Source organism: Enterococcus sp. AMC1086 (assembly GCF_058216575.1).
The window spans coordinates 2248086-2363428 of the sequence record NZ_CM177100.1 but is presented as its reverse complement, the minus strand read 5'-3'; the positions used below and the strand labels follow the sequence as shown (position 1 = coordinate 2363428).

The 115343-nt window shown below is 35.6% G+C and carries 104 protein-coding genes, 2 pseudogenes and 1 other annotated feature (2 of these 107 cut by a window edge); of the genes and pseudogenes, 95 read left to right on the top strand and 11 right to left on the bottom strand.

The window, feature by feature from the left end; translation table 11 throughout:
• From AC4BC4_RS11120 to AC4BC4_RS11055, 14 genes are all read left to right on the top strand, one after another.
• A protein-coding gene (locus AC4BC4_RS11120) for an RICIN domain-containing protein (RefSeq protein WP_490475735.1) crosses the window boundary here: on the top strand, positions 1 to 1249 show its 3' end. It extends 4499 nt beyond the left edge of the window; only the last 1249 of its 5748 coding nucleotides appear in the window; its start codon lies off the left edge, out of view; its stop codon occupies positions 1247 to 1249.
• 300 nt (positions 1250 to 1549) lie between these two features.
• On the top strand, positions 1550 to 3790 hold the full coding sequence (locus tag AC4BC4_RS11115) for an RICIN domain-containing protein (protein ID WP_490475734.1): 2241 nt from the start codon (positions 1550 to 1552) through the stop codon (positions 3788 to 3790).
• 115 nt (positions 3791 to 3905) lie between these two features.
• A complete protein-coding gene (locus AC4BC4_RS11110) occupies positions 3906 to 4961 on the top strand; it encodes a WxLIP family cell surface protein (RefSeq protein ID WP_490475733.1) in 1056 nt (351 codons plus the stop codon).
• 159 nt (positions 4962 to 5120) lie between these two features.
• Complete coding sequence (locus AC4BC4_RS11105) at positions 5121 to 6581, top strand: amidase (RefSeq protein ID WP_490475732.1); 1461 nt, start codon at positions 5121 to 5123, stop codon at positions 6579 to 6581.
• A 9-nt stretch (positions 6582 to 6590) separates the two neighbouring features.
• On the top strand, positions 6591 to 7436 hold the full coding sequence (locus AC4BC4_RS11100; RefSeq protein WP_490475731.1) for a transporter substrate-binding domain-containing protein: 846 nt from the start codon (positions 6591 to 6593) through the stop codon (positions 7434 to 7436).
• Positions 7437 to 8117: an amino acid ABC transporter permease gene (locus AC4BC4_RS11095; RefSeq protein ID WP_490475730.1), complete on the top strand. Its 681-nt coding sequence runs from the start codon at positions 7437 to 7439 to the stop codon at positions 8115 to 8117.
• Between the two features lie 157 nt (positions 8118 to 8274).
• The gene (locus AC4BC4_RS11090; RefSeq protein ID WP_069646801.1) at positions 8275 to 8463 is read left to right on the top strand and encodes a hypothetical protein; all 189 of its coding nucleotides are present in this window, start codon (positions 8275 to 8277) and stop codon (positions 8461 to 8463) included.
• Between the two features lie 217 nt (positions 8464 to 8680).
• Positions 8681 to 9139, top strand: coding sequence for a DUF3592 domain-containing protein (locus tag AC4BC4_RS11085; protein WP_069646800.1), 459 nt, complete (start codon positions 8681 to 8683; stop codon positions 9137 to 9139).
• Positions 9123 to 9605 carry a GNAT family N-acetyltransferase gene (locus AC4BC4_RS11080; RefSeq protein ID WP_490475729.1) on the top strand — a complete coding sequence of 161 codons (483 nt, stop codon included), beginning with the start codon at positions 9123 to 9125 and terminating at the stop codon, positions 9603 to 9605. Before AC4BC4_RS11085 ends, AC4BC4_RS11080 begins: the two co-directional genes overlap by 17 nt.
• Positions 9606 to 9734: 129 nt before the next feature.
• A complete protein-coding gene (locus AC4BC4_RS11075; RefSeq protein WP_069646798.1) occupies positions 9735 to 10157 on the top strand; it encodes a helix-turn-helix domain-containing protein in 423 nt (140 codons plus the stop codon).
• Positions 10158 to 10258: 101 nt separating this feature from the next.
• Entirely contained in the window at positions 10259 to 11257 is a 999-nt protein-coding gene (locus AC4BC4_RS11070; RefSeq protein WP_490475728.1) for a LacI family DNA-binding transcriptional regulator, read from the top strand.
• Between the two features lie 62 nt (positions 11258 to 11319).
• Positions 11320 to 12990, top strand: a complete 1671-nt coding sequence (locus AC4BC4_RS11065; RefSeq protein WP_490475727.1) for a glycoside hydrolase family 13 protein — start codon at positions 11320 to 11322, stop codon at positions 12988 to 12990.
• Positions 12991 to 13001: 11 nt separating this feature from the next.
• Positions 13002 to 14432 carry a PTS transporter subunit EIIC gene (locus AC4BC4_RS11060; protein ID WP_490475726.1) on the top strand — a complete coding sequence of 477 codons (1431 nt, stop codon included), beginning with the start codon at positions 13002 to 13004 and terminating at the stop codon, positions 14430 to 14432.
• A 260-nt stretch (positions 14433 to 14692) separates the two neighbouring features.
• A complete protein-coding gene (locus AC4BC4_RS11055; RefSeq protein WP_490475725.1) occupies positions 14693 to 15952 on the top strand; it encodes a hypothetical protein in 1260 nt (419 codons plus the stop codon).
• Between the two features lie 267 nt (positions 15953 to 16219).
• On the opposite strand, the gene AC4BC4_RS11050 is transcribed toward AC4BC4_RS11055, so the two are convergent.
• The gene (locus tag AC4BC4_RS11050) at positions 16220 to 16963 is read right to left on the bottom strand and encodes a MurR/RpiR family transcriptional regulator (RefSeq protein WP_490475724.1); all 744 of its coding nucleotides are present in this window, start codon (positions 16961 to 16963) and stop codon (positions 16220 to 16222) included.
• A gap of 162 nt (positions 16964 to 17125) precedes the next feature.
• Here AC4BC4_RS11050 and pfkB point away from each other — a divergent pair, with 162 nt between their 5' ends.
• From pfkB to AC4BC4_RS11025, 5 genes are all read left to right on the top strand, one after another.
• Positions 17126 to 18064, top strand: coding sequence for a 1-phosphofructokinase (pfkB, locus tag AC4BC4_RS11045; protein ID WP_490475723.1), 939 nt, complete (start codon positions 17126 to 17128; stop codon positions 18062 to 18064).
• Position 18065: 1 nt separating this feature from the next.
• Positions 18066 to 19475 (top strand): PTS fructose transporter subunit IIC, encoded by a 1410-nt coding sequence (locus AC4BC4_RS11040; protein ID WP_490475722.1) that lies wholly within the window; start codon positions 18066 to 18068, stop codon positions 19473 to 19475.
• A 24-nt stretch (positions 19476 to 19499) separates the two neighbouring features.
• Positions 19500 to 19955: a fructose PTS transporter subunit IIA gene (locus AC4BC4_RS11035; RefSeq protein ID WP_490475721.1), complete on the top strand. Its 456-nt coding sequence runs from the start codon at positions 19500 to 19502 to the stop codon at positions 19953 to 19955.
• Between the two features lie 9 nt (positions 19956 to 19964).
• Positions 19965 to 20942, top strand: coding sequence for a tagatose-bisphosphate aldolase (gene lacD, locus AC4BC4_RS11030; RefSeq protein ID WP_490475720.1), 978 nt, complete (start codon positions 19965 to 19967; stop codon positions 20940 to 20942).
• 122 nt (positions 20943 to 21064) lie between these two features.
• Positions 21065 to 21934: an AraC family transcriptional regulator gene (locus AC4BC4_RS11025; protein WP_490475719.1), complete on the top strand. Its 870-nt coding sequence runs from the start codon at positions 21065 to 21067 to the stop codon at positions 21932 to 21934.
• Between the two features lie 578 nt (positions 21935 to 22512).
• Here AC4BC4_RS11025 and AC4BC4_RS11020 read toward each other — a convergent pair.
• Entirely contained in the window at positions 22513 to 23832 is a 1320-nt protein-coding gene (locus tag AC4BC4_RS11020) for a sensor histidine kinase (protein ID WP_490475718.1), read from the bottom strand.
• Positions 23825 to 24595 (bottom strand): LytR/AlgR family response regulator transcription factor, encoded by a 771-nt coding sequence (locus AC4BC4_RS11015; RefSeq protein ID WP_490475717.1) that lies wholly within the window; start codon positions 24593 to 24595, stop codon positions 23825 to 23827. Before AC4BC4_RS11015 ends, AC4BC4_RS11020 begins: the two co-directional genes overlap by 8 nt.
• A gap of 315 nt (positions 24596 to 24910) precedes the next feature.
• On the opposite strand from AC4BC4_RS11015, the gene AC4BC4_RS11010 reads away from it, so the two are divergent.
• The 21 genes and pseudogenes from AC4BC4_RS11010 (at position 24911) to AC4BC4_RS10910 (ending at position 43678) form a co-directional block, all read left to right on the top strand.
• Positions 24911 to 25198: a hypothetical protein gene (locus AC4BC4_RS11010; protein WP_490475716.1), complete on the top strand. Its 288-nt coding sequence runs from the start codon at positions 24911 to 24913 to the stop codon at positions 25196 to 25198.
• A 518-nt stretch (positions 25199 to 25716) separates the two neighbouring features.
• A complete protein-coding gene (locus AC4BC4_RS11005) occupies positions 25717 to 26412 on the top strand; it encodes a DNA-binding response regulator (protein WP_490475715.1) in 696 nt (231 codons plus the stop codon).
• Between the two features lie 89 nt (positions 26413 to 26501).
• Complete coding sequence (gene rpsN / locus AC4BC4_RS11000; protein ID WP_490475714.1) at positions 26502 to 26771, top strand: 30S ribosomal protein S14; 270 nt, start codon at positions 26502 to 26504, stop codon at positions 26769 to 26771.
• Between the two features lie 46 nt (positions 26772 to 26817).
• The gene (locus AC4BC4_RS10995; RefSeq protein ID WP_490475713.1) at positions 26818 to 26958 is read left to right on the top strand and encodes a putative metal homeostasis protein; all 141 of its coding nucleotides are present in this window, start codon (positions 26818 to 26820) and stop codon (positions 26956 to 26958) included.
• 256 nt (positions 26959 to 27214) lie between these two features.
• A complete protein-coding gene (locus AC4BC4_RS10990; protein WP_490475712.1) occupies positions 27215 to 28291 on the top strand; it encodes a Gfo/Idh/MocA family protein in 1077 nt (358 codons plus the stop codon).
• Positions 28292 to 28552: 261 nt separating this feature from the next.
• The gene (locus AC4BC4_RS10985) at positions 28553 to 29290 is read left to right on the top strand and encodes a ThuA domain-containing protein (RefSeq protein ID WP_490475711.1); all 738 of its coding nucleotides are present in this window, start codon (positions 28553 to 28555) and stop codon (positions 29288 to 29290) included.
• The gene (locus AC4BC4_RS10980; protein WP_490475710.1) at positions 29287 to 30255 is read left to right on the top strand and encodes a sugar phosphate isomerase/epimerase family protein; all 969 of its coding nucleotides are present in this window, start codon (positions 29287 to 29289) and stop codon (positions 30253 to 30255) included. Before AC4BC4_RS10985 ends, AC4BC4_RS10980 begins: the two co-directional genes overlap by 4 nt.
• A gap of 214 nt (positions 30256 to 30469) precedes the next feature.
• Positions 30470 to 31504: a Gfo/Idh/MocA family protein gene (locus tag AC4BC4_RS10975; protein ID WP_490475709.1), complete on the top strand. Its 1035-nt coding sequence runs from the start codon at positions 30470 to 30472 to the stop codon at positions 31502 to 31504.
• 125 nt (positions 31505 to 31629) lie between these two features.
• The gene (locus AC4BC4_RS10970) at positions 31630 to 33468 is read left to right on the top strand and encodes an LTA synthase family protein (protein ID WP_490475708.1); all 1839 of its coding nucleotides are present in this window, start codon (positions 31630 to 31632) and stop codon (positions 33466 to 33468) included.
• A gap of 26 nt (positions 33469 to 33494) precedes the next feature.
• A pseudogene (locus AC4BC4_RS10965) lies at positions 33495 to 34250 on the top strand (tRNA 2-thiocytidine biosynthesis TtcA family protein).
• 185 nt (positions 34251 to 34435) lie between these two features.
• Positions 34436 to 35080: a Vat family streptogramin A O-acetyltransferase gene (locus tag AC4BC4_RS10960; protein ID WP_490475707.1), complete on the top strand. Its 645-nt coding sequence runs from the start codon at positions 34436 to 34438 to the stop codon at positions 35078 to 35080.
• A 104-nt stretch (positions 35081 to 35184) separates the two neighbouring features.
• On the top strand, positions 35185 to 36177 hold the full coding sequence (locus AC4BC4_RS10955; protein ID WP_490475706.1) for a LacI family DNA-binding transcriptional regulator: 993 nt from the start codon (positions 35185 to 35187) through the stop codon (positions 36175 to 36177).
• A 115-nt stretch (positions 36178 to 36292) separates the two neighbouring features.
• Positions 36293 to 37729 (top strand): PTS transporter subunit EIIC, encoded by a 1437-nt coding sequence (locus AC4BC4_RS10950; protein WP_490475705.1) that lies wholly within the window; start codon positions 36293 to 36295, stop codon positions 37727 to 37729.
• A gap of 26 nt (positions 37730 to 37755) precedes the next feature.
• Positions 37756 to 39204, top strand: coding sequence for a glycoside hydrolase family 32 protein (locus tag AC4BC4_RS10945; protein ID WP_490475704.1), 1449 nt, complete (start codon positions 37756 to 37758; stop codon positions 39202 to 39204).
• Positions 39205 to 39437: 233 nt separating this feature from the next.
• Positions 39438 to 39761: a GNAT family N-acetyltransferase gene (locus AC4BC4_RS10940; protein ID WP_490475703.1), complete on the top strand. Its 324-nt coding sequence runs from the start codon at positions 39438 to 39440 to the stop codon at positions 39759 to 39761.
• A gap of 193 nt (positions 39762 to 39954) precedes the next feature.
• A pseudogene (locus AC4BC4_RS10935) lies at positions 39955 to 40074 on the top strand (IS6 family transposase); the annotation flags it as partial.
• A 179-nt stretch (positions 40075 to 40253) separates the two neighbouring features.
• A complete protein-coding gene (locus AC4BC4_RS10930; protein ID WP_490475702.1) occupies positions 40254 to 40901 on the top strand; it encodes a hypothetical protein in 648 nt (215 codons plus the stop codon).
• 181 nt (positions 40902 to 41082) lie between these two features.
• Positions 41083 to 41601, top strand: a complete 519-nt coding sequence (locus AC4BC4_RS10925; protein ID WP_438756817.1) for an RNA polymerase sigma factor — start codon at positions 41083 to 41085, stop codon at positions 41599 to 41601.
• A complete protein-coding gene (locus tag AC4BC4_RS10920; protein WP_490475701.1) occupies positions 41594 to 42667 on the top strand; it encodes a hypothetical protein in 1074 nt (357 codons plus the stop codon). The genes AC4BC4_RS10925 and AC4BC4_RS10920 overlap by 8 nt, the downstream gene beginning before the upstream one ends.
• 74 nt (positions 42668 to 42741) lie before the next feature.
• Positions 42742 to 43032 carry a hypothetical protein gene (locus tag AC4BC4_RS10915; RefSeq protein ID WP_490475700.1) on the top strand — a complete coding sequence of 97 codons (291 nt, stop codon included), beginning with the start codon at positions 42742 to 42744 and terminating at the stop codon, positions 43030 to 43032.
• A gap of 370 nt (positions 43033 to 43402) precedes the next feature.
• Positions 43403 to 43678 (top strand): MmcQ/YjbR family DNA-binding protein, encoded by a 276-nt coding sequence (locus tag AC4BC4_RS10910; RefSeq protein ID WP_490475699.1) that lies wholly within the window; start codon positions 43403 to 43405, stop codon positions 43676 to 43678.
• A gap of 386 nt (positions 43679 to 44064) precedes the next feature.
• Here the strand turns inward: AC4BC4_RS10910 and AC4BC4_RS10905 are convergent, their stop codons facing one another.
• Positions 44065 to 46026, bottom strand: a complete 1962-nt coding sequence (locus AC4BC4_RS10905) for a MucBP domain-containing protein (RefSeq protein WP_490475698.1) — start codon at positions 46024 to 46026, stop codon at positions 44065 to 44067.
• Between the two features lie 998 nt (positions 46027 to 47024).
• Between AC4BC4_RS10905 and AC4BC4_RS10900 the strand changes: the two genes are divergently transcribed.
• The 10 genes from AC4BC4_RS10900 (at position 47025) to AC4BC4_RS10855 (ending at position 59933) form a co-directional block, all read left to right on the top strand.
• A complete protein-coding gene (locus tag AC4BC4_RS10900) occupies positions 47025 to 48140 on the top strand; it encodes a tyrosine-type recombinase/integrase (protein WP_438756812.1) in 1116 nt (371 codons plus the stop codon).
• Between the two features lie 306 nt (positions 48141 to 48446).
• Positions 48447 to 49124: a winged helix-turn-helix domain-containing protein gene (locus AC4BC4_RS10895; RefSeq protein ID WP_490475697.1), complete on the top strand. Its 678-nt coding sequence runs from the start codon at positions 48447 to 48449 to the stop codon at positions 49122 to 49124.
• Between the two features lie 167 nt (positions 49125 to 49291).
• Positions 49292 to 51742 (top strand): WxL domain-containing protein, encoded by a 2451-nt coding sequence (locus tag AC4BC4_RS10890; RefSeq protein ID WP_490475696.1) that lies wholly within the window; start codon positions 49292 to 49294, stop codon positions 51740 to 51742.
• A gap of 14 nt (positions 51743 to 51756) precedes the next feature.
• Positions 51757 to 52080, top strand: a complete 324-nt coding sequence (locus AC4BC4_RS10885; RefSeq protein ID WP_206836526.1) for an EF2685/EF0750 family sortase-dependent surface protein — start codon at positions 51757 to 51759, stop codon at positions 52078 to 52080.
• Complete coding sequence (locus AC4BC4_RS10880) at positions 52077 to 52886, top strand: WxL domain-containing protein (RefSeq protein ID WP_490475695.1); 810 nt, start codon at positions 52077 to 52079, stop codon at positions 52884 to 52886. Before AC4BC4_RS10885 ends, AC4BC4_RS10880 begins: the two co-directional genes overlap by 4 nt.
• A gap of 33 nt (positions 52887 to 52919) precedes the next feature.
• Positions 52920 to 53717 carry a WxL domain-containing protein gene (locus AC4BC4_RS10875; protein WP_438756807.1) on the top strand — a complete coding sequence of 266 codons (798 nt, stop codon included), beginning with the start codon at positions 52920 to 52922 and terminating at the stop codon, positions 53715 to 53717.
• A gap of 83 nt (positions 53718 to 53800) precedes the next feature.
• A complete protein-coding gene (locus AC4BC4_RS10870; RefSeq protein ID WP_490475694.1) occupies positions 53801 to 54949 on the top strand; it encodes a WxLIP family cell surface protein in 1149 nt (382 codons plus the stop codon).
• Between the two features lie 22 nt (positions 54950 to 54971).
• Positions 54972 to 55640, top strand: a complete 669-nt coding sequence (locus AC4BC4_RS10865; RefSeq protein WP_490475693.1) for a hypothetical protein — start codon at positions 54972 to 54974, stop codon at positions 55638 to 55640.
• A 15-nt stretch (positions 55641 to 55655) separates the two neighbouring features.
• Entirely contained in the window at positions 55656 to 56357 is a 702-nt protein-coding gene (gene lepB, locus AC4BC4_RS10860) for a signal peptidase I (RefSeq protein ID WP_490475692.1), read from the top strand.
• 864 nt (positions 56358 to 57221) lie between these two features.
• Complete coding sequence (locus AC4BC4_RS10855; protein WP_490475691.1) at positions 57222 to 59933, top strand: cation-translocating P-type ATPase; 2712 nt, start codon at positions 57222 to 57224, stop codon at positions 59931 to 59933.
• Between the two features lie 78 nt (positions 59934 to 60011).
• Here AC4BC4_RS10855 and AC4BC4_RS10850 read toward each other — a convergent pair whose 3' ends face one another.
• Positions 60012 to 60524 carry a type 1 glutamine amidotransferase domain-containing protein gene (locus AC4BC4_RS10850; RefSeq protein WP_490475690.1) on the bottom strand — a complete coding sequence of 171 codons (513 nt, stop codon included), beginning with the start codon at positions 60522 to 60524 and terminating at the stop codon, positions 60012 to 60014.
• A gap of 191 nt (positions 60525 to 60715) precedes the next feature.
• Here AC4BC4_RS10850 and AC4BC4_RS10845 point away from each other — a divergent pair, with 191 nt between their 5' ends.
• Both AC4BC4_RS10845 and AC4BC4_RS10840 read left to right on the top strand, forming a co-directional pair.
• Entirely contained in the window at positions 60716 to 61303 is a 588-nt protein-coding gene (locus AC4BC4_RS10845) for an ATP-dependent Clp protease proteolytic subunit (protein WP_438756801.1), read from the top strand.
• A 291-nt stretch (positions 61304 to 61594) separates the two neighbouring features.
• On the top strand, positions 61595 to 62029 hold the full coding sequence (locus tag AC4BC4_RS10840) for a hypothetical protein (RefSeq protein WP_438756800.1): 435 nt from the start codon (positions 61595 to 61597) through the stop codon (positions 62027 to 62029).
• Positions 62030 to 62395: 366 nt separating this feature from the next.
• Here AC4BC4_RS10840 and AC4BC4_RS10835 read toward each other — a convergent pair whose 3' ends face one another.
• Positions 62396 to 62557, bottom strand: a complete 162-nt coding sequence (locus AC4BC4_RS10835; protein ID WP_438756799.1) for a hypothetical protein — start codon at positions 62555 to 62557, stop codon at positions 62396 to 62398.
• A 32-nt stretch (positions 62558 to 62589) separates the two neighbouring features.
• On the bottom strand, positions 62590 to 62946 hold the full coding sequence (locus tag AC4BC4_RS10830; RefSeq protein ID WP_490475689.1) for a hypothetical protein: 357 nt from the start codon (positions 62944 to 62946) through the stop codon (positions 62590 to 62592).
• Between the two features lie 152 nt (positions 62947 to 63098).
• Positions 63099 to 63360, top strand: a binding site (T-box leader).
• 147 nt (positions 63361 to 63507) lie between these two features.
• On the opposite strand from AC4BC4_RS10830, the gene AC4BC4_RS10825 reads away from it, so the two are divergent.
• From AC4BC4_RS10825 to AC4BC4_RS10670, 32 genes are all read left to right on the top strand, one after another.
• Complete coding sequence (locus AC4BC4_RS10825; RefSeq protein WP_490475688.1) at positions 63508 to 64788, top strand: O-acetylhomoserine aminocarboxypropyltransferase/cysteine synthase family protein; 1281 nt, start codon at positions 63508 to 63510, stop codon at positions 64786 to 64788.
• 506 nt (positions 64789 to 65294) lie between these two features.
• On the top strand, positions 65295 to 66818 hold the full coding sequence (locus AC4BC4_RS10820; RefSeq protein WP_490475687.1) for a 2-isopropylmalate synthase: 1524 nt from the start codon (positions 65295 to 65297) through the stop codon (positions 66816 to 66818).
• Positions 66818 to 67864: a 3-isopropylmalate dehydrogenase gene (gene leuB, locus AC4BC4_RS10815; protein ID WP_490475686.1), complete on the top strand. Its 1047-nt coding sequence runs from the start codon at positions 66818 to 66820 to the stop codon at positions 67862 to 67864. The genes AC4BC4_RS10820 and leuB overlap by 1 nt, the downstream gene beginning before the upstream one ends.
• 1 nt (position 67865) lies before the next feature.
• Positions 67866 to 69242: a 3-isopropylmalate dehydratase large subunit gene (gene leuC, locus AC4BC4_RS10810; protein WP_438756794.1), complete on the top strand. Its 1377-nt coding sequence runs from the start codon at positions 67866 to 67868 to the stop codon at positions 69240 to 69242.
• Positions 69242 to 69829: a 3-isopropylmalate dehydratase small subunit gene (gene leuD, locus AC4BC4_RS10805; RefSeq protein ID WP_490475685.1), complete on the top strand. Its 588-nt coding sequence runs from the start codon at positions 69242 to 69244 to the stop codon at positions 69827 to 69829. Before leuC ends, leuD begins: the two co-directional genes overlap by 1 nt.
• A 77-nt stretch (positions 69830 to 69906) precedes the next feature.
• Positions 69907 to 70653, top strand: a complete 747-nt coding sequence (locus AC4BC4_RS10800) for a class I SAM-dependent methyltransferase (protein ID WP_438756792.1) — start codon at positions 69907 to 69909, stop codon at positions 70651 to 70653.
• A 583-nt stretch (positions 70654 to 71236) separates the two neighbouring features.
• Positions 71237 to 72364: a tyrosine-type recombinase/integrase gene (locus tag AC4BC4_RS10795; protein WP_490475684.1), complete on the top strand. Its 1128-nt coding sequence runs from the start codon at positions 71237 to 71239 to the stop codon at positions 72362 to 72364.
• Between the two features lie 271 nt (positions 72365 to 72635).
• Positions 72636 to 73364: a winged helix-turn-helix domain-containing protein gene (locus AC4BC4_RS10790; protein ID WP_438756790.1), complete on the top strand. Its 729-nt coding sequence runs from the start codon at positions 72636 to 72638 to the stop codon at positions 73362 to 73364.
• Between the two features lie 53 nt (positions 73365 to 73417).
• Positions 73418 to 77554, top strand: coding sequence for a pectate lyase-like adhesive domain-containing protein (locus tag AC4BC4_RS10785; protein WP_490475683.1), 4137 nt, complete (start codon positions 73418 to 73420; stop codon positions 77552 to 77554).
• Between the two features lie 13 nt (positions 77555 to 77567).
• Positions 77568 to 77915: an EF2685/EF0750 family sortase-dependent surface protein gene (locus tag AC4BC4_RS10780; protein ID WP_438756788.1), complete on the top strand. Its 348-nt coding sequence runs from the start codon at positions 77568 to 77570 to the stop codon at positions 77913 to 77915.
• Entirely contained in the window at positions 77912 to 78718 is an 807-nt protein-coding gene (locus AC4BC4_RS10775; RefSeq protein WP_490475682.1) for a WxL domain-containing protein, read from the top strand. Before AC4BC4_RS10780 ends, AC4BC4_RS10775 begins: the two co-directional genes overlap by 4 nt.
• 35 nt (positions 78719 to 78753) lie before the next feature.
• Complete coding sequence (locus AC4BC4_RS10770; protein ID WP_438756786.1) at positions 78754 to 79557, top strand: WxL domain-containing protein; 804 nt, start codon at positions 78754 to 78756, stop codon at positions 79555 to 79557.
• Positions 79558 to 79645: 88 nt separating this feature from the next.
• Positions 79646 to 80788, top strand: coding sequence for a WxLIP family cell surface protein (locus tag AC4BC4_RS10765; protein ID WP_490475681.1), 1143 nt, complete (start codon positions 79646 to 79648; stop codon positions 80786 to 80788).
• Positions 80789 to 80810: 22 nt separating this feature from the next.
• The gene (locus AC4BC4_RS10760; RefSeq protein WP_490475680.1) at positions 80811 to 81479 is read left to right on the top strand and encodes a hypothetical protein; all 669 of its coding nucleotides are present in this window, start codon (positions 80811 to 80813) and stop codon (positions 81477 to 81479) included.
• A gap of 19 nt (positions 81480 to 81498) precedes the next feature.
• Positions 81499 to 82182: a signal peptidase I gene (gene lepB / locus AC4BC4_RS10755; RefSeq protein ID WP_490475679.1), complete on the top strand. Its 684-nt coding sequence runs from the start codon at positions 81499 to 81501 to the stop codon at positions 82180 to 82182.
• Between the two features lie 70 nt (positions 82183 to 82252).
• A complete protein-coding gene (locus tag AC4BC4_RS10750; protein WP_490475678.1) occupies positions 82253 to 82381 on the top strand; it encodes a hypothetical protein in 129 nt (42 codons plus the stop codon).
• Positions 82382 to 82457: 76 nt separating this feature from the next.
• On the top strand, positions 82458 to 82901 hold the full coding sequence (locus AC4BC4_RS10745; protein ID WP_490475677.1) for a DUF1310 family protein: 444 nt from the start codon (positions 82458 to 82460) through the stop codon (positions 82899 to 82901).
• A complete protein-coding gene (locus tag AC4BC4_RS10740; protein WP_490475676.1) occupies positions 82894 to 83274 on the top strand; it encodes a hypothetical protein in 381 nt (126 codons plus the stop codon). The genes AC4BC4_RS10745 and AC4BC4_RS10740 overlap by 8 nt, the downstream gene beginning before the upstream one ends.
• A gap of 28 nt (positions 83275 to 83302) precedes the next feature.
• Positions 83303 to 83701 carry a DUF1310 family protein gene (locus AC4BC4_RS10735; RefSeq protein ID WP_438756780.1) on the top strand — a complete coding sequence of 133 codons (399 nt, stop codon included), beginning with the start codon at positions 83303 to 83305 and terminating at the stop codon, positions 83699 to 83701.
• The gene (locus tag AC4BC4_RS10730) at positions 83694 to 84074 is read left to right on the top strand and encodes a hypothetical protein (protein WP_438756779.1); all 381 of its coding nucleotides are present in this window, start codon (positions 83694 to 83696) and stop codon (positions 84072 to 84074) included. Before AC4BC4_RS10735 ends, AC4BC4_RS10730 begins: the two co-directional genes overlap by 8 nt.
• A 34-nt stretch (positions 84075 to 84108) precedes the next feature.
• Complete coding sequence (locus tag AC4BC4_RS10725; protein ID WP_438756776.1) at positions 84109 to 84570, top strand: DUF1310 family protein; 462 nt, start codon at positions 84109 to 84111, stop codon at positions 84568 to 84570.
• Positions 84554 to 84937, top strand: a complete 384-nt coding sequence (locus AC4BC4_RS10720; protein WP_490475675.1) for a hypothetical protein — start codon at positions 84554 to 84556, stop codon at positions 84935 to 84937. The genes AC4BC4_RS10725 and AC4BC4_RS10720 overlap by 17 nt, the downstream gene beginning before the upstream one ends.
• 28 nt (positions 84938 to 84965) lie before the next feature.
• Positions 84966 to 85364, top strand: a complete 399-nt coding sequence (locus AC4BC4_RS10715; protein ID WP_490475674.1) for a DUF1310 family protein — start codon at positions 84966 to 84968, stop codon at positions 85362 to 85364.
• 1 nt (position 85365) lies between these two features.
• Entirely contained in the window at positions 85366 to 86649 is a 1284-nt protein-coding gene (locus tag AC4BC4_RS10710; protein WP_490475673.1) for a hypothetical protein, read from the top strand.
• Positions 86650 to 86665: 16 nt separating this feature from the next.
• Positions 86666 to 86971, top strand: a complete 306-nt coding sequence (locus AC4BC4_RS10705; protein WP_490475672.1) for a hypothetical protein — start codon at positions 86666 to 86668, stop codon at positions 86969 to 86971.
• Between the two features lie 13 nt (positions 86972 to 86984).
• Positions 86985 to 87260: a hypothetical protein gene (locus tag AC4BC4_RS10700; protein WP_490475671.1), complete on the top strand. Its 276-nt coding sequence runs from the start codon at positions 86985 to 86987 to the stop codon at positions 87258 to 87260.
• 1391 nt (positions 87261 to 88651) lie between these two features.
• On the top strand, positions 88652 to 88801 hold the full coding sequence (locus AC4BC4_RS10695; RefSeq protein ID WP_490475670.1) for a putative holin-like toxin: 150 nt from the start codon (positions 88652 to 88654) through the stop codon (positions 88799 to 88801).
• A gap of 219 nt (positions 88802 to 89020) precedes the next feature.
• Positions 89021 to 90232 carry an IS110 family RNA-guided transposase gene (locus AC4BC4_RS10690; RefSeq protein WP_438757999.1) on the top strand — a complete coding sequence of 404 codons (1212 nt, stop codon included), beginning with the start codon at positions 89021 to 89023 and terminating at the stop codon, positions 90230 to 90232.
• A 190-nt stretch (positions 90233 to 90422) separates the two neighbouring features.
• On the top strand, positions 90423 to 90815 hold the full coding sequence (locus tag AC4BC4_RS10685) for a helix-turn-helix domain-containing protein (protein WP_438757323.1): 393 nt from the start codon (positions 90423 to 90425) through the stop codon (positions 90813 to 90815).
• Between the two features lie 30 nt (positions 90816 to 90845).
• On the top strand, positions 90846 to 91337 hold the full coding sequence (locus tag AC4BC4_RS10680) for an AraC family transcriptional regulator (protein ID WP_490475669.1): 492 nt from the start codon (positions 90846 to 90848) through the stop codon (positions 91335 to 91337).
• 436 nt (positions 91338 to 91773) lie between these two features.
• Positions 91774 to 92244, top strand: a complete 471-nt coding sequence (locus AC4BC4_RS10675) for a helix-turn-helix transcriptional regulator (RefSeq protein WP_490475668.1) — start codon at positions 91774 to 91776, stop codon at positions 92242 to 92244.
• On the top strand, positions 92234 to 93478 hold the full coding sequence (locus tag AC4BC4_RS10670) for an MvaI/BcnI family restriction endonuclease (protein ID WP_490475667.1): 1245 nt from the start codon (positions 92234 to 92236) through the stop codon (positions 93476 to 93478). Before AC4BC4_RS10675 ends, AC4BC4_RS10670 begins: the two co-directional genes overlap by 11 nt.
• An 80-nt stretch (positions 93479 to 93558) precedes the next feature.
• Here the strand turns inward: AC4BC4_RS10670 and AC4BC4_RS10665 are convergent, their stop codons facing one another.
• On the bottom strand, positions 93559 to 95106 hold the full coding sequence (locus AC4BC4_RS10665; protein ID WP_490475666.1) for a DNA cytosine methyltransferase: 1548 nt from the start codon (positions 95104 to 95106) through the stop codon (positions 93559 to 93561).
• A 262-nt stretch (positions 95107 to 95368) separates the two neighbouring features.
• Positions 95369 to 95677: a hypothetical protein gene (locus AC4BC4_RS10660; protein ID WP_490475665.1), complete on the bottom strand. Its 309-nt coding sequence runs from the start codon at positions 95675 to 95677 to the stop codon at positions 95369 to 95371.
• Positions 95678 to 96739: 1062 nt separating this feature from the next.
• Between AC4BC4_RS10660 and AC4BC4_RS10655 the strand changes: the two genes are divergently transcribed.
• The 6 genes from AC4BC4_RS10655 to AC4BC4_RS10630 all read left to right on the top strand — a co-directional run bounded on the left by AC4BC4_RS10655 (position 96740) and on the right by AC4BC4_RS10630 (position 105684).
• The gene (locus AC4BC4_RS10655; protein WP_490475664.1) at positions 96740 to 103042 is read left to right on the top strand and encodes an isopeptide-forming domain-containing fimbrial protein; all 6303 of its coding nucleotides are present in this window, start codon (positions 96740 to 96742) and stop codon (positions 103040 to 103042) included.
• Positions 103043 to 103228: 186 nt separating this feature from the next.
• Entirely contained in the window at positions 103229 to 103657 is a 429-nt protein-coding gene (locus tag AC4BC4_RS10650; RefSeq protein WP_490475663.1) for a hypothetical protein, read from the top strand.
• 307 nt (positions 103658 to 103964) lie between these two features.
• Positions 103965 to 104273: a TIGR04197 family type VII secretion effector gene (locus tag AC4BC4_RS10645; RefSeq protein ID WP_490475662.1), complete on the top strand. Its 309-nt coding sequence runs from the start codon at positions 103965 to 103967 to the stop codon at positions 104271 to 104273.
• Positions 104270 to 104641: a DUF3958 family protein gene (locus tag AC4BC4_RS10640; protein ID WP_438756762.1), complete on the top strand. Its 372-nt coding sequence runs from the start codon at positions 104270 to 104272 to the stop codon at positions 104639 to 104641. Before AC4BC4_RS10645 ends, AC4BC4_RS10640 begins: the two co-directional genes overlap by 4 nt.
• The gene (locus AC4BC4_RS10635) at positions 104631 to 105398 is read left to right on the top strand and encodes a hypothetical protein (protein WP_490475661.1); all 768 of its coding nucleotides are present in this window, start codon (positions 104631 to 104633) and stop codon (positions 105396 to 105398) included. Before AC4BC4_RS10640 ends, AC4BC4_RS10635 begins: the two co-directional genes overlap by 11 nt.
• A gap of 91 nt (positions 105399 to 105489) precedes the next feature.
• Positions 105490 to 105684: a hypothetical protein gene (locus AC4BC4_RS10630; RefSeq protein ID WP_490475660.1), complete on the top strand. Its 195-nt coding sequence runs from the start codon at positions 105490 to 105492 to the stop codon at positions 105682 to 105684.
• Positions 105685 to 105745: 61 nt separating this feature from the next.
• On the opposite strand, the gene AC4BC4_RS10625 is transcribed toward AC4BC4_RS10630, so the two are convergent.
• A complete protein-coding gene (locus tag AC4BC4_RS10625) occupies positions 105746 to 108022 on the bottom strand; it encodes a family 10 glycosylhydrolase (RefSeq protein ID WP_490475659.1) in 2277 nt (758 codons plus the stop codon).
• Positions 108023 to 108452: 430 nt separating this feature from the next.
• On the opposite strand from AC4BC4_RS10625, the gene AC4BC4_RS10620 reads away from it, so the two are divergent.
• The 5 genes from AC4BC4_RS10620 to AC4BC4_RS10600 all read left to right on the top strand — a co-directional run bounded on the left by AC4BC4_RS10620 (position 108453) and on the right by AC4BC4_RS10600 (position 114435).
• Positions 108453 to 109697 carry a PTS sugar transporter subunit IIC gene (locus AC4BC4_RS10620; RefSeq protein ID WP_490477371.1) on the top strand — a complete coding sequence of 415 codons (1245 nt, stop codon included), beginning with the start codon at positions 108453 to 108455 and terminating at the stop codon, positions 109695 to 109697.
• Between the two features lie 534 nt (positions 109698 to 110231).
• Positions 110232 to 111134 carry an N-acetylglucosamine kinase gene (locus tag AC4BC4_RS10615; RefSeq protein WP_490475658.1) on the top strand — a complete coding sequence of 301 codons (903 nt, stop codon included), beginning with the start codon at positions 110232 to 110234 and terminating at the stop codon, positions 111132 to 111134.
• The gene (locus tag AC4BC4_RS10610) at positions 111131 to 112219 is read left to right on the top strand and encodes a DUF871 domain-containing protein (protein WP_438756757.1); all 1089 of its coding nucleotides are present in this window, start codon (positions 111131 to 111133) and stop codon (positions 112217 to 112219) included. Before AC4BC4_RS10615 ends, AC4BC4_RS10610 begins: the two co-directional genes overlap by 4 nt.
• A 37-nt stretch (positions 112220 to 112256) precedes the next feature.
• Positions 112257 to 113387, top strand: a complete 1131-nt coding sequence (gene anmK / locus AC4BC4_RS10605) for an anhydro-N-acetylmuramic acid kinase AnmK (RefSeq protein ID WP_490475657.1) — start codon at positions 112257 to 112259, stop codon at positions 113385 to 113387.
• A 196-nt stretch (positions 113388 to 113583) separates the two neighbouring features.
• Positions 113584 to 114435: a MurR/RpiR family transcriptional regulator gene (locus tag AC4BC4_RS10600; protein ID WP_438756755.1), complete on the top strand. Its 852-nt coding sequence runs from the start codon at positions 113584 to 113586 to the stop codon at positions 114433 to 114435.
• A gap of 131 nt (positions 114436 to 114566) precedes the next feature.
• Here AC4BC4_RS10600 and AC4BC4_RS10595 read toward each other — a convergent pair whose 3' ends face one another.
• Positions 114567 to 115343 carry the 3' portion of a lactonase family protein gene (locus AC4BC4_RS10595; protein WP_438756754.1) on the bottom strand. 249 nt of this gene lie beyond the right edge of the window, so 777 of the gene's 1026 nt are visible here — the last part of the coding sequence; its start codon lies beyond the right edge, outside the window — the gene reads right to left on this strand; its stop codon occupies positions 114567 to 114569.

Sequence of the window (115343 nt, the reverse complement as noted above, 5' to 3'; positions counted from 1 at the left end):
TACAACGGGTACTGGTGTAGTCAATTATTACTTTGAAGAGGCGAAAATTATCACGACGATTAAATTCCTTGATGCAAGTGGAGGAAGCGAACTTATGAAAAGTATTACCAGCAACAATAATGCTGGAGATATCATCAACTTAAATACTATTGCTAAGAATTCTATCAGTGCAATAAAAAATCTAGGGTATGAGATACAAAAAATCGAAGCGTTTGATTGGGCTAGTATATCCTATAAACCAGTCACAGATCCAACAGCCTATAAAGTACTTGCAAATCCAAATGATACGGGTGCTGTCAATTATTACTTTAAAAAAACGCAAATAAAGACAACAGTCCAGTTCGTGGAAAAAGGCAAAGAAGACAAGCCTTTAGCAACCACAACCTTTCTAGAACAAAGTGCTTCAAAAATAACTGACTTGGCCAAAGTAACAGAGATCAAGAAAGAACTAGCAAAATTAAGTCAGTATAAGGTTATTGGGGCAACAGATAAGAACAATAAAGCCATAACAACTTATCCAGGCTATACCATCGGTAGTGCACAGGATAATCTTATCCGAATGGTTCTGAATAAGAAAACACAAAAACTGACAGTCCAATTTAAAACAACTGACAAGGAAGAGCTTGATCCTGTGGTTAAATCAATTATTATTGAAGAGACTATTGGGACGGAAATAGAACTCTCTAAGCATGAACAGATAATCAAAACACTTAAGGCTATCAGTGATGAACATTACCAACTCGTAACGCAACCAAATGACAAACAAATCATTAGTGAAAGTCCACAAACCGTTACGTATACATTTGATGGAAAACTGTTCATCGAATCCGCACCATCGACGATGTCTTTTGGTAAGGAAAAGATTCAAAAAGGGATTCATTTTATTAAAGTAAACAACGCTGAGTTTGATAAACCACTCGTTATTTGGGATAGTCGAAAGAAAAGTAAAAACTGGAAGGTTACAGCAACGCTTCAAAAACCATTCACAAATGTTGGAGATTCAGCGCAAACACTTCCTGACGACGTACTAAGCTATAAAAAAGACGCTGACAATATAGTCAAATTTAGACAAGGAGATGCAGAAATACTAGCAGAGCGAACAAGTGAAGGAACTAAAAATGAATATACAGTAAGTGAAGAGTGGAAATCAGGAAAAACAGGATTTAAAGTAGAAATTCCAACAAATGAAATCGTAGCAGTAGGTGGTTATCAAGCAAAGATTTTATGGCAAGTAGGAAATACACCGTAAGATAGTTTATCTAGGAATGGATTAAAATACAGAGGAGACAAAAAGGATTATGCTTGACTATAAAATAACAGCTATCCTTTTTGTACCTTACTTTTTTGTTCAGAATGAGTATAGAAAATTATAACTACTTTAGGTTACAAAATAACAGTTAGTTCGATAAAAATTTTCACTAAAGTTTTTATCTCAGCTCATCAGCATAACAATAAAATGGTAAAAAAGAAAACTTTCTTTTTTTTTCAGAGTAGTAAAATTTAATACTAAATATCAATTAAGACATTAAAGATAGGAAGGAGCGTAACCATGTCTATAAAAAAAAGACTATTTATTTTTGAATTTCTTAGCATTATCTTTCTCTGTCTGTATTTCGCTATACCGGCATCAGCAGAAAAAGTGATTTCGGATGATTTGTACGTAGCTTATCCGAAAGTTAATGAAACTTTGGCTATTGATATTAGTCAAAATGATCTTTCTCCAAACTATAAGTCACTCATTACTTATGCAGCTCACGGAAAAGGAAACCAATTGTTAGGTTATGAATATAGACCAGAGAAAGATGGCTACATAATCTATTTAGGAAATAATACTCAGAAAATCATTGGTAGTACCAACAAAAATACTGCAAAAGAAACAACATTTACAGTTCCCATTAATAGTTATACTGAATTTACCGATGATTATATTTGGGATATTATTCAATCCGACGGGATATATTATAAAATTAGAAATAGGTTGACGGGAACCTATCTTACTGTGAGTAACCCCATTAATGATGCATTAATTACATTGACATCGGATAACGGAGGAGATGCTCAGAAATTTAATTTGAAAACGATGAATGGTGTGTATAAAATACGTTCCGTAGCGACGAATAGCTATGGATGGGATGTATCTGGTGGGGTTGGCGTCGATAGAGAGATTATTACGTATCCTTTAGGTCCAGATCAGAGCAATCAACAATGGATGATTTTATTTAAGCCTAGTGATAATGCTTATACAATTTCGAATTACAAGCAAAAGAATTTAATAGTGTCGCAAGAAATCCAAAGTAACCCACCAAAAGTAATAAAAAATGAAGCCTCTTTCGAAACACCATTAGGGAATAAAAACACATTTGACTTTCAACTAATAGGAAATACTCCAACCGGGCAAAGTATAGTCCGGATTAAAAACAGCAATTTCAATTACTATTATTCAAAAAACAATATTACTTCTGGTATAAGTCCACTCTCATTAGTGTATCTAAATAAAAAAGATACAAAACAACAATGGATTTTAGATAAAGTTAGAGACATTCCAAAACCAGAAATCAAAAATTTAAATATATCAAGTGTTTATCCACATTCTGAATCATTTTTTTATGTTGGAGAAGAACTAACTGTAACAGGAGATTTTAAAGGACCTGGTTATAATACGTATAACCTATATTCAGTATTTAACACAGATGAACCTGTACTGAACCAAAAAGGAATTGCAATAGATAAATTAGGCGATTCAACTTTTTCTAGTAAGATTGATACAAGTCAATTTAAAGAGGGGACATTTTATATTGAAATTTATGCAAGAGCAGATTCAATGTTTCAATCGAATAAAGTCAATGAAAAATATAAATTAGTTTACCCGACACCAACTGGTGAGGCAGTGCCACAAACGATCAAAAAAGGAACACCTATCAATACTTTAAAGCCCTCTGATTTTGTCAAAAATTTACATGATGAGATGGGGAATGTTGTTACGGCAACAAAAATCGAAGGAATCAATACAAATGAGTTTGGACCCCAAGAGGCTAAAGTTACTATAGTGAACAAATATAAAACAGAAATAATTACAGTACCTGTTACGGTTATTGGGGCAGAGCGCAATGTTACAGTGAAATTTCAAAAAGGGGAAGATCCATCTATTCAGCTATATGCAGATGCTAGTGTTAAAAGAAGAATTGGTGAAAAAATCGATTTATTAGATGATCCAGAAATTGCATCGATCATAAATCAAGTTGAAAATGTTGAAGGAGAAAAACGGGACTATTCTTTGAGCAATCGAACAGAAGTAGAGAACTATGTAGTGAAAGATCAAGTTTCCCAAGAAATCATTGTGAGATTTGTAGGAAATCTGACGATTGACTCTATTCCAAATACCTTTCAATTTAAAGGGAGATATCTTGGCAAAGAACGAATGCAAATCATTCCATTGATTGCTACAGCTGATACTATTTTAACAATTCACGATAGTAGAGCAGAGGGACAAGGTAATTTTTCAGTAAAAGCGAAACTTGAAAAAGATATTTTCAACGTATTGGATCCTAGTTACACAATAAAAGATGGCTATATTAAGTTTGCCAATCATTTGAAAATCAACTCGAAGGATTTTTCAACGGTAGCAGAATCAAATGGAACAAAAGATCCCAAGCAATATCTATATAATTTTACATTAGGTAAAATCGCTAATCTTGATACTAATATCAAGCTTGTTATTCCAAAAGACTCAATGGATAAAGTCGGGAACTACACCGGAACGATTCTTTGGGAAATTGAAAATGGACCCTAAACAGATGTAGGCCTTTTAAAAATGATGCTGCTGCCTATTCAATAATAAGGAGCATCATTATTTTTGACTAACAAGATACATAACTGCAAAGTTACGTAGAAACGGAGAAACGGACATGAAAAAAATGCATGCTATTTTTGGAGGACTATTATTGATAGTAGTTATCTTTTTCAGTGAGGGAATAACTACTTTTTCAGAAGGCGTAGACACTGGAATCGTAACGCCTATAGAAGTAAAAGCAATCATACCAGAAAACCAAATCGACAAATCAAAAACATATTTTGATCTACTTTTAAATCCTGGACAAATGCAAGAGTTAGAGGTTCAATTATCAAATTTTACCGAAGAAGATCGAATAGTTAAAGTAGAAGCCAATACTGCAACGACAAATGATAATGGCATTGTAGATTATAGTCAACATGATAAGAAAAAGGACCCTTCACTTATCAATGCTTTTTCTGATATAAGTAAAACGGTTAATGAAGTGAAAATACCAAAGCAATCAAGTGTTATAACTAAAGTAACGATTCAAATGCCAAGCAAGTCTTATGAAGGTATCATTGCAGGCGGAATCTACATATATGATAAAGAGGGCAGTAAAACCAATTATGATGGTGGATCAATCAACAATAAATTTGTTTATTCCTTAGGGGTTCAATTAAGAAATAACGTTGATTTAACAAGAGTTGAGCCAAAATTAGTAGTCGATCCAAAAAAAATAATACCAGTTCACTCTGATTATTTAAACGGAATCAACATACCTATTCAAAATACTTCTGCATTATTCATTAAAGAAGTGGAGGTTGAAGCGAGACTTATTGATCATTCTAATGGTGAAGCATCACATGAACTAAAACAAACTAAGCTAAAAATAGCTCCTAACTCAAACTTTTACTTACCTTTTACTTGGACAGACGATGAAGGGACTCCTTTGAATCCTGGGGACTACCAAGTGAATATAAAAATAAATTCCGCAGATTTAAAAAAGAAATGGACGTGGACAATTCCTTTTAGGGTAGATGGGGAAAGTGCTAAGAAAGAGGACAATCAGCTATATATGAAGGATTCAAATGATAAGCATGCGACTGTTTATATCGTGAGTATACTGTTAGTTGTTGGGGTTATTGTAACTGGTTTGATTCTTTATAGAATCAATAGAAGGAAAAAATAGATCAATAGCTTATTTGTTGTTTTCAAAGGATTAAGTTAGCTAAGCGTACTCTATAATAGTTCTTCTTTAATATGTAGAAAATCTCTTCAAGCAAAATCCTCCTAAAAAATCCCCAACAACCTGTATAATAAAACCATCAGGATTGTAAGGGGGATGATCATGAAAGACGGCTTGTACTACGCAACACAATTTAGAGACAAAAAACGAAGCGTGACAGAATGGATCGATGAGCGAACGCAACAAGTAAAAAAGTTAAATCCTGAACTCAATGCATTTGTTGATTGGGATGCAGAAGCAGCAAAAAAACAATACGAAGCTAGAAGAGCAGAAACTGGTCCTTTTTTTGGCTTGCCAATTCCTTTGAAAATGCTAGGCCAAGACAAAGCAGGAATGAAATCAACTTCTGGTTCTCGTTTATTTACAGAAAACCGTGCGAGTTCAACCGATAATTTTGTGAAAGGGTTAGAACGATTAGGATTGATTCCATTAGGGAAGACCAATGCGCCAGAGTTTGGCTTCAAAAATATTTCTGATCCGATGATTTACGGACCAGCGAGAAATCCGTGGAATCTTGATTATTCGCCGGGCGGTTCTAGTGGTGGTGCTGCGGCTGCTGTTGCTAGTGGCTTATTTCCAATTGCTGGGGCAAGTGATGGCGGCGGTTCGATTCGAATACCAGCCTCTTTTAGTGGTTTGATTGGGTTAAAACCAACTCGTGGCAGTATGCCAGTTGGACCTGACGGCTGGCGAGGTTGGCAAGGAGCTTCAATTGATTTTGCTTTAACCGTTTCGATGAGAGATACAGAAACACTATTTTATCATTTACGCGGAACCGAAAAAGCATCACCTTATCAAGCACCAAAAGCGGAATGGGAACATCAATCAGCAGCAAGGAAACAAGTCTTGAAAATCGCTTTTTTAACGGAATCGCCTGTTGGAACACCGGTTTCAGCGGAGGCAATAAAAGCAACGCACAACGCAGCAAATTTTTTAGAACAACAAGGACATGAAGTAACGGAGATTCCGTATCCAGTCAATGGACGTCAATTGATTGACAGCTATTATCTGATGAATGGTGCAGAAACGGCTGCTATGTTTGAAGGGATTCAACAAGCGATTCGGCGCCCCGTTACAAAAGCAGATATGGAATTAATGACTTGGGGAATCTACCAATATGGTTTACAGATACCTGCAAGTCAGTATACGAGATCGCTTCAACTGTGGGATCAAGCGGCATATAAAATGGAGCAATTATTCGAGGAATATGATTTATTATTAACGCCGACCGCCGCTGATATCGCACCTAAAATCGATGCAGAACTGCAGAGTGATCAGATTCGTAAAGACTTATCACAAGCGGAGTCACTTTCCGTTTTACAGTTGCAACACTTAATCTATGATATGTTTGAAAAAAGTCTGACAATCACGCCTTTTACTCAGCTTGCTAATTTAACGGGACAACCAGCAATCAGTTTACCTACTCATGTAACAGCATCAGGTTTACCGCTAGGCATTCAATTTATGGCATCAAAAGGTCGAGAAGATATATTATTTCAAGTTGGAAAGATGTTTGAACAAGAGCAAAAATTCTTATTACCAAAATTTTATCGTGAATCATAGGAGGTTCAAATGAAGAAAGTATTCGCTAGTTTTAGTATTGTTGCCTTAAGTTTAGTGCTCGTTGCGTGTGGTGGAACAAAAGAGCAGACCGCTGGAAAAGATGAAAGCTGGAAAAAAGTCGAGGAATCGAAGAAATTAACGGTTGCCACATCAGGAACGTTATTCCCATCGTCTTACTATAATGATGAAAACAAATTAACGGGTTATGATGTGGATGTCATCACAGAAGTTGCCAAACGGTTGGACCTTGATGTTGAGTTTAAAGAATACAATGTTGATGGACAAATCACGTCAGTTGATAAAGGGGAGTCCGATTTAGCGGCGAACGATTTTGGTTTATCAGGGGATCGAGGCAAAAAATTCATCTTATCTTCTCCAATCAAATACTCATTTGATAGTATGATCGTCAGAAAAAGTGATGATTCTGGGATTGCTTCTCTTGAAGATTTAAAAGGCAAGAAAGCAGCAGGAGAGCCAAATACAAATTACATGAAAATAGCCGAAAAATATGGTGCAAAATTGGTAACATACGACAATGCGACAAATGATCAATACTTGACGGATGTTGCCAATGGTCGGACAGATGTTATTTTGAACGACTACTATCTACAAAAAATGTCTGTAGGTGCGTTACCTGATATTCCAGTAAAAATTTTAGAAGGCGTTTACTTTAACGCAAACTATACTGGATTCTTAATGAAAAAAGACAGTATTGCATTAAGTAAAAAAATTGATGGTGCATTAAAAGAAATGCAAAATGATGGAACCATGAAAAAAATCTCTGAGAAGTATTTTCAAACAGATGTTTCTGTTGAACCAAAAGAAAAAGTGACAGAAAGTGTTTCAGTAGAATAGATGTATATACCGAAAATCAATTTTCAGTTAATGATTGACTCTATTCCGTTTCTTCTGACAGGGTTGCCTTATACAATTGGGATCAGCGTAGTGACGTTTTTGATGGGAAATGTATTGGGGATTGTTTTGACTATATTAGGAATGTTGCCATCGAAATTGATCAAAGGGTTTGTGCGGTTTTATATTTCTTTTTTACGGGGTGTTCCAGGACTGGTGTTGTTATTTCTTTTGTATTTTGGTTTGCCTTATCAATTAAGCGCATTAACTGCAGCGTGTATTTGTTTTAGTTTGACGAGTAGTGCGTTTATCGCCGAAATCTATCGAGGATCGATCGCAGGAGTGGAAGCAGGGCAATGGGATGCGGCATATGCGTTAGGTTTGCCGTTTGGAAAAGTGATGCGAAAAATTATTTTACCGCAAGCATTTCGGATTTCGATTCCGGCTTTAGGAAATGTTGCAATGGATTTGTTAAAAGGCACTTCATTGGCTGCGATGATCACGATTCCTGATATTTTTCAAAAAGCAAAAATTGTTGGTGGCAGAACCTTTGATTATATGTCGATGTATATTTTGGTGGCCGTGATGTATTGGCTGCTTTGTGTGGCGATTGGTTATGGGCAAGGTTGGTTGGAAAGACATTATATCAATCGTTATAAGTTTAAATCAAAGGTGAGAACGTAAAATAAAACTGTGTAAGTAGCTGAGTAAAAGATAGCTGCTTAGACAGTTTTATTGTTTTTAGAGTATACAAAAATAAGGTGAATTATTATTCTTTTATTCTCAAGAAACGAGTATAATTAATGTATAAAATAATTAAGAATAGAAAGTAGGAATAATGATGGATATGAAAGAAATAAAAGAGACAAGTCAATTTTTAGTAACGGAATATAAAGATAGTCTTATGAATGGATTTATTGAAACGCCAAGTCAGTTTATGATGCGCATGAACACAGAGCCCAAAGTCGAAGAGTATGTTCGTCCATTATTAAAGCAAGCAGAGCAAGAATTTAAAGAGAATACTAAATAATGATTCAATAATGTTTGAGAGTAGGAAGAATATGATTGTGTGATGGTTTGCCCGTAAGTCCGCTATAAAACAGCTGGTTTACAGAAGCTTCTAACACCAATCGACATTCCTTGTACAGATATTGATATGAAAACATTGGTAATATGAATGGAGAAAAAGCGTTAAGAGATATTTTAGTATTTAAAAAAGCGTAGATAAAGATTTTAAGGAGTTAAATATGAAGGATGTATTGATTTTTGCAATTCCTGCAGTTGTTTTATGGGTGATTGTTTTGCTTATTTATCTTAGAAAAAAAAGTGTGGATAAAAAAGCGACAGAAAAAGTTGTGGGGATTGTACTTAGTAATAGAACTTACATGGTGGGAAGTTCTGATGGAGCAAGTTATGGTAGAGTGTCATTGGTTGAATATACAATCAATGGTAAACAGTACAAAAAAGAATTTCAAATCAATCAATTAATTTATTTTCATAGAGTACCAATTGGTCAAAAGAGGGGACTACCCGTTAATTCTAAGGTTGAATTACGCTATAATCCTACTAATATCAATCAAATATTTTCAGCAGTGGATAATCAATTTGGAAAAAACTTTATGATTTTTTTCTTTTCTGTATTTGCTCTATTTTTTACGTTATTTCCTATTTTATTTTTGTTGAAGGAAATTGGGATTTATTTTTAGATTGAGAAAAATCAGAAAAGAAGACATAAAAATGATAGTGAGATACTTGGAAAAGATGGATGTGAAAAAAGTGACAGAACTTTATATTTCTGTATTTTCACAAGAACCATGGAATGATGAATATGGGTCAGTTGAAGAGGTAGAAAAATTCATCCAAAACTTTATGGCGTGTGACACCTATATCAATTTCATTGCAGAAGAAGAGGGCGAATTGGTTGGGCTATGTTTAGGGTTAAAAAAGCCATGGATAAAAGGGATCGAATATTACATTGACGAATTCTGTATAAAAAGTGAACGACAAGGGACTGGAATTGGAAGTGAATTCTTAGCAAAAATAGAAAATGAAATTTCTTTATTAGGAATGAATGGGTTGATATTAAATACCGAAGCCAGTTTTTCTTCAGCAGATTTTTATCGTAAAAATGGTTTTCATAAATTATCTGATTTGATTGTTTTAGGAAAGTAGTTTTTGTATTTTTGAAAATGCTCAAATACTCTATTTAAGGGTGCTAATTTATTTTGCTTGCTACAATGCAAGCTTTTTTTGCGTGATTTTCTACTCTTTTTAAGTGATAATAAATGTGAGGTGATCGAAATGACAATCGGTGAAATTTTAAAAGAAAAGAGAGAACAGCTTGGTTATACTCAAAAAGAAGTTGCTCAAAAATTATATGTATCTAGACAAACGGTCTCTAATTGGGAAATGGGAAAAACGTATCCAGATATAGAAAAATTATTGAATCTAAGTGATTTTTATGGTGTTTCTTTGGATGAATTAATTAAAGAGGATTACAGAATGGTTGATAAACTAAAAAAAGATACATATGAGCAGAAAATTCGGGTATATGGCTTTCTATCAGAACAACTATCCGCTATGATCCTTGGTTCAATTCTTACTTGTATCTTTTTTGGCATTCATTTTTCAACGATGGGTCAAATTGTTCTTATTGTGATGACACTTGGCTGTTTTGTTTTTCTTTTATGGCGAAATGGATTTTTTGAAAAGCTGTTAAAGTAAGAAGTTATTGATGCTGATCTGTTCGTCTTTCATTTTAGCGTTGACAAAAATAAGAATGTATTTTATATTTATGATATCGATATCATAAGAAGGAGAAAATGATGGCCACAATCAAAGATGTTGCAAAAAAAGCTGGTTTATCGGTTTCGACAGTTTCTCGTTTTTTAAACCATCATCCGTATATTTCTGATGATAAAAAAGAACGAATCCAAAACGCTATGGATGAACTAAACTATGCACCGAGTGCGATAGCGACACAACTTCGCTCAAAAAAATGTACGACGATCGGTGTGCTGATTTCAAGAATCACCAATCCATTTTTTTCTTATTTAGTCGATGCAATCGAAAAGAAAGCTAAAGAACAGGGCTATCAGTTGTTGATCATGCAAACATATGATGATCCAAAAGCAGAGCTGAAAATGCTAGAGTATCTAAAACAACAAGTTGTCGCAGGTGTGATCATGACATCCATTGAAAGCGATTCACAAGTGATTGAAAACTATTCGAAATATGGTCCAATCGTATTGTGCAATGAAAAACTTGAAGGAACAAAGATTCCAAACATTTCGACCAATCAAGAAGAGATCAGCTATGAAGCGACTAATTATCTCGTTCAAAAAGGCTACCGTAAAATCGCCTATTGTACTGGCGGGAATTTAACCATAGGCGGACATGGGCAGCGACGAACCAAAGGCTTTGAACGGGCACTTTCTGAACATGATTTGTCGATCAAAAATAAGTGGATCTTCAAACAAGTCCATAACATGGATGACGGCCGAAAAGTAGCGAGAGAAATACTCGCTTTACCTAAAAATGACAGACCAGATGCTGTGTTTAGTGGTAGTGATGAGGTTGGTATTGGGATCATCCAAGAAGTGCTTCAGCAAGGATTACGGGTACCAGAAGATTTGGCGGTATTAGGTTTCGATAATCAACCGAGTACAAGTATTATTGCGGTTCCTCTAACAACGATCAATCAGCCAACGACGGCATTAGGAATCGAAGCAACAAAATTAATGGTTGCTTTGATCGAAGGAACAACCTATAAAGTGAATAAAAAAGAACTTATTTTATCGCTGATCGAGCGTAAATCCACATAGGTGGATTTATTCTTGTGAAAATATGGTATCGATACCATAAGTAGTGAAAGGATGAATAAATAGTGAGTTTAGAGAACAAAGACAAAAAATGGTGGGAAAAAGAAGTGATCTATCAGATTTATCCCAAAAGCTTTAAGGATTCAAACAATGATGGAATTGGTGACATTCAAGGGATTCAAGAAAAGCTACCTTATTTAAAAGAGTTAGGAATCACCACGATTTGGATTTGCCCGATTTTCACCTCTCCAATGGTGGATAATGGGTATGATATTTCTGATTTTGAAGGAATCAATCCTGAATTTGGTACGATGACAGACTTTGATCGTTTACTAAAAGAGGCGAATAAATTAGGCATAAAAGTGATTTTAGATTTAGTCATCAACCATACATCAGATGAACATCCTTGGTTCCAAGCTGCCCTAAAAGATAAGGCGAGCCCTTATCGAGCGTACTACATTTTTAAAGAAGGAAGCATAGAACCAAATAATTGGCGGTCGATTTTTGGCGGTTCTGTTTGGGAAAAACTTCCGAATGAAGAGGTCTATTATTTTCACGCATTCGATAAAAAACAACCTGATTTAAACTGGGAAAATCCTGAGTTGCGCCAAGAGTTATATGGGATGATCAATCGTTGGTTAGACAAGGGAATCGCTGGTTTTCGAATCGATTCTATCACCTTCATCAAAAAAGACCAAGATTTTGCAAGTCTTCCGGCTGATGGCGTAGATGGTTTAGCTTCTTGTAAAAGTAAAACGCGTAACCGTCCAGGAATCGAAGTATTTTTAAATGAATTGAAAAAAGAAACGTTTGAGAAATATAATTGTGTGACAGTAGGTGAAGCACCTGGCGTCCCTTATGAAGAATATGGTGATTTTATTGGAGATGATGGTTATTTTTCAATGATTTTTGATTTTAACTATTCAGATATCGATGTTGAATCAGGTTCTGACTGGTTTAAACGAACAAATTGGACCGCAAAGGAATTCAAAGAAAAATTGAAACGTTCACAAGAGGTATTACAGGCAAATGGTTGGGGTGCTAATTTCATTGAAAATCACGATCAACCGCGTGCTGTCTCTAAATTTATCAAGCCTGATTATCAAACAAATGAGGCGACTAAAGCAATAGGGATGCTTTATTTCTTTTTACGAGGAACGCCATTTATTTATCAAGCACAAGAGTTGGGCATGCAAAATGCTGAGCGCAATACGATCGATCAATTTAATGATATTTCAAGTATCGACAATTATTATCGTTCGATTCAAGAAGGATATACACCGGAAGAAGCGATCACATTTGTGAATCAGCGGAGTCGAGATAATACGCGTACACCATTTCCTTGGGACGATAGTCAGTTCGGCGGCTTTTCAAATACAGCGCCATGGCTAGCGATGACCGAAGAAAACCCAAGTAGAAATGCACTGCAAAATCAGGTGTTAGACCATTATAAACAGATGATTGTACTGAGACAACAAGGAGCAGTAAGTGAGGCTCTAATCTGTGGTACCATTACTTTCTTAAAAAATGTACCAGACAATGTGATTGCCTATAAACGTGTTTTAAACGAGGTAGAAGTGTATTGTTATACGAATTTAAGTGACACACAAGAAACGATTTCTTTGGAAAAAAATACCGTTCAAGTCCTTTTAAATTCTCATGATACGCTAGTAAGTGAAGCAAACGAAATAACGCTACATCCTTATCAAAGTGTTTTGTTAAAAAAAAATCAATGAGGTGAGTGACAATGGCAATTGATTATCAAAAAATCGGGGAAGAAATCGTAAACGTTGTAGGGGAAGAGAACATTACGGGAATTACCCACTGTGCCACCCGTTTACGTTTAGAAGTAAAAGACCGAGAAGCGATCGATGATAAAAAAATCGAAAAAATCGATCAAGTAAAAGGAGTCTTTTTTAACGCTGGACAATATCAGATTATTTTAGGTACAGGAATCGTGAATAAAGTCTATGATTCTTTGGTTCAAAACAACAATGAATTATTAGAAAAACAAACCTCTTTAGAAGAAATGAAAAAACCAAGTAATCCAATTAAATATGCGATTCGGACGCTTTCAGATATTTTTGTGCCCATTATTCCAGGAATTGTTGCAACAGGGTTATTTTTAGGCTTGAAAGGAGTCTTTTTAAACGAAAGTGTTCTTTCATTTTTTGGCACCTCAGCCGATAAAATTCCTGAGTTTGTTTTAGTACTTATGAATGTGTTGACCGATACGGTATTTGCTTTTTTACCAGCGTTGATTTGTTGGTCAGCGTTTAAGAAATTTGGCGGAACACCGATCATCGGTTTTGTGATCGGGTTGATGCTAGTGTCGCCAATGTTGCCAAATGCTTATTCTGTAGCAGATATCAATAGCGGGGTGGAACCGCTGATGGCATTTGGTTTTATTCCAATCGTGGGGTATCAAGGGAGTGTTTTAACCGCTTTAGTAATTGGTCTTTTAGGGGCAAAATTGGAAAAAGTTTTACGTAGAAAAATGCCGAATTCTTTGGATTTGATGTTTACACCGTTTGTCGTTATTTTGGTGATGTTATTAACAGGTTTATTAGTCTTAGGACCAATTTTACACTTTGTAGAAAATGGTTTGGTGTACTTGATTACTGGCTTGATCAAATTGCCTTTTGGGATTGGTGGGTTGCTGATTGGATTTTTATATCCATTAGCGGTTATGACAGGGATGCATCATCTGTTTATTATGATCGAAACAAGTTTACTTGCAACGACTGGTTTTAATCCATTGATCACGTTATGTGCGATGTATGGATTTGCTAATGCTGCGGTAAGTTTTGCAATCAGTGTGAAGGCAAAAGATAAGAATGTGAAGGTTATCGGGACTAGTGCGGGTGTGACCCAACTTTTAGGGGTAAGCGAGCCAGCTTTGTTCGGATTAACGATTCGTTATGGTATGAAACCATTAGGTATTATGTTAGGCTGTTCTGCATTAGGCGGAGCTATTTTATCCTTATTAAATGTGCAAGCGAATTCATACGGTTTAGCAGTTATTTTATCGCCCTTAATGTACATTTATAGTTCGTATCAACTGGTGACATATATTGTGGTTGGTATTTGTATTTTTATCCTATCATTTATCTTAACGTATCTGTTTGGTGTGCCTAACGAGGTAATGATGTCAGATGATGAGTATTTAGGAGAATAACAATTGGCTAGATAAATGGACGAATTATGTGGTCTTGTAGTTGTTTAGGAAAAACCGTGGCAATTGATTATGAGACTGTTAAAAAATGGATAGCTTGATTGCAACTAAGGACGTCTATAGAAATTGTAGATGTCTTTTTTTGTATAGATGAATTAGGAATAAGTGAAAAATATTTTGAAGTAGAGCGATTTATGTATTTACCTTTCACAAAATCAATGAGACAATAGAGGTGGAAAAGTTTAAATTTTGGAGGGGAAGAAATGGGAGATTCATTCATTCAAAATCAGTGTTCTGCTTGTGGTGGAGCAATCGCTGATCCGAGTGTAAAAAAATGTCCTCATTGTGGGACATCACAAGATAGTGTTCAAAAGATGCTTGATGAAAAAAATAAAAACATAGAACTTTGCTCTAACTGTGGTTCACCTGTCACGTTTAATATTGAAAAGCAGCAGTTTGCATGCGATTTTTGTCATTCTACATTTACGACGAAAGCTGAAAAAGATTTTGATAATCTGACGTATGAGGCTGATGATTTGATTCCATTTCACGTGCCAGAAGGATTAGCTAAGAAACGTTTTTTTGAATGGCTGATCAAAGGTGAAAATGTTCCTTTAGACATTTTAGGTAAGATCAATAATGTTCAGTTAGAGCAGGTCTTTATTCCATACATGGGCGTAAATATTTCTTATGAAGGTTCGTGGGGTGCTGATATTGGCTACAATCGTTCTGAAAGCTATACAGAATATGTGACAAAAGAGGATAAGAAAGGCAATAAATATTCTGAGCCAATCACAAAGACACGTACAGTTGTTGATTGGAATCATTCAAGTGATATTTTTTCAGGGACTACATTCCAAAGTCATATGATCAATGACGAACTAACGGGTTCTATTGCAACATTTGCAAGTCGTTCCAGCCATTTGGCTTTTTTGGAGAACACGAAACCATTTGATGAACATTATACGGCTGGTACCCGACAGTTGAAAATTTCATCAAATAAAGTTTCCCAAGTGCTACGTTCAGTCCGAAGTTTTGCCCAAGAAGAAGCAGAGAAAAAGATGCTTAGTATTTTGCCTGGTGACAGCAATAAAAATGCTAAAATAACCAAGTTTACCTATGATCTAACGTCTAAATACACATATGTTCCTTTCTGGAAAATTACGTACAAGTATGAAGGCATCGATTATATTGTAATCATCACAGCAGCAACTAAGGATAAAATAGAAATAGACGGCAACCGTCCATTAAGTCAAGATGATTCAACTGTCGAAAAAAGAATGAAGAGAAATGGCCGATTTGGTCTATTAGGAAGTTTGCTAAGTTTGTTAATTACTGTATTCGATATCCTTCCAGATGCTACTGGACCATTTTTTGGAATGCTCTTCATAGTTGGGTTAGGTGTTTGGATTTATTTTGCGATTAAACGACATAGTTTTCTAGGTAAGAATAAAAATCATCTTAAGAATAATTTACATGAACATCCTGAGTATGTGGGGTTATCAAAACAATATCCTGAATAGTTTCGTTGAGACGATATGGCTACGGGATACGTGCATTTTTTTTTAATATTGTTTGTCTTTTTTTATATAATAAATATCTTTTAATAAAACAATAAAGGTAAGTTTGTTGAAAATATGACTTTTACGAAAGTAAGTTGGGAAAGAAGCGGTCAGCCGAATTACTTAAGGCTAGGACATAACTCATAGAGTTATGTTCTAGCCTTCTTTTGTCTTTCTAATGTGTCTTATTTATAGGCTGTTTTTTCAGATTTTTTTTGGTTGTATCCCTCAATTTGTTCGGATCGCATAGGAATCTAATAATATTCTCGCCATAACTGATAACGGCAATCTAGAACGAACTTCATATTCTGGAAAATAAGAACCTTCTGATTTAAAACCAGTGAAGACGATTTCGGATAACCGGGACAAAGAACTACTGGAATTAGCAGTCAGGGTAATCGTACTAACATCATTTTTCAAACAATTTTTTACAGCAGTAACTAATTCAGGCGTTTCTCCATTCAAAGAAATCAATAGCACAATATCATGACTGGTAATTTTTTTACTCATACTAGTAATGATATTTGGATCAGCATGCATTTCACAATATTTTCCCGACAATTGAAATTTTACCGTCATTTCTTGGGCGATCAATTCAGAAAAGCCGCGGGCAAAAATCACGATTTTTTGTGCGGCTTTGATTTTTTGAATCGCATCTTCAATACTCCCACTATCCAGCATATTGATCGTACGGATAACTTCACGTTCATTCTTTAAAATGGCTCGTTTGATTTTTGCATCGATTTTTTCAACACCAGAAAAGTTGATCGTTGTATTGGATTGGTCTTTTAAATGATGTTTGAAAGAAGTAAACCCTTCATATCCCTTCTTTTTCATAGCACGAACAATCGTTGCGGTAGAAACATTCGCTTTTTCACTTAATTTGACGATGGAATAATTAGGGATTTCAACAAGATGCTGATCAATAAAATTCCATAAATATTTTTCTGATTCACTTAAGGCTTTTTCCATGTTGAAGACTCCTCCATTCTACTTCATATACTTTTCTCTATCATACCATTTTAATCCCAAAGAAATAAAAATTGTATCATTTTTCAGCTGATTTCCGTGATTATGAAAACATTTACATAAGAAAGTAGTTGATAATACAAGTGTGAGGAAAGGGGGAGGAAAATGGTTCAACTCTATACTTGTACGATGAATTTGGCGATCGATCTCTTTATAGAAACTGAAACAATGAAACCAAAGGTAGTCAATCGCACGCTCGAAGACGACATTCAAGCCAATGGTAAAGGGGTCAATGTATCGTTGATACTCAAAAAACTAAATATAAACAGTACCGCAATTGGATTTAGTGGTGGTTTTACAGGTCGGTATATTGAAGAGTGTCTCTTTGAAAAAGGAATCACTACACAATTTATTCATGTACCAGAAAACACGCGAATCAATGTCTTCACTCAAGTTAATAAAGAACAAACAGAATACAAATTAGTCAATAAAGGGCCTAAAATCCCTAGCGAAAAAATCAATGAACTTTTAACAATGATTAGAACAATTGAAGCAGGTTCCTATCTTTGTGTGTCTGGGAGTTTACCACAAGGAATTTCAGAGATGATTTTACCGGAAATCAGCCGTATCGCGCAAGAGCAGAAGTTTAATTTGGTATTAGACAGTAGTTACCACAGTGTGATGGATTGTTTAGTCTATCAGCCTTACTTACTCAAACCTAATGAAGAAGAATTAGCGAGTTGGTTTGATCAAAAAGAAATTTCTTTAGAAGAAAGTCCAAAGTATTTAAAACGATTAATCAACCAAGGTGCGCAAAGAGTGCTGCTGTCATTTGGCAGTAAAGGTTGTTTTTATGCAGATAAAAACAGAATGATTTACGGAAATTCACCGAAAGGAAAAGTCGTCAACACAGCTTGTGCAGGTGATACATTATTAGGAACATTCATTAGTGGATTATTAAAAGAGGAAGCGCTGGACGAAACGTTGAAACATAGTATTGCTGCTGGCAGTTCGACTGCTTTTAGAAAAGGATTGACTGATTTTAGTGATATCAACGAGTTAGAAAAACAAATTGTGATCAAGACAATAGAAGGGAAGAGTTAATATGACAAAGTATCAACTGATTGCAGCAACAGGCTGTCCTACAGGAATTGCGCATACCTATATGGCACAAGAAGCGCTAGAACAAGCTGCAAAAGCAAAAGGTATTACGATCAAAGTTGAAACGCATGGACAAATCGGTGTCGAAAATGAATTGACGAAAGCCGAGATCGAAGCAGCCGATGCAGTCATTATTGCGGCGGATAAGGATGTCCATGCGGAACGTTTTGCAGGAAAGCGAGTCATCGAAGTACCAGTTAGTAAAGGGATCAAAGAAGCTAATCAGCTGATTGAGGATGCACTAGCTGGAAAGGGAAAAATTTTGGGCGGTGAGAAGTCGATCAATGTAGCTGATTTAGAGAAAAAGGAAAGTGAAGTTAAAGGAATCGGTCATAGTATTTATAAAAACTTGATGAACGGAGTTTCTCATATGCTTCCTTTTGTTGTCAGTGGTGGGGTATTGATCGCTATTTCATTTTTATGGGGCATTTATTCTGCAGATCCTGAAAGTACACAATTCAATCAATTTGCAGCAACCTTAAAAGATATCGGTGGCTTGGCAATGGGGATGATGGTGCCGATTCTATCCGCTTATATTGCACAAGGAATTGCCAAACGTCCAGGTTTAGTCGTTGGATTTGTGGGTGGGTTAGTCGCAAGTAATGGCGGGACTGGCTTTTTAGGTGGGATCGTTTCTGGTTTTTTAGCAGGTTATGTGGTGTTGGGATTGGTCAAAGTATTTAACGTTTTACCAAAATCTTTAGACGGGCTAAAGGCAATTTTCTTATATCCAGTTTTAGGTGTTGCAATCACTGGATTGATCATGTTTGGGATTGCCGGACCGATGTCTGCAATCAATGAAGGGATGATGGATTTTCTAGCTGGTTTTGAACACTCGAGTCCTTTAGTTTTAGGCATCATTGTTGGGTGTATGTGCGCCTTTGATATGGGTGGTCCAGTGAATAAGGCAGCTTATGTTACAGGAACAGCACTTTTAGCACAAGGAAATACCAGCTTTATGGCCGGTGTTTCCGCAGCGTGTATTGCACCACCTTTGATTACAGGGTTCGCGGTTTTATTTTTCCGTAAATATTTTGATACAAGTGAGCAAAATGCTGGGTTGGTCAATTTTATTTTAGGCTCGACGCACATTACAGAAGGAGCCATTCCCTTTGCCGCAAAAGATCCTTTGCGGGTATTGCCAACCATGATGCTAGGTTCATCAATTGCTGCAGTTTTAACCTATCTATTTAAAGTTCAAGTACCAGCGCCGCATGGTGGATTTCTAGTATTGCCTGTTGTGACACATGGCTTGTTATGGGTATTGGCTATTTTAGCTGGTTCGATCGTTGGTGGATTTTTACTGGGAATCATTCAAAAACGCCGAATCGAGAAGATAGAGGGAACAGTTTAAGTGATAGGAAGAGGTTGAAAATATATGGTTTTATTAAACGCACAACACGTTTTCATCGAAATACCAGTTGAAACGAAAGAAGCAGTATTTCAATTTTTAGCACAAAATGCACAAGATTTACAGATTACGACCAATAATTCCGCTGTTTTGGCAAGTTTTAATGACCGTGAAACACAAGGTAGTACAGGGATGATGGATGGATTTGCTATTCCCCATGCAAAGAGTTCTGCCATCGATGAAGCAAGTATCCTCATTGTAAAAACGAAAAATTCAATTGAATGGGATAGTTTGGATGGTAAACCAACAGAAGTGATCATTGCTTTATTGATTCCTGAGCAAGAAGTTGGAACTACCCATCTAAAATTATTATCCAAAGTCGCACGCTTATTGATGAAAGACGAATTTAAAACACAGTTGAAATTATTAGAATCAGCAGTCGAAATCGCTGAATATGTGAATCAACAATTAACTGAGGAGTGAGCAATAACTATGAAAAAAATGACAGAATCTAAATTAACTGCTATGAACCAAATGTGCAATCAAGATGGAATCATTGCCGCACTTGCGATCGATCAACGAGGATCATTGAAAAAAATGATTGAAAAATCTTGTGGACAAGAGGTAGATGAAGAAACAATCATCACCTTTAAAGAAATTGTGTCTCGTGAACTAACACCATACGCTTCAGCGATCCTTTTAGATCCAGAATATGGATTGCCAGCAGCAAAAGTTAGAGATCAACACGCAGGATTATTAGTAGCCTACGAAAAAACCGGATATGATGCTAGTGAGCCGGGACGTTTGCCAGATCTATTGAGTGACTGGTCCGTTAAGCGTTTAAAAGAAGCAGGAGCGGATGCAGTAAAATTTTTGCTGTATTATGATGTAGACGAGAGTAAGGAAATCAATGAACAAAAACATGTTTTTATGGAACGAATCGGTTCAGAATGTGTTGCTGAAGGGTTACCATTTTTCCTGGAATTAGTGTCTTATGATGCAAAAATCAAGGATGGAGCAAGTAAAGAATACGCCAAAATCAAGCCCCATAAAGTGATTGAAATGATGAAAGAATTCAGTAAACCTCGATACAACGTTGATGTATTGAAAGTGGAAGTTCCTGTAAATATGACTTTTGTGGAAGGTTTTGGTGAAGAAGTTTGCTATTCAAAAGAAATGGCCAAACAATTATTTAAAGAACAAAGTGAAGCAACAGATCTGCCGTTCATTTTTTTAAGTGCTGGTGTAAGTAGTACATTATTTCAAGAAACATTATATTTTGCAAAAGAGGCAGGTTCGAGATTTAATGGCGTTTTATGTGGTCGAGCAACTTGGAAAGAAGGTGTAGTCCCTTTTGCTAAAGAAGGAAAATCAGCGGCTCAACAATGGATGAGAACTGTTGGCAAAGAAAATATCGAATCTTTAAATCGTGTGTTAAAAGAAACAGCGACACCTTGGATGAACAGATAAAACAAATTTGTAAAAAAAGCAATCCGCTAAGATCAGGGATTGTTTTTTTTTGAATAAAATCAGTTGTAAATAACGAAAACTTTGATAAAGTAAAGGAGAAGAGAAACAATCGGAGGTAGAAAATGAGTGTATATTTAGAGCGACCAGAATTTGAGGGAAATATTCTTTTTCGAGCATTTATCAATGATGGTATGACGATTGTTTATCCTCATTGGCACAAAGAAATCGAAATTATTTACTCGATACGAGGAACCGTCAATATCGGTGTAGGCGATGAAATTGTGAATGTAGCAGAGGGAGAAATCTATTTTTTTGCCAGTGGTGAACCCCACTACTTTTTAGCATCTCCTGATAGTGAACGGATCGTTTATCAGTTTGATTTAAACTTATTTGATGAGATAAATTTAAAATCAGCAAATGACTGTTCCTTGATCGAATTATTTGAGACAGGGGAAAAACACAGTTCTAAATGGTCAAAGTCTTTAGCGTTGGATATGAAAAAATTATTGCAGCAATTATTTGAGGAATCTGGAAACAATAATCAAGGGAAAAATTATGCCTTGTTTAGCTTATTGTTTCAGCTAGTGACAACATTTTACAGAAGGTTACCTCAAACACAAACAGAAGTAAGAAAAGGAGCCAAATCCTCTACCATAAAATATAAAGAAAACTTAGAGCATTTAGATAAAATCTTTACTTATGTGGAAAATCATTATGAAGAGTCAATTACGTTGAAAGAGATCGCAAAATACAGCGGCTTTAGCTCGTATTATTTTACACGCTTTTTTAAAGCGAATACAGGAACCACCTTTATGAGCTTCTTAACGGAATACCGCATCAATCAAGCGAAATTTATTTTGGCAAATGAAAAAGTTCCTATGATCGAAGTAGCTGAAAAATCAGGATTTGCTAGTGTGAAGACGTTCCACCATGTGTTTAAAGAACAGGTGGGGATTTCACCTTTGAAGTATCAGAAGATGATTATAGAATAAAAGAAAACAGACAGTAGACGAAGTTATGTTAGTCTACTGTTTGTTTTTTAAGAATATAGTTGACTACAGTGTAAGTATCATTGAAAAAATACCTTCATCAAATCGTAGAGCGAAATCGTTTCCTTATGAATAAGCAGTCTTGTATACAATCAAGTTTAATGTGAGCAATAAAAACGTTAGATAAAGGAATGATTCCACAAAAAAATGCTGTACTTCCAATTGCTTAAGCAAAGAAAAAAGGATAAGAAAAAAAGAGTAATGGTTGATTGAAGCTTGTAACTTTTAAGAGTATATAAAAAGGAATCGCTAATTGAATACGTTTTGTCAACTTTTTTTACAACAAAGATCAATAAAAAAAGACTTATTTGTTGTCCCAGCAATGAAAAAGGGACTAGCATTTGCCGTTGTGTCGCATTAAGCCAATTTATTTCATCATTGCAAAAAGTCTAGAAAGGCATAATGTATAACTCGTTACGGATGACTAATCTCTAATGAAACAGTTGATGAAGACATAAGAGGCTAGGACGTAACTCTAAGAGTCATAACCTAGCCTTAAGGAATCCGAATACAACCTACTGTTATTTAGATATAATCCTTTTTTTTGACGATTTTGGTGCTAAAAAGCTAACAATAAAAAAAGAATCCTTTTTAGTAATCTGATAACTCGCCTTTTTATAATTATCAAGTATTTTTGCTAGAATATGTAAACCTTTTCCTTGATGGTTTTTTTTGGTAGAAAAATTATTTTGTAAAAGGGCTTGAAGTGAGAAGTTTCCATTCATAGCGTAGGTATTTTTTACGACTATTTTTACAAAATTGACGTCACCAGTAATTACTATTTCAATCACTTGAAGGTCTGTTTCTTGAACAGCTTCATAGGCATTGTCTAATACAATAGAAAAGCAACGAATGAAGTCGACGATATTAATATCAATATCTGTCAGTTTTTCGATTACTTGAATCTTCAACTGAATATCCGTTCCTGAACAACGTTTCAAAAAGTTAGTCAAAAGACCTTGAATTGGTGGATTATGAATTGCTGCAATTGTTTTATACATATTTGGTGTAAGTAGTGAGTTTGAATAATCAATGATCGTATGGAGTAAATGAAGTGCTTGTTGGGTATCATTGATTTCTAAATAAGAAGTCAGACTGATCAATAAATTCTTATAATCATGACGAAACTCATTAGAACGGCTGATTTTTTCACGTTCTTGTTCATATTTTTCATTAAGTATACCGACAAATTGTTGCACATTTTGACGTTTAACAACCAGCAAAATATTCCAACTTAAAAATACGGTGAAACCGATAATGATAAAGGTACTATAAAAAAATGGAGCAGAATACCCTTTTGAAACACTAAGTTGTTGCAGGCAAACCGATATGAATAAGAAAAATAAAAACAAAACAGATAATAACCGATATTTTTTAGGCAATAGCTGGATAGTCGCTGTTATTTTGAAGCGTTTATTCAAATAATTCGCGAAGAGTAACAAGGAGTAGAAAACGAATTGCTGTAAGAAAATAAAAAACTCTAGATAGGTTGAGTAGGTCTCAATAGAGATCCAATCATTGAGAAATAAAATATCCCAAAGATCCAATGTTACAACCCATGAAACTAAAACAATCGTATTTTCAAAACTCAAAAATAAAGTAGGAACAACCCAATTTTGAACTTTTTTGACTTGAAATAAAAATTGTAGAAGAAAAAAAAGAATAAATAAAAGAATAATAAAATGATCATCTGTAAAAATGTCGATAATCAATTGAACCGATAGAACAGCACTCAGTATCATTGTTTCCCGAAAAGACAGAATCTTTTTATACGCAAATAGCCAAAGCAATTGTAAAAGATTTAATGCTAATAATGAAACGAAAAAGGGTCTATCAAGCATGTTGATAGTCCTGCAATCCTTTTTTTACTTTATCGATGATTCTAGTGCCTACAAAAAGATCCTGATCATCTGTAAACGTGATCGTACCGTTTTTTCGATTGATAGTCGTGATGTTTTCAAGATTGATTATGTAAGACTGAAGCGATAAGAATAAGTAAGGTTGTTCCAAAGTCTTTTTGATTTTCCCGATTTTTCCTTCTATTACCGATTCTTCTGTAAGCGTTTTTATCAACACACGATTCTTTAATCTTTTCAACGATTCAATATACAAAACCTCTTTACAATTAACATAAATCGACTCGTAACCATTTACAAAAGTTATGATATCTAAATCACTTCTCCATGCTGATTTAGTCAGACTTTCAACCTTCATAAGAACAGTTTCGATCGTTGCTTTCGGCTCGGTTGCGTCGATTGGGTTCTTTACGAGATAACCAAGTGGGAAAATGCCGCTATTAATGATTGAAGCAGCTTTGTCTTCAAAGCTAGTCATAAAAATAATGTTGCATTTTGAATTTATTTGTCTAATCTGACTTGCTAAATCGATACCTGAATATCGCGTTTTTAAATCAATATCTAGAAAGAAAATATCATTATCAGAGATATTTAATGTAGGAATCTCTTCCATAAAAAGTAAATGATTATCCAAAGGAGATAATTTGTAGCGAAAAGTGTTTGAATGATAATGTTCTATATAATGAATAATTTGTTCCCTATAAAGAGTATCATCTTCAACTACATAAATCGTTGTTTTAGTGGTCATTATTTTCCTCCTAAAAATTAATGAATAAATTAAAAAATATTTTAAATACATTTTAGAATATAATGATAGAAAAATAAAGGTTTTCATAGATTAAAAATGAAAAAGTCTGCATATGTAACAAGATAGCGCTTACTTGTTGTTTTGTTTTTTATTAGGTAATTGTACTATGAATGATTTCCTTGATAAACAAATAAGAACGGTTTATATAAAAACATGCTATTTTTTAGTCCATTCAGTTTTTATGTTTAGAAAGGAAGTTAACATGACAGGGAAGTTCAATAAAGCCAAAAAATACGTCAAATATGTTTTTGTTATATGGATACTATTATATTCAAAAGCTCTATTAAAATATCAGGAGAAATTTCCTACGTACCACCGCGAACAAACGGTTCTCAAAACACAACAAAATTTGAAGCAAACGTTGATATTACTCAGGACTTAAATGATGGATATAAACAATATTTTCCAGACTCATTATCTTTGGTAATGTTGGATGATGAAAAAATGTTTAAGTCACTTCATCTATCTGATATTGTTTCTAAAGACCAAAGCGGTAAAGATATTTCTGGTTATTTTGAAAAAATTCCAATTAATGATCATTAACTAAATTAAAGCAAGTTTATCTTAATAAAAGTCACTTGGTAGGAACTATAACAACATTTTAGTTGAACGTGGAAAGAGAGTAATCCGAATTCAGAAACAATTGATTTAGGAAAAGAATGGACTGACAATCGAGGATTGTATTACAAACAAGTACTGCCAATTATAAAGATTCCTATACAGGAAAACTTGAGTGGCAAATGATGGATGCCCCAACTGGAAGCTAATTGTAGTACCTAAGTCCAAAAATCAAATAGGAGTTACTTTTGCTCCTACCGTTTATTCGGATACCTTAAGGCTGGGGTATAGCTAATAGAGTCATATATCAGCCATTTTCAATTAGAAATTTATAATAAAAATGTAAATGTATCCCGAAAACGCATCTTTGTTGTTTTTTTTCTCTAAAATTAAGTGTAATATAAATATAATAAAATTATTAAATAAAAAAAATATATTGCTGGGTTGTTTTTCGTAATTATTAAGATTAAAAATATATTTTTTTAGAAAAGGAAGGATAAATCATGTATACGGTTGGATACTTGATAGAAAAAAAACAAGAAGTAAATGTTCATTTAAATTTTTTAACAGATAAAGGCTGGACTTTAACCGAAATTAAGATGAAAGAGCAAGAAGTTGCAGATCAAGAAAATTTGGATGCGATCATCATTTTTGAAGAGACAATGTCTGAAGCTTGTTTTTGGTTGATGAAACTAAAAAAACATGTGAACGTACCTATTTATTTATTATCTGTAATCGATGAGTCTCGTTCAAATATTGTCTATCTGCAATTAGGAGCGGAAGCTTGTTTTTCTCTGAAGATGGAATCAGAAGAACTTTATTATACGCTAGCCAATTTACTTAGCCATCATTCAGATAAAAGCAGTCATCTATCCGCCAAGACATCGACCTCATCTAAGCAAAAAGCAATTGAGCTAATGCCTAGAAATTTAAGTGTGCTAATTGATGGAAAAAAAGAGGTTTCTTTAACTAAAAAAGAATATAATGCACTAGAGCTATTATTCAATAGTCCAGGACAAACCATTTCTTATCGTGAACTCAAAGAAGAACTGTGGAATTCTGAAATGAATGTTGAGGATAAAAACTATCGGGTTGCCAATATTATATTTAATTTGCGCAATAAAATAGAAACAAATACAGCGAATCCGAGGTTTATAAAAACAGTTCGCTCGATAGGGTATATGTTGGATATAAAATAAAAAGAAGACTTGCATTTTATGGAATTAAATGGTATTCTTATCACTCTTAAATAGTAATGATTACGATTTGTGAAGAGGTGAAAGAAAACATGGCTAAAAAATCAAAAATTATCAAAGCCAAAAAGCAACAAGCATTGATCGAAAAATATGCTGCACGTCGCATCGAACTAAAAGCGGATAACGACTACGAAGCTTTAGCAAAATTACCAAAAGATTCAAATCCAAATCGTTTGAAAAATCGTGATTTGATCGATGGACGACCAAGAGCCTATATGCGTAAATTCGGCATGTCACGAATCAATTTTAGAACATTAGCACATCAAGGACAAATTCCCGGCGTTCATAAAGCAAGTTGGTAAACATTAAGAACAAGCAACTGACAAGCAAAAGAAAAGGGGGGATTTGATGGAGAAACAAGATCTTTCAAGTGCACGCAGACGATTGAAGTGTACGAATCGAAAAACAAGAAAACGAGCATTGAAAATTATTCAGCAAAACAAACGGGAGCAAAGACATCGGGTAATGGCTTCTAGTAATGTTGGGTAAGTGTCTCATTGATCGAATTAGAGAATAAAGTTCTTCCTTTTAATATAGAAGGGAAGAGCTTTTTTTGTTGGTTTAGACTGTATCACTTTTGTTTTTTGAAAAACACAAAGTACTTCTCAGCAAAGCAATATCTGGGAATTTTTCAACCAAAATCTAGGAAGAAAGCTCTTTCAAAGTTTTGTATAGTAATAGTGTAGAAGTGGAAGCGTTCTATTTTCCACAAAAATAATATGAGTAGATTACTGGAGGTATTTTGATGACGTTGAAAGTAGGGATCATTGGTTGTGGCGGGATTGCAAACGGGAAACATTTACCAGCACTTGCACAAGTTAAAGAAGTGGAGCTAGTAGCATTTTGTGACCTAATTATTGAAAGAGCCGAAGAGGCAAAAATGCATTATGGAACATTGACTGCAAAAACATTTACAAACTATCAAGAAATGCTTGGAGAAATGAACTTGGATGTTGTTCACGTTTGCACACCAAACAGTACCCATGCAGAATTGTCAATCGCAGCAATGGAGGCAGATTGTCATGTGATGTGTGAAAAACCAATGGCAAAAACAGCTGCACAAGCACGTAGTATGATTGAAGCCGCAAAAAAGACAGGTAAAAAATTAACGATTGGGTATCAAAATCGTTTCCGAAAAGATTCGACTTATCTGCATGAAATCTGTGACGAAGGTGAATTAGGTGAAATTTATTTTGCCAAAGCGCATGCGATTCGTCGACGTGCTGTTCCTACTTGGGGCGTTTTCCTTGATGAAGAAGCGCAAGGTGGCGGACCGTTGATCGATATTGGGACACATGCATTGGATCTGACGTTGTGGATGATGGATAATTACAAACCAAAATATGTAGTAGGAAAAGCTTATCATAAACTGGCTGAAACTAAGAATGCTGCAAATGCTTGGGGTTCTTGGGACCCTGAAAAATTTACCGTTGAAGATTCGGCATTTGGCTTTATCATGATGGAAAATGGGGCAACGATCTTTTTAGAATCTAGTTGGGCGTTGAATAGCTTAGATGTAAAAGAAGCAAAAACAACTCTTCACGGTTCAAAAGGCGGCGCAGATATGAACGATGGATTAACCATTAATGGGGAAGATCATAGCATGCTTTTCGAGAAAAAAATCGAATTAGAACCTGGCGGTGTTGATTTTTATGATGGAGCTGGAGACAAACCTGAGGTATTAGAAGCACAATCTTGGATCGATGCAATCATCAATGACACAGAACCAGTTGTGAAACCAGAACAAGCCTTGGTTGTGACCGAAATACTTGAAGCTATCTACAAAGCATCAGAAACAAATCAGCCTGTGTTTTTTGATTAAACTTACTTAGCTTCACGGGCTAGCTCTTCGGAAAAAAGATAAATTATGAAAGAGGGAAAAAGCCCCTCAGTCACAATTTCCTATTTTTCAGTCAGAGCTAAACGAGCCCGCTACGCTTTTGTTTTTATCTAGCTTCACGGGCTAGCTCTTCGGAAAAAAGATAAATCATGAATGAGGGAAAAAGCCCCTCAGTCACAATTCCCTATTTTTCAGTCAGAGCTAAACGAGCCCGCTACGCTTTTAAATTGAGGAGGAAAAATAATGATCCAAGTCACAGTATGGAATGAATTCCGTCATGAAAAAACAGATGAAGCTGTAAAAAAAGTTTACCCTGAAGGAATCCATCAACAGATAGCTAGTTTTTTAAAAGAGGATGACTTTTCTGTGCGAACAGCTACCTTAGACGAACCAGAACATGGTTTAACAGAGGAAGTTCTAGCAAATACCGATGTTTTGATTTGGTGGGGACATATTGCGCATCAAGAAGTTTCAGATGAAATCGTTCAGCGTGTTTATCAATGTGTGTTAGAAGGAATGGGTTTAGTTGTACTTCATTCAGGTCATATGTCGAAAATTTTTATGAAACTAATGGGAACATCTTGTGATTTAAAATGGCGAGAGGCGGAAGAACATTGCCGTATATGGACTGTTGCACCTAGCCATCCAATCGTTGAAGGAATCGGTGAGTATATTGAGTTGGAAAAAGAAGAAATGTACGGTGAACATTTTGATATCCCGACGCCGGATGAATTGATTTTTATCAGCTGGTATCCTGGAGGCGAAGTGTTTCGTAGCGGCTGCACATATCATCGCGGCAATGGAAAAATTTTTTACTTCCAACCCGGACATGAAACGTATCCTTCTTATTACAATAAAGAGGTCCAAAAAGTTATCAAAAACGGCGTTCGCTGGTGTCAGCCAACACAAAATACGTATCCAAATTACGGTCATCATAACCCTCTAGAAACGATTACGAACGAGAAAGGAAATGAACAATGAAACTAGGCGTATTTACTCCATTATTCAACAACTTAAGCTTTGAAGAAATGATCGATACCGTTTCAAAAGCAGGACTGGAAGCAGTTGAAATCGGAACTGGAGGCTCTCCAGGGAATGCCCATTTAGATATTGATAAATTATTAGCTAGTTCAGAAGAAAGAAAAGATTATTTAGCTAAACTCAATGACAAAGGGCTAACGATCAGCGCTTTAAGCTGTCACAATAATCCGATTTCACCAGTAAAAGAAACGGCGCAAGAAGCAGATGAATTATTACAAAAAACAATCAAACTTGCTTCATTAATGAACGTATCAGTAGTCAATGGTTTTTCTGGCATATCAGGAGGAAATCCTACAGATACACAAGTCAATTGGCCCGTTCTGCCTTGGCCGACAGAATATGAGGATAACTACAATTACCAATGGGAAAAGAAATTGATTCCTTATTGGAAAAATATCAATACGATCGCAGAAGATGCTGGCGTGAAAATTGGAATCGAACTGCATGGTGGTTTCTTATGTCACACGCCTTATACGATGCTGAAACTCCGTGAAGCAACAGGTAATGCTATCGGCTGTAATTTAGATCCAAGCCATTTGTGGTGGCAAGGGATTGATCCTGTTGCGGCAGTGAAAATTTTAGGTGACGCGGGTGCAATCCATCATTTCCATGCCAAAGATACCTATCTAGATCAAGACAATATCAATATGCATGGGCTAACGGATATGCAGCCATACGGAAATGTGAAGACTCGTGCGTGGACTTTCCGTTCGGTAGGATGTGGTCACGATTTAAAAGTTTGGTCAGATATTATTAGTGCACTTAGAATTTATGGTTATGATTATGTATTAAGTATCGAGCATGAAGATCCGATCATGTCGACAGAAGAAGGCTTGAATAGAGCAATTACTAATTTAAAAAGTATTATGATCAAGGAACAACCTGCGGAAATGTGGTGGGCTTAATTATAAGGAAACAATGCTTGTTATAGTCGCCTTATACTGTTCAACATCGACTTATTGTGTTTCCCGTGGTTCACAGTAAAGAACGAACTCGTTTATCTGTTTGCTAAAAGAGCTAGTTCGTGAAGCAAAATGTCAAAAAGAAGAATGCGACCGTTTCTATCCGTTCTTTCACTATTCTAAATCAATCATTCTTACTATAGAAAGGACACAAAAAATGCCTGCAATCAATTTTGCCGTAATCGGTTACGGCGGTATGGGTTCATACCATATCCATAACATTATGCCAAATGAAAACGAGCGAATCCACGTTGTCGGAACCTATGATATTTCTGGCGAACGTCAAAAAATCTCCAAACAACACAATCATAAAGTATACACTTCATTGGAAGAAGTCCTAACAGATAAAGCCATCGAAGCAGTTTTGATTGCTACACCGAATGATTCTCATAAAGACCTAGCGATCCAAGCACTAAAAGCAGGGAAACATGTTGTGTGTGAGAAACCTGTTACTATGAACGTAGCGGAACTTGATGACGTACTAAAAGTCGCCAAAGAAACAGGAAAAACGTTTATGGTTCATCAAAACAGACGTTGGGACCCAGATTTTTTAATTACACGAGATCTATATAAAAATGAGCAAATCGGAGAATTATTCCAAATTGAAACCCGGGTTCAAGGAGCGAATGGAATTCCTGGTGATTGGCGCCATGAATTAAAACATGGAGGAGGAATGGTTTTAGATTGGGGCGTTCATTTATTAGATCAACTATTATTTTTAGTTGATAGCCCAATCAAAAAAGTGTCAGCTGATTTAAGTTATATTCTCGGTGATGAAGTTGATGACGGTTTTATCACGTATATTATTTTCGAAAATGGACTCCGAGCAATTATCGAAGTCGGTACTACAAACTATACAAAATTACCTCGTTGGTATTTAAAAGGAACCAAAGGAACAGCCGTTATCAACGATTGGGATCTTTCTGGTGAAATGGTTGTAGATTCTGGCCAAGAAAATATCCAAGCACCAAAACCGATCCAAGCAGGTGTGGGCTTGACCAAAACGATGGCACCACCTTCAGAAGAAGCAACAGACACTTTACCATTACCGAATGCTACCGCGGAATATGACACTTTCTATAAGAACTTTTTTAAAGTAGTACGAGAACAGGCAGAACCTGTAGTCAAAAATGATGAAGTTCGTCGCGTGATGGTTCTGATCGAAGAAATATTTAAAGCAGCAAAGAGCTAAGACTAAAGAAAAGTGATTGAATCCCAATTTAAAGTAAAGCTTCTCAGTGTAGGAGCTTTACTTTTTTTTCGTCTAAGCATAAAATATTAAGAGATATATTCAGCAAAGTGAAAAGGGAGAATAGTGTGAAAAAAAAATTACAGATATTCAACAAAAAACCAATCAAGTATTCAATGATCGTGATTGGATTAGTACTGTTAGTTTTGATCAGCAATCTATATTTACAATGGTGTCAAAATGACCTTTCAATGGATTTAGTCTTTAAATTTGCCTTTTCATGGCATACAGAAAAGTTTATTTTAGGTAGCTTGGTCTTACTGATATTTTTACTATTTCTTTGTAGTTTGGCAGGCTCGATTGTTTTGGGAAGTATCCTTTATGCAATCACGATCGGTATTTTAGGATTTGCCGATTATCAAAAAATGTTTTACCGAACAGAACCAATCTATCCTGATGATATAAAAATGATTACTGAATTTGGATTATTAAGAGAAATGATCGGGACAATTCCGTTCCTGTTCATCCTACTAATTGCGGCGATAGGCTTGTTCTTTTTTGGAAGAGCAATCTACAAAAGCCGATTATTACCGAAGAAAATGCAAATTATCCGCATTTCAAGTTTAGTGATAACGTTAGCTTTATTATTTTATGTCAGTAATTTTAACAGTCAAAATAATTTAATAAGAAAAGCCTATGATCGAACGGCACTTTGGATTCCGTACAGCCAAAAAATGAACTATTACAATACAGGATTTATGGGTGGCTTTTTATATAATTTAAAAGTAGAAGCAATGGATAAACCAGAAAACTACTCTGAAAAAACGATCAAAGAAATTACCGATAAATATACGGAGAAAACACAAGAAACAAACAGAGATTCTCAAGAAGAGCAACCAAATATTATTTTCGTGATGAGTGAAAGTTTTTCTGATCCGCAAAATTTAACAGGTGTAACGGCTAATAAGGACCCATTAAAAGATTATTATGACATAGCTAAAACGACGTACAGCGGCAAAATGTTATCCCAAAACTATGGTGGTGGAACAGCTAATATCGAATTTGAGGCCTTAACTAGTTTTTCAATGGAGTTGTTTAATCCTCAAATGACGACACCATATACGATGTTGATTCCAAAAATGACAGAAATGCCGTCGATCGTGTCTCTTTTAAACGATCAAAACTATCAAACAACGGCTATTCATCCCTATAATACATCAATGTATAAACGCAAAGATGTTTATAAAACATTAGGTTTTAATCAATTTATCAGTGAAGACACAATGAATTACAAAGAAAAAATAGAAAAAAATCCGTATATTTCTGACGAATCAGCCTATAAAGAAGTGCTGGATTTACTAAAAAATGAAAATGATCCACAATTTGTTCATTTGGTGACGATGCAGACACATATGCCTTATAGCGATAAATATGCAGCATCAGATTACTCATCACAAAGTTTGGGCAATAAAAAGGCTATCGATAGTTATATGCAAGATGTTGCCTATAGTAGCGAAGCGTTAAAACAATTTACAACTGAGTTGAACAATGTAAAACGACGTACATTAGTGGTTTTTTGGGGCGATCATTTACCAAGTATTTATTCAGATGAGATCAAAGCAGATAACGATGAGGTTCAGATGCATGAAACAGAATTTCTAATGTATGACAATCAAGAAAAATTAAAAGAAAGAAAAACCCACGATGCTATTAGTAGTCCATTCTACTTTGCACCAACGTTATTTGATCAAAGTGATATACAAATGACAGGATTTTACCAATTGTTGAGCGAATTAGAAGAAGAACTGCCGGCATTTGAAAAAGGCTTCTATTATAAAGACAAAAAATGGAGTAAGACATTATCACTGAATAAAGCTCAAGAAGAGTTATATGAAGAGTATCGTTTGATTCAATATGATATTGTCTCTGGTGAAAACTATAGCTTAAAAACTGACTTTTTTAAATGATCTTGGTGATCAAGAAGGAGTAAACAATGAGTTTTAAAAAGAAGGACAATCAGACCTATTATAATCCAATCCGGCGAGCAGTATTAAATCATCAAATGATTCAACCAGGCGATAGAGTAGCAATTGGTATGAGTGGTGGGAAAGATAGTACGAGTTTGTTGTATTTTTTAGATAGGATCAGTAAACAAAAGCGGCTGGGGTTCGAATTTGAGATCGTCCCTATTACGTTAGCCATGGGATTTGATATGGATATTACGCCGCTAAATGAATTTGTGGAAAGTTTGGGCTATGCGTTAGAGGTTGTTCCAACAACGATTGCTCAAGTTGTTTTTGATATTCGAAAAGAGCGTTCACCATGCTCATTATGTGCGAAATTACGCCGAGGGATTTTATACAAACGGGCAAAAGAAATGGGATGTAATAAAGTGGCATTAGGTCATCATTTAGATGATGCGATCGAAACTTATTTCATGAATTTTCTATTCCACGGTCAAATGGCTAGCTTTGACCCAATCAGTTATTTATCCAAAACAGAGATCACATTGATTCGTCCATTACTTTATGTTTAAGAAAAACAGATTATTCAGTTTGTAAAAAGGGAAGAATTGCCCATCATTTTTAACCCTTGTCCAGTTGATAAGAAAACAAAACGAGAAGAAATCAAGCACCTTGTGAGTAGTTTAGCTCAAAATTATCCTGATATCAGAGAGAAATTTATTATGAGCATGGAACAAGGAGAAAAAGAAAATTTTTGGACAGCGTCAAGAATGGTGTCTAAGTAAAAAATAAGGGTATTGTTTGTTCGAAAATAGAGTCCTCTTACAACTTATTTTTTGAGACGAAGTGTTATTTCACTTGAACCAAAAGATTCAAACCATAATTAAAGATGTCTATGTTAGAATAGATCATGATTGTTTTCTAGATAATAATGGACTGGACTGGCACAACTCAAGAAAGGAAGAGATTTATGAAGACGGGACCAAATCCAAATAACATTTATCCAAATGAAAATGTAAAACAATTAACCTTTTTAAAAGCAAGTATAAAAAAACAAAATATAGTTATTGGAGAGTACACGTATTATGATCGAGCTAATGCTGAGGATGACTTTGAGAAACATGTAACACATTTTTACGATTTTATAGGAGATAGACTGACGATTGGAAAATTTTGTTCAATAGCTTCTGGAGTTGAATTTATAATGAACGGAGCAAATCATAATATGCTAGGTATTTCTACTTATCCATTTGATCTATTTGGAAATGGTTGGGAAAAAAATAAGCAAGATATAGACCAATTTCCAAATAAAGGGAATACTAAAATCGGAAATGATGTTTGGATCGGCCAAAATGTAACATTTCTTCCAGGGGTCAATGTAGGAAACGGTGTGATCATTGGAGCTAATACGGTCGTAACGAAAGATATCCCTGCATATGCTGTCGTTGGAGGGAATCCTGGTAAGATTATCCGCAAAAGATTTACAGATGATATTATCGATGAATTAGAAAAACTTGCGTGGTGGGACAGAGAGATTGAATGGATCACTAAAAATATTCCTTTATTAATTAGACACGATCCTACCATAGAAGCCATAAAAAAGCTAAGTATGTAAATTTGATAGTACAGAACGTTACTGATAAGCTTGACGAAAATAAGAGTAGAACAAGCGAAAACAAAATAAAAAAAAGAGCCTATTATTAATTGAGGTGAAAGTAAATGGCCAATATGAATGACGTTGCAAAAAAAGCAAACGTTTCTAGAGGAACAGTTTCTAATTATATCAATCATGTAAAAATTAATCCTAAATTAGCTGCTAGAGTGGAAAGAGCAATCAAAGAGTTAAATTATATACCAAATCAAGCAGCTAGATCATTAAAAAAACAAGAAAGTGATATCATCGCATTTATATTACCGACGATATGGACGCCATTTTTCTCTGAATTAGCCTATTATATCCAATTAGAGCTGCAACGTCATAATTTAAAAATGTTATTGTGTAATTCTCAAAATGATTATAATTTAGAATTAGACTACATAAAGATGGCGCAAGAACAAAAAGTCAAAGGAATTTTAACTATTTCATATAGTGATATAGAACCCTATCTTATTTCAAAAATCCCAATTGTTTCAATTGAACGTTATTTCAACAGTACGATTCCGTTTATAACCAGTGATAATTTTGGCGGCGCCAGACAAGCAGCAGAAGAATTGCACAAACGAGGTTCAAAATGTTTGCTGTTGATCCTTAGAGAATTACCAAATAATTTGGGTATTTTTGAACGAATGAATGGCTTTATTGACTATTGTACTCACAACGAATTGGAATATGAAGTGTATTTAGACAAAGGCAACTCAATCGATTTTCCTAAAAGAATCGATACATTTTTAACTGAAAAATTTTCGCAAGATTGCCCTTTTGATGGAATCTTTACTGTAACGGATCGATATGCAGAATTTGTTTTTAATACATTTACGCACTTACCTTGGTCTATTCCAGAAGATGTGCAATTAATCGGTTTTGATGGCGCTAGAAGTTTTTCGAATCAGTCATTGACTATTTCAACAATGACGCAAGATGTTCATGAAATCGCTCGTTTAGGTGTAAAAGAGTTGGTGCAATTTGATGCTACATTAGCTACACAAAAGAAAAATATATTGCCAGTAACCTTTACGGCATTTAATACGACTAGAAAATTGGATGAAAAATAAATCCAATTTTTTTTGTGAAAGCCCTTGCTATTTTGGAACGTTCCAAGTATTATATTATTTAGATATGGAACGTTCCAAAAAAAGTTTTTCTAAAACGATTAAGGAGATGAAAATTTTGGATTATAAAAAAATTGCTGAGGGAATCTTAGAAGCTATCGGGGGAAAAGACAATATAGCAAGTGCTGCTCATTGTGTCACTCGTTTACGCTTAGTATTGAAGGATAGTAATCATTATAATAAAGAAACATTGGAAAATATCGAAGGCGTTAAGGGGGTATTTTTTAATAGTGGACAATTACAAATTATTTTTGGCACAGGAACGGTGGAAAAGGTTTTTGCTGCATTTCAAGAAGTTTCAGGTATAAAGGAAGCCTCACTGCAAGATGTAAAAGCTTCAGGAACGAAGCAACAAAATAAATTACAACAAGCATTTAAAGTATTTTCTGATATATTTATCCCAATCATTCCAGCTTTTGTTGGAGCAGCGATGATCCTAGGGTTAAAATCATTATTAACGACACAATTTGGCTTTTTAGGCGGTTCAATGGCAGAGGAATGGCTTTGGGCGCAAGATTTAGCTAGTTTCCTAGGCGTTATTGCCACAACATTTGCGTATCTGCCTGTTTTAGTCATGTATTCTGCAACGAAACGATTTGGTGGAAACCCGATCTTAGGCTTAGTATTAGGTTTTGTGATGATCACCCCAGATTTGATGAACCGCAATGATTTTGTTTTGGGTAATTATGAGACGTTGTCTTCTTGGCATGTATTTGGTTTATCTATCCCTCAAGTCGGCTTCCAAGGCGGCGTATTTCCAGCAATTTTAACTGCATGGTTCTTATCAAAAACAGAAGCATTTGCGAAGAAAAAAACACCCCAAGCATTAAGTTTTATCTTAGTACCAACAGTCACAATTTTATTCTCTGCTCTTGCTTTATTTTTAGTATTTGGCCCTATCGGAAATGCGATCGGTACAGGATTAGGCTGGATCATTGATATTTTATATAACAAAACAGGATTTGTAGGTGCCTTTGTTTTTGCGGCATTGCTTCAACCTCTTGTTGTAACTGGAACACAACATGCGATTCAGGCAATAGAAGCACAATTAGTTGTAGCCACAGGATTTAATTATATTCAACCATTATGGTCCGTTTCGATCATCGCACAAGGTGGTGCAGCATTAGGGATGTTTTTCCTGGCGAAGAAAAATTCAAAACGTCGCGAAACTGCGATGTCTAGCTTTGTACCGACACTATTTGGTATTTCAGAACCAGCAATTTTTGCAGTAAATTTACGTGACTCGATTATTCCTTTTCTTGCTGCTTCCTTTTCAGCAGGAATCGGTGGTGCGTTTATGAAAATATTTGATGTAAAAGCAACAAGTTTTGCCTTAACAGGCTTACCAGGATTGACGATTGTATATCCACCTAGATTAATTTTTTATATCATCGGAAACGTATTAGCCTTTATTTTGCCGATTATTATTTTAATCGTATGGAATCGTGTTAAAGGTGTAAAAGGAGCAGAAATCGGTAAAGGTAGTACCTTATAAAAAGAAGGGACGTCTGAAAACAATTGATGAATAAAAAAGTTGAAAAATATACGTATTATACGGCGGAATGGCAAGGACATTTAAGTGAATTAGAAGAAAAGATAAAAAAAAGCAACTATCTCCCAAAGTATCATCTATATCCTAAAACGGGCTTGATGAACGATCCTAATGGTTTGAGCTACTTTAATGGAAAATATCATGTGTTTTACCAATGGTTTCCATTTGATTCTTTTCATGGGATGAAACATTGGGGACATGCAACTTCTGAAGATTTAGTTAAATTCAAAGATGAAGGTTTTGCGCTTATTCCAAATGAAGAATATGAAAAAAATGGTTCTTATTCTGGTAATGCTTTGGAATACAATGATGAACTCTATTTATTTTATACAGCAAACTATAAAACAGATACAAGCAAACTAGCGAAGCAAGCTTTGGCAATCATGGATAAAAAAGGAACCATTACTAAATATCAAAAGAATCCAATCATCAATGGTGCACCAGAAGGATTTAGTCAAGAATTAAGAGATCCTTTTGTGTTTGAGAGTAACGGCTCTTTTTACATGTTGCTTGGCGGAGGGCGTTTTCTTGATACAGAAGGCTCAGGATTCGGTGATATTGGTGAACTGCTTTTATATAAGAGCGCTAATTTATTTGATTGGACTTATCAAGGAACGATTGATTTACCAATTGAAAAAGGCTATATGTTAGAATGCCCGAGCCTTGTAACGATTGATGGAAAAGATGTCTTATTTTTATCACCAATGGGGTATGAAAAAGAAAAGTATCGTTACCAAAATCGTTTTGCTTCCATTTATTTAGTAGGACAACTAGATGTTGAAAAACGAACGTTTGTAATGGATCACATGGATGAATTGGATGCTGGTTTTGATTATTATGCACCACAATCATTTTACGGGAAAAACCAATTACCATTAACCTTTGGTTGGTTTGGCTGTGGGGAGCAAGTATATCCAATCGATGACGAAGGGTGGAAACATGGACTGACGACTGCACAAGAAATGAGACTAGTGGATGGTAAATTAGTCCGTTTTCCATCACAAGAACTACAAGAATATTTCACCGAAAAACAAACCATAAAAGTGGAAAAACTGACTTTAGAACAACCATATTATCATCTTCAATTTGAATTGAACAAAGGACAAGATTCGACTATTTGTTTTGGTACAAACGATGATTTTTGGCAATTGAATTTAGATGAAAAAAAACAGACAGTCACGATTGATCGTGGCCATTTGACTAAAAAAATCGATCATGATTATGGAATGAAACGAACTTGTGAAATAGCTGAATTAGCAAATAATATCATAGTTGATCTATTCGTTGATAATAGTTTTATAGAAGTGTATTTAAATAAAGGAGAACGTGTTTTTAGTTTCAGAGTCTTTTTAGAATCAGAACAAACAACTATTTCATTTTCGAAAGAAACTGAAATAACATGGGCATATTTTGAATAATGTAGCTCTTTAAACTCATCTTTATCAATTAATGCTGGGAAAGAAAATTCAAATAATTAAAACAATTATTATGATACCTAGAGGAAATATACTCTAGGTTTTTCTATATTATTAGATTGGGGAAAAATCAGGTAGAAATAATTATTGCGCTACGTAGGGATCAGCAGAAAGAGGATTGAAGAGTAAAATATTCTGAAGAGGATACTTCTTTTATCCAGATAACAGTAACCTTTTTGGAAAATCAGTTGGATAGAAATATTTACGGATTCGAGTACTTTATTAAAGGGAGAATAGTTAGCGTTTGCTACTTACAATTAATAGACAATTTACCTCAAGTTAATGACATTACTGGAGTGGTTGTTTATATATGTAATGTTTACACAGTACCAGAATTTAGAAAAAGAGGTTATCAAACGTTAGTCTTTGTAGACTGTATCAAATTTGCAAAATCTCAAAACATAAAACTTTACGAATTAAGTATAGACAATCCAATAGCAATTAAAATATATAAATCTTTTCGTTTTAAACCTAACAGGAATGCAGTGTGTATTAAGTAGCAATATGACAGTTTTTGGGATAGGTAAGGAAAGTTTTGAATATGTTACTATCAGATAAACTTAAAGAAGTTTACTTTACTGAAATTGAAGATCCTATGAAGTATTTTTGACCAGTTAGTAATTGAAGCAAAATAAATGAAGTCAATCGTTAGTATTCATTCGATTTTGAATGAAGATCAATAAACTACTTATTACGACGATAAAAGGCATGGAAACAATTCGAGAAATATATAAGAAAGGTCGAAAAGAAGGAACTCTCTTCGGCTTTTCAGTATGCATAGAAATTAAGGTGTTGCTGAGAATTTCTGCTTAAGTAATTGTATTTTTAAGAATAATTTGTTCATTTTTAACCTGTGCAAAAGAATCTACTAAATACATATATTTGATAAAATTTATCTTTTAAATCGAAATAAATTATGATATATTATTAATAACGAACATAAGGATTGATATTAATTCTTGTGTTTGCAAAAAAATAAAGGGGAAAAAATAATGAAAAAATTATTAACAAAAACACTGTTACTTAGCACTGTTGGGTGTATGGGATTAATTTTGGGTACACGTACTTCTGAAGCAGCTTCATTTGAAAGTATGAAAAAAAATGTTGAAGAGGGAAATGGATTAATTTATAACCCAGAGTTAGACGGAATAATGGCCCAAGAGGGTTCACTTGAAGTAATTGAAGCAATTGAAGAAGAAAGACAAGACTTAAATATTGAAGAACCTACTCAAAAAATGTATGATGAAGCCTTTAGTTCAGTAAAAAATGTAGAAGTAATAGAAACCACTGAAAAAACTTTGCCTTCAATCATGCCATTTGCTACCGCGGCACCTAGAGATAATCAAACTGCATGGATTCCATATAATTCAGCAGAATTTTCTGGATCAGGTTGGAGATACAGCGGATCTCAATTTAAGTTTAAAAATTACAATGTAAATCCGATGTTTGGTGTAAGAGCTACAAAAGACTCTTTCTATTTTTATACTGTGATACCGGGCAATAATAGCTTTTTACGTAGAAATGTAGTTGATGCTAATAGAGACTGGGTATATTTTCCTTCAAAAAGTGGATCAGCAAAATTACAAGGGTATTTTGCAACATACAATCCTGTCAAAGGTAGTCGATACTATATATACTAATCATGTTCGTTTTCATTACAAGAAAAGTGATTTAAATTATTAATAGGAAAGACCAGAATATTTCACAATGTATATTCTGGTCTTTTTGCTGATAAACAAAGTACATATAAAATAAAAAAATATTTTCAATGAAACTTTTAAGGAAGATTTACAGTCTTATATTATGAGGGGAGGAATATTCGTGCAAAAAAATGTAGATGTACACTTAGTTAAAAAAGCTAAAAAAGGGAACTCTCAAGCTTTTCTTGAACTATGCATTGCGTATCAAGATATTTTATATAACTCAGCATATAAAATACTTTTGAATGACGAGGATGTGGCTGACTGTATGCAAGAAACAGAAATTCGTGCATGGCAGAAAATAACTAAATTAAAAAAGGAAGAAGCATTTAATTCTTGGATTTTCCAAATAATGACTAATATTGCAAAAGATATTTTAAAAAAAAGAACAGCAAATGCAGAATCTGAAGAAAGGTATATGTCTGATAAAATAGAGACGTATAATACTTTTGATATAGACCAAGAGTTGAACAGGCTGGAAGAAAACTACAGAATTCCACTTATACTATATTATTATGCCGGATTTAGTATCAAAGAAATATCCGAACAATTGAAAATATCTGTAAATACTGTAAAGACGAGACTAGCAAGAGGAAAACTGAAATTGAAAATTTTATTGGAGGAATCAAACGATGGATAAAAAGATAATCGATAAAATTAAAAATGAAAGAAAAATTCCAGATGAAGTACTAATTAAGCTAGAATCTAGCAGAGAAGATATTCTGAATAAAAAGATTAAGCAAGAGAAAAACTTTAAAGTACTTTCTAAAAACATTGTGATTGCAGTGTTAGTTGCTGCTATAGCAATTTTAATAATAATAACCAAAACGCCAATAGGAATAGCACTAGAGAATGCATTGGGGATTGGGAGAGATTCTGGAGTGGAGACAGTAGAGAAAAATGCGATACCAACTAAACTTAATTTAACAAGTACTCAAAATAATCGAGAGATAAAGTTGACTAAATTTGTTTCTACAAAGAAAAAATTTGCTTTTGATTATCAATTTAAGGTTGATGATGAAAAGTTAAAAATGTTACTAAAAAAGAACATAGCAGCTAAATCAGATCATCAAGACATTCAACTTGGACTCTTTGTTAAGGGAAGTACCAAAGATTTATTTCAAGGTGTACATTCCTATTCAACCTTTAGATTCGAAGGAGATATTTTTTATGGATCGGTGATATCGACTTTTGATACAGAAAGTATTCCTGAAAACGCAGAACTAAATCTTCATATCTATAGATTAGCTTGGATGGATCGCGACGAGTATGAAGCAGCGAAATCTAGGGCGTTATCTGATTCCGATAATCCTATCCCATTTAGTGTGGCCTCCTCTTTGGAATATACTGGAGATTGGAGTTTTGATATTGATTATCTACCACTAAATCAAACAGCTGACACAAAGGTTCTTGCTTCAAATAATGTTACAAATATTGTATCTAAAAGTGATGCACTACAGACAACAATCACATTTAATGCTCCAATAGAGTATCCGAATTCCCCAGAGATTACAGTATATAAAAATGGAGTAGAGATTTCTAATTCTAATATTAATTTCAAGCAATTAGATCAGGAAAAGCTAGAGATCGAACTGGATTTAAGTGCTTTGGATAAGATATCAACTTATAAAGTTAAGATTGATGAATCAGATATATACGGAACGATAGTCAAAGAAGTTGGCTATTTTGAGATTCAAAACAAATAAATAATTGGGTATATTAAAAAGATCATATTTTAAATGGAACGGGTGAACTGAGGCACCCTAATCTCTAAAGAGAAATGACGGAAGAGGAAAACTTTGAAGATGACCCAAATGTCCCCATTCAGATAAACCGAGCAATGACAGAAGAAGTGAATGAGTATATTCATTATGTAGAGAAATATCAAGAAGAAAACAATATTTCTGAAGTACCTTATGAAGTGTATGATTATGTTCAATATATTGCTGAAGAATTAGATAAGGATAAATCATTAGAAATAACAGATGAACTTCGCGTAAAAGCAGAAAAGTTTGTCAATAGGCAACATAAAAAAGAAAAAAATCAAAATAGCCGCTTTGAGAGTCCGTAAATAAGAATTGTAGCAGTTTTTTTGGAAACAGTTATGATTATTCAACGGTTTAGTTAATTTATATCCAAATGATAATGAAAGCTTTTTTGTATTAATCTTCCCCTGATTAAATAGTAAGATAAAAATATATAGTGAAACCACAATAGAGTATAGGTAATTGAACAATTTTAGAGCGCTGTTATGACAACAATAACTTGCACTGCCCAATTCTTGGATAAATAAAATTTTTTATAGGTTTATATCTTTTTGTATCTAACGCAGAATTTCTATTACTACATTGAAGTTGCAAGAATCATTTTCCTAGATCATGATTTATTTCAATATAATATCTATCTTCTTCTAGTAATAGACAGTAAATATACCTTTTATCATGCTCAATAAAATATTCAGATATAAACGAAACAAAAAATGGTTTGGAATTATAATGACCATTCCTAAGAATAAACTCTATGGTAATGGAGATACGAAAATTGATATTATTGATTTAAAAATAAATTCAGAGTTAGGTGAGATATTTAGAAATAAAAAAGGATATCACCGAGCTTATCATATGAATAAAGAACATTGGATCACAATAGATCTTTCTGCTATCGATGATTTTGGTCAAGTAGCTGAACTGATCGATGATAGTTTTAAATTAAGTTGATCCCATAAAAAGTCTAACTTTTTAAGAACCACTACAATCTTTTTGATGATTTTCAGCCTTCTAATTTTTTGTTTTTTTGTACTTAGATCCCAGCCTCTAAATGATTGATAAAATGGCTGTTTAATGACTGCTACTCATTAGTTGACTCAAACTAAGATAAATTGAAATGAGCTGTTAGCTCAAAAAGTGGCTTGTTATTATTCCGATTATGTTCAACATAACAACATGATAAACTCAAATAAGGGTATGACAAAAGTAAACTTCACTTTTGTCATACATTAAATGCGAATAAATGGTGAAACAGAAGCCACATCTTTATAACTTCCCTCTTATTTTTAAGGCTTAAATACGCCTGTCCCAGTCTCTATTTGTATGTGATGTAATTTTTATCTATTTGATTTTCTCTTATAAAAATACAAAACGGAGAATAATGCTAACCCAGTCACTCCTGCTATATTCAAATAAAAGGTTGTTTTTTCTCCTGTATCTGGTAGTTGACGTTTATTATAGTTATGTTGAACAGATGACTTACTTGAATTTCCAGATGATTTATTTTTAGTTGAAAAATGATTATTAGGCGTTTTTGTAGATTCCTCGATTAAAACTTTCGTATACACATAAGAAACAGTCTGTGCTTCATCGCTAAAAGTTCCATTAGCATTTGTTGGAGTCTCAGTTAATGTCCAACCTGGGATATCCTTAGCAGCAGTTTCATAAGGCAATCCTACTTTGCCAGTCAAGGTTTCGCTTGAAGCTAACGTATGCCCCTCAGTATCAAGATACTGAACAGTAATAGGAGTTGCTTCTACTCGATCATACACATAAGAAACAGTCTGTGTTTCATCGCTAAAAGTTCCATTAGCATTTGTTGGAGTCTCAGTTAATGTCCAACCTGGAATATTCTTAGCAACAGTTTCATAAGGCAATCCTACTTTGCCAGTCAAGGTTTCGCTTGAAGCTAACGTATGCCCTTCAGTATCAAGATACTGAACAGTTACAGGAGTTGCTTCTACTCGATCATACACATAAGAAACAGTCTGTGCTTCATCGCTAAAAATTCCATTAGCATTTGTTGGAGTCTCAGTTAATGTCCAACCTGGAATATCCTTAGCAGCAGTTTCATAAGGCAATCCTACTTTGCCAGTCAAGGTTTCGCTTGAAACTAACGTATGCCCCTCAGTATCAAGATACTGAACAGTTACAGGAGTTGCTTCTACTCGATCATACACATAAGAAACAGTCTGTGCTTCATCGCTAAAAATTCCATTAGCATTTGTTGGAGTCTCAGTTAATGTCCAACCTGGAATATCCTTAGCAGCAGTTTCATAAGGCAACCCTACTTTGCCAGTCAAGGTGTCACTTGGAACCAGCTCTCTCCCAGCAGTATCCGTATAATCAACTTGAACAGGTGATCCTTCTCTTCGTTCATATACATACGTCACAAGCTGATCTTCATCTAAAAACTTACCTGTTGCATTTTTAGGTACGGATATTAATTTATAATTTGGAATATCTAATTCAGAAGTAGTATATTCCTGTCCCAACTCTCCATAAAATACCTTAGGATCTATGAGATTACTACCAAATTCATCTACATAAGCCGCTGTGACCATACGATAACTATCAAATGAGACTGTGCCATTTAAACGATCATCTTCAAAAAATTGTGCGAATTCATTTACCCCTGAGTGTGTATTGCCCCAAGCAATCGTAGCTGTATTTTTTATTTCAACTCGTTGTGAAGTCACCATACTAGAAAATACGACTTTGATTCCTTTCAATTGCGCAACATCGTTAGGAGGTACGCTGTCAAAATTTATTTTATCTACAGAATATTCAATAGTATATGTAGTATTTGAAGGAGCGATTACTTCAGGTAAAGACTGTAGAACTATAGCATCTGAAAACAAAATTGTTTCGGAAAAATTTGTACTTGAACCTGAATTTTGAGAGATTATTTTAGAAAATACAATTGGATCAAGACTGTCTTTTTTGATAGTAATGTTAGGATTGAAAAACATATTTTCTCCATTTATAACAAACCATCTCCCCGTATTGCCCCCCAGTTTGCGACTAGATTTATCTATCTCCTCTAAAAAATTATGTTCACTTTGCGAATCATTTTTCTCTGATGAAGACGAATCATCACTAATATTTTCTTTTGAGGATTGGTCATTTTTTAAAACATACGGATCATTTGTCTCTTCACTAGTTTCAATTCCTTCTATATCGTTAGAATTTTCAGTGGAAGTCGTTGTTTCTAGGGTAGATTGAGTAGATACTTGAATCATTTTATCTTCTTGATCAGCGTCTCTTGCTATGACTTCTATGCTATTACTTAGTAGCAAAAAACTGATTAGGATAATAGTAGATAATTTTTGCATTAATTTCAGCCTTTCTAATTAATATTATACTTAATATATCACAAAATATATTAAATAAAATGATTTTTATGAAAAAACAATTCTTACAAAAACATATAATGAGAAAAAATATGTATAAAAATTTAATTATATGTACATTAATTATCATTTTAAAGAAGTAATTGAATAGAATCGTATTAGATAAAAAAGAACGAATAAAGAACTGGAAAAGCCCATCATCTAATTTAATTACTTTTATAAAACTTATACACTTATTTAAATATCATAACAATTGAGTTGATGGCTTTATGGTTTTGCATCTCTTGGTGGATTTGGTTAAGGTTATCTAAATTTTTGTTTATTCATTTAAGCTGATCAAAATGAAGTAGAAATGGCAATATGCTAGCAAGAAATTGATTGCAATAATCACAAAAGTGATAAAAATTTTTAGAAATGTAGCTTTTTTGAGATCCTATAGAAATGCGAAGCAGTATTAGATATTATTTTCTATTGATGAAGACGATCTACTTACTGCATGTCTAAAAGTAATTTATTTGACATCAAAGTTCATTTAAATAATAATATAAAAAGACAAAATGAATTTATTCTTGTCGTCTTTTCTCCATTGTTTACTATAAAAAATATGTAATAAAAAATAGAAAAACACCTTCTCTTCTAAGGAGTGGGTGTTTTTCTATTTTCACAATAATAACACGAGTATTTAAGGAAATTGTCGCATGAACGGTTATAGATAAACGATTTATATAATTTTTTTTTAAGTATTATTATAAGTGTCTTGGAATGTTTAATACCAAGTAAACAAAAGAAAAAATACGTATTTATGTAGTAATTATAATCAATATAAATTATAAATACAAGGTTATTATTTATCATTTTTTTGAATTTTTTCTAAAAAAAATGATAAAAACAACTTTTTATATATGTGCCGTCAAATAAGCCGTCAAAAAGAAAGGAAGAGTCATATGTCAAGAAGAGGCGAAAATATTTATAAGAGAAAAGACAATCGTTGGGAGGGACGTTATAAAAAAGGGCGTAAAAGTAATGGTCAATTAAAGTATGGATATATCTATGGAAAAACCTATGGTGAAGTGAAAGAACGGTTATATGTGTTCAAAGTAAAGTATCAAACCCTTATTCAACTTCAAGGAGAATGCGCCCTTACGTATGAAGAGTGGGGAAGAATATGGTTGAAACAACAACAATTTACTACTAAACCATCCACCTATAGCGCCTATTTATACAAATTAACTCGCTATGTCTTTCCTATTATAGGAACAACGGCTCTTAACCAAATAACGAAGCAAACGATTCAAACCGTTATTGATACGTGGCAAGAACAACTGTTACAACCGAGTACGATTCAAGTATTGTATCAGATCATGAAAAAATCATTGAAAGATGCACATGAGCAACAACAGATTCTTACACTGCCTTGCCAACAAATCCGATTACCAAAGAAAAAGAAACCTACAGTGAAGGCATTATCTACTTTGGAACAACAACAATTAGAAAAAAAGGCCAAAGCGTTACCTCCATACAAGGGACTTCCCGTCTTGTTGGCATTGGACGCAGGTCTACGAATAGGGGAAATTTCTGCTCTACGTTGGGAAGATATTGATCTAAACAATCGAATGATTTATGTGAAAAAAACCTACCAACGATTACCAATTGCTGGTTCCAAAACAAAAACACAACTTGTCTTAGACAGTTCAAAGACAGATCAATCAATACGCGTAGTTCCAATGACGTTTAGCCTTTATAAGTATCTTAAAAAATGGAAAAAGAAAGCACCAGGAACCTTTGTTTGTTCAAATAAGATAACACCTAGCGAACCTCGTTTATTGACCTATTATTTTCATAGAATTCGAAAAATGTGTGGTATTCCCTCTACTCATTTTCATCATTTACGCCATACATTTGCGACACGTTGTATTGAAGCAAATGGTGATATTGCATCTGTTAGTAAACTATTAGGCCATGCGTCAACACAAACAACACTAGATGTATATACCGATTCGTTAGTAGAAAGTCGTCAACGAGTGATTCAACAAATGGAAGAAAAAAAGGAGAAGATATAAAAGAACACTTGTTTTTATAATAGTTAAAGCTACTTCTTTCTTTTAAAAAAACCGAATAAAAGCGCTATCTTTTTGTGACTGTTGATATAAAAAAATCTTAAATTTCCGTCTATTTATTTAAGAAAAATATTTAACTTAATTTTTTTGCGCCGTCATTCATCGTCACATACCCAGTAATAAGATTGATTTATTAGGATTTCTAAGATAGAACTTGGTATTAAACATTCCAAGATAGTTTAATAACATTTTTTAAAGAATATATCCCAAATGTTATCGTTATATAGGGAGAGGAGGAATTAAATTACAATGTTAACTTTAGGCATATTAGGAATTAATCCATCAATGTATCAATTACTAGAACAGCAATTTGAATCCCAAACATATCGAGTTGTCAAAGTAGAAGAAAAAGAACAATTGAACCAGATAGATGGATTAATTCTTTCCATAGATAAAAAAGAGCAAATGAATCTTGTAATTGATTGGTTGTTAATTTGCCAAAAATCACCTAGCGTATTTGTTTGGATTTTTTCAACTATTCCACTTGATTATGAAGAAAATATCTTATTCGCTCTTGGAGTCAATGCTGTTGTGATGACCAAAGAAAAAATGCATTGTTTGACACACATAGTTAATAATACATTTAGTCGGTTAGAAAATTCAAATATAAAAATAGAAAAACAATCTACGAATCAAATAATCAATGAGAAAAATCAAACTGTTTTAGTTAATGGTGTTGAACAAGCATTAACAAGAAAAGAATATCAGATATTTTCACTGTTATATGAACATAGAGGTACAACATTACCATATGAAGAACTGATTGAAAAATTATGGACAAATCAGCCAAAAGAAAATAATTTCTTGATAGCGAATACCGTCTTTCATTTACGAAATAAAGTGAATGGAAGTAATGATTTCGAGATAAAAACAATACGTTCTAAAGGGTATATGTTAAAACTCAAAACGAGTCAAGCAGATCAATGACGACGTGTACATCTATTTTTTTAAGTAGTATTTTCAAAACATTAATTAGTTTTTATATCAAACATACAACTAAAATATCTATCTGTCTGAATCAAACATATTTACTGAATTTAAAAATTTTTTATATATGACGTTTACACAAATTGGAAAGGAGGTGAATGTTATTAATGAATTTTTATAAGAGACAATCCATGATAAGTTTTTTATTATTTGTCAGCATGCTAGTAAGTTTCACTATTTTCTATTCTGATAAAGCAGAAGCAATAGTAGGATCTAATCATGCTCCTGGTGAACCAGTGGATGTGACCTCACAACAATGGAAAAATCAAGAACTCACAAAAGTAAGTCCAGCGATGACTGGTGCTGAGAATTTTACATTTGTTGATCCTAATAATCCCAAAGAAATTGACTATTTAACACAAGTGCAATTCAAACTTAATGAAGAGACTTCATATGATAGTAATATGACAGTTTCACGTGGCAGCCTCACAACACCTGCTTCTTATTACTATGAAAAAAGTAGTGCATTATCAAATGCCTACTTTAGGATAAATAACGCAGGAACTTACTTTGGGAAAAAAATAGACATAATGTATAGCATACCTAATAAAAACTGGGATGCTACTCCTGCTGGAACTCAAGCACAAATAACCTTTTGGGCACCTAGATATGATCAAAAAGATAACGAATTTACTAATTCTTTTTATGGTAAAACAATGAGCACAACCTTTATGGGATTTTGGCTGTTTGTTTCTGGATACAATACTGGCGTAGCTATAGATGTCACTTTATTTGATCATGAAACAGGAGAAGAAATAGCTGCTAATGGGATATACTCTATGGGAAGAATGCACTTTGCAAGACAGTACACAGCAAGTGCAAGTGACTTCTCTAATTTTTACGTTAGAAATGATACAAATGTGTGGGAAAGAACTATTTCAACAAACCCACTTACGTATGAATTTACATCACCAGCAGCTTCAAATGAAGAAACGTCAACGAGTCCAGTTAATTCTTTGGGAATGGAATTTAAGGATACGAGTAAGTTTCGATTTAAAGTGGCTAATTCTTGGATTTTACAATCTAGAGCTACTAATACTAGCCCGATAATAAACCATTATCCATTTAAACAAAGTGACCTTGTTCGTTATAATCAGATTGCACCTGAGGTTATAGGGGAAAAGAATGATGCAACTCATGAAGATGCAAAATATAAAAATCTTCTATTTAGTGTGAAACAACAAATCCCACCGAACTATCAGGGAGCAAGAGATGAAAAAGATATGATTAGACTGAAAGTGCCAAAGGGATTTGATATTAAATCTGTTGAACCTAAAAAAGAGGACGGCACGTCAGCAGCAAACGTATTTAGTTCACCCAATAAAGTAGATAATCAAACATGGGAATTTTCAGCAGTAGATAGTACATCAGAAGATTTCGTAGACCAAACCTATTTATTTGAGGTTACAGCCACTCCTAATGCTCAATTTAAGTTAGCTGATTATGGCTACAATAAAGAAGATGGGTATATGCATATTGAAATGGGGATGAATGATTTATTACCTGCCACAGAGGGTGTTGAGACGCCAACTGCAGAATGGCTATCTACTTACAAAGGAACAACGAAAACATTGTCCAGCAGTAAAGTAGAGCCCACTAGTCAATCTCAAATCAAATATGAAGGTATGCCATACGGACAACCTAAAACAGGACTAATAATCTCCGCTGGAAAACAAATTACAGAAGTATATGCTCAACCAGAAGATTTATTAGAAAGCTACGGTACAGATACGAGTAGTCCATTAGACGAACCAGTGAGTGTTGCCTATAAAGGTGGGAAAGCACCAGATACAAGTACATTAGAACCTGGAAGTACTATGACTGTACCGTTGACGTTGACTTCAAAACAAGGAATTGAAACAGAAGTGACTGTTACCATTCTTATACAAGGCGAAAACGGAGAATTAACCGTTAATTTTGTCACGCCATCAAATGAGCCATTGGCTACTGCAATAAAAATCAATACTACTGTTGGAGGAGATACAATTGATTTGACAGATGCAACATATGGTATTGATCAAATAATCTCTTCAATTATAGACAAAGGATATACATTAATAAGTCGTCCATTGAACGAAACAGAAGTCAAGATTACCGATAAAAAGCAACAGGTATCTTATGAGTTTGAAGGATCACTGATATTACAATCTGTACCGATGTCATTTGATTTTGGAAAGATAGAGTATACGGCAAAGCATGTTCAAGTAGACGATCCAAAATATACTCAACCACTTGTTGTCACGGATACAAGAACAGACCAAAGTGATGGCTGGTATTTGACAGCTACATTAACTTCCCCAATGAAAAATGGTAAAAATCAAGAATTAGTAAATGTACTGCGGTATGTAACAAAGGGAGAAGAAAAGATATTAAATTCGGATGCCCAAGTAGTATATGTAAATACTGTTGAAAATTCTGGTAGCTATACTGTCAGCGATGATTGGGGAACAACTGCTAATACTGATGGTGTGAAACTTAAAATTGATTCAGATGACACTATCTATACAGGTACGTATACAGGGACTATCACGTGGAAGGTCATGGCAGGACAACCATAAAAGGAGAGAGAAATATGAACCATTCACGCATTATCTTGTTCGGCTGTTCTCTGCTTCTATGGCTGGGCGCAATCATTTCAGGACCCATTGTCCAAGCAAGTGAAGGGACCGGTGGTCAAGTCAGTACGACAGGCAAGATTTCATTTTATGAAGAAGTGACTGAACCTAGCAGCTCTGCTTCCACGGAACCAAGCACAGCGAAGCCGACTAAACCCATTGGAAAATTTCCTAGTACTGGGGAACAAATTCGAACGTACAGTTTGATTTTGGGCAGCGTGCTCCTCTTATTCCTCCTCTTACTCTTTTTACGGAAGCGTAGAAAGGAGGAACAGGAATGAGAGTGACACAACAAACTTTTTTATTCAGCAGCATAATAATTACCGTGCTTTTCAGCACTACTCTCGGTTTGACTGCTCATGCAGCACCTGAGTCGTTGAACCAATCTGGCGCTGTTTCAGTTGAAGGAAGCGTCGTAACAAATCCAATCGACCCTGAAAATCCTGAAATACCCGTTGATCCAGGACCTGGTCCGTCTACGGAAGGGCCACTGCGTATCGACTATGCATCAGCTCTGGATTTTGGCGAAAGCGAAATTAGTAAAGGTACGCGCAAGTACAATGCATTAGCGCAGCAGTTTTTTGGAGAAACAGGTCCTAGAGGGAGTTATATCCAAATTACGGATCAACAGGCAGATTCCTCAGGTTGGATGCTGCAAGTCAAACAAGAGACTCAGTTTACCAACTCAATCATTCAAGAAAACGGGGAACAAGAATTAAAGGGAGCCGTCCTGTCATTAGACAAAGGCTGGGCGAATTCCAGCGGCACCAGCGAAGCGCCAACGGTGACCCGTGAAACAATTGCGTTGAATTCTATTGGTTCAGCATATGAAGTAGCTACAGCACGAGCAGGCAGTGGAAAAGGAGTCTGGACAATTGCATTTGGGGCATCACAAACCAATACGAATGATCAGCCTCACACCTTAACTCCTATAGTAGATGCGTCAGGCAAACCAGTGATAGACCACACATACAACAAACCAGTCTATAGTAATTCAGCAATCACTTTAACTGTACCAGAAACGACTGTTATTCATCCGGTCGAATACCAAACGGAGATAACTTGGATACTAGCCAAGTTGCCTTAATAAATCACACACATTTTTAGGAGGAAAAACAATATGAAAGCAAGAAGTCTTTGTGCAACAACATTAGTAGCAATTTTAGGAGTAACAGTAGTAGGAACTGCATCCCCAGTGTCTGCTGCACCAACAGAATTGGATTCAACAGGAAATGTAACTGTGGAAGAAGGAACTGCCGGTGGTGGTGAGCAAGGAACAATCGATCCAGAAAATCCAGATCAAACTTTACCAACACCTGATCCAGACTCTCCAGGAGAAAATACAAATCCAGATACTGGTTCTTTAGTAATTGAAAAAACAACAAATTTAGATTTTGGAACAATTAAGTCATCAGCAAACACTGTGACAAGTTTTGCGAAACCAATGAGTTTTGAAACTGGTGCGAAAACACGTGGTGCTTATGTACAATGGGCAGATGTTCGTGCAGGAGGTACTTACGGATATACAGTAACGGCTCAATTATCAAGTCAGTTTAAAGATAGTACTGGAACAAATGTATTAACAGGATCAACTATCGATTTCAGCAATGGAATGATTGCAGCACAAAGTGATAATACAAATCCAATCCCATCAAGCGCACAAACAGCTTTCCAATTAACAGAAGCTGCAAATGATGCAAAAACAATTGTAACGGCAAGTAAAGATCAAAAAGAAGGAAAAGGTCGTTTCATAATGGAATTTGGTCAAAGTGAAGACTCACCTACAGGTACGAAAGGTACGGATGCGAATTCAGTGAAACTGACTGTACCAGCAGCAACAGCATCAAATATGGCAGTAACAGATTACACAGCAACAGTGACATGGAAAATTACTGCTGCACCTGGTGCAGAAGTATAAGATAAATTTTTAGTTTTGCAGAGCAACAGGTTTACTTGTTGCTCTGCGTACATAGAAAAAATCTAGAATAAACGAGGTTGGTTATGAAAACACATATAGTTTCTACAAAACAATGGATGAGTATCTTATTGAGTTTCATGGTTGTCGGCGTCTTCTTTTTAAAACCAGTTCCTAATTATGCTGCGGATAAGAACCCGGCAGGTGCAACAGGTTTTACGTACAATATTACGTTTCCGGACAATCAAGTAGACAAAGAATTAGGCTATTATCAATTAAAAATGACGTCAGGACAGCACCAAAAATTAGCGATTGCGTTAAGCAATCCCAGTAATGAAAAAGTGACTATTGATGTGAAAATCAACGGAGCAAAGACCAATCAAAATGGTGTCATTGAATATGGAGAGTCTACGATCAAAAATGACCCATCGTTAAAATTTGACTTTACAGACTTGGTAAAAGCACCAGAATCTGTTGAACTAGCGCCAGGAGAAACCAAAAACTTAGAGTTGATGGTGGCTATGCCAGAAACCGGTTATGATGGCGTCATAGCCGGAGGTATTCAGTTGATGCGTGCTGGACAAACAGACGCCACAACAGACGGTGGAGGCTCAAAAATCATCAATCAATATGCCTATGTTATTGGGATGGTTTTACAAGAAACAGAGACAGAGATAGTTCCAGATTTGTCTCTAAATAATGTCAAAGCTGGCCAAAGCAATTATCGTAATGCCATTTTCATCAATTTTTCTAATGTGACAGCTGCGTATTTAAATGATATGACTGTTGAAGTACAAATTACAGAAAAAGGAAAGGGGACGGTTTTATACGAACGCAAACAAACAGCGATGCGGATGGCGCCAAATTCATTTATTGATTTTCCTGTCAGTATGAATGGAGAGCGCATGGTTCCAGGAGATTATGAAGCTGACATCCTAGTTACTTCAGGAGAAAAAAAATGGGCATGGAAAGAAGACTTTAAAATCAAAGACGAAGATGCCAACAAATTTAATGAACGGGATGTAGGTTTGGTTCAAGAAAAAGGATTAGATTGGAAATTGATTTTACTAATAGTAGCAGCCTTTTTGTTCTTTATCATTCTAGTTTTTCTTTTTCTACATTTTCTTCGAAAAAAGAAACAAACCAAAGAGGATATAGCGAAAAAAGTACGCCAAAAAAAGAAAAAACAAGTAACTGAACCAACAAGTAATAAACGAAAGAAGCCAAAGAATTAATGGAGTATAGGAGCTGAAGAGAGTGTCTATCGTAGATTGGATTTTCGTTACAGGTATCGCACTAACGATCGTTGCACTCCTAGGATCCGCCTATTTTTTGGTACAGGTCTTACGAACATGGCAACAGATTCGCCGGCTACCAGTTAAACGAATAAAAAATAAGAAAAAACGACGTGTTATCGCGCGCAAACGTCAACAACTGACAAATAAGAGGAAACGAAGCCTTCGGAATTGTCTTATTCTATTGGTAGTGACTGTTTTATTTGGTGGAGCATCTGGTTATCTTTCCTACTATCAATCAATGAATCTGACAACAGATGACTCAGATTCTGTGGTTAAAGGGTACTATCTATTGCGGGATTTTGAACAACAGATTACCATTGCCAAAGAAAAGGGCGATGACGAAGAAAAAATGCAAAAAAATATTCGGTATCTTGCCACAGCAATGGCAAGTTACGGCTCGAAAACAGCAAGTACGTCCAATTCGCAAGAAGGACAATTGACATTGAATCGCTATTATAATGCAGTCAAGCAAGTAGGGATGAATGCCAGTACTCAAACTAAAAATTTTTACGGAAATGATGCTGTCGTAGATGATTTTTTAGAGGATATCAAAAAGGTTCAGACTTATGAAAAAGCAGCATTCGCGTACTATAATGTAGATGAGTCTGCCTTCTCACAAGAGAAATAAGTGGAGTGAGAAACGATGAAACAACGACCGACTTCCGACGCACGAAAGCAGACACTGCACAAAAAAAGGACGCAACGACCAACACCTAAAAAAAAGAGAACGATCAAAGTTAGAAGCCACGCTCATACACCATCTAATGGGAAAAAACGCAGTCTCCCAAAGAGAAAGCGAAGATCTAAAAAAAAGTGTCGAAGACACAAGTGGCAGATAAAAGAATTTTTTGTAGCCTTGATTTTGGGCAGTATGATAACCATGGGGTTGAGTGTTTTCTTTGTCAGTCTCATAACGGTCCACGGCTATAGCATGGTTCCGACGTTGCGTGAAGGAGACAAGGTACTGATTCAAAAAAACAGCATGTTACGCAGATTTGATTTAGCTGCATATACTGTTGGTGATGGAGACCCGCAGATTCGACGAATCATCGGATTACCAGGAGAGACGATCCGATATATGCAAGATACGTTGTTTGTGAATGAGCAGCCAGTGGACGAAAAATTTTTGGTAGATGAAATCAATGAAAGTCAAAAAAACGGGCGTGACTATACGGAAGACTTTGAGCAACAGCCAGTCGTTATTCCAGAGGGATATTATTTTGTATTAGGAGATAATCGTCCTTATGCGACAGATAGCCGACATTACGGGTTGATTGCGAAAAATCGCTTCATTGGTAAGGTGACCACACAACTGTTTCCGTTCAATGAAATCAAAGCATTTTAATGTAGAGAAAGGATGGGATGATCGCTTTTAAGCCTGAGAAAGTAAGAAGAGCTTTGCGAAAATTACTTTTCATTTTTTTATGAATTCAAGCTTACTTTCAAAGGGGTTATTTCTATTTTTTATTCGCACTTAGGGAGTGAAACAAAAGTGAATCATCCTTTTGTCCCACACCCTTATTTGATTTTACAGGAGATGTATTATACAAAGTGGATGTAAAAAATTCATTACTACATAAAAAAATAGAAAACAATATACCGATCTTATAGAAGGATTAATGACTGTTGAAGAAATAGTGTGAAAAATGTTGGTTGTTTAGCTTTCAAATCATTCATGAATAAAATCTACTAATTTTTTGTTAGACACATTAGACCAAAATGAAAATTTCTGAGACTATTAAGCCAACTGAGTGTGAAACAATTTATATCATAAAGGATCAGTTAGAGGTGTAAAAAGTCAGAAGTCATTATAGATCATAAAAAATTCAAAGAAACCATATTTAACAAAACCACTCTTTTTTGCTAAACAAGAGATTTTCAGAAAATCAATACGATTTTATTTGAAAAACACTAAAAGAACAGGTATAATCAATTTATCAATAATAACTGGTGAAGGATAAGTAATCTGTCGCCAATCTATTATTTCATGAGGGAGTAACTGGCGGCACAAGCTGCGGCAACATCACCAACTCCGAAAGAAATTTCTGGTGTTGTCTTAAACGGTGAGACTTATGTATGTTCTATTTAGCATACAGAGGTCTATTTTTTTTCGTTTTGCTAACGAACCAATAAGTTCAAAAAGGTGTTCGTTTCGTCATAATGAAGTAAAATAGATTTAAGTAGCTGCAAATTACAGAGGAGGAAGAACATGTCAGAAGAAAAAAAGGTTCAACTATCTGAAGCATTTTATACGCAGTCAGATGAAGAGGTCTTACAAAAGTTTGATACGACAGTCGAAGGATTAACGGATCAAGAAGCTAAAAAAAGATTGGAAAGTTATGGTGCCAATGCATTAGATGAAGGAAAAAAGAAATCGATCGTTGTTAAATTCTTTGAACAGTTCAAAGATTTCATGATCATCGTGTTGCTGTTTGCTGCAGTGATTTCAGCAGTTTTTTCAGGTGATTTTGTTGATTCCATCATTATTTTACTTGTAGTCATTTTGAATGCAATCTTCGGTGTGATCCAAGAAGCCAAAGCAGAGCAAGCCATCGAAGCATTAAAAGAAATGTCGTCACCAAACGCAAATATTCGTCGTGATGGTCATGTGATCGCTGTCAAAAGTGATGAATTAGTACCAGGTGATATCGTGTTATTAGAAGCTGGAGATGTTGTTCCAGCAGATTTACGTTTATTGGAAGCAGCAAGTCTAAAAATCGAAGAAGCAGCTCTAACGGGTGAATCAGTGCCTGTTGAAAAAGAAGCAATTATTTTAGAAGGTACCGCTGAAGATATCGGTATCGGTGATAGAATCAATATGGCATATTCCAACAGTAATGTTACTTACGGCCGTGGGATCGGTGTGGTAGTTGGAACGGGTATGAATACAGAAGTTGGTAAAATCGCTGGCATGTTAGCGAACGAAAAAGAAACAGAAACACCATTAAAACAAAACTTAAACCAATTAGGTAAAATGTTGACGATCGCCATATTAGTGATCGCAGCGGTAATGTTTGTGGTCGGTATGATGAATGGCCGTACATGGATCGATATGTTATTGACATCCATCTCATTAGCCGTAGCAGCAATTCCAGAAGGCTTACCAGCAATCGTGACGATCATTTTAGCGTTAGGTACGCAAAAAATGGCGAAGAAAAATGCGATCGTCCGTAAACTACCTGCAGTCGAAACATTGGGTAGCACAGATATTATCTGTTCAGATAAAACTGGGACGCTAACATTAAACCAAATGACGGTCGAAGCTCTTTACACAGACAACAAAGTAGCACCTGCAACGGACGCAGTCTCAATGGATAATATGGCCTTAAAAATCATGACCTATACAAATGATACAAAAATTGCGCAAGATGGTTCTTTGATCGGTGATCCAACTGAAACGGCTCTTGTACAGTATGGTTTAGATCATGATTTCAACGTAACAGAAAAAGTTCTAGCTGAACCTCGTGTAGCAGAAATTCCATTTGATTCAGATCGTAAATTGATGACAACTGTTCACCAATTGGCGGATGGTAAGTTCCTAGTGGCAGTAAAAGGAGCACCAGATGAATTACTAAAACGTTGTAATGAAGTCTTATTAAATGGTCAAACAACGACGTTAGATGAATCAGGACGCCAAGATATTCTAATAAATAATACGAAAATGGCAAAACAAGCGCTACGTGTTTTAGGAATGGCTTATAAAATTGTTGATGCAGTTCCGGCTGAAATGGATTCTGATTTAGTGGAAAAAGATTTAGTCTTTGCAGGTCTTGTCGGCATGATCGATCCAGAACGTAAAGAAGCAGCAGAAGCAGTGAAAGTAGCGAGAGAAGCTGGTATTCGTCCAATCATGATCACAGGTGATCACAGAGATACAGCAGAAGCAATCGCAGCTCGTCTTGGCATCATCAAAGAAGGTGACGACGACGCAGTGATCACTGGTGCAGAATTAAATGAATTATCTGATGAAGCATTTGCAAAAGTTGTTGAACATTATTCGGTTTATGCACGTGTTTCGCCAGAGCACAAAGTTCGTATCGTTAAAGCTTGGCAGCAAGAAGGTAAAGTTGTAGCGATGACAGGAGACGGCGTGAATGATGCACCTGCCTTGAAAGCAGCTGATATCGGTATTGGGATGGGGATTACGGGTACAGAAGTATCAAAAGGGGCTTCTGATATGGTCTTAGCAGATGATAACTTTTCAACAATTATCGTAGCTGTTGAAGAAGGACGTAAAGTTTTCTCAAATATCCAAAAAACGATTCAATATCTGCTTTCTGCCAACTTAGGAGAAGTATTGACCTTGTTTATCGCAACAATGTTAGCATGGGATACATTATTACCTGTTCACTTATTATGGATCAACTTAGTAACGGATACATTCCCAGCAATCGCTTTGGGTGTAGAACCTGCTGAACGTGATGTAATGAGCCATGCACCTCGCGGCAAGAAATCCAACTTCTTCTCTGGCGGTGTCTTGAGCAGTGTGATTTACCAAGGGATCACACAAGGTGCGTTGACTTTGATCGTATATAAAATGGCGATTGAATTCCCTGCACATACGGCAGCTAATATGCCAAACTTATCTGCAGCGGCATTATACGATTTACAACATGGGGATGCCTTAACAATGGCATTTGCAACATTAGGTTTGATTCAATTGTTCCATGCTTTCAACGTGAAATCTATTTATCAGTCAATCTTTAAAGTTGGATTATTCAGAAATAAATCATTTAACTGGGCAATATTAGTTTCGTTCCTATTATTAGCAGCAACGATTCTAATACCAGGATTCAACGACTTGTTTAGCGTAACTTCTTTAGATAGTTACCAATGGGCAATCGTTGCTGGAACATCATTTGCGATTATTCCGATCGTTGAAATCGTGAAGTTTATTCAACGTAGAATGGGTAAAAGCTAAAACTAGTTTTAAGGTATAAAAAACACAAGTGAGCATCTTAATGGACGCTCACTTGTGTTTTTTTGAAAAGGAATAAATTTAAGTAGTTAAATGGGTAACAATCGCTTTTTCGAAATCCGGTAAATCATCTGGAGTACGGCTAGTGATAAGATTCTTATCAATTACAACAGACTCATCCTTGATAGTACCACCTGCATAAGCTAAATCTGGTTGAACAGTAATGTAGGAAGTCAAGGTCCGTCCCTCAGTTAAACCAGTTTGAATAAATAATTGTGGTCCGTGGCAAATCGCAAAAAGTGGTAAATCATTTTCTAAAAAATATTTAGTGAAATCGACAAAACGTTGATCTGCGCGAAGTTGATCTGGAGAAAAGCCGCCAGGAATCAGTAAGGCAACAAAATCATCAGGCGTTACATCTTCAATAGCAACATCAATCGTAAAGGTAGTTCCTTTTTTACCTGTGATTAGTTTACCCGCTTCTTTTTCAATGAGAACGACCTCATAACCCGCTTTTTCCAAGGCTTCTTTAGGAGAGGTTAATTCTACATCTTCTACCATATCAGTTACTAGTACTGCTACTTTTTCTGTCATCGAATCGCCTCTTTCTACTTTAAATTGCTCATACAACGAAGAGCCTAATCAAATGGTAAAGGGAATATTTTTTAGATGCAAAAGATATGCCTATTTTTTAAGGTCAAAACAAGTCAAAAAAGTGGACAAATTCTCAGATTGCGGTATTATTAATAGAGAGATTTAGCTTTAAAATATGGAGGTTATCAGATATGAACTATTTAGATGAAAACGAAGAAACAGAAGACAAACAACAACCAAATGCGTTTATGAAAAAATTGTTCGAAGAACGGACAATTTTGATTTACGGTGAAATCAATCAAGACTTGGCTCGTGAAGTAACTTCTCAATTACTTTTACTTGCAGCTATGGGAGATGAACCAATCAAGATTTTCATTAATAGTCAAGGTGGTCACGTTGAAGCTGGTGACACAATTCATGATATGATCAAATTTGTAAAACCAGAAGTGATCGTGATTGGAACAGGTTGGGTCGCAAGTGCAGGCATTACGATTTACTTAGCTGCTGAAGCGAAGAATAGATATAGCTTACCAAATACTCGCTATATGATCCATCAACCAGCAGGCGGCGTCCAAGGACAAAGCACAGAGATCCAGATAGAAGCAAAAGAAATCATCCGCATGCGTGAACGTGTGAATCGTCTGATTGCTGAAGCGACAGGTCAAACTTACGAAAAAATCGCAAAAGATACAGACCGCAATTTCTGGATGTCTGCTGACGAAGCAAAAGATTATGGCATGGTTTCTAAAATCATTAATACAAGTGACGAAATCAACTAAGGTGTAAATAAGTCTAAGACAGAGGTATTTAAGCCCAAGAAATAAGCAGGAGTTCATGGAAAGTCTCTTCAAATTTTTGTGACTGTCAACTTATTTCCGAAGGAGTTGCTTTTACTTCTACCATTTATTCAGATTCTTTAAGGCTAGAACATAACGCTGCAAGTTATGTTCTAGCCTCATCTTTTTTCATCGAAAAATTAGTAGAAAAACATACTTTTATAGATTCCTCTTGTCATGCACCTATGAAAAAGTGTAAAATTGAGTGATTACTAAAAGAAAGTAGGAAAGATAGTGAAACCAAATTTAGGCTATTATGTTCAAAAAATCAATGATATTGTAAAAGAGACAGAAGAAGTTGGCGAAAAGATGAACGACTATTACGAAGAAGTACGTAAAGCAATCGATGAAGGCAAGGCTTCTGAGTTAGCACCAGAAAGAATCATAGAAATAAAAAATGTCTTTCAAGATGGAACCAAAGAATACACATTAATGCTTGAAAAAGTAACACAATTACGTCCACCGGCTCGTGTAATGGGAATTCATAAAAAATTCGAACGTTCATATATCGAATATTTAGCTGGATGTAATGAAATGATTTTATCATTAGATCCAGAAAAAGGAATAGATGTTGAGTCATTTAACAACTCTGAAGAAAAGCAAGACAAAGCAACAGATGATATTTCATTTGCAATTACGCGAATGAGTAATCTTTTATTGAAAAAATAAAAAAATAAATAGAAAAAATGACAAAAAAAAGTGATATTTCATTTCATTTTAACGTTATTTTTAGTAGACAAATAAAAAAAGGTATTGTATTATATATTCATACCAACAACAACCTTTTTATTTTTCATTTTACTCTTATTGAGTAATACTCCTTTTCCATCGGCCTTTTCAGCCGATGGTTTTTTTATTTTGATTTATAATATCATTTTATTACTATATGATAATTATTTATATTTTTAAATAATTGAAGTTATTTTATTACTGTATAAATAGAAAGAGATAATCAACTTAGCACTATAAAAAAGTCTAAAATAGAACAGTTATGTTCTACTTTAGACTTAAAAAACCACACCGCAATGATTCGTATTAATTTTCTACATTACGAACATAATCATCAAAATACTGTATAAGATCTGCTTTGATCTTTTGGTATTCGACTTCTGTGTATTCACGTTCTTTGATTGTTCCATTAAAAAATGGAATATCCAACTCTTCGCGCAAGCGATCTACAACTTCGCTTTGATCCATTTGGGCACCTTCTTTACCTGTTGTCTACTCTATTATAAAACATTAAAATCATTCGTCAACTGCTCAAAACAATCTTTCATCGCAGTTAATTTACTATAGAGTAGGATGCTATCTTCATCTTCAAGAAAAAAGACTTGTTTTAACTCAAAATAAAAATCTTCAAACGCTTTAAAAAAAGGATGTACGTCTGAACCAGCCAGTTCATTGTTACTGTAGTAAAAAACGCGCACGCTATGATAGTAAGTAAATACTTCGTTGATATTCAAAAGAATACGAGTATCTTCAGGACGCGGGCGGCTAGTAACTAGATCATATAAAGATAAACTTTTAGTGTGGATTTCCGAGAGATAAGATAAGAGTATTTCCACTTTTTTATTATTTGTTGACATTAAATCGACCTCCAATTTTCCTAATTATAATAAAAAAAGACTAGAAAGAGAAATAGGACACTCCGTTAATAAGAAATATTTATAAAAAAATGAGAATAAAAGAAAAAAACGTTGACAAATAAATGAGTATAATCTAATATTAATTTCAATAATAAAACTCATTGAAAAGAAGAGTACACAAGCCGACATTGTAAACTAGCTGATTATCTGAAGTTTTTAGCTAGAACTAGAGAGCTTTCGTTTGGTGAAAGAAAGTAGTGAACACTTGTGGAAAATGATCTTGGAGAGGAAAAGTCAAGTTGATTTTTACGGCAGCCACCGTTAGCCAGGCACCGAATCAAGAAGAAATTCAACGTTTGGATCGAGATGGAAATAATTTCCAATAAAGGTGGTACCGCGATAGTCGCCCTTTACTAGCATAATGCTGGTAGGGGGCGGCTTTTTTAGTTTCTTTTTAATGAGAATAATCAAAGGAGGTGGTCATTATGCACGAAGGGGACATGTGCATCGAAAACGTAAAAAAGATAAATAGAATAAAAAATAGAAAAGGAATGAAGCATAATGACAAACACGAACTATCAATTTGAAACGATCCAAATTCACGGCGGACATAAACCAGATAAAGAGACTAATTCTAGAGCAGTACCCATTTACCAAACAACATCCTACACTTTTGACGATACACAAGACGCAGCAGAAAAATTCGCATTAGCCAAATCTGGAAATATCTATACTCGTATCACCAATCCCACCACAGCAGTGTTGGAAGATCGTTTGAATGAATTAGAAGGTGGTGTTGGAGCGGTTGCGGTCGCTTCAGGTACCGCGGCTGTTACATATGCGATCCAGAATCTCGCAAGTAGTGGGGATCATATCGTTTCAGCTTCTACGTTGTACGGCGGAACATTCAATTTATTCGCTCATACACTACCAGAGTTCGGGATCACGACAACTTTTGTTGATCCAGATCAGTTAAGTAATTTTGAAGAAGCCATCAAAGAAAATACCAAAGCGATTTTTGTAGAAACAATTGGAAATCCAATCACAAATGTAGCAGATTTAGAAGCCATCGCTGAAATCGCACATAAACATGAGCTGCCCTTGATCGTCGATAATACCTTTGCAACAGCATATTTAAACCGTCCGTTTGACTTTGGCGCCGATATCGTTGTGTATTCCGCAACAAAATTTATTGGAGGGCATGGTGTTGCTTTAGGGGGAGTCATCATTGATTCAGGTAAGTTCAATTGGGCTAATGGTAAATTCCCCAAATTAGTTGATCCAGATCCTAGTTATCATGGATTATCCTATACTAAAGATATTGGCGCGGCAGCTTATATTACGCGCTTACGGGTTTCTTTATTAAGAGATACAGGTGCGGCGATTTCGCCATTCAATAGTTTCTTATTGATTTTAGGTTTAGAGACCTTGTCTTTACGTTTAGAACGACATGTAGAAAATGCACAGGCTGTAGCGGAATTTTTAAACAAGCACCCGAAAGTTGAATGGATCAATTATCCAGGGTTACCTAACAATAAATACCATGGATTAGCAGAAAAATATTTACCAAAAGGAGCTGGTTCAGTTTTTACTTTTGGCGTAAAAGGCGGAGCTGAAGCAGGGAAGACTTTGATCGATCATGTAGAATTATTTTCATTATTAGCAAATGTCGGTGATGCAAAATCATTGATCATTCATCCAGCATCCACCACACATTCACAGTTGAGTGAAGAAGAACTAAAAGCCTCAGGAACAGCACCAGAATTGATTCGCTTATCGATCGGGATCGAGAACATCACGGATATCTTAGCTGACTTAGAACAAGCATTGGATAAACTATAAAAAATAGTCGATAAAGAAACAAAGGGTGATAACAGAAGCGATTCCTTCAGAAAAAAACTGAAATCTCTAGGAAGTAAACAGACCGTTCTCACCCTTTTTCTTAAAAAAAATCTCATAAAACTATTGACTTTAATTAAAAAGTTCTGTATCTTTAACACTATAGTTTGAATTATTCAAAAATTCTGACAATAAAGGATGTTGAAGATGATGAACAAGCAGACAACGACAATTACATTCTTATTATTATCGAAGGACTCATCACACTGATTTCTAGAAACTAGCTGAGACACAGCTTTTTCTTATCAGACGTTGAGAGTCCTGTTTTCGCATTGCATGAACGGGATGACGAAGCATCCCATATCGTGGGGTGCTTTTTTGTTGCAAAACACAGCGACTGCTTGCAGAGCTGATGTTGCGCAATACTTGGCGAACGAAGAGAGAAGTCTTATTCGTTTTATTTAACCTAATCATTAAAAAATGAAGAATTTTGAAGGGACGTATGAAAAATGAAAAATATCCAATTCTTTGACACCACTCTAAGAGATGGTGAACAAACACCAGGCGTAAATTTCAATACCAAAGAAAAAGTTCAAATCGCCAAACAACTGGAAAAATGGGGCATTGATACGATTGAAGCAGGATTTCCGATCGCATCTGTTGGTGACTTTGAAGCAGTCAAAGCGATCGCAGAAAATGCTGAAAAAATGACCGTCGCAGGTCTGGCACGTTGTCAAAAAACTGACATTGATCGTGCGTATGAAGCCTTGCAAAATGCCAAGCACCCACAAATCCATGTCTTCCTAGCAACAAGCCCAGTTCACATGGAATTTAAACTAAAAATGACACCAGATGAAGTGATTACTTCTATTAAAGAGCACGTTAGCTACGCTAAAAGCAAATTCGAGAAGGTCCAGTTTTCACCAGAAGATGCAACCAGAACAGACAAACAATTTCTACTAAAAGCGGTCCAAACCGCCATTGATGCGGGAGCAACGATTATTAATGTTCCTGATACAGTAGGTTATTCCAATCCAACAGAATACGGCGCATTATTCAAATTTTTGATTGAAAATATTCAAAGCGACCAAGAAATCATTTTCTCTTCTCATTGTCATGATGACCTAGGAATGGCGACGGCCAATGCCTTAGCAGCTATTGAGAATGGTGCTCGCCGAGTAGAAGGAACGATCAACGGTATCGGCGAACGAGCAGGCAATACCGCACTTGAAGAAGTTGCCTTGGCACTCTATATCAGAAAAGATTTTTACGAAGCTAAAAGCAATATTACTTTGAACGAAACTAAAAGAACGAGCGATCTCGTCAGCCGCTTATCGGGTGTCGCAATTCCAAGAAACAAAGCAATTATTGGAGCGAATGCATACGCTCATGAATCAGGCATCCATCAAGATGGCGTGCTGAAAAATCCGGATACCTACGAAATCATCACACCATCACTTGTTGGAGTAAATGAAAACTCATTGCCATTAGGAAAACTTTCTGGTCGACATGCGTTTGCGACTAAAATGGAGGCTCTTGGCTACCAATTAACGGAAGAAGAACTAAAAGATGCCTTCAAACGCTTCAAATCACTAGCAGATAAAAAGAAACAAGTGACAGAAGAAGATTTGATTGCACTGATGGTAGGACAATCCCAAGAATGTAGTGAAGATTATCGCTTAGAACGTGTTCAATTACAATATGTTTCTGATGGTAGCCAAGGAGCGATCGTTTCTATCAATACAGGAACAGATGAAAGTAAAACAGAATCAGCGATCGGCTCTGGTAGTATCCAAGCAATCTATAACTCGATCGATAAAATATTTGTCCAAAAACCAGAGCTGCAAGAGTATTACATCAAAGCCATCACAGGTGGTGAAGATGCCCAAGCAGAAGTTCATGTAACCTTAGCAGATATCGAAAATAACAAACAATTCAATGGCATCGGCATCGATTTTGATGTCTTACAAGCCTCTGCAAAAGCTTATGTAAGAGCCAGTGAACAATTTCAAAAAGAAGTGGGGAAAGTATAATGAGCAAACGAATCGTAGCATTACCAGGGGACGGTATCGGAGCCGAAATCATGGATAGCGCGCTAAAAATTTTAGCTGAAATCATGGTGCAGGATAATCTCGATTTTGATATTGAACGTTTTGCCTTTGGCGGCGCGGGTATCGATGAACAAGGAGATCCCTTACCTGAAAAAACCTTAAAAGCTTGCGAAAAAGCCAATGCAATCTTACTTGGTGCAATCGGCGGTCCCAAATGGGATAATGCTCCAAAACGTCCCGAACAAGGCTTACTTGGGTTAAGAAAAGCCTTAGGACTTTTTGCGAATATCCGCCCGATTTCGGTGCCTGATGCAGTGGTTCATTTATCTCCATTAAAAGAAGAAAACGTTCGAGGTGTTGATTTTGTGGTCGTTCGTGAACTAACAGGCGGTATCTACTTTGGCGAAAAACAACTAGGGCAAACAGAAGCCTCAGATCTATGTACCTATTCAAAAGCTGAGATCCAACGCATTATCAGAAAAGCTTTTGAAATCGCTCGTACTAGAAATAAAAAAGTTACATCAGTTGATAAAGCCAATGTACTAGCTACAAGCAAATTATGGCGTCAAACTGCGGAAGAAGTTGCACAAGAATTTCCAGATTGTATCTTAGAACACCAATTAGTCGATTCAGCAGCAATGGTCATGATCCAAAAACCAAAAGCCTTTGATGTGATTGTCACAGAAAATCTATTTGGTGATATCCTAAGTGACGAAGCGTCAGTAATTCCAGGGTCACTCGGCATGATGCCAAGTGCTAGTCACAGCGAATCGGGTCCATCATTATACGAACCGATCCACGGTTCAGCACCAGATATCGCTAACCAAAATAGTGCGAATCCAATGTCAATGATCTTATCGACTGCGATGATGTTACGTCAATCGTTTGGCTTGGAAAGTGCAGCGAAGAAAATTGAAGAGGCTTGTGATTGTGTCATGAATCAAGGCATTCTAACGACAGATTTAGGTGGTAAAGCGACAACAACAGATTTTACAGAAGCTGTAATAACAGAATTGAGAGGTGTGTAACATGGGAAAAACACTATTTGATAAACTATGGGAACAACATGTGGTATCAGGCGTCGCTGGCGAACCACAACTATTATACGTCAATCTTCATCTGATCCATGAAGTAACTTCACCACAAGCATTTGAAGGACTAAGAGAAGCTGGTAGAAAAGTCCGCCGACCAGACAGAACCTTCGGCACGATGGATCATAATGTTCCGACCCAAGATATTTTTAATATCACAGATTTAGTAGCAAAAAAACAAATCGAAGCGTTGCAGAAAAACTGTGAAGAATTCGGCGTGACCCTTTGTGATAACGGCAGTGACCGTCAAGGAATCGTGCATATGGTAGGACCCGAAACAGGATTGACACAGCCAGGGAAAATTATCGTTTGTGGGGATTCACATACGGCTACACATGGCGCATTTGGAGCGTTGGCATTTGGAATTGGTACAAGTGAAGTGGAGCATGTTTTTGCTACACAATGTATTTGGCAAAATAAACCAAAATCAATGGGAGTTAAAATCACTGGAAAGCTAGCGAAAGGCGTATATGCTAAGGATATTATTCTAGCGTTGATTGCAAAATATGGCGTTGATTTTGGGGTCGGACATGCGGTTGAATTTTATGGTGAAACGATTGAAAACCTAACGATGGAAGAACGCATGACCATCTGTAATATGGCCATCGAAGGCGGTGCAAAAATGGGCATGATGGCGCCAGATGAAAAAACCTTTGAATACGTTCGCGGCAGAGAATATGCACCAGAAGATATGGCTGCGGCAATCGCTGATTGGAAAAAACTACCAAGCGACCCAGATGCAACCTATGATGTAGACCTAGAATTGAACGCGGAAGAATTGGTTCCCTTCATTACATGGGGCACAAATCCAGAGATGGGTATTCCGATCACAGGAACATTCCCTGAAATCAAAGATATGAACGACGAACGTGCTTATAACTACATGGATCTAAAACCAGGACAACGTCCTTCAGATATCGAAATCGGCTACGTTTTTATCGGCTCATGTACCAACGGCCGTCTATCTGATTTAGAAGAAGCGGCGCGCATCGTAAAGGGCAAAAAAGTCAAAGATGGCATCACCGCAATCGTAGTGCCAGGTTCAAGACCTGTAAGAAAAGCAGCTGAAAAAATTGGTTTGGATAAAATCTTCACTGAAGCAGGATTTGAATGGCGTGAACCAGGTTGTTCGATGTGTCTGGGCATGAACCCAGATCAAGTTCCAGCTGGCGTTCATTGTGCTTCAACATCTAACCGAAATTTTGAAGGACGTCAAGGCAAAGGGGCAAGAACCCATCTTTGCAGCCCAGCGATGGCAGCAACTGCTGCGATTGAAGGGACATTTAGAGACATTAGAGAGGAGCTTTTGGCATAATGGAGGCATTTACACAACATACAGGGACCACAGTCCCACTAATGAATGACAATATCGATACCGATCAGATCATTCCAAAATCATTCCTAAAACGAATTGAAAAAACAGGTTTTGGCGAGTTTTTATTTGACGAATGGCGTTATTTGCCAGACCGTACACCCAATCCAGAATTTGTCTTGAATGAACCGCAATATAAAGAGGCGACCATTTTGATTTCTGGTGATAACTTTGGTTCAGGTTCGTCGAGAGAGCATGCAGCTTGGGCGCTGGATGATTATGGATTTAGAGCTGTTATTGCTGGAAGTTTTAGTGATATTTTTTATATGAATGCCACGAAAAATGGACTATTACCGATTGTATTGAACTATGATGAGTTGGATGCACTGTCAAATCTTAGGGCGGATGAGACAATTACGATCGATTTGCCTGAACAACAAGTTATCACGCTGAATGGGACGTATTCTTTTGAAATTGATAGCACATGGAAGCATAAATTGGTGAATGGGTTGGATGACATTGCCATTAGTTTGACGCATGATGATGAGATCGCGGCTTATGAAGCGAAGATTCCAGCTTATTGGCAATAAGAAATCCTAAGAGTGCTGCATCGATGAATGATTTAGGTGTAGCTTCTTTTCATTATATCGCTAGGAGAGTGAAATCTATGGAATGGAATGCGAAAAAATATAATACGACACATGATTTTGTTTTTAAATATGGTGCTGGTTTGTTGAAATTACTGCCTAAAGAACAAAGTAAAGTCTTGGATATTGGGTGTGGAACGGGAGAATTGACGAATCAAATTGCACAACTTGGGCATGAAGTGACAGGGATCGACCAATCAGTAAATATGATCAATCAAGCAAGAGAAAGCTATCCTGATTTGACATTTTTACAGGAAGATATATTATATCCAACTGATCAAATTGAAATGTATGATGTAGCTTTTTCAAATGCCGTTTTTCATTGGATTCCTGATCAAAATTTGTTATTGAAAAATATCAATGAGCATTTAAATGAAAATGGTCAGTTGATTTGTGAGTTTGGTGCAGTTGGGAATGTTCAGCTGATTAGAGAAGCTTTTGGGCGTGAATTAAATGCCTTAGGTGCATCTTTTGAGGAGCCGTTTTGTTTTACTTCGCTTTCGGATTATCGGATGTTGCTTGAAAAAAATCATTTTGAAGTTATAGAGATTTTAGAATATGAACGGCCGACAACACTTAAAGGTGGTAAAGCTGGTTTGAGAGAGTGGATGGAACAGTTTTATACTGAAGAGTTGGGGGAATTGTCTAGAAATCAGAAAGAAAGGATACTTGAGAATATGGAGCGAGATTTGACCCCCAGTTTGTGGAAAGAAGATCATTGGGAAGCGGATTATCGTAGGTTAAGGATAATTGCTGTGAAAATGTAGATATAACTAAAAGAACACTAAGGGAAAAAAGAAAATAGAACTACTAATGATATATGGTATTCAATTATTATTCAACTTAACTATTTAAATGAAAAGGTAAAACGTTGACTTCGAATATAGTAGAAAACCTATGGGTAGTTAGTGTAAATGTAAAAAATAACAAAGAAAAATTGAATTTTTATAATAGTACAGAAGTAAGTAAATTTACATCAACACAAAAGGTAGTTTGAAAAATTTTATTTTTCAAACTACCTTTTTTTATATATAGCTAATGTTCATACATTTAACTTTTTATGTATTTTTTAAATATCTTGAAAGAATTAAGTTCAAGATATTTTTATTCTTTATTATATGCAATCAAAAGAGTGGAATTAATTACTTATATAATTATATTCTATTATTTTTAATTAGTCTAGTAGAAAAATATATTTTTATTATCAAATTTTTATTTAAAAAAAGAAAAATTTGATAATATTTAATTGTTTTATTGATTAAATCTAGTTTAGAAAAGAGATGTTTATATGTATAATTCATTTTTTAGCCGTCAAAAACCGTCAAATTTAAATGATTTAGGAGGAAAAAAATGTCAAAAAGAGGAGAAAATATCTATAAGCGAAAGGATGGACGCTGGGAAGGTCGTTATAGGAAAGGTCGGAATAAAGAAGGTAGAATTATTTATGGATATGTTTATGGAAAACAATATAATGAAGCAAAAGAAAAATTATCAAAAAAAAATGCAGACTATTTTATATATGGAGAAACATCTGTACAAGAAGGAATGATGGTAGATGAATGGCTACACTATTGGCTAACTATTTTAATGAAAAATAGAATCAAGCCTTCTACTTATTCAAATTATAGAGGACGAATTAAACGGCATCTTGCTCCATTTTTTAAAAATAAGCAATTATCTGAGTTAAAAACAGCTGATATAGACAGATTTATTTATTCGTTATATCTATCAGAACTTTCTTCCAACACCATTCGTAGTATTGTTAGCATGCTAAGAAGTGCTCTAAAAAAAGCCGTAAATGATAACGAAATTTCAAAAAACCCTTGCCAAGGAGTACTTTTACCAGCATTAACGAAAACGGAAATAAAAAGTTTAGAGAAAAATCAACAAAAAAAATTAGAACAAATTGCCTTATATAAAAAAGAGTGCTCAGCAGAAATTATTGCCCTGTATACTGGGATGAGAATCGGAGAGATCAGTGGGTTAAAATGGGAGGATATCGATTTTAAAAACAATAAAATTTTTGTGAAAAGAACAATTTCTAGAATTCCTTCAGTAACAGAAACACATAAGACCGAGATTATTATAGGAAAACCGAAGTCAGTTAATGGAGAACGTATCATACCAATATCTAAAAATCTAAAAAGGTATTTAATGAATAAAAAACAAAAAAGTAACAGTTTATTCGTTATTTCCTGTAAAAACAGTTTTACAGAGCCACGTATCATTAATTACCGTTTTAAAAAATTAGTGGAAGAATCTAAAATAGGTCCAATTCACTTTCACGCATTGCGTCATACTTTTGCAACTAGATGTGTTGAATCAGGTATTGATATTGCTACATTGAGTAAAATCTTAGGACATGCATCAACCAAAATGACACTCGATATCTATACGGATTCTTTGTGGGAAACTAGACGCTCGGCAATGATGGTGATTGATCAACAGCTTAATTATGATGAAAAGACAACTTTATAATGAATGTATGAAAGACATTCAGCAAAATGCTGAGTGTCTTTTTTAGCCGTCACAAAAATCGTCAAATCATTTCAGGAAACGAGCAATAATTGGTTGAATTGAAAAAATATCTTGAACTTAATTCTTTCAAGATATTCATTTTTTCGATTTTTACTATTAGCGTGACAAGTACAAATTTCAGATCAAAAAGTTTTCAATAGTATTTTACTTTTGAATGCACACTACGAGAAGTGTTTAGTTCTGGATATAAATTTAGTAGGAGGTACCTGTAATGTATACTATCGGTATTTTTCGAGATTCGTCTCAACCTGTATTGGATTATACCAAAAAATTTGTGCGCTTAGGTCATGAGGTTACACTTTTACAAGTGGGAGAAGTAGATTCTGAGCTAACAAATATGGATGCATTTATTATTGAAGAATCAGCTGTAACTGATCTAGCTTGTATTTGCAAAAATATTCTGGAATTAAGAATGAGATCAAATAAATTAATCTGGGTGCTGTTAATTGATAATGATGAAGAAGCAAAAACAAAAAAGAAAATTTATCTACAACTAGATGCAGATGGTGTTTCTGTTTATGAAGAAGAATTTGTTTTACAATTTTCAAATATCCTAAAACGGATTGAAAACAAGGAATATCCTACACACTCGCAGACTACTTCATCAACTGCGCCATTACTAGAATTACTTCCTGAAAATCTTAGTGTTTTAAGAGAAGGAAAAGTCGAAATCAGCTTAACTAAATTGGAATTTAAAGTACTGGAACTCCTTATTGATAAACATGACAAAGCATTGACTTATGAAGAAATATACCAACATATTTGGTCAAATGAAAGTGCTGAGAAAAAAGAGTATCGAGTGAGTAATATCATGTTCCATTTAAGAGGAAAAATAGAAGAAGATCCTACCACGCCTAAATTTATCAAAACGGTTCGAACGATTGGATACAAGCTGGCGCTAGATCAACAAGTAAACCGTCTTGGTATGAATAAAGCTTGAAGGAGGTGAAGAAGCTAAGAACATTCTTTTAAACTAAAGGGGCAGGAGGGAAAATGAATGAAATGATTAAGAAAAGAAAATTTCAATTAATTGGAATGAGCATAGCCATTCTTTCGATTCTTATTTTAGCTATGTTTTCGCAGATGTATTCTTCGTCAACTAAAATTTTTGCTAAATCACCGATCTCGCTGACGGCTATTGAAGATGAACACTATACAAATGAATTTTTTCATTTACAAATTTCTGATACAAGGGCTGAAAACGAGCTGAAAAAGTTTGATGAGCGTAATCTATCAACCGATTCAAGTGAGCAAAAAAAAGAGTGGCAAGTTCGTCTACCAGAAGGAATAAAATTTGACGAAGCAGAAGAAAGAGCCACACTTTTAAAGGAAGACCCAAAAGCAGAGTTTCCTGTTTTTAATTGGAATGAAGAAGCACGGACATTAACAATCACAGTGAATAGTGATCAATCTTCCCTAAAGTTAGCATTATTAGCAGAAAAAAGTGGCGACTATTCACTGATATTGACAGATGAAGTAGGTAGTTTTGCGCAACAAGAGCTAAAACTTTCGGTAAAAGAATCGAAAAAGGCTATGAACAACAGCCAAAGTCCTGATAGCGTAGATTCCGCTCAACCGAGGGCATTAAGCACTCGAGCCGCCGGTACAGCAGAAGTGACAGATTGGCAAAGTTTTGTTGAGGCAATAGCTGACAACACTGTGAATACCATTTCAATACAAAATGATATTACATTATCGGGTACCTTAAATAACTATAATGATTTATTTAGTACCAGTTCTGTTGATTTAACTAGTGCTCAAAATGTCTATTTGTATATCAATAAAAATGCAACTGCACGTTCACTAACAATAGATGGAAATGGTCATGACTTTAATTTTGGTAACTTAGCGATAGGTTTTCTAAATCAAACGAGTTATGTATCTGGAAATTCTGGAACTATTTTTGGCTATTGGGATTTAAAATTCCAAAATATTAATATGAGTTCTTCAAATTATTCTGGACCATTTTATATATCATCGTATACGGCATCTGAAAGTGCAACGAATGGATTAACGGGGACGATTAGAAGTAATGCGAATATTTCTTATGATCTCGATTCAGCTACCAATACGAGAAATGTAACAGACTTTTTAGGGTACACGATTGGTCTAAATGATCCTTGGGTAACGAATGTAGACTTATTAAATGATATCTACACAACTGCACCAACCTATTCATCTAGTTATTTTATTTACAGTCCGTATTTACGTTACTCACAAAATGTGACAACGGCGACATCGATTGGAATTGCTTCTGGTGCAGAATCCCATATGTATTTCCAATTACAAGGAAATGCGAGGACCGTTAAAGTCAATGGGAACAACTACACACTCGATTTTGGTTCGCTCTGTTTTTCGTTCCAAGCCTACAATAATTATGGTTCAAAAGCGTGGGATATCCAATTTAGCAATATGACGGTTTATCATGGTAACTACTGGGGTGCGATGATTTTTAACAATGGTGCCAATGGCGGAAAAATGACCATGGATAATTATACTGGGTATGGAACACAGTTTTTAGAATCACAACAAACCAATTTAACGCTGAAAAACAAAGTCCATTTAGAACAACAACGTACATGGACTTCTGTAAGAAAAGATGGGACAACAATTCGTACGTGGAATGTGAATAACTACCAACAAGGAAGTCTAGCCATTTCCACAGCTGTTGTAGAAGATAATGCGGATGTTTACATTTCTTCTCTAGGTTCGAACGTGCTGTATATTCCATCCGGCAGTTTTGCTATTGGTAAAAATGTCAAACTTAAACTGGAACGTGGCAATCAAACAACCGCAGCTGAATACTACAATACCAACTTGAACATTTCAGGTGGGTCATTATCCGTAGGGGAAGGTTCCACGGTAGATATCTTAAACCATCATGCGACATATGGCGGTGCGGTCTACCTAGGATCAGCTTCATCTGAGTTAAATATTGGAAAAGATGCGACGGTGAATATTCAAACAGATGCTTATTCTGGAACGGGCAACAACAATATAAACTTTAATCCGATCTATATGAATGGCGGTTCGATCAACGTTTCAGGGAATTTAAATGTTAAGGGTGTAAACATGGGTGCCAGCACGACTGATCTATTCTATGTTGCAAATAACTCAACCTTTATCGTTCAACCGAATGCTTCTTTTGATATTCAAAGCGATAGCACATCTATCACGCAATATTTATTACGAATGGGTGGAGCGTCATCAACCTTTAAATTCTCAGATGCTAAACGCGTGAATCTTCAAAAAAATAGCGCATTAACCAGTGGTACATCTGCCAATAATGGGTTGATTTGGTCTCAAGGAAACTTAGATATGTCGGTTCAAAATGTCTTCCAATGGTCACTGAATAATGTGGCTGGCGGAGCTGATGGCGATAGTGGTTATACGTATGAGTATATTCCGATGAGTAATATGCGATTAGCTTATGGAAGTAGCTTTAATCCTACGATCACAGCATCTAATGCGATGACAAATGAAACGTTAACTAGATTCAACGCGAATTTTACAACGAGAGGACAACAACGGGTTCTCTTTACTCGAGTACCAGATCCAAATATTGCGATTCATAGCATTGCAACCGATAATCGTGGCAATAACAGTTCGACAACGGTATCTGGCTATGCGATTCCAAATGCCTATATCCGTATTTGGGATGTACCAGTCAATAACTCGATCACGGCAGCGTTTGATCCATCAACCGACAACATAAAATCGCCCGTAGAAGATATGTCTACACCAGCTGAATATCGTGCGAATTTTACAACGAAATCAGATGCGGCAGGCAATTGGTCAGTAACCGTACCAGCAGGTCATTATTTTACCGCTGGAAGTGTCATTCATGCTTATGGATTTGCGAATCTAAAAGCCGAAGAAGTCACGCAAACAGTCTTGGATAAAACACCGCCTACTGCTTCACCGGTGACCTATTACATGACGAAAGGTGATACTTTACCTGCACCAAAAGAAATGGTGAAAGATGTTAGTGATACAAGTCCTGTCAATACTGGTTTTGATTATGCCTATACAGATCCTACGGCAGCACAAACAGCAGCTAATACGCCAGGAACTCACACGGTACAGATCAATGTATCAGATCAGGCGGTTGATGCTGATGGAAATCCAGCGCCGAATACCAAAGTAGTTGAGTCAACGCTCGTTGTCTATGACCAAGCTTCAGGTGTTTCAGGCTCTGATTTTGAGGCATCGTATGTAGATATTCGAAATCTATCAGAAACAGAATTAAAGAATTATATCCTACAGAATAGCAAGCCAGAAGCCTATAAACTAGCAAATGGAACCAAAACAGATCTGACTTCATTTGTGACGGTAACGGACTTTGGCGGCTTAAATAATGTGAGCGAACTTCAACCAAAAGCATACCCTGTCACTTTAACAGTAAAAGCAGCTGATTCAGGATTGCCTACAGACATTACAACGACGATCCAAGTGACAGTAGTTGATGTAGATGCCGTATTATCAGTTGAATTCTTAAATGAAGCAAATCAAGTGTTATCTGGCTATACCGTTAAACTAAATACACAAGTCGGGGACACGATTGACTTAACAAAAGAAGAGAGTGTTACTACACAACTTACGAATGTAACGAATGCAGGATATGACATTGCGGAACGACCAACGAATGAAACTGCGGTGAAAGTGAATAATACTGCACTAACAGTCCAATACAAGCTGCAAGGCGTATTGAGTTTGACCTCAGTACCAAGTTCTTTAGACTTTGGGGCACTAACCTATAATGCGACAACTAAACGAGTAGAAGATCCAGAATTTGATCAGAAACTAGTGGTCACGGATACTCGGGCAGATGCCAAAAATGGTTGGCGCTTAACGGCTACATTGACAACACCTATGAAAAACAATAGCGGTCAAGAATTAGTCAATGCCCTACGCTATGTTACAAGCGGTAAAGAAACAATTTTAAATGATAATGCACAAGTTGTTTACAGCAATAGTAAGGGCACAGCAGGTAGTTTTGATGTCAGTGACAGTTGGGGAAAAACAGCAAATACTGACGGTATAAAATTACAAATTAATTCATCTGATACGGTTTATACGGGAGATTATGTCGGCGTAATTATGTGGAAAGTCATGGCCGGACAACCATAAAGGAGAGTGGAAAATGAAACATAAAACAATAAAATTAATCGTCTGCTCTCTGGTTGTGTTGATTGGCATCTTTAGCTACTCAAGCAGTGCAAGTGCGAATGAAGGAACAGGTGGGCAAGTCAATCGAGGCGGTAAGATTTCGTTTTACGAAGAATCGACAGAACCATCTGACTCATCTACCAGTACTGAACCAAGTTCATCCACAACGACAACTCCGAGTACAACAGTGAAACCAGCTGGGAAAATTCTTCCTAGTATGGGTGAGCTGATAAAAAACTACGGCATTTTCGGCATAGGTATTTTACTTCTATTGATACTACTTCTCTTTTTACGAAAACGTAGAAAGGGGGAGCAAAAATGAAGTTAAAACAAGTCGGTATCTGGTCGTTATCAATCGCTAGTTTGTTTCTAGCCATTGAATCAGGCATCATTGCACAAGCTGCTCCTGAGATGCTTGATCAATCAGGCTCAGTCAGTATCAAAGGAAGTGTGGTGACCAATCCTGTTGATCCTGAAAACCCAGGTGATGTTGTTGATCCAGGGGATAGTCCTTCAACCAAAGGCCCCCTTCGTATTGACTATGTTTCTGCTCTTGATTTTGGTGAAAGCAAGATTTCTAAAAATGGACGTGATTATCACGCTCTTGCGCAGCAGTTCTTTGGTGAAACTGGTCCTAGAGGGAGCTACATTCAAATTACCGATCAACAAGCAGAATCGTCCGGTTGGACCCTACAAGTCAAACAAAACTATCAGTTTACGAATTCTATTATTCAAGAAACGAATGAGCAGGATTTAAAAGGTGCGGTTCTTTCACTAGATAAAGGCTGGGCCAATTCCAGCGGTACGAGTGAAGCGCCTACCGTGATGCGAGAAACGATTGCCTTAAATTCGATTGGTTCAGCCTATGAAGTCGCAACTGCCAGAGCAGGCAGCGGTAAAGGTGTTTGGACTATTGCATTTGGCGCATCAGATACCAATTCTAGCAAGCAACCTGTAACACTGACACCTGTCGTAGATCAAGCAGGAAAACCAGTGATAGACAGTATTTATACTAAACCAGTGTATAGCAATTCAGCAATCACACTAAGTATACCGGGAGCAACGAAGATTCATCCGGTAGAATACCAAACGGAGATAACTTGGATTTTAGCCAAGTTGCCTTAATAAATAACACACAAACAATTAGGAGGAACAACAATATGAAAGCAAGAAGTCTTTGTGCATCAACATTAGTAGCAATTTTAGGAGTAACAGTTCTAGGAGCGGCAACACCTGCATTCGCAGCACCAACTGAATTAACTTCAGAAGGTAAAGTAACAGTTACAGAAGGTACTGCTGGTGGTGGCGAATCTGAAACAATCGATCCAGAAAATCCAGGTGAGGTATTACCAACGCCAGATCCAGAATCACCAGATGAAAATACAAACACAGAACAAGGATCATTAGTTATTGAAAAAACAACTGATTTAGATTTTGGCTCTATTGAAACATCTGCCAATGCTGTAACTAGCTTTGCAAAACCAATGACATTTAACGGTGGAACAACAAAACGTGGTGCTTATGTACAATGGGCTGACGTTCGTGCCGGAGGCGTATTCGGTTATACAATCACAGCGCAATTAACACAACAATTCACTTCAGGAACAAATGTGTTGACTGGTTCAACAATTGACTTTAGCAATGGACTTGCTGCAGCGCAAGGAGATAACACAAATGCTGTTCCTTCAAACGTTCAAACTGGTTTCCAATTAACAGAAGCTGCAAACGATGCAAAAACGGTCGTTGTAGCTGACAAAGATAAAAAAGAAGGAAAAGGCCGTCACATCTTAGAATTTGGCCAAAGTTCAACGTCACAAAATGGAACGCCAGGAACGGATGCAGAATCTGTTAAATTAACTGTTCCAGCAGCAACTGCTTCAAATATGGCTGTAGCGGATTACACTGCTACTGTAACTTGGAAAATTACTGCTGCACCTGCTGAAGAAGAAAATCCAGAAGCATAAGCACGATCTTCGAATTTTGCAGAGGAACAAGTTTAACTTGTTCCTCTGCGTACATAGAAAAAATACTTTAGAATAAACGAGGTTAGTTATGAAATCACATATAGTATCTAGAAAACAATGGGTGAGTATTTTCTTGAGTGTCGTGGTTATTGGGCTCTTCTTTTTAAAAGCAGTTCCTAGCTATTCCGCTGATAAGAATCCAGCAGGTGTTACAGGGTTTACTTACAGTATTACGTATCCTGATAATCAAGTAAAAAAAGATTTAGGCTACTTTAAATTAAAAATGGACCCAGGTAAAAATCAGCAGATTTCTATCACATTAAGCAATCCTGGTACTGAAAAAGTAACGATCGATGTTAAATTGAACGGGGCAAAGACAAACCAAAACGGTGTGATTGAATACGGTGAATCAACAATTAAAAACGATCCGTCCGTACAATTTAATTTTACCGATATTGTCACTGGACCAGAATCAGTTGAGTTAGCACCGGGAGAAACAAAAAATCTTGATTTGACCATTCAAATGCCAGAAACAAGTTTTGATGGGGTGATTGCTGGTGGTATCCAGTTGATGAGAGCAAATCAAAATGGCACCTCTCCTAATGAAGGAGGCTCAAAAATCGTTAATCAATATGCTTATGTGATTGGTGTTGTGCTACAAGAATCAGAAAAAACTATTGCCCCAGATTTAGAATTGAACAGTGTGAAAGCGGGTCAAAGCAATTATCGCAATGCTATTTTTGTGAATTACTCTAATGTGATGGCAGCATATTTAGATAATATGACGGCTGAAGTTCAAATCACAGAGAAAGGTAAAGAGACTGTTTTATATGAGCGTAAACAAACCGCAATGAGAATGGCACCAAATTCTTTTATTGACTTTCCTGTCAGTATGAATGGTGAGCGGATGGTTGCAGGAAATTATGTAGCGAACATTCTCGTGACCTCTGGTGATAAAAAATGGAAATGGACCAAAGACTTCAATATTTCAGATAAAGATGCCAACAAATTCAACGAGCGAGATGTTGGTTTAGTGCAAGAAAAAGGACTAGACTGGAAATTGATCGCCCTGATCGTTGTAGGTATTTTAGCCTTAATCATCCTTATTTTCGTGATTATTCGTATACGTAATAAGAAAAAACAAGAAAAAGAATTAGCCTTAAAAAAAGAACGTAAAAAGAAGAAACAACAAGGTTCATCTAATGGGAAAATCAGTAAGAAAAAGGATTAGGAAAGTATAGGAGCTGTAGTGTATGTCTGTTTTAGATTGGATTTTCATCATAGGGATAGCACTGTCAATTGTTGCGCTCCTAGGGTCAGGCTATTTTTTAGTACAGTTTTTTCATAAACGTAGTCTGCTAAAAAAACTTCCAAATAAGAAATTTAAAAATAAAAAGAAAAATAGAAAAATCGCACGAAAAAAGCAGCAGTTGATAAAACAGAAAAAAAAGAGCGTACGCTTATTTTGGGTGATGGCATTTGTGACAGTTGTTTTAGCTGGTGGGATGTCGTATCTTTCTTATTATCAGTCGATGAATTTAACAACGGAGGATTCAGATTCGGTTGTAAAAGGCTACTATCTTTTGCGGGATTTTGAAGACCAGCTGATTATAGCTCGTGATAAAAGTGATGAGGAAGAAAAATTACAAAAAAACCTTCGTTACTTAGCCACCTCTATGGCAAGCTATGGGACGAAAAAAGCAAGTGACGTCAATTCAGAAGAAGGACAAATTACCTTGAATCGGTACTATAATTCAGTTAAACAATTAGGGATGAATGCCAGTACGCAAACCAAAAACTTCTTTGGCAACCAAGAATTGGTCGATAGTTTTTTAGCAGACATCAAGAAAGCACAAGACTATGAAAAACAAACATTTGACTATTACAAAGTGAATGAATCCGCCTTTAAAGAAGAAAAGTAATCCGAGTGAGTGATTTCTTATGGAGAAAAAACCAAAGCACACAATCAAACAGAAAAAAAAGCCAACAACCAAACGAAAAAAACGTCCTTCCAAAAAAGTATCAGCAAAAAGCACGAAAAACAAAAAAAGACCAAACCTTAATAAAAAGTCTAAACGTAAAAAACAACGTGTTAGAAGCTATCTCAAAGAACTTATCATGGCCATAAGTTTGGGTGTCGTGTTAATGCTTTTCATCAGTTCCTTTTTCCTGACAATCGCGACGGTCCGTGGTTTTAGCATGATTCCGACGTTACGCGAAAAAGATCAAGTGCTTGTTCAAAAAACAACGAACCTCAAACGCTTTGATTTAGTTGCCTTTAAAAGTGGCAATGGCAACACGCAAATTAGACGAATCATTGGTTTGCCAGATGAAAAAATTACGTACACGAACGATACACTTTTCGTGAACGACCAGCCAGTAGACGAAAAATTTATTATGGATGAAATCAATGAAAGCCAACGCAACGGTAAAAATTATACAGAAGATTTCACGAATCGAACGTTGACCTCTTCTGTTGCGATTCCTAAGGGGTACTATTTAGTTTTAGGGGATAATCGACCGTATGCGACCGATAGTCGGCATTATGGTTTGATTGCACAAGAGAATGTGATTGGGAAAGTGACGATGCAGCTTTTGCCGTTTGGTGAGATGAAGAGTTTTTAGAGGGAGGAGATAGAATGTTTTAGGATGGAGATGTTCCATCCTTTTTTTTGTACAATTTTATCATTCTGAAGTGAATAACCTAACTGCGTTGTATCAAGGCTATACAATTCCAGAGAAAATAGGCAGTCAAGTTGGAGAAGTGAAGCGTGATTGGTGGGATAACAATAAGCCAATCTTACGTAACAGCGAGAAAAATTAATCCCCTACTTTATCCGTCAACCAAATGACAAGTATGTTATAGTTTACTTAATAAAAATGATTTTGAGGTGTCTTAGATGAAAAATGATACAAAAGAGAAGGAACTAGCACTCTCTGAGGTGAAAAAAATAAAAAAAAGGACGTTTTATTCTATTTTAGGAGTATGTTTATTGATTGTTATAGGAATAGGAGGAAAAGTGTATATGGATAACAAGAGGTTTCATGATGAAATGGTCAATGTGGTGAAAAGTGGACAAGCAAAAAAGGAAATAGAAATGGGGTTAAAGAATTTAGATTCAAAGGCTTTAACGCCAAAAGGAGTAATCAGGTCGTACGAAATAGATTATGAAAGTATTGAACATAATCCTATGGGTGCTATTATGTTTGATGTGATTATTAATAAAGATGATAAGCTTGTTGCTAAATTTGATTTAAATAATCATTCAAATATTGTGGAGGTTGGCGGTATTGGTTTGTCAGAAAATTTATCAGATTTAGTTAAAGGAGTAGAATATGACTAATTTTACAGATGAAGAACGTAAACTCATTGCAGAACAAGAATACAAAAATTGGACGGTTAATGATGAAGTAACGATTAATAAAGGGAAAAAATCTATAGGCTATGTATCAAAAGTAGTGAACGATAAAAAAACAGGGGAACAGGCTTTTATCATCACTGACGGCAATCCGAAAGTACAAAAACCGTCTGAAGTGAACAATGTAACTGTACTGTATCAAGGCTCTACAAGTCCAGAGAAAATAGGCAGTCAAGCTGGAAAAGTGAAGCGTGATTGGTGGGACAACAACAAACAAATCTTAAATAATATTGAGAAAAGTTTTAAGAAGCTTAATACTATATTTGATCGGACAAAACAAATTGCAAGTATGTTATAGTTTACTTATTAATGACGAGGTGTAAGGGATGACTAAAAGAAAATTTATAGTAATAGGAATAGTTTTAGTTATTATTCTAGGTATCGGAGGAAAAGTGTACATGGATAACAAACGATTTAAAGATGAGATGTTAAATGTGGTAAATAGTGGTCAGGCAAAACAAGTTTATGAAAAAACATTAAAAAATGCAGATTCAAAAGCTTTAACTTCAGATGGAATAATTAAATCATATAAAGTGGATTATGATAGTGTGGAACATAATCCTATGGGAGGAATAATGCTTAAATTGATTATCAATGATGATAATCAATTGTATATTCGAGTGACTTTAGATCAAGAAGAAAATGGGAGATTAACTAACAGTTCTGGTGGAGGGTCACTGCCCTTGGAAAATATGTTAGAGAAAGGGAATATGAATAATGACTAATTACTCAGATAAGCAACGAGTTGATATTGCTAAAAATGAATATGACGACTATAAAGAAGGCGAAGCTGTATACATTGACGATAGAAATACAAAAATAGGCTATGTATCAAAAGTAGTAAATAATAAAAAAACTGGAGAACAAGCCTATATTATCACAGATGGCGATCCGAAAGTACAAAAACCGTATGAAGTGAACAATGTAACGGTGCTGTATCAAGGCTCTACAAATCCAGAACAAATAGGCAGTCAAGCTGGAGAAGTGAAGCGAGATTGGTGGGACAACAACAAACAAATATTAAATAATATTGAGAAAAGTTATAAGAAACCGAATACTATGTTCGATCCGACCAAACAAATTGCAAGTATATTATAGTTTACTTATGAAAAATGATTTTGAGGTGTTTTAGATGAAAAATGATAAAAAAGAGAAGGAACGAGCACTCTCTGAGGTAAAAAAAATCAAAATAAGGACGTTTTATTCTATTTTAGGAATATGTTTATTGATTGTTATTGTAATAGGAGGAAAAGTGTATATGGATAACAAACGATTTAAAGATGAAATGGTCAATGTGGTGAATAGTGGTCAGGCAAAAAAAGTTTTTGAAGAAGGGTTAAAAAATTTAGATTCGAAAGCATTAACAACAGATGGAATCATTCAATCTTACGAAGTGGATTATAATAGCATTGAACATAATCCGATGGGTGGTATTATGAATAAACTTATTATCAATAAAAATGAAAAGCTCTATGTACGTGTTACTTTGTCAAAGAATTCTAATAACGAATTAGAAGAAAGTGGTGGTGGAGTATCTGAAGATTTAAGAGAATTATTAGACAAGGAGATTAAGGTCGATGGTGAAAACAGATAAAGAAAATGTTGAACTCGCTAAACAAGAGTATGACCAATATGAAGTTGGAGATACTGTTACTATTGGAAAAGGGGACAGTAAAAAAACAATAGGCTACGTATCAAAAGTAGTGAATGATAAAAAAACAGGAGAACAAGCTTTTATCATCACTGACGGAGATCCGAAAGTACAAAAACCGTCTGAAGTGAATAACGTAACGGTGCTGTATCAAGGCTCTACAAGTCCAGAGCAAATAGGCAGTCAAGCTGGAGAAGTGAAGCGGGATTGTTGGGACAACAACAAGCAAATCTTAAATAATATCGAGAAAAGTTTTAAGAAGCTTAATACCATATTTGATCCGACCAAACAAATTGCAAGTATGTTATAGTTTACTTATTAATGATGAGGTGTAAGGGATGACTAAAAGAAAATTTATAGTAATAGGAGTAGGAATAGTTTTAGTTATTATTCTAGGTATCGGAGGGAAAGTGTATATGGATAACAAACGATTCAATGATGAAATGGTAAACGTGGTAAAAAGCGGTCAAGCAAAAAGGGAGATAGAAATAGGGTTAAAAAACTTGGATTCAAAAGCTTTAACGCCAGAGGGAATTATCAAATCTTATGAAATAGATTATGAGAGTATAGAACACAATCCTATGGGAGGAATTATGTTTGACGTAATTATAAATGATGATGAAAAACTTAGAGTGTATAATCTTTTAAATAAAAATACAGAAGATGGCACTTTAGAAAATTCTGGTGGTGGAAATACAGCGGAATTAGAAGAGTTGTTAAAAAAAGGAGGGAATTAGTATGGGATATTCTGATAAAGAAAATGTCGATATAGCGCAAATGGAGTATCGTTCATATAAAGAGGGCGACCCAGTTAAAATAAATAATAATGGTACTACAATAGGCTATGTATCAAAAATAGTGAATGATAAAAAAACAGGAGAACAGGCTTTTATCATCACTGACGGCAATCCCAAAATACAAAAACCGTCTGAAGTGAATAACGTAACGGTGCTGTATCAAGGCTCTACAAGTCCAGAGCAAATAGGCAGTCAAGTTGGAGAAGTGAAGCGGGATTGGTGGGACAACAACAAGCAAATCTTAAATAATATCGAGAAAAGTTACAAGAATCCTAATACTATATTCGATCCGACCAAACAAATGAAATCTTCTGCTAAAACGCTAAATAGTGCGATGGACAAATATTCTAATGCTCGCTTTGATGTATATGGTCATTCTCAAGCTTCTTCAAATGCCCAGTATGCTTTAGGCGCATTGGATTCACAAGAGAAGTTAGACCGAGTGAATGGTGCCTTTCTTTATCAAGGGCCGAATGCGTATTGTATGATGACAGAAAATCAACGAAAACGAGTAGCTCAGTTAAAAGACCGTATCTTTAATTTCGTAGATGAAAAAGATATTGTGCCTATTGGCTATAGACATACAGATTGGAACATTAAATTGCGACATGTAGGAATGCTTATTTTTATTGATTCAAAGAAAAAAGGAATGATTGACCAACATATGTGGGGTGGGTATCAGTTTAAGAACGGAAACCTACAAGTAACGAAGGAATCGTTAGTACAATTCCAACAAGCCAAACATGCGTATAATATGTTGATTATGCGTGAGCAAGTGAAGAACTTAGAACAATTAAAGAAGAAATTCACGGCAAGTGGCGGGGGGCTGTCGTCTGGTGAACAAATTTATTTAGATGATAGTCAAGCCTTAGCGGTTGTGAGCCATGCTTCCTCAGAATTTAAAACCGCGATGTTATCAGTTGTGATGGTGTATCAAAAAGGCATACAAAACGCAGAAAAATTATGGACAGAAACATTAACAGATGCTCGATCGATTGGGACTGATTTATCTGAAGGAGAAATCAAATCTGCCCTAGCAGAAGGTGGTTGTACAGAACAAAGTATTGTGACAGAACCCGTGAATGAGTACAAAGAAAAAATAAATAAAGCCAAAAAAATGGATGAAAAATTCAATCAATTAGCAAAAGAAATAAGAGGTAAGATGACCGAATTAGTACAACGAGACCAAGAATTAGCAAAACAATTAAAAGGACTTGTGTCGTAAATAATAGGAGAAAAAAATGAAAGCAGAAGAAGAATTACTAAGAGATTATCAAAGAAATAGGGCAGAATTAGAAGAACAAGAAGATACAGTGAAACGATATATGCGAAAAGGACAGGATTACACCCAAGAAATCTTTGTTCAAGTACGTCAGATACTAGGGAAAAGAAGCACTTCTATGGAGTCGATAATGGAAACTCAACGAGAATTACAGCGAAATGAAGACCATTATTTAGAAGAATTAGCACAGGAGCGCAAAGAGCTTATACTGCAACAAGAAGAAGTCGAACAATTTTATCGAAAGAAACGTCAAGAATTAACATAATAGGAGGAAAAAGTTGTTGGTAAAAGATGAAAAAGAACGAAAAGAACGAGAAAAAGCATTCCGAAAAGAGAGTCAACGACTCGCAATAAAAGGGCTTGGAAAAAGTACGAGTGAACAAAAAAACAAAGATAAAGAATCAATAAAAACAAAAGGAGAAACCGAACTAAAAGACGCAGCTGCGATGATAGGGACGACAGGAAGCTCATTTCAAGAGTCGGTAAAAGGACAATTCGGTAAAAAAGTGACAGAAGTGTTTGAGCAACAAAAACAAACAATGGATCATTTTTAAAAAGATGAATCGTTTTATCTTTTTAGAACAGTTGAGATAGATAAAGGAATATTGAATAAACTGGTATCCAATGCTCAAAAAGAATAGGGTATTATGGCTAGTGTTGTTCTATCGATGTTGATTGGAAGACCAGTTTACAAGCTATCGACTATTTTTTTTCAAGAGCTTGATGTTACTTTTGAACTAGATAAACGTGCAATCTATTTACTGATAACATTTGCATGTTTACTTATTTTTAGATCAATCACTATGTTCTACAATAAGCATAAACTTAGAAAAGTATTATCTGTAGTAGGTTGCAAAGTAACAATTGAGATTGAGAAAGAGAGTATTTCTACATATTACAAGAAGCATAGTATGATTCGATTGATTTTGATAGTTATGATTGCAGTAGGGATAATCTATATAACGATTGTTTATCTGTTTGATTTCATTGTAGTTTTTATTTTAAGTGTACTTATTTTTATATTTATGAAATAGAAGTTCTCTGTTTCCCTATGGTAGTCGTTTTCGTATAAAAGACTAGGGGATCAGAAGAAATAAGGGTCAATAACTTTATGGTTGTTGACTCTTCGTTTATAAAGGATAGCAATGAAGAATGTATAGAGTAAAATTTAAGTAAAGTTTGTAAAAGATATGTACATATTTATATCTTTTTGTTAGTATATATTTATAGAATAATTATCTCGCAGAGAGGAAGATTATTATGTCAACGATTGTACTTGTAATAGCCCTTCTATCACTTTTTTTAGATAGATTTTTTCCTCAAAAAAATAGTAGTGAGTTACTAAAGTATTATAAATTTGTTTTAATAATCATAGCCATCGTAGAAATATTGAATGGATGGGTGCTATAGCACCCATCCATTATTTTTATTGATTTGAAATGGAAGAAATACGCCAATTTCTAACTCTCACAATAACTCCATGCTTGATTTCACCTTTAATATGATTTGCAATACCTGTTGCTATACTTGCAGATACAGCAAGTAATAATCCTCACATTTTTAAGAGAACTAAGAAGTCCATACAATGAAGCGATCTTGCAACATAACAAAAAGAAAACAGAAATCTCTGAAGTAAAAGAAAATAAGAACCGTTGGAATGGATTTTTTCATAAAAAGTGAAAATTTTATCAAATTTTACGCTTAAAGTATTCTGTAATAAAATTATCAAAAAGGATAAAATGAAAGTCCAGATTTTTAATCGAAAAGTATTAAAAAAAGTGAAAGAAACAAAGTTAAGTATGATATACTAATCAATGTAGAAAGCTATGACGTTGGCGCTCTTAGGAGGTGGTGCATATGATTGTATGTACTGAAATTACAGAAGAGACAACGCTCCTAATAGTCGCCTTATACTGTTCAACATCGGTTCATAAAATCATTCACTGTGTTTCTCAGCAAAAGGAGAAGCCTTTTGTCCGCATTAGAAACAATTCAATTGATTCTAAGTTTTGGTATGTTTACCATTGCTTTGATTAAATTGGTTGTAGATATGCTTAAAAACGACAAAAAAAACATATTAAGATTAGTTATGTAAGCTAAGGCATTGGCTTACATAACTATTTTTTTTATAGTTAAAGTGAAGAATAACTCGAACGGTTATTAGAACGATAAGTTCGTAAAAAAAACAGGGTGTCTTTACTATCTCTAATTGAATCAGTTTTTAATATGTTGGATCTACAAGATCGTGTAAAAGAAAGTGGAATCGGTAGAGCTAGGTAAAGTTCTTCAACTAATTAATGTAGGAGGATATTTTATGAAGTATGTTGCAGCGTTTGATATTAGTATGGGAAAAAGTTTTATGGTTTTATATGATGAAGAAAATTGTATTAATCAAGAGTGGATTCCGCACACAGTTGAATCGTTCATACATTTAAAACAGTTGTTTGCGAAATACACCAAGGTTGATTCAAACACGTTAGAAATAGTATTTGAAGCCACGGGTGTATACTCCAAAGCACTAGAGAGATTTTTTATGGAAGAAGGATATCGCTATACAAAATTGAATCCTTTGGAAGCAAGTTTTCAATCTAAAACTTTACGTAGTAATAAAAATGATAAAGTAGATGCTCATAACCTTGCTTTGTCTCATATGAAAAGTAAAAGTAATTTTTATAAAAAATCTGATCAAAAATATGACGAATTAAAACAGCTTTCACGGTACTATTCTGAAATAGATGAGGAACTTTCGGTTATGAGGGGGCGACTTCATAGTTGTGTTCAAGTCACATTTCCCGAATTAGAGCAAGTATTCACAACTAAAAGTTCTTTGTTTTTAAACATAGCACAGATATATCCACATCCTAATCTTGTTCTTAAGGATTCTAAAACCATTATCAAAAATAAAATATTAAAAAATACTAAAAAAAATCTATCTTCTTTTCGAGCACAAAAAAAGGCTGAAATGCTAATTACAGCAGCACAAAATAGTTTTCCAGCTGTCGATGAATTCCATCCAGTAATTTTACAAGTTAAACACTATGCCTATAGATATCAAGAACTTGTAGATCAAAAGAATGAAATTACGGAGTTAATGGATAACATAGCTCAATCATTACCTGAGTATAATGTTCTCCTTAGTTTCCCTGGAGTAGGCATAAACTCTGCAGTAAGAGTAATTGCTGAATTAGGGGATATTAGACGTTTTGACAATTCAAAACAAATAAATGCTTTTGTTGGGATAGATATAAGAAGATATCAGTCAGGTAAGTTTCAAATGCGTGACAAGATAAACAAACGAGGAAATAAGATTCTTAGAAAAATTTTATATCAAGTAATTATAAATATGATTCGGACAAAGACTATAGAAGATAATCATATCAAGGAACACTATTATAGATTAAAATCAGAGCCAATGAATAAATGTCATAAAGTTGCAGTCATAGCTACCATAAATAAATTCTTAAGGATATTATTTTATTTAATAAAAAAAGAGACTTTGTATAGTTATGAAAAAGCTATAGCTTAATAAATTTTTTGAGTATTGGGCTAGGTTTATTTACTGTACCCTTTTTACAAGATATATGATTTTACTAAAAAAACTTCTATAACGTGTTTAAACTTAGAAAAGATTGTTATAATAAATCTGTATAGGCTAGATATAAATAGTGAACTAATCTATCTAATTAATGAATACTTTTAATAAGGACAAGATAAATATGGATGATAAAACTGAAAATGTCAGCTCCAGGCAAATATATATTCGATTAATAAATAAAACTGAAGATTACATAGAAAATAACTTGAAAGAAGCAATATCATTAAAAGACTTAGCACGAAATGCTCATTTGTCTGAATTCCATTTCCATAGAATTTTCAAAAAATATTCTTCTGAAACAGTAAATGAATTTGTGACTAGGTTTAAAATGGAACGCGCTGCCATTTTTCTATGTGTTAATCCTAAGATTTCCATAATTACTATTTCTGTGGAATATGGATATAATGACTCTAGTTCATTTAGTAGGACATTCAAAAAACATTTTGGAATAAGTCCTGTTAATTACAGAAAACAGCAAGAATTGACAAGAAAAAGTAATTGGTTCATGAAATAATAGGTATATAAAAAATAAGGAGGAATTATTATGATTGAACCAATCAATATCACTACAGAGGAACTAAAAAACCAACGAATTATCTACATTCGATTTAGAGGAAGTTACGTTGAGTTTAGAAGAAAGAGTAAGAAGCTATTCAATGAATTATTCGATTTTGCTACTACAAATAATTTAATTGACCCTGACAAAACAAAAGTTTTGACAATTTATGATGATAATCCGTTCATTACAGATGAAAAAAATCTTAGAACCAGTGTGGGTATGACTATACCGAAAAATGCAAAAGTTGTTGAAAGTGGAAACATTTGTGAAACTAGCATTTCAGGAAAATTTGCTGTGGGTCATTTTGAAATGTCAGGTAACCAATATGGAGAAGCTTGGCAGTATATGTATCAAGAATGGCTCTTCAAAGATAAAGCTAAACCAAGAGATGCAGTACCATTTGAAATGTATATAACAGAACCACCTAAAAATCTAAAGGATAAGAGTTTTACCGATATTTACATTCCAATTGTTTAAAATAGGTTAAAAGGCAATAAAAAAAAGGCTAATTTCAATAAAGAAAAAAGACCACTTTTGCTATTGACTAATCGTAAGAAATAACCGTCAACTTTGGCTAGTTCGGTTATTTTTTATAAGTAATTAAGCTAAGTCGCCGTCTTAAACGGTCTACACAAGAGAGGTATGTTAGCGCATATCTCTCTTTTCTACTTTATTATACTAAAAAATTGTAGTTTAAATAGTAGAAAAGAGCTTTTTTATAATGAGTGAGAGGTTGTTAAGAAAAATATTTTCTTAACAACCTTTTTGTTTTGGGCTTTCGAGATATATTATATTTCAATATATAGAAAACAACTTTATTAAAACCGATTATATGTAAACTTAAACGAATTTATACGTGGCTTTTAAAGGTATATTAAAAACAATAACAGTTCAAATTTTTGGAGGTATAAGAATGAAAGCTGTATTTAGTGAAAACATAGGGAAAATTATGTATCAAAAAGGTATGACACAAGAAGATTTAGCTAAGCAATCAGGGCTAACAAGGCAAACTGTAAATAAAGTATTAGGCCTGAGTAGAAAAAATAATGAGGATATGTCATTGGAAACAGCAATAAGTATTTCTAGAGCATTAGATTATAACTTTCCTGATTTATTTAGTCGGAATTTTGATCCTAACAAAGTTAGTATTTACAAAGAAGATAACTATTTAATTATTTTTACTGGAAATGTCAAAAGAACAATTAAAGGAAAAAAACAAAAGTTATTATCTACTAGTCCAGGGATACAAGAATCCACAATTAGTGATATTTTGAATGAAAATATCACTAATCCCAAAATATCTTCCTTAGTTTCTATAGCAAACAGCATTGAAAAAGATTTAAGTATTTTATTTACAAGAGGAGGACATGAAGATGATATTTGAACCTTATATTGATGAAATGAAAGTAATAAATACAATTCATAAATATAATGAGAGTGAATATATTTTGATTCGATTAACAGCAACAATGATCGAAAAAAATAATATCGATGCAAATGCACTTTTTAGAGATTTACTTCTTAGTAAGGGACTTGTAAAATATGAAGATCTTTTGAATGGCGGGAAAAATGGTGCTAGGAAAAATGCTGAATTTTTATTAAATGAAACACAAATCAGTTTGAAAATGAACTTCTACCGTACCATGGCTCGTGGTGATCGTAGATTTTCTATATATGGTCTTAGTACACTTTTTAAAGAGGACAAAGTTAATGTTGGTGATCTATTATATATATCATTTTCCAATCTAATTGAAAATGATTTAATTATTATCAATCTTACAAATAACACTCCAACTGAAGTAGAATTACAGAATGCTTTTGGTATAGATGAAATTGCTGATTCTGCAAGTAGGTTAATTCCGCAGGTAAAAGCCATAGCAAAATTAGGATATCATAGAAATTCAAAAGGAACAGGGAAGCTATCTCCAAAAGACTCAGGGGACACACTTGAATATCTTTTAGGAATAAAAACTAATAATAGTCCTGAAGCTGATTTTGAGGGGAAAATAGAAATAAAAACTAAGCTAGCGAAAACGTTAGATACGTTATTTACTTTACGTCCTAGATTTGATGGAACAAAAATAGAAAAGTATGAAACTAAAGATAGAAATCGTGTATCAGCTTTTGCAAGATATTATGGGTATGATTCTGATAAACATGAGGGGTATAAAAGCTTGTATATTACTATTGGCTCAAAAGTAGCTCCACAAAATAATAGAAATTTTTATTTAGAAGTTAATGAGGAAGACAGACAAGTTGAAATATGGGGACAAGATCCAATAACAAATAAAACAGAGATCACAGCTTATTGGTTTTTCTCGGATCTACAAAAAGAGTTGTATAAAAAACACCCAGCTACATTATGGGTTAAAGCTAAGAAAAGAGTTGTAGGAGATACTGTTGAATTTTGTTACACTGAAGCAGAGTTATCAAGATCTCCACAATTTTCGACTTTTATTTCATTAATTAAGTCAGGTGGCATTACTTATGATTGGAGAGGATACACTTCTATGGAAGGAGCATATAAGGGAAAGAATCATGGGAACGCCTGGCGAATACGCAGTAAATATCGTCAGCACTTATTTGGTACTATTGAGGTAATTGAACTATTAGAATAGTATAAAAATTAGTTTTTATATTGAAGCTTAAGATTAAAAGCAATTAAAGTCCAAAATTATTTTGAACTTTAATTGCTTCTTTAATTATTATTAAGTGAGTCCATGATAGAATTAGCAATTGCATTTGCCATAAGAGGAGGGACAGCATTTCCAACTTGAGTATACTGAGGAACTTCTTGTTTTCTTTTATCTCCTCCAGTAGTTCTTTTTCCCAAAAATTCAAAACTATCATCAAAAGACTGAAGTCTAGCCATTTCTCTCACTGTCAAAATTCTATTTTCAAACGGATGAATAAAATCATCTGGTAAAGTAACCATTGTAGGGGCTTGACCAAGAGAATCAAGACGTTTCCTACTATTTTTTTTGGTAAACAGAGCTTCTAAAATGTCATCAGTCAATCCAGAGCCACTTATGCAAGCGTTTGAAAGCTGGCTTAAGCTAATTTTACGATTTAACCTACTATGACACATATTAAGAAATTTTTGTGTAGTTTCTTCACTAGAATTTATACGATTTTTTAGTTTGGAAAAGTAGATGTGATATATTTCTTCTTTTGGTTTAGCCATAAATAAAATACTTAGAACTTTATTAGTATCACCCAGCCATCTTTCTTTTTTTGAATTTTCAAGTGAAATTTCAAGTTCTTGTAAGATATCTTCAATTATTAACATGTTGGATGATTTATTAACGTTAAAAAGAGTCTCAAAAAAAAGTTCTGGATAGTCGTTTAGTAAATCCAATCCTGTTTGCTTTAATCTTTCACTAGCCATTCGGGTCGATTCTCCTTGATTGTATATAGAGAATCTCTGGATTACACTTTTGGTGTGCGTTGACAATTCTTGATTGTTTATTCTAGTTGCTGAAATATAATTACCATTGGTATTTGGCGTTCTACCGAATTTAGACTGTCTTGCATATTCAGATCTATAGTTGTTCATGATGCCAGATAAGGCTTCTTTCACAGTCACTTTTTGGTTGATTTTTGTCGGATATTCAGGCTCTTTCATGCCGTCACGCCAAGCTAAGAATACGGCTCTTTTTCGATTTTGCGGAACTCCATAATCTGAAGCATTTAGAAGTTTAGGCTCTAACATATTATATCCTAAACCTTTTAGTTCAGTTTCTAAAATGTCTTTAGCTAATCTTTGTCCTTCATAGATTTTGTTTTTGGATAAAACACTCGGAAAATCCAACATTTGCATATCCATAAAACCTTCGACATTTTCCATAACAACATATTTTGGATAAACATCGTAAATAATTCTTAAGTACTCGTGAAATAGCATGTTTCTAGGATCACTAGAATCTCTTTTACCAGCTCTACTAAAACCTTGACATGGCGGACCTCCAAAGGTTACATCAATATCACCACGTTGAAAGCTCATGTTTTTATATTTTTTCAGTTTGTTTATTTCTTTAAAAATATTGTCACCAGTTAATTGTCTTATATCAGCTAACTCGAAATGAGTATTCTCACCTTCAATAAGACCAAGTTGTTGGTGTCGGTTTTTATATGTTGTCATGACTTCAGAACTTTTATCGCTAGAAAAAACAATATCAAAGCCAGCTTGAATGATTCCTTCGCTAAAACCCCCAGCACCACAAAATAGATCTATAACGTACGGCATAATATCTCCCCTTATCATTTAAGTATTATAACTTATAATTATCAAAAAAGTAACTAGGTAGTCGGAGTACGGAACGTACGTTCTAATTATAACTTTTTTCTTGTATAATTCAATAAATTTATGGTAAGCATTTTTAAAAGTATTTTTCTTATGTATGGCAAATGAGATGAATGCTGTTCCATTAGAAACATACGATTTCATAAAACAGAAATAACTTTTCAGAGGATGGATCATCTCCATCCTCTTTTATAACATACGCAATCTACTCCAAATCCATTTTCTTTCCCTCAAATCCAGTCTCAACCTTCTCAGCCTTAACCATCTCCATCACCAATTCATCCCCCAACTCAATCAACCGATTATAATCCTCATAAAAAGCATGAAACATCTGCGCCCGAGCATAATACTCCTTCACAATCCGTTTCTTATTGATCGGCCCAGACCGAAACTGAAAAAAATGATCCAAAATCGCCAAAGGCTCCTGCCAAGAAGCCATCTTCTCCATAAAATCCCGCAACTCAATAATATCCTGATACGTAACCGCCTTTAAATTCTGTCCTTGTTTATCCATTCTCCTGATCTCCTTCAAATAAGGCGGAGAAAAGCCGATAAGCGCCAAACGAAACCCAAGCCCAAACCCAACTTCTCCCACCAGTTTTCTCACTGAATTTCGTGCTTCAGTGATTCTTTTTCTATATGCGCATTGACGAGGCAAACCTATAACCCAGCGCTACAAACGACTTTCAAAGCCTTGCGGTACTTGTCCCAGAGTAAAACAAAAAACGATACCGAACCTGTCAATACCGTCATCAATCAGCCAAACCAAACCAAACCCGCAATTCACTCCTAAACCACCCTTAATCCCAAGAAATTAACAAAACAAACTAGAATTTCAAAAGAAAATTAGGTACAATAAAGAAGCTAGTGCTTCGGTGCTAGCAAATTGGCAACTTGTATAGATTGGCTCTTAACTTTCTATGCAAGGCTTCATCGTTCGGTTGCCGCCAAACGGTGAAGTGCCTTTTTGTTTTATCCAGTTTTTCATCGATTCTTAAAACGTCCCTCCCTTCAAACGTACTCGTAGGACAGAAAAAAACGGCATTGAGCAGATGCCCAATACCGTCGACAATAGCCTAATTCCATATACACAACAACCAATCACACCCAGAAAAAGCAAAGATTCGCTAGAAATCTCACCCTATTTTAGGTACAATAAAGAAGCTAGTACATGTTGCTAGCACTATTGGCAACTTGTTTGGACTTGCTCTTAAAGTCTTAACAAGGCTTCGATCGTAAGGTTGCCGCCGAACGATTGAAGTGCCAATTTTTATTTATCTTTTTAAATCCATTGACCTCAAATGATCAAAGATCCTTATTTCTATCCTACACATTTTATTATACCGAAAGACACCACCCACCGCAACGAAATTCGGCATTTCCACCCATTAAATAACACCAAAAACAGCTTCCTTATATATAAGAAAAAATAACAAAAAAACTTTTTCCTCTTCAACCAATATTCATCCAAAAAAGCCCGAACTCCAGCTATGAGAAAAAACTAATAGTTCAGCCCGATATTTTTGAATTATTTATTTAGCCATACTATAGTAAAAGTATAGGAGGTAAGATATAAATGAATAAAGTGCACAGAATTTCCCTGAATTATTTAGCCGTTTTGATGTTGGTGATTGCCAACTTGTTACCCGCCGCCAGTGTGTTTGCAGAAGGACTGACCAAACCAGATGAAAATACATTCGACTCAGAATCCTTATACATCAAAGCAGACACCAAGAAAAATGAAACCGACAACAAATTAATCGACGTAAACTACGAAGTAACCAACAAAAGCGATCAACCAATCGATCACGTAGTCCTAAAACAAAAGAACCAAAAGGAAACACCAGTAAAATTCGACGCTGCAACCTTAAAAAGCGACGACCAATTGGTGGCGCCTGACGATCAAACGATTCAGTTTGACCAAAAAGAAAACCAAGATGAGGGGACAGAACTAACCATCACCACGATCCAACCTCATACCACCAAACATCTGAAAATCAGTGCCGAGCAAACAGATGAATCAATCCATCAGCTTGCCGTTGAAATAAATCAGGCAGATGAAAAAGTGGGAGCTATCACCCTAACATTGCCAGAAAGCGAACAAAAAGAAAGTAGTGCATCATCAACAGAAACAGAAAAAGAATCTGACTCAGAAGTAGCAGAATCTCAATCAGAAGAGCCAACAACTGCTGCACCAGAAGACTCAGCAGCAACGACCTCAGAAGAAAACAATCAAGCCGCACCGAGAGCCCAAGCAATCGGACCAAGAATTGCGCCAACGCCAGGCCGTGGCTTTGATAAACCAATTTATAAAAGCATCCACAAAGGAGAATTATTTTCTACAGGAAATACCAACTTAACCCCTGTAAACGAAGCGACAGCGAGCGCTTTTTTGAATACTAGAGCGCCACTTAGTGGTCAAGCAATTAATAATTTTCAGTTGAAATTTGCGGATGTCGATGGCGATCCAACGACCTATAACTCAAGTAAAGCCTACATCGATTTAGATGGTGCCAAAGAAGTCGCATGGGCAGGCTTATTTTGGAGTGCATCCCGTTTTAAAGGCCCAGCTACAGCGACGAATATGACCGATGATGAAATCAGCGCCCCTGTTCAATTAACCACGCCAAATGGAACAGTAACCCGTGTTGCCCCACAAAAATATCATCGAATTGACCAAGATGCTACTAATCCTGGGCAAGGTTTTGGGTTTAATAATACGGGCTTTTCTAACTTTGCCGATGTGACCTCGATCCTTCAAGGGGATAAAAGTGCGACTGGTGCATACACATTAGCAGATATTCCGATGACCGATTTCCTACAAGGCAAATTTCAAAGTTTCAACTTCAGTGGTTGGAGTTTATTTATCGTGACCAAAGACCAAGCCAAACGATCCCGTGCCTTCAATGTCTATTATGGCGCTAGAGGGAACAAAGCTGGAACCAACAATGAATTTGTCATGAAAGACTTTTTAACCTCTAAACAAGGAAAATTAAACCCAATCGTGACGTGGTTTACCGTTCAAGGCGATAAATTTTTCACAGGTGACAATGCTCAAATCCAAAATAGTGCAGGAACTTGGGTCAATATCAGCAATACAATCAACCCAGTCGGTAATGTCATGAACGGAACCGTTTCAGATAACGATCAACACATGGTGGATAAATATCCGGGCAAATTTAATCCTGGCTTTCCCAACTTTTTAGATATCGATGTCGATCGTTTGACCTTACCAGAAGGGATCATCACAAACAGTCAGAAACAAATTAACTTTAAAACAACCAGTAGCGGAGATGATTACTCAACCAATGCGATTGGATTTTCAATCAATGCGGAAACACCCGAACTTGAAGTCACCAAAGAAATTATAAATCCAAAAGAAACGTATAAAATCGGGGATACCGTAACCTATCGTGTCCATCTCAAAAATACCAAAGAAAACACAGAAGCGGTCAATAGTCTGTCTAAAGACAAATTAGATAGCCGTCTAGATTATGTACCCGGCAGCTTATCCATCGTAAGTGGTCCAAATGCTGGCAATAAAACAGATGCGACAGGCGATGACCAAGGGGAATACACAGCAGCAGATCGTGCAATCACGTTTCGTGTAGGAGAGGGCGCAAACGGCACACAAGGCGGTAGCTACAAAGGAACGACTGCAGAAACTGTCTATGAATTTCAAGCAAAAATCAATGACACAGCCAAAGCAGAAGAACTGATTCCAAATAGTGCCACATTCCAAGGCGTAGATTCTGCCACAAATACGATGATCGAGAACACATCCAATATCGTAGAGGTAAAAATCGCCCCAGAAGAACTGGTCGGCAAACTAGAAAGCTCAAAAAAAGTCAACACTCAATCGCCAAAAATCGGTGACGAAATAGAATACACGATTCAATTTAAAAACACCGTACCAAAGGGTATTTTAAATCAAGTAATCGTGACAGATACGTTACCGAAAGGGGTAACCTATATCGAAAACAGTGTCACAAGCACAGGGCCTGATCCTAAACCAACCATATTAACGGTTGTAAATGGTCAAGTAACCGCTGAATACCCAAAAATCGCCGATACCGAAACACGTACCATTTCCTTTAAAGTTCGTGTCAATGAAGAAGCAGTAGTCGGACAACCGATCATCAACAAAGCAACGATCGATGATCACACGAATCCGCCCGATGAACCAGAAGTCCCAGTGACACCAATAGAAACACCAGGAGAGCTAGAAAGTAGCAAATCAGTCAATAATCAATCGCCGAAAATTGGGGATGAAGTCGAATATCGTTTGTCTTTCCGTAATAAAATTCCGAATGGTGTCTTAAATCAAGTCACAGTGACGGATAATTTACCAAAAGGCATGACCTATGTCGACGGCAGCTTAACCAGTGAAGGCGCTGACCCGCAACCGACAAGTCTAACCATGACTGACGGCAAAGTCGTTGCAGAGTACCCAAAAATTCAAGATACAACAGTACGAACCATTGTCTTTAAAGTCAAAGTCAATGAAGAAGCTATTGTTGGACAAAAAATCGTAAACAAGATAACTGTAGATGACCATGTCAATCCGCCCGATGAACCAGAAATTCCAGTAACACCTGTTGAAACACCTGGACGCTTAGACGTCACAAAATCAGTCAATGATCAAGCACCAAAAATTGGTGATGAGGTTGAATACCGTATTACCTTCCGAAATAAAATCACGAACGGTGTTTTAAACCAAGTTACCGTAACGGATATTTTGCCAAAAGGCGTAACCTATGTAGAAGGTAGCTTGACCAGTGAAGGCGACGATCCAAAGCCTACAAGCTTAAGCATGGAAAATGGTCAATTGACTGCTGAATACGGCATGATCAATGACACTAAAATCCGTTCGATCATTTTCAAAGTTAAAGTCAATGATGAAGCAAAAATTGGTGAAGCAATCGTCAATAAAGCCAAAATAGACGATCACACGAATCCACCAGATGAACCAGAAGTGCCGATCGTGCCAGTCATCACACCAGGCGAATTGGAAAGTAGCAAATCAGTGAATAATCAAGCACCGAAAATCGGTGACGAAATCGAGTATCGCATCACGTTCCGTAATAAAATCACAAACGGTGTCCTAAACCAAGTCACCGTGACTGATACCTTACCAAAAGGCTTGACCTATGTAGACGGAAGTTTGACCAGTGAAGGCGCTGATCCACAGCCAACAAGCTTAACCATGGAAAATGGCAAACTAGTGGCTGAATATCCTGAAATCAAGGACACAACCATACGAACGATTAGTTTCAAAGTCACCGTAAATGCGGAAGCGGTAGTCGGACAACCGATCGTCAATAAAGCAAAAATTGATGATCATACCAATCCGCCTGACGAACCAGAAGTGCCCGTCACACCCGTTGTAACACCGGGACAATTAGACGTAACGAAATCAGTCAATCATCAAGCACCAAAAATCGGAGATGAAATCGAATACCGTATTAGTTTCCGTAACAAAGTCACAAATGGTGTAATTGATCAAGTCACTGTGACCGACACCTTACCAAAAGGGTTGACCTATGTAGAAGGTAGCCTAACCAGTGAAGGCGCTGATCCAATGCCAACAAGCTTGATCATGGAAAATGGCAAAATGACCGCTGAATACCCAAAAATCGACGACAATACCGTCCGCTCTGTTGTGTTCAAAGTCCACGTGAACGAAGAAGCGGTAGTCGGACAACCAATCGTCAATCAAGCGATCATCGATGATCACACCAATCCACCAGATGAACCAGAAGTGCCCGTCACACCAGTCGAAACGCCCGGTGAATTAGAAAGCACTAAATCGGTAAATAACCAATCACCGAAAATTGGGGACGAAGTGGAATATCGCTTGTCTTTCCGTAATAAAATTACCAATGGCGTCTTGAATCAAGTGACGGTGACCGACAATTTACCAAAAGGCATGACCTATGTTGAAGGCAGCTTAACCAGCGAAGGTGCTGATCCGCAGCCAACAAGTTTAACGATGGCGAATGGTAAAGTCGTTGCGGAATACCCGAAAATCCAAGACACAACAGTACGAACGATTGTCTTTAAAGTCAAAGTCAACGAAGAAGCCATCGTCGGGCAAAAAATCGTGAATAAAATCACCGTAGATGATCATGTCAATCCGCCCGATGAGCCTGAAATCCCAGTTGTCCCAGTCGAAACACCTGGACAATTGGACGTGACAAAATCAGTAAACGATCAAGCACCAAAAATCGGTGATGAGATCGAATACCGCATTACCTTCCGCAACAACGTTACAAATGGTGTCATAAACCAAGTTACCGTGACCGACACGCTACCAAAAGGCGTAACGTACTTAGAAGGCAGTGTAACAAGCGAAGGCGATGAACCCAAACCGACAAGTTTAACGGTGGAAAATGGCAAACTAGTCGCTGAATACCCAAAAATCAGTGACAACAAAACCCGTTCGATTGTCTTTAAAGTTAAAGTAAACGAAGAGGCAGAAGTCGGCGAATCAATCGTAAACAAAGCTAAAATCGACGATCACACAAATCCACCGAACGAACCAGAAGTACCTGTAACACCAGTGGAAATACCAGGCGAACTAGAAAGCACGAAAACAGTCAACAATCAAGCACCAAAAATCGGGGAAGAAATTGAATATCGAATTCATTTCAACAACAAAATCCCAAATGGTGTCCTAAACCAAGTCACAGTCACCGATACTCTACCAAAAGGAGTAACGTACGTAGAAGGCAGCTTGACCAGTGAAGGCGCTGATCCCAAACCAACAAGCCTAACGATGGAAAATGGTCAGTTGATTGCAGAATACCCGAAAATCACCGACACTAACATTCGTTCGATCGTATTCAAAGTGACCGTCAACGAAGAAGCCGTTATCGGACAGCCAATCATCAATAAAGCTAAAATCGATGATCATACAAATCCGCCCGATGAACCAGAAGTCCCAGTGATACCAGTAGAAACACCGGGAGAGCTGGAAAGTACGAAAACAGTCAATAACCAAGCACCAAAAATTGATGAAGAGATCGAATACCGTATCACGTTCCGTAACAAAATTTCGAAAGGGACTTTAAACCAAGTTACCGTAACCGATGTTTTACCAAAAGGGGTAACCTATGTGGATGATAGTTTAACTAGCGAAGGGGATGATCCGAAGCCAACAAATTTAACGATGGAAAATGGCAAACTAATCGCAGAATATCCCAAAATCAGCGACACCAAAATCCGTTCGATCATATTCAAAGTTAAAATCAATAAAGAAGCCGTCTCTGGACAAGCAATCATCAATAAAGCCAAAATCGATGATCATACAAATCCACCAGACGAACCAGAAGTCCCAGTCACACCAAAACAACCTGTAGGAAAATTAGAAAGCGAGAAAACAGTCAATAAAAAGACAGTTAAAATCGGTGAAGAAGTTGAATACCGTATCAGTTTCCGCAATACAATAGAAAATAGCTTGTTGAATCAAGTAACAGTCACCGATGATCTACCAAAAGAATTGACTTATGTAGAAAATAGTCTAAAAATTGAAGGCGATGATCCCAAACCAACAAGTTTAACCGTAAAAAATGGAAAAGTGATCGCTGAATACTCAACAATCAGTGACACGAAAATTCGTACAATCATTTTTAAAGCTAAAATCAATAAAGAAGCCGTTATAGGCCAACAAATCAAGAATATAGCGATCGTTGATGACCACATCGTTCCGCCAGATAAACCCGAAGTTCCTGTAGTGCCTGAAAAAGAAGTTCCGATAAAACGAGATTTTCCAAAGGCGGGAGAAGCATTATCGAATTCAGCCGTATTTATTGGATTGGCCATGTTAGTGATAGTTATGTTGAGAAAGTTAGAACAAAGAAAAAAAGATAAACATTAACTATTGTCATTAACTTGATGAAAAAGTAGCAGAGAAGAGCTTAGTATTAAGTTTTTCCCTACTACTTTTTTCAGTAAATAAGGATAATTCATAGAAGGGTAAGTGTGTCAATAATTTCGTTCTTTTTCTATCTACTCAAAAATGATACGATAAAAGGGGTAAAATAATGTAAAAAGGGAGAATAAAATGGAGTTGGGAAAATTACATTCCGATACCTATCGTAGAGGAATCAAGCTGGGATTATTTTTTATACTACCAGCAGTAATTTGTTTTGGACTAATTATTTTTGCAGATGTTGGTCGACTTGGCATGCAAATAGGGTTAATTGGTGGAATATTCTATACAGTATTAGCAATCATTGAATTTGTTTTTAGAAAAGATGGATTGTATTTGTATGAAAATGGCTTAGCACTAGTTCATTTTAATAAAAAGCAGGTACTAATGTATGCAGATATCCGCTATTTTACGATTGCCAGTACAAGTATTATCTCCTTTCGGAAGTCACCACATATTGTGATTCGTCTAAAAAACGAAAAAATAATCAAAGGTTTTTTTGAAATGAATCAGTTTGCAGTAAATGAACTGTCAAATAAAGTGATCTATTTGCAATCATAAGAAATGGAAAAAATTATCGTGAAATAGCGGTAGTTTTTTTGTTTAAAGGTAAAAAAAGTTTTATATTTTTGTCTCAAAGTAAAATTTAAACGTTAGTTAATTGGTATCATAGTTAATGTTGATTATACTTTTTATTCATATATATTAGAAATTCTTTTTTTATTACTATTTTTTATTTCCAAATTCGCAAATTTTTTACTTCATAAAGAAAATTATGATAACTATAAGATGAATAAATATGTCAAAATAGAATCTTAAGGAGTTTAAAGTTATAAGAATGTAAACATAAGAAAAAGGGGTCTATAAGATGACAAGAATCAAAAGCAGTCTATCCGTGGCAGAAAGTATTTCGGCGCAGTTTAGTCAGGCAGCAAGTGGTTTTTTATCCGTAAATCAAGCCAGCAAAGCCGAACGCACGACTGTAAATGGCAATAACAATGCCAAAAACAGCCTAACGAATCTTCATAGTCGAGGACAACGGATCTCAAATGCAATCACTCGAGATGGCAATGCAATCCATTCCGTAGCCAAAGAATTTAGTCTGATCGACCAAAAAATCAAAAAAGACTTTGAATTACCACTATTTTCTCCCTCACTTGGAGGAATCAAACGATGAGTGTAGAATCAAAAGAATTGAAAATCAATCAACAACTTCAACAAATAAATCATGAGCAAGATGATAAATCTCGTGAGATTCGTGAATTAGAGGAATTGGAAGCGGATTATTTTTCGATCCATCATCAAGAGCAACGTTATTATCAAGAATTGATTGGGAATAATCAGGGATCACACTATGTCGGACAGTTTATGGAATTAGAAGAAGAAGCCAATCGGTTACACCAATATGACCGCCAACGTTTAGAAGAGATAGCCGAACGTTTAGTCAGTGAAGAAGTCCAATTACAAAATAAGGAAGAAGAGCTATACCATGCACGCAAGCAATTATTTGTGGAAGAAGTGGAGGACACTTCTTATGGCTATTGACTTTTACGTAGGTGAAGTAAAAGCCCAAAGCGCCGCTGCTAAGAAAATGGCCACTGAATATACTCAGTTTTGCGGCACGCTAAAAGATAGCGTGAATGCCTTTATGAATGCGCCGTTTTCTAGTAAAACGTATGATTCAGCAAAACTTTATTTCTCAGCAGTTTATCCATCTTTGGCAAGTGGTTTTTTACTAGCATGTGAGGCCCTAGTTGAAGCGCATGATCAATTTCCTGAAGAATTTCAGTCATCTGTGGACACCTGTGATGTGATCGAAGAACAAGTAAAAGCCGAGATCGCCCAAGGACAAGCGTTGTTGCAAAATATGGCACGCACGATGGATAAAGAAAAAGAACGCAATCCACGAATGGAACAACGTTATCTGGGCGTACAAAGCACGATTCAAAAGAATGAAGAAAAACTGCAGAAATTGTATGAGTTTAATGCAAGTTCACCCAGTTTATTTGCGGAATTTGAAGCACAATTAGCTAATTTGGATGTAGGATTGGCGGAAGTAGAAAGAGGTGCGACTTGGAATCCAGCTGTAGGAACATTTGAGTTGTCGCGGATGAATTTGTCTTGGACAAAGCCGATAAATAGGGCTTGGGATAAACGACAGAAGAAATTAGATACGATTAGAAAGGCAGAGATACAAAAAGAAATCGTTGATTTATCTCCTAACGAACGTGTTGCAAAAGTTAGTGAAAAAGCAGATGAAGTTGCAAACGAAGATGGAGAGCATCATTCCTTCGAGACATAACATGGACGAATTGAAAAGGGTACTAGGCAAAGAAAAATCAGGAAGAAACAGAGTTAGATCATACGAAACCGGCAGATAAAATCAGAGGGATATGATATTCGTGTTAAGTAATAAAAAAGCAAACATCAAACAAAAATATGTTGATAGATTATATTTAATGGATAATTTTAGAGCGGTTTCCGATTTAGTGTTCTCAGATGATGTTACTTTAGTTGGTCCAGTCGTGACATCCTTTGATTTAGCTTTCCGTGATATGATCGAAGAAATTCATTTGAAAAAATCATGAAAATAAAACCACAGAGTCCAAAGCTCATACATCGAGCTGGACCCTGTGGTTTTATTTTCTATTAACGATAACGTAAGAAGACATATCTTCCAATCATGACTAACAGTAAAACGCCGATTATACTAACGGAATAGGAAACAAATTCTCCTGCGGAAGGGAGATTGCTTTTTCCAACTGGTTTTACCGTGGAATCTGTCGCTTTTGTTTCATGTGTCGTACTGCTAGATTCTAATGAGCTGTCTTGTGAAGAGTCAGAAGAGTTGGTTGTTTCACTCTCACTAGTAGTCGTAGACGTGCTGGATTCATAAACGTATGTCACGGTTTGCGGTTGATCCGTAAATGTCCCCGTACTATTTGTAGGATGCTCAAGTAATTTATACCCTTCAAATTCTTTTTCCTCAGTTGTAAAAGCTTCTCCAATAGCGCCTTCAAGTACAACGTTTTCGCCTAGTGACTGCTGGTCTTTTGTTTGATAGATGACCGTAACAGGTTTGCCTGGCGTTTCAAGTGCATCCTCTACTTGTGTTGGTTCAGATTCGACCCCAGCGGCATCGATAGCAGTTACAACATACTTCGTCTCAGCAGAGTCATTTCTTGCAGTTTGCGGATCAATATAGGAGAACGTTGTTTTTTCCTGGTCTTTCCAAATTCGTTTGATGATGTTAGTAGGATCCTTAATGATTTCATTTTTTGGACCTGTACCTTTGTAAAGAACGAAATAACGAGTGCTGTTTTCTCGTGTATCTTGCCAAGAAAGCGTCGTACCAGAATTTTCAGAAACCCGACTTAATGAGACTGGTGCGTGAATCGGTTGTTGACTTAACCATGGTTTTTCTAGAATCAAAGTTGGCGTGTTGAAATACTCAGATTTCAATAAGTCAATTGCATCATTTTTAGCTTGATGACGTTCTTTTAAAGTAGGATCTAGACTATTGATATTTGAAGGAAGAATATCATTATAACTAAACAAGGTGCTTCCTTTGATGTTTGCATATTGTTGATTAAATTTCATTTGATTAGGAATTTCTTCAGGATTCAGCCAAGAAGCATCCCAGCCGCCGTTACTGACATGTTTATAGTTTGCGTGACCAATATAGACTTGCGTATTGGTCCCTTCAGCTACATTATCCCACCAACGGGTCAACTCACCGTAAGGCGCAGCGGCCTGATCAAAACTCCAATATATTTGAGGGGTAACATAATCGATCAATCCCTCTTTCATCCACTTATAAGTATCAGCAAAAATACTATTAGAATAGGATTTTGAAGAACCCAATGGTGTATTAGAGCCACGAGGATCAATCGCTTTGTGCTCCCAAATACCGAAAGGACTGATGCCAAATTGAACGGCTTTTTGATGTTCTTGATTGTGTGTGTCCAGCATTGATTTTATGCCGCTAACTAAATTAGTAATGTTGTCTCGGCGCCATTCTTCAATATCAGTATAGCCAGAGCCGTATATTTTAAACGTTGCTTCGTCTTCGTTGTTCATCCCAAAATAGTTCGTTTCAGATAGACGATAAGGATAAAAATAGTCATCAAAGTGAATCGCATCAATATCATAATTTTCGACAACTTCTTTCATAGAAGCGATAACGTATGCTTGAACCTCAGGAATGCCTGGATTTAAAAAGAATTTTTCATCAAACATTAAAACATGTTCAGGATGTTTTACAGCATAATTAGTCGAGTCTAAAATTCCAGCATCAGAAAAAGCTTTGATTTGTTCTGGAATCGACAAGTCTAGCATTTGTTCTTTGGAAAGTTTGGTCTTATCTAACACACTTTGGGCAGAATATTTTGTGTTTGATACCCGATAAGGATTAAACCACGTGTGGTATTCCATACCAGCTTGGTGTGTGACATCCACCATCCAAGCTAGAGGATCATACCCTGGATCTTTGCCTTGAGTACCACTTAGAAATTCGGACCACGGATTTAATTCAGAGGGATACCAAGCATCTAACAATGGACGAACTTGAAAAATCATAGCATTCATATTCCATTCTTCGAACGTTCCGAGTGTTTTTAAATAATTTTCCTTAAATTCTGATTCTGATGCTGGTTTTGCCATATTCAAGTTACTGATTGTTGCAACCCAAGCACTTTGAAATTGACTTTTGGGTTGTTTGTATTCTGTTGGAATGGTGACTATTTCGTTAGAACCATTATAAAAAGGAACAGGTTGCTCAGAATTATAACCAAGACGACCATCAATTCCTCGTTCAAATTTAAACAATGTTTGGTTTTGAGCTAAACCAGTCGATGGACGTAAAAACAAGCTAATGAAACATAACCCCAATAAAAATAAAAGTACAAATCTCTTTTTCATCATCATGAAACAAAACTCCTCCTTCAAAATAAAACGTTATCATTTTATAAATAGTAATATATCATTAAAGAAATAATATTTCAAACTAAAATAATATTTATCGTAATTTAATTTCACTTTATTTTCTAAGTTGAATGAAATTTTATTTCTTTTTTTAATAAAAAATGTTGAAAAAAAAGTTCTTTAGTTGTATTATAAGAATGTCAAAGAGAGAAGCTTTTTTTCTTAATGACATTTTGATGTATAAATAATATAAAAATAGTATATCAGGGGAGGATTTAAAAGGAGAACGCAATAAAATGATTAGAGTTATAACATCAAAGATGCATTTATTTTCTTATTTTTTGAAAGCGGTTAAAATTATGAATGTAAAATTAGGAGATGAAAAACAGTGAAAAAGTTTACCGAATTTATTGAAGAACATCTAGCTGGACCAATGGCAAAATTAGCAAATCAACGCCATTTACGAGCAATCAGAGATGGGATTATAGCAACATTACCATTGATTATTATTGGATCATTTTTCTTGATCATCGCTTTTCCGCCACTTCCAGCTGATTGGGGTATAACAGAGTTTTTAACATCAAATGCTGCAACTATTTTGATGCCATATCGTATGACAATGTACATTATGACACTTTACGCAACATTTGGAATTGGGGCAAGTTTATCGAAAACATATAATTTAGATGTCATTTCAGGCGGTATTTTATCGACGATTGCATTTCTATTAACGTTTGTTCCTGTCAACATTCCAGTGGAAGCGCTTGATGCTGCTGGAACTGCAGGATTTGTGTTGCCGATGGCCAATTTAGGCGGAGGCGGAATGTTTGTTGGAATCATCACATCGATTCTAGCTGTTGAAATCTATCGTATTACAGATAAATCAAAATTTAAAATTACGATGCCAGATCAAGTACCGCCAGCGGTTGCTAGATCGTTTGAAACATTAACACCGACTTTGATTGTTATTTTAGGAATATCTACGCTGACTTATTTTATCGGTTTTGACTGGCATTCAACTGTTTCTAAAGTTGTAAGCCCGCTAGTAAGTGCGGCAGATAGTTTACCAAGTATGTTGTTATTGATTTTCTTAGTTACATTCTTTTGGTCATTCGGGATTCACGGAGTTTCGATTGTGGGTTCATTAGCACGACCATTGTGGTTACAATTATTAGACGGAAATACAGCGGCGATGGCAGCTGGAAAAGAATTACCAAATATTGCGGCAGAACCGTTTTATCAATGGTTCATTTGGATTGGTGGTTCAGGCTGTACAATCGGTTTAGCTCTTTTGTTAGCGTTTAGCACAAAATCTCAATTTGCTTCAAAATTAGGAAAAGCGACATTGGCACCAGCAATATTCAATATCAATGAACCACTTATTTTTGGTACACCAATCGTCTTAAATCCGATCTTGATCATTCCATTTATTTTAACACCAATGGTTACAGGAACGATTGCATGGTTTGCTACACAATTTGGTTTAGTGAATCGCGTTATTTTTACTGCTCCATGGACGCTGCCTGGTCCAATCGGTGCGTATCTAGCAACTGGAGGAGATTGGAGAGCAGCTGTTTTAAATATTCTTTTAATTATTATTTCAGTGTTCATCTACTATCCATTTGTAAAAATTTATGACAACAATGAATTGGAAAAAGAAAATCTAGTTGTAGAATAAAAGGTAAGGTGATAACGATGATGAAAATTCAATTTTTATTGATTAGCATACTATTTCTTCTAGCAGGTATAGCCTTGACTCATTATTTGAAAAAAAGGGTTTATTACCAAATCGTTGGATAATTGGGTTATTGGTGTTTTTAGTTATTTTAATTCCACTGTTACTGCTCCCAAACCTTTCGCCGGCAATCAAACAAGGCCTCTATTTAGTTAGTGGCGTTTTATCCGTTATATTTTTTGAAAGTAGTCGGCTACAGTTAGAGAAAAGAAATCAGCCAAAGTAGGGATTTGAATAAACCCTTTATTTTGTAGAAGTTGGGACAGAAGTCTTTCACTCCGAGAAATAAGAAGACATTGCTTCTGCTCTCACCGTTTATTCGGATTCCTTAAGGCTAGGGTATAACTCGTCGAGTTATGTCCTAGCCTCAATTTATGTAAGATGAATGACAATATCGAGGATGGATACTTGCTATTAATTTTATTAAATAGACAAAGTAACCAAGACGCAAACCTAAAGAAAGTAGCGAATTAAATCATGAAGTATATTATTGGTATCGACAGTGGTGGTACAAAAACAGAAGCAATTGTTTATGATTTAGCGGGGAATGAACTGCAACAAACCATTACAGGTTTTGGTAATATGTTGGTTGATTATAATGAAGGACTTTCCAATATAAAATCAGCAGTTCAAACCATATTCGATTCTCGTAAGCCCGAAGATTGCCAAGTATTAGTATTAGGTTTGGCTGGGATCGATAGTGGAGATTTACGAGATATCTTAACAAAAGAATTAGCTGAATTTAATGTTCCTATCGTTTTATTGAATGACGGCCAATTGGCTCACTATGCGATGCTTAAGGGAGAATCAGGAGTGTTAGTCATTGCTGGCACTGGTTCGGTTTGTCTGGGCATGAAAATGGGTGAATGGTATCGAGTTGGTGGCTGGGGTCATTTATTTGGAGATGAAGGAAGCGCATATTATATCGGGAAACGTGCAATTCAACAAGCACTCTCAGAATATGATTTAGGAAGCCAATATAGCATACTCACACAAGAATTATTTGCCTATTTTCAGGTTTCTACAGTTCTTGAATTAGTTAAAAAAGCGTATCAAGCAAAAAAAGACCAAATTGCTGGATTAGCCCAAATGGTTAGTGAATTATCGGAAAAAGAGCCGATAGCTGCGACTATTTTAACAGAAGCTGGAACGCAGCTTGCGATAGAAGTAGAAAAAGTTGTAACGAAAATGCACGTAAACAATCAACCAGTCAATATTGCGTTGAACGGTAGTGTTATTGAAAAAAACGAAGTTGTACGGCACTCTTTTTTCTCTTATTTGAGGCATTGTTCATTTGAGGGACAAATTGTAGAAAAAGAGCATTCAAGTGCAAAAGGGGCATATTATTTTTATAAAAAGAATGGAGAGTCAAACCAATGAGAAGATTAGGTATTTCAGTATATCCAAACCATAGCAGTGTAGAAGAGATCAAAGAGTATATGACATTAGCGGCAAAATATAATTTTAAAAGAGTCTTTACTTGCCTGCTATCTGTTGAAGAGGGAAAAGAAAAGATCGTAAAAGATTTTACCGAAACTATTACATTTGCAAAGTCATTAGGAATGGAAGTCATAGCAGACGTTAGCCCAAAAGTCTTTGGTGAGTTAGAAATTAGTTATAATGACTTATCTTTTTTCAAAGAAATTGGCGCAGATGGGATTCGTTTAGACTTAGGGTTTACTGGAAATGAAGAATCGATTATGACATTTAATCCGCAAGATTTAGCGATAGAATTAAACATTAGCTCTGGAACACGTTATTTAGAAAATATTTTGAGTTATCAGGCAAATCCAGATAAGTTATTAGGCTGTCATAATTTTTATCCACATCGTTACACAGGATTAAGTTACGATCATTTTATCGAAACAACAAAAGTTTACAAAGAAAATGGCATCCATACAGCAGCTTTTGTAAGTTCACCATCCGCTTCTATTGGACCTTGGCCAGTTGAAGAAGGATTGTGTACGTTAGAAATGCATCGCGAGTGGCCGATAACAACACAAGCCAAACATTTATGGGCCACTGATTTGATTGATGACGTGATCATTGCAAATTCATTCGCAACAGAAGAAGAATTAAAGGCATTGAGTAACATCGATCCATACAAATTAACCTTTGACTGCACAATTGAAGAAGCAACGCCAGAACTGGAAAGAACGATTATTTTAGAGGAGTTTCACTTTAACCGTGGAGACATTTCTGATTACGTTGTTCGTTCAACACAAAGTCGGGTAAAATACAAAGGACACAAATTTGAACCTTTTAACACGGCAGACATGACGGTTGGAGATATTATTGTAGAGACGTCACTATATGCTCATTACGCAGGAGAGCTGCAAATCGCACTATTGCCAATGCAAAATTCAGGAAAAACCAATGTTGTTGGGAAAATTACTGAAGCAGATCGAATTTTACTACCTTATTTACGACCATGGCAAAAATTTGCTTTCAACGAAGTCAAATAAGTTTCAGGAGAAATAAAGACAAGAAGGAGGAATTACTATGGTATACGCAGTAGGATTAATGTCTGGTACATCTTTAGATGGTATCGATGCAGCGTTAGTCGATATTTCAGGCAAAGACGAAAAAACGTCGGTAACGTTGATTGATTTTGTAACGATCCCTTTAGCAAAAAAGACGTTGAGTAGGATTCGAGAATCGCTTTCACTTGAGTCCTCAAATGTAGAAAAAATTTGTTCATTGAATGTTGAATTAGGAGAAGCATTTGCACAAGCCGTTTTAGCAATTTGTAAAAAAGCAGGTATTTCTTCTGATGAGTTAGCTTTTGTCGGCAGTCATGGCCAAACAATTTTTCATATTCCATTTGCTAGAGAAGAATTTTCAGCATCGACGCTCCAAATTGGTGATCCAGCAGTGATTTGTGAGCGGACAAAAACAACAGTGGTATCGAATTTTAGAGAACGGGATATGGCTGTTGGTGGACAAGGTGCGCCGATTGTTCCATATTCTGAATATGTTATTTATCGAAGTGAGGATACAACGCGTATTTTACAAAATATTGGTGGTATTGGTAATTTAACGGTAATTCCAAAGAATAGTAAATTAGAAGACATGGTGGCATTCGATACTGGGCCAGGAAATGTTATTATGAACGAAATATGTTTACACTTTTTTGACGAAGAATATGATAAAAATGGTGCATATGCTAAACAAGGAACGGTTGATCCAGCGCTATTAGCTGAGATGATGGCACATCCGTACATCAAAAAACCATATCCAAAAACAACGGGTCGTGAAGAATTTGACAAACAGTATACACAAATGTTGATTGAAAATTGGGCCATAGACCCCAAAAATCTGTTGGCAACGGCGACGATGTTTACAGCTAAGTCGATTGCTATTGCAGTAAAACCATTTATTCAAGGCAAAACAGAGCTGATCATCGGAGGCGGTGGCAGCTATAATCAAACCTTGACCTCGATGATCAAAGCTGAACTGCCAGACGTTCAAGTGATGATCCAAGAAGATATTGGTTATTCATCTGAAGCGAAAGAAGCAATCGCAATGGTGATTTTAGCCAATCAGACAGTGCAACACGGTACGGGCAATGTTCCAAGTGCGACTGGAGCAAAAAAATCTGTTCCACTGGGAAGTATTACGTATTACGAATAACGAGTATACATTTTATTGTTTTAACACATTAAAAGTATCTATAGGTATTTGAAAATTGAGTAGAGAATGGTATTATGATTATAGAAAACAGTACTTTACTCTACAAAATGACTACTTTTGACTACTCTTTTGGGTACGTTTATCTTTATGTGATTTGTTTAAGAGTAGTGGGAAATAAAAAAATGGAGATGAAACAATGAGCGGAGAAAATATTCAAGGAAGAATTATAAGTATATTGGATCTGCTACCAAATTCTGAGCGGAAGATCGGTCAAGTTATTTTGGATAACCCTTCAATAGTAATTGAAATGACAGCATCAGAGCTGTCGACCTATGCAGGTACAAGTCCGGCAACGGTGATTCGTTTTTGTAAAAGGATAGATGTGCAAAGTTTCACACAATTAAAAGTTCGTTTATCAGCTGAAATCGAAGTACCTGTTCATGAAGGATACTCAGATATTACCGCAAACGAATCAGTGGATGAGATCAAGAAAAAACTATTAGGCAATGCTTACCAATCTATGCAAGAGACAGTTGCTCTACTCAACAATCAACGAGTTGAAACGATCGTAGATGTGCTAGTTGCAGCACCGATTATTTATGTGTTTGGTATCGGAGCCTCATATCTAGTAGCAGAAAATATTGCACAAAAATGGAATCGAATCGGTAAAACAGTTGTCTGTGTACAGGATTCCCATGTTTTAGTAACGATCTTAGTATCTGCACCGAAAGAGGCGGTATTTTTCTGTATCTCTCATTCAGGTGAAACGAAAGAAGTGTTGAGGTTACTTGATGTAGCGCAAAAGCACCAATTAAAAACGATTGGGCTCTCACAATTTGGCAATAATACACTGACCAACAAAGCCGAATATACGCTGCAAACTGTTCGTTCGAATGAAGCCGTGCTAAGAAGTGCAGCAACTACCTCATTACATGATCAGTTTATCGTGGTAGATGTTTTATTCTATGCCTATGCCTCCAGAAACTTTGATCAAACCATCGAAAAAATCCAGGAGTCAAAAGCTGAAGTGAAGAAATATGAAAATTAAAAGAGGCATGAAAAATTGGATCAAAAACCGCACAAATGCGCTATAGGCATTGTGCGGTTTTTTGATAAATCATACTATTTATTTGGCTGTTCAGTGAGATGTTTAAACCCTTGAACCACTCACTTTAGTGTTTATTTAAAATAAACACAGACGCATTCTGGTGCATAAATATCTTTTTGGATCATTTCTAAAAGTCCAGTTTCTTCATCACGACGATAAAGAGTGAGATTATCCGTATTTTGATTTGCCGCAACCACAAATTTGCCTGTTGGATCTAAATCAAAATCTCTTGGGATTTCACCTTCTGTAGAAATCAATTGCACACGTTCTATTTTACTGCCATCATCTGCTGTTGCAAAAACAGCAATTGAATCATGGCCACGGTTTGATGCATAGACAAATCGGCCATCAGCTGAAATACGGATCGCAGCACCACCGTTAAATTCATTGAATCCATCAGGTAAAGTCGATACTTTTTGAACTTGTTCAAATGAACCATCTTTTTCATTATAAGCTAATACAGTAACTGTACTATCTAATTCACCAAAAAGGTAAGCAAATTGATTCATTGGATGGAAAACTAAATGACGAGGACCCGTTCCAGGTTCTGCAACATATTGCGCCACCTCAGATAATTTTCCCTCTGCACTAACATCATAGGTGTAAACTCGGTCCGTACCCAAATCACAAACAGCTAAACGACGATCAGGCGTTAAATCAGTATAATGAACATGCGCATTGTCTTGATTGTCATGAGGACCAGTTGCTTCATCATGAACGATTTTATCTGTATCTTCTAAGCTGCCATCAGCCAAAATACGATACACATGAATGATTCCTTGATGATAATTCGCACCAAAAACCAATTGTTTCTCTTCGTCAATAGCAACATAACATGGAGGAGCGCC

Coding starts and splice junctions, on each gene's coding strand:
- AC4BC4_RS11115 (WP_490475734.1), top strand. CDS start 1,550: ATGTCTATAAAAAAAAGACTATTTATTTTTGAATTTCTTAGCATTATC.
- AC4BC4_RS11110 (WP_490475733.1), top strand. CDS start 3,906: ATGAAAAAAATGCATGCTATTTTTGGAGGACTATTATTGATAGTAGTT.
- AC4BC4_RS11105 (WP_490475732.1), top strand. CDS start 5,121: ATGAAAGACGGCTTGTACTACGCAACACAATTTAGAGACAAAAAACGA.
- AC4BC4_RS11100 (WP_490475731.1), top strand. CDS start 6,591: ATGAAGAAAGTATTCGCTAGTTTTAGTATTGTTGCCTTAAGTTTAGTG.
- AC4BC4_RS11095 (WP_490475730.1), top strand. CDS start 7,437: ATGTATATACCGAAAATCAATTTTCAGTTAATGATTGACTCTATTCCG.
- AC4BC4_RS11090 (WP_069646801.1), top strand. CDS start 8,275: ATGGATATGAAAGAAATAAAAGAGACAAGTCAATTTTTAGTAACGGAA.
- AC4BC4_RS11085 (WP_069646800.1), top strand. CDS start 8,681: ATGAAGGATGTATTGATTTTTGCAATTCCTGCAGTTGTTTTATGGGTG.
- AC4BC4_RS11075 (WP_069646798.1), top strand. CDS start 9,735: ATGACAATCGGTGAAATTTTAAAAGAAAAGAGAGAACAGCTTGGTTAT.
- AC4BC4_RS11070 (WP_490475728.1), top strand. CDS start 10,259: ATGGCCACAATCAAAGATGTTGCAAAAAAAGCTGGTTTATCGGTTTCG.
- AC4BC4_RS11060 (WP_490475726.1), top strand. CDS start 13,002: ATGGCAATTGATTATCAAAAAATCGGGGAAGAAATCGTAAACGTTGTA.
- AC4BC4_RS11055 (WP_490475725.1), top strand. CDS start 14,693: ATGGGAGATTCATTCATTCAAAATCAGTGTTCTGCTTGTGGTGGAGCA.
- AC4BC4_RS11050 (WP_490475724.1), bottom strand. CDS start 16,963: ATGGAAAAAGCCTTAAGTGAATCAGAAAAATATTTATGGAATTTTATT.
- pfkB (WP_490475723.1), top strand. CDS start 17,126: ATGGTTCAACTCTATACTTGTACGATGAATTTGGCGATCGATCTCTTT.
- AC4BC4_RS11040 (WP_490475722.1), top strand. CDS start 18,066: ATGACAAAGTATCAACTGATTGCAGCAACAGGCTGTCCTACAGGAATT.
- AC4BC4_RS11035 (WP_490475721.1), top strand. CDS start 19,500: ATGGTTTTATTAAACGCACAACACGTTTTCATCGAAATACCAGTTGAA.
- lacD (WP_490475720.1), top strand. CDS start 19,965: ATGAAAAAAATGACAGAATCTAAATTAACTGCTATGAACCAAATGTGC.
- AC4BC4_RS11025 (WP_490475719.1), top strand. CDS start 21,065: ATGAGTGTATATTTAGAGCGACCAGAATTTGAGGGAAATATTCTTTTT.
- AC4BC4_RS11020 (WP_490475718.1), bottom strand. CDS start 23,832: ATGCTTGATAGACCCTTTTTCGTTTCATTATTAGCATTAAATCTTTTA.
- AC4BC4_RS11015 (WP_490475717.1), bottom strand. CDS start 24,595: ATGACCACTAAAACAACGATTTATGTAGTTGAAGATGATACTCTTTAT.
- AC4BC4_RS11010 (WP_490475716.1), top strand. CDS start 24,911: ATGGATACTATTATATTCAAAAGCTCTATTAAAATATCAGGAGAAATT.
- AC4BC4_RS11005 (WP_490475715.1), top strand. CDS start 25,717: ATGTATACGGTTGGATACTTGATAGAAAAAAAACAAGAAGTAAATGTT.
- rpsN (WP_490475714.1), top strand. CDS start 26,502: ATGGCTAAAAAATCAAAAATTATCAAAGCCAAAAAGCAACAAGCATTG.
- AC4BC4_RS10995 (WP_490475713.1), top strand. CDS start 26,818: ATGGAGAAACAAGATCTTTCAAGTGCACGCAGACGATTGAAGTGTACG.
- AC4BC4_RS10990 (WP_490475712.1), top strand. CDS start 27,215: ATGACGTTGAAAGTAGGGATCATTGGTTGTGGCGGGATTGCAAACGGG.
- AC4BC4_RS10985 (WP_490475711.1), top strand. CDS start 28,553: ATGATCCAAGTCACAGTATGGAATGAATTCCGTCATGAAAAAACAGAT.
- AC4BC4_RS10980 (WP_490475710.1), top strand. CDS start 29,287: ATGAAACTAGGCGTATTTACTCCATTATTCAACAACTTAAGCTTTGAA.
- AC4BC4_RS10975 (WP_490475709.1), top strand. CDS start 30,470: ATGCCTGCAATCAATTTTGCCGTAATCGGTTACGGCGGTATGGGTTCA.
- AC4BC4_RS10960 (WP_490475707.1), top strand. CDS start 34,436: ATGAAGACGGGACCAAATCCAAATAACATTTATCCAAATGAAAATGTA.
- AC4BC4_RS10955 (WP_490475706.1), top strand. CDS start 35,185: ATGGCCAATATGAATGACGTTGCAAAAAAAGCAAACGTTTCTAGAGGA.
- AC4BC4_RS10945 (WP_490475704.1), top strand. CDS start 37,756: ATGAATAAAAAAGTTGAAAAATATACGTATTATACGGCGGAATGGCAA.
- AC4BC4_RS10930 (WP_490475702.1), top strand. CDS start 40,254: ATGAAAAAATTATTAACAAAAACACTGTTACTTAGCACTGTTGGGTGT.
- AC4BC4_RS10920 (WP_490475701.1), top strand. CDS start 41,594: ATGGATAAAAAGATAATCGATAAAATTAAAAATGAAAGAAAAATTCCA.
- AC4BC4_RS10915 (WP_490475700.1), top strand. CDS start 42,742: ATGACGGAAGAGGAAAACTTTGAAGATGACCCAAATGTCCCCATTCAG.
- AC4BC4_RS10910 (WP_490475699.1), top strand. CDS start 43,403: ATGCTCAATAAAATATTCAGATATAAACGAAACAAAAAATGGTTTGGA.
- AC4BC4_RS10900 (WP_438756812.1), top strand. CDS start 47,025: ATGTCAAGAAGAGGCGAAAATATTTATAAGAGAAAAGACAATCGTTGG.
- AC4BC4_RS10895 (WP_490475697.1), top strand. CDS start 48,447: ATGTTAACTTTAGGCATATTAGGAATTAATCCATCAATGTATCAATTA.
- AC4BC4_RS10890 (WP_490475696.1), top strand. CDS start 49,292: ATGAATTTTTATAAGAGACAATCCATGATAAGTTTTTTATTATTTGTC.
- AC4BC4_RS10885 (WP_206836526.1), top strand. CDS start 51,757: ATGAACCATTCACGCATTATCTTGTTCGGCTGTTCTCTGCTTCTATGG.
- AC4BC4_RS10880 (WP_490475695.1), top strand. CDS start 52,077: ATGAGAGTGACACAACAAACTTTTTTATTCAGCAGCATAATAATTACC.
- AC4BC4_RS10875 (WP_438756807.1), top strand. CDS start 52,920: ATGAAAGCAAGAAGTCTTTGTGCAACAACATTAGTAGCAATTTTAGGA.
- AC4BC4_RS10870 (WP_490475694.1), top strand. CDS start 53,801: ATGAAAACACATATAGTTTCTACAAAACAATGGATGAGTATCTTATTG.
- lepB (WP_490475692.1), top strand. CDS start 55,656: ATGAAACAACGACCGACTTCCGACGCACGAAAGCAGACACTGCACAAA.
- AC4BC4_RS10855 (WP_490475691.1), top strand. CDS start 57,222: ATGTCAGAAGAAAAAAAGGTTCAACTATCTGAAGCATTTTATACGCAG.
- AC4BC4_RS10850 (WP_490475690.1), bottom strand. CDS start 60,524: ATGACAGAAAAAGTAGCAGTACTAGTAACTGATATGGTAGAAGATGTA.
- AC4BC4_RS10845 (WP_438756801.1), top strand. CDS start 60,716: ATGAACTATTTAGATGAAAACGAAGAAACAGAAGACAAACAACAACCA.
- AC4BC4_RS10835 (WP_438756799.1), bottom strand. CDS start 62,557: ATGGATCAAAGCGAAGTTGTAGATCGCTTGCGCGAAGAGTTGGATATT.
- AC4BC4_RS10830 (WP_490475689.1), bottom strand. CDS start 62,946: ATGTCAACAAATAATAAAAAAGTGGAAATACTCTTATCTTATCTCTCG.
- AC4BC4_RS10825 (WP_490475688.1), top strand. CDS start 63,508: ATGACAAACACGAACTATCAATTTGAAACGATCCAAATTCACGGCGGA.
- AC4BC4_RS10820 (WP_490475687.1), top strand. CDS start 65,295: ATGAAAAATATCCAATTCTTTGACACCACTCTAAGAGATGGTGAACAA.
- leuB (WP_490475686.1), top strand. CDS start 66,818: ATGAGCAAACGAATCGTAGCATTACCAGGGGACGGTATCGGAGCCGAA.
- leuC (WP_438756794.1), top strand. CDS start 67,866: ATGGGAAAAACACTATTTGATAAACTATGGGAACAACATGTGGTATCA.
- leuD (WP_490475685.1), top strand. CDS start 69,242: ATGGAGGCATTTACACAACATACAGGGACCACAGTCCCACTAATGAAT.
- AC4BC4_RS10800 (WP_438756792.1), top strand. CDS start 69,907: ATGGAATGGAATGCGAAAAAATATAATACGACACATGATTTTGTTTTT.
- AC4BC4_RS10795 (WP_490475684.1), top strand. CDS start 71,237: ATGTCAAAAAGAGGAGAAAATATCTATAAGCGAAAGGATGGACGCTGG.
- AC4BC4_RS10790 (WP_438756790.1), top strand. CDS start 72,636: ATGTATACTATCGGTATTTTTCGAGATTCGTCTCAACCTGTATTGGAT.
- AC4BC4_RS10785 (WP_490475683.1), top strand. CDS start 73,418: ATGAATGAAATGATTAAGAAAAGAAAATTTCAATTAATTGGAATGAGC.
- AC4BC4_RS10780 (WP_438756788.1), top strand. CDS start 77,568: ATGAAACATAAAACAATAAAATTAATCGTCTGCTCTCTGGTTGTGTTG.
- AC4BC4_RS10775 (WP_490475682.1), top strand. CDS start 77,912: ATGAAGTTAAAACAAGTCGGTATCTGGTCGTTATCAATCGCTAGTTTG.
- AC4BC4_RS10770 (WP_438756786.1), top strand. CDS start 78,754: ATGAAAGCAAGAAGTCTTTGTGCATCAACATTAGTAGCAATTTTAGGA.
- AC4BC4_RS10765 (WP_490475681.1), top strand. CDS start 79,646: ATGAAATCACATATAGTATCTAGAAAACAATGGGTGAGTATTTTCTTG.
- AC4BC4_RS10760 (WP_490475680.1), top strand. CDS start 80,811: ATGTCTGTTTTAGATTGGATTTTCATCATAGGGATAGCACTGTCAATT.
- lepB (WP_490475679.1), top strand. CDS start 81,499: ATGGAGAAAAAACCAAAGCACACAATCAAACAGAAAAAAAAGCCAACA.
- AC4BC4_RS10745 (WP_490475677.1), top strand. CDS start 82,458: ATGAAAAATGATACAAAAGAGAAGGAACTAGCACTCTCTGAGGTGAAA.
- AC4BC4_RS10740 (WP_490475676.1), top strand. CDS start 82,894: ATGACTAATTTTACAGATGAAGAACGTAAACTCATTGCAGAACAAGAA.
- AC4BC4_RS10735 (WP_438756780.1), top strand. CDS start 83,303: ATGACTAAAAGAAAATTTATAGTAATAGGAATAGTTTTAGTTATTATT.
- AC4BC4_RS10730 (WP_438756779.1), top strand. CDS start 83,694: ATGACTAATTACTCAGATAAGCAACGAGTTGATATTGCTAAAAATGAA.
- AC4BC4_RS10725 (WP_438756776.1), top strand. CDS start 84,109: ATGAAAAATGATAAAAAAGAGAAGGAACGAGCACTCTCTGAGGTAAAA.
- AC4BC4_RS10720 (WP_490475675.1), top strand. CDS start 84,554: ATGGTGAAAACAGATAAAGAAAATGTTGAACTCGCTAAACAAGAGTAT.
- AC4BC4_RS10715 (WP_490475674.1), top strand. CDS start 84,966: ATGACTAAAAGAAAATTTATAGTAATAGGAGTAGGAATAGTTTTAGTT.
- AC4BC4_RS10710 (WP_490475673.1), top strand. CDS start 85,366: ATGGGATATTCTGATAAAGAAAATGTCGATATAGCGCAAATGGAGTAT.
- AC4BC4_RS10705 (WP_490475672.1), top strand. CDS start 86,666: ATGAAAGCAGAAGAAGAATTACTAAGAGATTATCAAAGAAATAGGGCA.
- AC4BC4_RS10690 (WP_438757999.1), top strand. CDS start 89,021: ATGAAGTATGTTGCAGCGTTTGATATTAGTATGGGAAAAAGTTTTATG.
- AC4BC4_RS10685 (WP_438757323.1), top strand. CDS start 90,423: ATGGATGATAAAACTGAAAATGTCAGCTCCAGGCAAATATATATTCGA.
- AC4BC4_RS10680 (WP_490475669.1), top strand. CDS start 90,846: ATGATTGAACCAATCAATATCACTACAGAGGAACTAAAAAACCAACGA.
- AC4BC4_RS10675 (WP_490475668.1), top strand. CDS start 91,774: ATGAAAGCTGTATTTAGTGAAAACATAGGGAAAATTATGTATCAAAAA.
- AC4BC4_RS10670 (WP_490475667.1), top strand. CDS start 92,234: ATGATATTTGAACCTTATATTGATGAAATGAAAGTAATAAATACAATT.
- AC4BC4_RS10665 (WP_490475666.1), bottom strand. CDS start 95,106: ATGCCGTACGTTATAGATCTATTTTGTGGTGCTGGGGGTTTTAGCGAA.
- AC4BC4_RS10660 (WP_490475665.1), bottom strand. CDS start 95,677: ATGGATAAACAAGGACAGAATTTAAAGGCGGTTACGTATCAGGATATT.
- AC4BC4_RS10655 (WP_490475664.1), top strand. CDS start 96,740: ATGAATAAAGTGCACAGAATTTCCCTGAATTATTTAGCCGTTTTGATG.
- AC4BC4_RS10650 (WP_490475663.1), top strand. CDS start 103,229: ATGGAGTTGGGAAAATTACATTCCGATACCTATCGTAGAGGAATCAAG.
- AC4BC4_RS10645 (WP_490475662.1), top strand. CDS start 103,965: ATGACAAGAATCAAAAGCAGTCTATCCGTGGCAGAAAGTATTTCGGCG.
- AC4BC4_RS10640 (WP_438756762.1), top strand. CDS start 104,270: ATGAGTGTAGAATCAAAAGAATTGAAAATCAATCAACAACTTCAACAA.
- AC4BC4_RS10635 (WP_490475661.1), top strand. CDS start 104,631: ATGGCTATTGACTTTTACGTAGGTGAAGTAAAAGCCCAAAGCGCCGCT.
- AC4BC4_RS10630 (WP_490475660.1), top strand. CDS start 105,490: ATGATATTCGTGTTAAGTAATAAAAAAGCAAACATCAAACAAAAATAT.
- AC4BC4_RS10625 (WP_490475659.1), bottom strand. CDS start 108,022: ATGATGATGAAAAAGAGATTTGTACTTTTATTTTTATTGGGGTTATGT.
- AC4BC4_RS10620 (WP_490477371.1), top strand. CDS start 108,453: ATGGCAAAATTAGCAAATCAACGCCATTTACGAGCAATCAGAGATGGG.
- AC4BC4_RS10615 (WP_490475658.1), top strand. CDS start 110,232: ATGAAGTATATTATTGGTATCGACAGTGGTGGTACAAAAACAGAAGCA.
- AC4BC4_RS10610 (WP_438756757.1), top strand. CDS start 111,131: ATGAGAAGATTAGGTATTTCAGTATATCCAAACCATAGCAGTGTAGAA.
- anmK (WP_490475657.1), top strand. CDS start 112,257: ATGGTATACGCAGTAGGATTAATGTCTGGTACATCTTTAGATGGTATC.
- AC4BC4_RS10600 (WP_438756755.1), top strand. CDS start 113,584: ATGAGCGGAGAAAATATTCAAGGAAGAATTATAAGTATATTGGATCTG.